The organism is Paenibacillus amylolyticus (assembly GCF_051136285.1).
Lineage (GTDB): Bacteria > Bacillota > Bacilli > Paenibacillales > Paenibacillaceae > Paenibacillus > Paenibacillus amylolyticus_F.
The window spans coordinates 3,631,855-3,747,197 of sequence record NZ_CP194938.1 but is presented as its reverse complement, the minus strand read 5'-3'; the positions used below and the strand labels follow the sequence as shown (position 1 = coordinate 3,747,197).

At 46.8% G+C, this 115,343-nt stretch carries 105 protein-coding genes, 1 tRNA gene, 3 rRNA genes, 1 other RNA gene and 2 riboswitches (2 of these 112 only partly in view); of the genes, 95 read left to right on the top strand and 15 right to left on the bottom strand.

Translation table 11 applies throughout. From position 1 onward, the window contains the following. The 9 genes from ACR8BL_RS16560 to rsmI form a co-directional block, all read left to right on the top strand. Positions 1-1,266 carry the 3' portion of an aminotransferase class I/II-fold pyridoxal phosphate-dependent enzyme gene (locus ACR8BL_RS16560; protein ID WP_434748630.1) on the top strand. Its footprint begins 483 nt before the window's first position, so the window shows 1,266 of its 1,749 coding nt (coding positions 484-1,749); its start codon lies beyond the left edge, outside the window; the stop codon is at positions 1,264-1,266. Between the two features lie 456 nt (positions 1,267-1,722). Further along, positions 1,723-2,370, top strand: coding sequence for a dTMP kinase (gene tmk / locus ACR8BL_RS16555; RefSeq protein WP_434748629.1), 648 nt, complete (start codon positions 1,723-1,725; stop codon positions 2,368-2,370). Positions 2,371-2,433: 63 nt separating this feature from the next. After that, on the top strand, positions 2,434-2,763 hold the full coding sequence (locus tag ACR8BL_RS16550; protein ID WP_047914178.1) for a cyclic-di-AMP receptor: 330 nt from the start codon (positions 2,434-2,436) through the stop codon (positions 2,761-2,763). Between the two features lie 357 nt (positions 2,764-3,120). Further along, on the top strand, positions 3,121-3,564 hold the full coding sequence (locus tag ACR8BL_RS16545; protein WP_090924593.1) for a YaaR family protein: 444 nt from the start codon (positions 3,121-3,123) through the stop codon (positions 3,562-3,564). A gap of 9 nt (positions 3,565-3,573) precedes the next feature. Further along, positions 3,574-4,545 (top strand): DNA polymerase III subunit delta', encoded by a 972-nt coding sequence (holB, locus tag ACR8BL_RS16540; protein WP_434748628.1) that lies wholly within the window; start codon positions 3,574-3,576, stop codon positions 4,543-4,545. Between the two features lie 114 nt (positions 4,546-4,659). Then, entirely contained in the window at positions 4,660-5,460 is an 801-nt protein-coding gene (locus ACR8BL_RS16535; protein ID WP_434748627.1) for a PSP1 domain-containing protein, read from the top strand. A gap of 28 nt (positions 5,461-5,488) precedes the next feature. Beyond that, positions 5,489-5,857 carry a DNA replication initiation control protein YabA gene (gene yabA / locus ACR8BL_RS16530; protein ID WP_434748626.1) on the top strand — a complete coding sequence of 123 codons (369 nt, stop codon included), beginning with the start codon at positions 5,489-5,491 and terminating at the stop codon, positions 5,855-5,857. 75 nt (positions 5,858-5,932) lie between these two features. Further along, the gene (locus ACR8BL_RS16525; RefSeq protein WP_434748625.1) at positions 5,933-6,712 is read left to right on the top strand and encodes a tRNA1(Val) (adenine(37)-N6)-methyltransferase; all 780 of its coding nucleotides are present in this window, start codon (positions 5,933-5,935) and stop codon (positions 6,710-6,712) included. Continuing rightward, entirely contained in the window at positions 6,713-7,597 is an 885-nt protein-coding gene (rsmI, locus tag ACR8BL_RS16520) for a 16S rRNA (cytidine(1402)-2'-O)-methyltransferase (protein ID WP_434748624.1), read from the top strand. 236 nt (positions 7,598-7,833) lie between these two features. Here the strand turns inward: rsmI and ACR8BL_RS16515 are convergent, their stop codons facing one another. Further along, positions 7,834-8,088, bottom strand: a complete 255-nt coding sequence (locus ACR8BL_RS16515) for an AbrB/MazE/SpoVT family DNA-binding domain-containing protein (RefSeq protein WP_017691383.1) — start codon at positions 8,086-8,088, stop codon at positions 7,834-7,836. 328 nt (positions 8,089-8,416) lie between these two features. Between ACR8BL_RS16515 and ACR8BL_RS16510 the strand changes: the two genes are divergently transcribed. The 13 genes from ACR8BL_RS16510 to ACR8BL_RS16450 all read left to right on the top strand — a co-directional run bounded on the left by ACR8BL_RS16510 (position 8,417) and on the right by ACR8BL_RS16450 (position 21,392). Beyond that, positions 8,417-9,694: an HD domain-containing protein gene (locus ACR8BL_RS16510; RefSeq protein WP_434748623.1), complete on the top strand. Its 1,278-nt coding sequence runs from the start codon at positions 8,417-8,419 to the stop codon at positions 9,692-9,694. Positions 9,695-10,032: 338 nt separating this feature from the next. Then, on the top strand, positions 10,033-10,800 hold the full coding sequence (locus ACR8BL_RS16505) for a TatD family hydrolase (RefSeq protein WP_434748622.1): 768 nt from the start codon (positions 10,033-10,035) through the stop codon (positions 10,798-10,800). A gap of 241 nt (positions 10,801-11,041) precedes the next feature. Beyond that, a riboswitch (cyclic di-AMP (ydaO/yuaA leader) is annotated at positions 11,042-11,295 on the top strand. Positions 11,296-11,564: 269 nt separating this feature from the next. After that, on the top strand, positions 11,565-12,749 hold the full coding sequence (locus tag ACR8BL_RS16500) for a ubiquitin-like domain-containing protein (RefSeq protein WP_434748621.1): 1,185 nt from the start codon (positions 11,565-11,567) through the stop codon (positions 12,747-12,749). 155 nt (positions 12,750-12,904) lie between these two features. Continuing rightward, on the top strand, positions 12,905-13,450 hold the full coding sequence (rnmV, locus tag ACR8BL_RS16495) for a ribonuclease M5 (RefSeq protein WP_434748620.1): 546 nt from the start codon (positions 12,905-12,907) through the stop codon (positions 13,448-13,450). A gap of 4 nt (positions 13,451-13,454) precedes the next feature. Then, on the top strand, positions 13,455-14,357 hold the full coding sequence (rsmA, locus tag ACR8BL_RS16490) for a 16S rRNA (adenine(1518)-N(6)/adenine(1519)-N(6))-dimethyltransferase RsmA (protein ID WP_434748619.1): 903 nt from the start codon (positions 13,455-13,457) through the stop codon (positions 14,355-14,357). Between the two features lie 58 nt (positions 14,358-14,415). After that, positions 14,416-15,312, top strand: coding sequence for a sporulation peptidase YabG (yabG, locus tag ACR8BL_RS16485; RefSeq protein ID WP_434748618.1), 897 nt, complete (start codon positions 14,416-14,418; stop codon positions 15,310-15,312). Between the two features lie 186 nt (positions 15,313-15,498). Beyond that, positions 15,499-15,771, top strand: a complete 273-nt coding sequence (gene veg / locus ACR8BL_RS16480) for a biofilm formation stimulator Veg (RefSeq protein WP_434748617.1) — start codon at positions 15,499-15,501, stop codon at positions 15,769-15,771. Between the two features lie 250 nt (positions 15,772-16,021). Then, positions 16,022-16,198, top strand: coding sequence for a small, acid-soluble spore protein, alpha/beta type (locus tag ACR8BL_RS16475; protein WP_090924606.1), 177 nt, complete (start codon positions 16,022-16,024; stop codon positions 16,196-16,198). 149 nt (positions 16,199-16,347) lie between these two features. Then, positions 16,348-17,202: a 4-(cytidine 5'-diphospho)-2-C-methyl-D-erythritol kinase gene (gene ispE, locus ACR8BL_RS16470; RefSeq protein ID WP_434753146.1), complete on the top strand. Its 855-nt coding sequence runs from the start codon at positions 16,348-16,350 to the stop codon at positions 17,200-17,202. Between the two features lie 95 nt (positions 17,203-17,297). Further along, positions 17,298-18,125 (top strand): pur operon repressor, encoded by an 828-nt coding sequence (gene purR / locus ACR8BL_RS16465; RefSeq protein ID WP_434748616.1) that lies wholly within the window; start codon positions 17,298-17,300, stop codon positions 18,123-18,125. Positions 18,126-18,313: 188 nt separating this feature from the next. Continuing rightward, positions 18,314-18,598, top strand: a complete 285-nt coding sequence (gene spoVG, locus ACR8BL_RS16460) for a septation regulator SpoVG (protein WP_017691372.1) — start codon at positions 18,314-18,316, stop codon at positions 18,596-18,598. Positions 18,599-18,949: 351 nt separating this feature from the next. Beyond that, positions 18,950-20,341: a bifunctional UDP-N-acetylglucosamine diphosphorylase/glucosamine-1-phosphate N-acetyltransferase GlmU gene (gene glmU, locus ACR8BL_RS16455; RefSeq protein WP_434753145.1), complete on the top strand. Its 1,392-nt coding sequence runs from the start codon at positions 18,950-18,952 to the stop codon at positions 20,339-20,341. A 97-nt stretch (positions 20,342-20,438) separates the two neighbouring features. Then, a complete protein-coding gene (locus ACR8BL_RS16450; RefSeq protein ID WP_017691370.1) occupies positions 20,439-21,392 on the top strand; it encodes a ribose-phosphate diphosphokinase in 954 nt (317 codons plus the stop codon). Positions 21,393-21,499: 107 nt separating this feature from the next. On the opposite strand, the gene ACR8BL_RS16445 is transcribed toward ACR8BL_RS16450, so the two are convergent. Continuing rightward, the gene (locus ACR8BL_RS16445) at positions 21,500-21,700 is read right to left on the bottom strand and encodes a hypothetical protein (protein ID WP_342553600.1); all 201 of its coding nucleotides are present in this window, start codon (positions 21,698-21,700) and stop codon (positions 21,500-21,502) included. A gap of 115 nt (positions 21,701-21,815) precedes the next feature. Here ACR8BL_RS16445 and pth point away from each other — a divergent pair, with 115 nt between their 5' ends. From pth to ACR8BL_RS16260, 37 genes are all read left to right on the top strand, one after another. Next, positions 21,816-22,376: an aminoacyl-tRNA hydrolase gene (gene pth / locus ACR8BL_RS16440; protein WP_434748615.1), complete on the top strand. Its 561-nt coding sequence runs from the start codon at positions 21,816-21,818 to the stop codon at positions 22,374-22,376. Positions 22,377-22,474: 98 nt separating this feature from the next. Beyond that, complete coding sequence (locus ACR8BL_RS16435) at positions 22,475-22,705, top strand: anti-sigma-F factor Fin (RefSeq protein WP_434748614.1); 231 nt, start codon at positions 22,475-22,477, stop codon at positions 22,703-22,705. A 325-nt stretch (positions 22,706-23,030) separates the two neighbouring features. Further along, on the top strand, positions 23,031-26,558 hold the full coding sequence (gene mfd, locus ACR8BL_RS16430) for a transcription-repair coupling factor (protein ID WP_434748613.1): 3,528 nt from the start codon (positions 23,031-23,033) through the stop codon (positions 26,556-26,558). Next, positions 26,542-27,684, top strand: coding sequence for a peptidylprolyl isomerase (locus ACR8BL_RS16425; protein WP_434748612.1), 1,143 nt, complete (start codon positions 26,542-26,544; stop codon positions 27,682-27,684). Before mfd ends, ACR8BL_RS16425 begins: the two co-directional genes overlap by 17 nt. 332 nt (positions 27,685-28,016) lie before the next feature. Next, a complete protein-coding gene (spoVT, locus tag ACR8BL_RS16420; protein ID WP_434748611.1) occupies positions 28,017-28,559 on the top strand; it encodes a stage V sporulation protein T in 543 nt (180 codons plus the stop codon). Between the two features lie 274 nt (positions 28,560-28,833). Then, positions 28,834-30,669 carry a putative polysaccharide biosynthesis protein gene (locus ACR8BL_RS16415; protein ID WP_434748610.1) on the top strand — a complete coding sequence of 612 codons (1,836 nt, stop codon included), beginning with the start codon at positions 28,834-28,836 and terminating at the stop codon, positions 30,667-30,669. A 232-nt stretch (positions 30,670-30,901) separates the two neighbouring features. Then, entirely contained in the window at positions 30,902-32,395 is a 1,494-nt protein-coding gene (gene mazG, locus ACR8BL_RS16410; protein ID WP_434748609.1) for a nucleoside triphosphate pyrophosphohydrolase, read from the top strand. A gap of 302 nt (positions 32,396-32,697) precedes the next feature. Next, the gene (locus ACR8BL_RS16405) at positions 32,698-32,970 is read left to right on the top strand and encodes an HU family DNA-binding protein (RefSeq protein WP_090924617.1); all 273 of its coding nucleotides are present in this window, start codon (positions 32,698-32,700) and stop codon (positions 32,968-32,970) included. Further along, positions 32,970-33,248, top strand: a complete 279-nt coding sequence (locus tag ACR8BL_RS16400) for an RNA-binding S4 domain-containing protein (RefSeq protein WP_090924618.1) — start codon at positions 32,970-32,972, stop codon at positions 33,246-33,248. Before ACR8BL_RS16405 ends, ACR8BL_RS16400 begins: the two co-directional genes overlap by 1 nt. A 180-nt stretch (positions 33,249-33,428) precedes the next feature. Beyond that, positions 33,429-33,713 carry a sporulation protein YabP gene (gene yabP, locus ACR8BL_RS16395; RefSeq protein WP_434748608.1) on the top strand — a complete coding sequence of 95 codons (285 nt, stop codon included), beginning with the start codon at positions 33,429-33,431 and terminating at the stop codon, positions 33,711-33,713. Continuing rightward, a complete protein-coding gene (gene yabQ / locus ACR8BL_RS16390) occupies positions 33,710-34,300 on the top strand; it encodes a spore cortex biosynthesis protein YabQ (protein ID WP_434748607.1) in 591 nt (196 codons plus the stop codon). Before yabP ends, yabQ begins: the two co-directional genes overlap by 4 nt. Then, positions 34,293-34,628: an FtsB family cell division protein gene (locus ACR8BL_RS16385; protein ID WP_434748606.1), complete on the top strand. Its 336-nt coding sequence runs from the start codon at positions 34,293-34,295 to the stop codon at positions 34,626-34,628. Before yabQ ends, ACR8BL_RS16385 begins: the two co-directional genes overlap by 8 nt. A gap of 198 nt (positions 34,629-34,826) precedes the next feature. Further along, positions 34,827-35,357: a S1 domain-containing RNA-binding protein gene (locus tag ACR8BL_RS16380; RefSeq protein ID WP_434748605.1), complete on the top strand. Its 531-nt coding sequence runs from the start codon at positions 34,827-34,829 to the stop codon at positions 35,355-35,357. Between the two features lie 486 nt (positions 35,358-35,843). Next, positions 35,844-38,351, top strand: coding sequence for a stage II sporulation protein E (spoIIE, locus tag ACR8BL_RS16375; RefSeq protein ID WP_434758255.1), 2,508 nt, complete (start codon positions 35,844-35,846; stop codon positions 38,349-38,351). Positions 38,352-38,485: 134 nt separating this feature from the next. Continuing rightward, positions 38,486-39,238, top strand: coding sequence for a VWA domain-containing protein (locus ACR8BL_RS16370; protein WP_434748604.1), 753 nt, complete (start codon positions 38,486-38,488; stop codon positions 39,236-39,238). Then, positions 39,222-40,169, top strand: a complete 948-nt coding sequence (locus ACR8BL_RS16365; RefSeq protein ID WP_434748603.1) for a serine/threonine protein kinase — start codon at positions 39,222-39,224, stop codon at positions 40,167-40,169. The genes ACR8BL_RS16370 and ACR8BL_RS16365 overlap by 17 nt, the downstream gene beginning before the upstream one ends. Before the next feature lie 43 nt (positions 40,170-40,212). After that, the gene (gene tilS / locus ACR8BL_RS16360) at positions 40,213-41,652 is read left to right on the top strand and encodes a tRNA lysidine(34) synthetase TilS (RefSeq protein WP_434748602.1); all 1,440 of its coding nucleotides are present in this window, start codon (positions 40,213-40,215) and stop codon (positions 41,650-41,652) included. Between the two features lie 52 nt (positions 41,653-41,704). Beyond that, positions 41,705-42,244, top strand: a complete 540-nt coding sequence (hpt, locus tag ACR8BL_RS16355) for a hypoxanthine phosphoribosyltransferase (protein WP_434748601.1) — start codon at positions 41,705-41,707, stop codon at positions 42,242-42,244. Between the two features lie 100 nt (positions 42,245-42,344). Further along, positions 42,345-44,387, top strand: coding sequence for an ATP-dependent zinc metalloprotease FtsH (ftsH, locus tag ACR8BL_RS16350; protein WP_434748600.1), 2,043 nt, complete (start codon positions 42,345-42,347; stop codon positions 44,385-44,387). Positions 44,388-44,683: 296 nt separating this feature from the next. Beyond that, complete coding sequence (nadA, locus tag ACR8BL_RS16345) at positions 44,684-45,622, top strand: quinolinate synthase NadA (RefSeq protein ID WP_434748599.1); 939 nt, start codon at positions 44,684-44,686, stop codon at positions 45,620-45,622. A gap of 35 nt (positions 45,623-45,657) precedes the next feature. Next, positions 45,658-47,292, top strand: coding sequence for an L-aspartate oxidase (gene nadB, locus ACR8BL_RS16340; RefSeq protein ID WP_434753144.1), 1,635 nt, complete (start codon positions 45,658-45,660; stop codon positions 47,290-47,292). Beyond that, positions 47,289-48,155, top strand: a complete 867-nt coding sequence (nadC, locus tag ACR8BL_RS16335) for a carboxylating nicotinate-nucleotide diphosphorylase (protein WP_434748598.1) — start codon at positions 47,289-47,291, stop codon at positions 48,153-48,155. The genes nadB and nadC overlap by 4 nt, the downstream gene beginning before the upstream one ends. 6 nt (positions 48,156-48,161) lie before the next feature. After that, positions 48,162-48,932: a type III pantothenate kinase gene (locus ACR8BL_RS16330; protein ID WP_434748597.1), complete on the top strand. Its 771-nt coding sequence runs from the start codon at positions 48,162-48,164 to the stop codon at positions 48,930-48,932. A 102-nt stretch (positions 48,933-49,034) separates the two neighbouring features. Next, positions 49,035-49,925: an Hsp33 family molecular chaperone HslO gene (hslO, locus tag ACR8BL_RS16325; protein WP_434748596.1), complete on the top strand. Its 891-nt coding sequence runs from the start codon at positions 49,035-49,037 to the stop codon at positions 49,923-49,925. Between the two features lie 23 nt (positions 49,926-49,948). Next, a complete protein-coding gene (locus tag ACR8BL_RS16320; RefSeq protein ID WP_434748595.1) occupies positions 49,949-50,899 on the top strand; it encodes a peptidyl-prolyl cis-trans isomerase in 951 nt (316 codons plus the stop codon). Positions 50,900-51,299: 400 nt separating this feature from the next. After that, positions 51,300-52,238, top strand: a complete 939-nt coding sequence (gene cysK / locus ACR8BL_RS16315) for a cysteine synthase A (RefSeq protein WP_434748594.1) — start codon at positions 51,300-51,302, stop codon at positions 52,236-52,238. Between the two features lie 195 nt (positions 52,239-52,433). Further along, complete coding sequence (locus tag ACR8BL_RS16310) at positions 52,434-54,077, top strand: anthranilate synthase component I family protein (protein ID WP_434748593.1); 1,644 nt, start codon at positions 52,434-52,436, stop codon at positions 54,075-54,077. A 49-nt stretch (positions 54,078-54,126) separates the two neighbouring features. Continuing rightward, positions 54,127-54,705 (top strand): aminodeoxychorismate/anthranilate synthase component II, encoded by a 579-nt coding sequence (pabA, locus tag ACR8BL_RS16305; RefSeq protein WP_434748592.1) that lies wholly within the window; start codon positions 54,127-54,129, stop codon positions 54,703-54,705. A 1-nt stretch (position 54,706) separates the two neighbouring features. Next, the gene (locus ACR8BL_RS16300) at positions 54,707-55,600 is read left to right on the top strand and encodes an aminotransferase class IV (protein WP_434748591.1); all 894 of its coding nucleotides are present in this window, start codon (positions 54,707-54,709) and stop codon (positions 55,598-55,600) included. Further along, positions 55,597-56,463: a dihydropteroate synthase gene (folP, locus tag ACR8BL_RS16295; RefSeq protein ID WP_434748590.1), complete on the top strand. Its 867-nt coding sequence runs from the start codon at positions 55,597-55,599 to the stop codon at positions 56,461-56,463. Before ACR8BL_RS16300 ends, folP begins: the two co-directional genes overlap by 4 nt. 125 nt (positions 56,464-56,588) lie before the next feature. Next, a complete protein-coding gene (folB, locus tag ACR8BL_RS16290) occupies positions 56,589-56,951 on the top strand; it encodes a dihydroneopterin aldolase (RefSeq protein WP_434748589.1) in 363 nt (120 codons plus the stop codon). Between the two features lie 9 nt (positions 56,952-56,960). Further along, positions 56,961-57,509 carry a 2-amino-4-hydroxy-6-hydroxymethyldihydropteridine diphosphokinase gene (gene folK / locus ACR8BL_RS16285; RefSeq protein ID WP_434748588.1) on the top strand — a complete coding sequence of 183 codons (549 nt, stop codon included), beginning with the start codon at positions 56,961-56,963 and terminating at the stop codon, positions 57,507-57,509. Then, complete coding sequence (locus tag ACR8BL_RS16280) at positions 57,470-57,664, top strand: helix-turn-helix domain-containing protein (RefSeq protein ID WP_434748587.1); 195 nt, start codon at positions 57,470-57,472, stop codon at positions 57,662-57,664. The genes folK and ACR8BL_RS16280 overlap by 40 nt, the downstream gene beginning before the upstream one ends. A gap of 131 nt (positions 57,665-57,795) precedes the next feature. Beyond that, positions 57,796-58,815: a tRNA dihydrouridine synthase DusB gene (gene dusB / locus ACR8BL_RS16275; RefSeq protein ID WP_434748586.1), complete on the top strand. Its 1,020-nt coding sequence runs from the start codon at positions 57,796-57,798 to the stop codon at positions 58,813-58,815. Between the two features lie 250 nt (positions 58,816-59,065). Further along, positions 59,066-59,545, top strand: a complete 480-nt coding sequence (gene greA / locus ACR8BL_RS16270; protein ID WP_090924651.1) for a transcription elongation factor GreA — start codon at positions 59,066-59,068, stop codon at positions 59,543-59,545. 114 nt (positions 59,546-59,659) lie between these two features. Continuing rightward, complete coding sequence (gene lysS / locus ACR8BL_RS16265) at positions 59,660-61,171, top strand: lysine--tRNA ligase (protein ID WP_434748585.1); 1,512 nt, start codon at positions 59,660-59,662, stop codon at positions 61,169-61,171. Positions 61,172-61,325: 154 nt separating this feature from the next. After that, a complete protein-coding gene (locus tag ACR8BL_RS16260) occupies positions 61,326-62,663 on the top strand; it encodes a TrkH family potassium uptake protein (RefSeq protein WP_434748584.1) in 1,338 nt (445 codons plus the stop codon). 226 nt (positions 62,664-62,889) lie between these two features. Here ACR8BL_RS16260 and ACR8BL_RS16255 read toward each other — a convergent pair whose 3' ends face one another. After that, positions 62,890-63,480, bottom strand: a complete 591-nt coding sequence (locus ACR8BL_RS16255) for a TetR/AcrR family transcriptional regulator (RefSeq protein ID WP_434748583.1) — start codon at positions 63,478-63,480, stop codon at positions 62,890-62,892. A gap of 87 nt (positions 63,481-63,567) precedes the next feature. On the opposite strand from ACR8BL_RS16255, the gene ACR8BL_RS16250 reads away from it, so the two are divergent. The 14 genes from ACR8BL_RS16250 to ACR8BL_RS16185 all read left to right on the top strand — a co-directional run bounded on the left by ACR8BL_RS16250 (position 63,568) and on the right by ACR8BL_RS16185 (position 79,189). Beyond that, positions 63,568-64,110 carry a hypothetical protein gene (locus ACR8BL_RS16250; protein ID WP_434748582.1) on the top strand — a complete coding sequence of 181 codons (543 nt, stop codon included), beginning with the start codon at positions 63,568-63,570 and terminating at the stop codon, positions 64,108-64,110. 527 nt (positions 64,111-64,637) lie between these two features. Beyond that, positions 64,638-66,193: ribosomal RNA gene (locus tag ACR8BL_RS16245) — 16S ribosomal RNA — on the top strand. Positions 66,194-66,559: 366 nt separating this feature from the next. Further along, positions 66,560-69,607: ribosomal RNA gene (locus ACR8BL_RS16240) — 23S ribosomal RNA — on the top strand. A gap of 95 nt (positions 69,608-69,702) precedes the next feature. Next, positions 69,703-69,819: ribosomal RNA gene (gene rrf / locus ACR8BL_RS16235) — 5S ribosomal RNA — on the top strand. The 16S, 23S and 5S rRNA genes sit together here, the layout of an rRNA operon. A 364-nt stretch (positions 69,820-70,183) precedes the next feature. Next, complete coding sequence (gene guaB, locus ACR8BL_RS16230; protein WP_434748581.1) at positions 70,184-71,641, top strand: IMP dehydrogenase; 1,458 nt, start codon at positions 70,184-70,186, stop codon at positions 71,639-71,641. Between the two features lie 430 nt (positions 71,642-72,071). Further along, positions 72,072-73,448 carry a D-alanyl-D-alanine carboxypeptidase family protein gene (locus ACR8BL_RS16225; RefSeq protein WP_434748580.1) on the top strand — a complete coding sequence of 459 codons (1,377 nt, stop codon included), beginning with the start codon at positions 72,072-72,074 and terminating at the stop codon, positions 73,446-73,448. 182 nt (positions 73,449-73,630) lie between these two features. Then, positions 73,631-74,512 (top strand): pyridoxal 5'-phosphate synthase lyase subunit PdxS, encoded by an 882-nt coding sequence (gene pdxS / locus ACR8BL_RS16220; RefSeq protein ID WP_062329598.1) that lies wholly within the window; start codon positions 73,631-73,633, stop codon positions 74,510-74,512. 18 nt (positions 74,513-74,530) lie between these two features. Then, positions 74,531-75,121, top strand: coding sequence for a pyridoxal 5'-phosphate synthase glutaminase subunit PdxT (gene pdxT / locus ACR8BL_RS16215; protein WP_434748579.1), 591 nt, complete (start codon positions 74,531-74,533; stop codon positions 75,119-75,121). A 277-nt stretch (positions 75,122-75,398) separates the two neighbouring features. After that, complete coding sequence (gene serS, locus ACR8BL_RS16210; RefSeq protein WP_434748578.1) at positions 75,399-76,682, top strand: serine--tRNA ligase; 1,284 nt, start codon at positions 75,399-75,401, stop codon at positions 76,680-76,682. A gap of 201 nt (positions 76,683-76,883) precedes the next feature. Further along, a tRNA-Ser gene (locus ACR8BL_RS16205) sits at positions 76,884-76,972 on the top strand. A 136-nt stretch (positions 76,973-77,108) separates the two neighbouring features. Then, a complete protein-coding gene (locus tag ACR8BL_RS16200; protein WP_434748577.1) occupies positions 77,109-77,450 on the top strand; it encodes a hypothetical protein in 342 nt (113 codons plus the stop codon). 23 nt (positions 77,451-77,473) lie between these two features. After that, complete coding sequence (locus ACR8BL_RS16195) at positions 77,474-77,650, top strand: hypothetical protein (RefSeq protein ID WP_434748576.1); 177 nt, start codon at positions 77,474-77,476, stop codon at positions 77,648-77,650. 24 nt (positions 77,651-77,674) lie between these two features. After that, entirely contained in the window at positions 77,675-77,827 is a 153-nt protein-coding gene (locus ACR8BL_RS16190) for a small acid-soluble spore protein P (protein WP_434758254.1), read from the top strand. Positions 77,828-78,094: 267 nt separating this feature from the next. Then, entirely contained in the window at positions 78,095-79,189 is a 1,095-nt protein-coding gene (locus tag ACR8BL_RS16185) for a hypothetical protein (RefSeq protein ID WP_434748575.1), read from the top strand. A gap of 114 nt (positions 79,190-79,303) precedes the next feature. On the opposite strand, the gene ACR8BL_RS16180 is transcribed toward ACR8BL_RS16185, so the two are convergent. Together ACR8BL_RS16180 and tadA are read right to left on the bottom strand one after the other, a co-directional pair. Next, complete coding sequence (locus tag ACR8BL_RS16180; RefSeq protein ID WP_434748574.1) at positions 79,304-79,876, bottom strand: GNAT family N-acetyltransferase; 573 nt, start codon at positions 79,874-79,876, stop codon at positions 79,304-79,306. A 54-nt stretch (positions 79,877-79,930) separates the two neighbouring features. Next, positions 79,931-80,431 (bottom strand): tRNA adenosine(34) deaminase TadA, encoded by a 501-nt coding sequence (gene tadA, locus ACR8BL_RS16175; protein WP_434748573.1) that lies wholly within the window; start codon positions 80,429-80,431, stop codon positions 79,931-79,933. 331 nt (positions 80,432-80,762) lie between these two features. Here tadA and ACR8BL_RS16170 point away from each other — a divergent pair, with 331 nt between their 5' ends. Both ACR8BL_RS16170 and rluF read left to right on the top strand, forming a co-directional pair. Then, a complete protein-coding gene (locus ACR8BL_RS16170; protein ID WP_434748572.1) occupies positions 80,763-83,108 on the top strand; it encodes a PAS domain S-box protein in 2,346 nt (781 codons plus the stop codon). A gap of 18 nt (positions 83,109-83,126) precedes the next feature. Next, positions 83,127-83,828 carry a 23S rRNA pseudouridine(2604) synthase RluF gene (rluF, locus tag ACR8BL_RS16165; RefSeq protein WP_434748571.1) on the top strand — a complete coding sequence of 234 codons (702 nt, stop codon included), beginning with the start codon at positions 83,127-83,129 and terminating at the stop codon, positions 83,826-83,828. A 197-nt stretch (positions 83,829-84,025) separates the two neighbouring features. Here the strand turns inward: rluF and motB are convergent, their stop codons facing one another. Together motB and motA are read right to left on the bottom strand one after the other, a co-directional pair. Further along, on the bottom strand, positions 84,026-84,844 hold the full coding sequence (gene motB, locus ACR8BL_RS16160) for a flagellar motor protein MotB (RefSeq protein ID WP_434748570.1): 819 nt from the start codon (positions 84,842-84,844) through the stop codon (positions 84,026-84,028). After that, positions 84,831-85,631, bottom strand: a complete 801-nt coding sequence (gene motA, locus ACR8BL_RS16155; RefSeq protein ID WP_434753143.1) for a flagellar motor stator protein MotA — start codon at positions 85,629-85,631, stop codon at positions 84,831-84,833. Before motA ends, motB begins: the two co-directional genes overlap by 14 nt. 234 nt (positions 85,632-85,865) lie before the next feature. Here motA and ACR8BL_RS16150 point away from each other — a divergent pair, with 234 nt between their 5' ends. Continuing rightward, positions 85,866-86,159, top strand: coding sequence for a hypothetical protein (locus tag ACR8BL_RS16150; RefSeq protein WP_434748569.1), 294 nt, complete (start codon positions 85,866-85,868; stop codon positions 86,157-86,159). 214 nt (positions 86,160-86,373) lie between these two features. Beyond that, entirely contained in the window at positions 86,374-86,670 is a 297-nt protein-coding gene (locus ACR8BL_RS16145) for a 4a-hydroxytetrahydrobiopterin dehydratase (RefSeq protein ID WP_434748568.1), read from the top strand. A 110-nt stretch (positions 86,671-86,780) separates the two neighbouring features. Here the strand turns inward: ACR8BL_RS16145 and ACR8BL_RS16140 are convergent, their stop codons facing one another. From ACR8BL_RS16140 to ACR8BL_RS16120, 5 genes are all read right to left on the bottom strand, one after another. After that, positions 86,781-87,137, bottom strand: a complete 357-nt coding sequence (locus ACR8BL_RS16140) for a c-type cytochrome (RefSeq protein WP_434748567.1) — start codon at positions 87,135-87,137, stop codon at positions 86,781-86,783. A gap of 148 nt (positions 87,138-87,285) precedes the next feature. Continuing rightward, the gene (locus ACR8BL_RS16135) at positions 87,286-87,783 is read right to left on the bottom strand and encodes a GNAT family N-acetyltransferase (RefSeq protein WP_434748566.1); all 498 of its coding nucleotides are present in this window, start codon (positions 87,781-87,783) and stop codon (positions 87,286-87,288) included. Positions 87,784-88,140: 357 nt separating this feature from the next. Continuing rightward, positions 88,141-88,611, bottom strand: a complete 471-nt coding sequence (locus tag ACR8BL_RS16130; RefSeq protein WP_434748565.1) for a C40 family peptidase — start codon at positions 88,609-88,611, stop codon at positions 88,141-88,143. A 3-nt stretch (positions 88,612-88,614) separates the two neighbouring features. After that, positions 88,615-88,752, bottom strand: a riboswitch (cyclic di-AMP (ydaO/yuaA leader). A gap of 283 nt (positions 88,753-89,035) precedes the next feature. After that, positions 89,036-89,890 (bottom strand): hypothetical protein, encoded by an 855-nt coding sequence (locus tag ACR8BL_RS16125; protein ID WP_434748564.1) that lies wholly within the window; start codon positions 89,888-89,890, stop codon positions 89,036-89,038. Positions 89,891-89,900: 10 nt separating this feature from the next. Continuing rightward, positions 89,901-91,892, bottom strand: a complete 1,992-nt coding sequence (locus tag ACR8BL_RS16120; protein ID WP_434748563.1) for a M1 family metallopeptidase — start codon at positions 91,890-91,892, stop codon at positions 89,901-89,903. Between the two features lie 101 nt (positions 91,893-91,993). Between ACR8BL_RS16120 and ACR8BL_RS16115 the strand changes: the two genes are divergently transcribed. After that, entirely contained in the window at positions 91,994-92,497 is a 504-nt protein-coding gene (locus ACR8BL_RS16115; RefSeq protein ID WP_434748562.1) for a YwhD family protein, read from the top strand. A gap of 188 nt (positions 92,498-92,685) precedes the next feature. Here the strand turns inward: ACR8BL_RS16115 and ACR8BL_RS16110 are convergent, their stop codons facing one another. Continuing rightward, positions 92,686-94,764, bottom strand: a complete 2,079-nt coding sequence (locus ACR8BL_RS16110; protein WP_434748561.1) for a transglycosylase domain-containing protein — start codon at positions 94,762-94,764, stop codon at positions 92,686-92,688. A 259-nt stretch (positions 94,765-95,023) separates the two neighbouring features. Between ACR8BL_RS16110 and speE the strand changes: the two genes are divergently transcribed. Together speE and speB are read left to right on the top strand one after the other, a co-directional pair. After that, on the top strand, positions 95,024-95,851 hold the full coding sequence (gene speE / locus ACR8BL_RS16105; RefSeq protein ID WP_434748560.1) for a polyamine aminopropyltransferase: 828 nt from the start codon (positions 95,024-95,026) through the stop codon (positions 95,849-95,851). Between the two features lie 13 nt (positions 95,852-95,864). After that, entirely contained in the window at positions 95,865-96,734 is an 870-nt protein-coding gene (speB, locus tag ACR8BL_RS16100) for an agmatinase (protein ID WP_434748559.1), read from the top strand. A gap of 235 nt (positions 96,735-96,969) precedes the next feature. Here speB and ACR8BL_RS16095 read toward each other — a convergent pair whose 3' ends face one another. Then, entirely contained in the window at positions 96,970-97,101 is a 132-nt protein-coding gene (locus tag ACR8BL_RS16095) for a hypothetical protein (protein ID WP_434748558.1), read from the bottom strand. A 332-nt stretch (positions 97,102-97,433) separates the two neighbouring features. Here ACR8BL_RS16095 and ACR8BL_RS16090 point away from each other — a divergent pair, with 332 nt between their 5' ends. The 5 genes from ACR8BL_RS16090 to argS all read left to right on the top strand — a co-directional run bounded on the left by ACR8BL_RS16090 (position 97,434) and on the right by argS (position 103,146). Next, positions 97,434-98,636 carry a WD40/YVTN/BNR-like repeat-containing protein gene (locus ACR8BL_RS16090; RefSeq protein ID WP_434748557.1) on the top strand — a complete coding sequence of 401 codons (1,203 nt, stop codon included), beginning with the start codon at positions 97,434-97,436 and terminating at the stop codon, positions 98,634-98,636. 215 nt (positions 98,637-98,851) lie between these two features. Continuing rightward, on the top strand, positions 98,852-100,333 hold the full coding sequence (locus ACR8BL_RS16085; RefSeq protein ID WP_434748556.1) for an alpha-N-arabinofuranosidase: 1,482 nt from the start codon (positions 98,852-98,854) through the stop codon (positions 100,331-100,333). A 3-nt stretch (positions 100,334-100,336) separates the two neighbouring features. Then, positions 100,337-100,642: a DUF6171 family protein gene (locus ACR8BL_RS16080; RefSeq protein WP_434748555.1), complete on the top strand. Its 306-nt coding sequence runs from the start codon at positions 100,337-100,339 to the stop codon at positions 100,640-100,642. Between the two features lie 402 nt (positions 100,643-101,044). Then, on the top strand, positions 101,045-101,470 hold the full coding sequence (locus tag ACR8BL_RS16075) for a DUF1934 domain-containing protein (RefSeq protein ID WP_434748554.1): 426 nt from the start codon (positions 101,045-101,047) through the stop codon (positions 101,468-101,470). Beyond that, positions 101,467-103,146 (top strand): arginine--tRNA ligase, encoded by a 1,680-nt coding sequence (gene argS, locus ACR8BL_RS16070; protein ID WP_434748553.1) that lies wholly within the window; start codon positions 101,467-101,469, stop codon positions 103,144-103,146. Before ACR8BL_RS16075 ends, argS begins: the two co-directional genes overlap by 4 nt. 191 nt (positions 103,147-103,337) lie before the next feature. On the opposite strand, the gene ACR8BL_RS16065 is transcribed toward argS, so the two are convergent. Next, positions 103,338-104,492: a S8 family peptidase gene (locus ACR8BL_RS16065; RefSeq protein ID WP_434748552.1), complete on the bottom strand. Its 1,155-nt coding sequence runs from the start codon at positions 104,490-104,492 to the stop codon at positions 103,338-103,340. A 479-nt stretch (positions 104,493-104,971) separates the two neighbouring features. Between ACR8BL_RS16065 and rpoE the strand changes: the two genes are divergently transcribed. The 10 genes from rpoE to dnaX form a co-directional block, all read left to right on the top strand. Next, complete coding sequence (gene rpoE / locus ACR8BL_RS16060; RefSeq protein ID WP_434748551.1) at positions 104,972-105,541, top strand: DNA-directed RNA polymerase subunit delta; 570 nt, start codon at positions 104,972-104,974, stop codon at positions 105,539-105,541. A 494-nt stretch (positions 105,542-106,035) separates the two neighbouring features. After that, entirely contained in the window at positions 106,036-107,640 is a 1,605-nt protein-coding gene (locus tag ACR8BL_RS16055; protein ID WP_434748550.1) for a CTP synthase, read from the top strand. A gap of 227 nt (positions 107,641-107,867) precedes the next feature. Further along, positions 107,868-108,254, top strand: a complete 387-nt coding sequence (locus ACR8BL_RS16050; protein WP_090924863.1) for a response regulator — start codon at positions 107,868-107,870, stop codon at positions 108,252-108,254. Positions 108,255-108,517: 263 nt separating this feature from the next. Next, complete coding sequence (fba, locus tag ACR8BL_RS16045; protein ID WP_434748549.1) at positions 108,518-109,372, top strand: class II fructose-1,6-bisphosphate aldolase; 855 nt, start codon at positions 108,518-108,520, stop codon at positions 109,370-109,372. A 147-nt stretch (positions 109,373-109,519) separates the two neighbouring features. Continuing rightward, positions 109,520-110,773, top strand: coding sequence for a UDP-N-acetylglucosamine 1-carboxyvinyltransferase (locus tag ACR8BL_RS16040; protein ID WP_434748548.1), 1,254 nt, complete (start codon positions 109,520-109,522; stop codon positions 110,771-110,773). Between the two features lie 498 nt (positions 110,774-111,271). Next, positions 111,272-112,597: a transcription termination factor Rho gene (gene rho / locus ACR8BL_RS16035; protein WP_434748547.1), complete on the top strand. Its 1,326-nt coding sequence runs from the start codon at positions 111,272-111,274 to the stop codon at positions 112,595-112,597. A gap of 135 nt (positions 112,598-112,732) precedes the next feature. Beyond that, the gene (locus ACR8BL_RS16030; protein ID WP_434748546.1) at positions 112,733-114,007 is read left to right on the top strand and encodes a radical SAM protein; all 1,275 of its coding nucleotides are present in this window, start codon (positions 112,733-112,735) and stop codon (positions 114,005-114,007) included. Between the two features lie 103 nt (positions 114,008-114,110). Next, the gene (gene rpmE, locus ACR8BL_RS16025; protein WP_017691286.1) at positions 114,111-114,308 is read left to right on the top strand and encodes a 50S ribosomal protein L31; all 198 of its coding nucleotides are present in this window, start codon (positions 114,111-114,113) and stop codon (positions 114,306-114,308) included. A gap of 154 nt (positions 114,309-114,462) precedes the next feature. Then, positions 114,463-114,730, top strand: an RNA gene (gene ffs, locus ACR8BL_RS16020) — signal recognition particle sRNA large type. A gap of 175 nt (positions 114,731-114,905) precedes the next feature. Further along, positions 114,906-115,343, top strand: the beginning of a protein-coding gene (gene dnaX / locus ACR8BL_RS16015; RefSeq protein ID WP_434748545.1) for a DNA polymerase III subunit gamma/tau. The gene runs 1,308 nt beyond the window's last position; the window shows 438 of its 1,746 coding nt (coding positions 1-438); the start codon lies at positions 114,906-114,908; its stop codon lies off the right edge, out of view.

Below are 115,343 nucleotides of genomic sequence, written 5' to 3'. Positions count from 1 at the left end.
GAGCCAGGAAGCATCGTGCTGGTGCAGCGTAATGTACATAAATCGGTTATCCATGGATTAATGCTGGCGGGCGCAAGAGCGGTATTTCTGGAGCCCTGGGTTGACCCTGGATCTGGACTTGCTGTCATGCCGCCGGTTGAGGCGGTTAAGGCTGCTGTCCAGAAGTATCCTGAGGCAAAGGGAGTATTCGTCACGTTGCCAAATTATTATGGCATGGGCGCGGATCTGACGCCCATTGCCGGAGTTTGCCACGAGGCGGGTATGCCATTACTCGTGGATGAAGCGCATGGCGCGCATTATGGGCAGCATCCGGAGCTGCCTATGTCTGCACTGTCCTGCGGAGTAGACGGTGTAGTGCAGTCAACGCATAAGATGCTGGCCGCTTTCACCATGGGAGCCATGCTGCACATTCAGGGACCACGGTTGAATCGGTCCCTGCTTCGGCAGCGTCTGGCCATGGTGCAAAGCTCAAGCCCATCCTACCCGGTGATGGCTTCGCTTGATCTTTCGCGCCGACTAGTGCATGTGCACGGCGCGGAAGCTTTCACGGCAGGACTTGCTGCCGTGAAAGCTTTGAAGCGCGGCCTCACGGAGCTGCCGCGCTTTCAGTTGCTGCAGCCTGCGGATTCGCTGCTGCAGCAGGAGCCGCTATGCGGCGATGCAATTGCGGCGGCGATGCCTGGCCGCAAAGGATATACCGCTCAGGACCCGTTCAAGGTCGTCATTTATGACGACGCAGGGGTACTGAGCGGTTATGGGCTGCAGCAGCAGCTGGAAGCGTGCGGCTGCGTGCCAGAGATGAGCGACGAGCGGTACGTCGTCCTGCTCTTTAGTCTTGGCTCGACAGTGGATGATGCCGAGCATGTGCTACAGGCTTTACAGCATATTAATACTGCCTGTAAGCCTGAACATTCGATGTCATCGACCGACTCTGTAAAGACGGCGTCTCGAAATGACTCCCCAGCCTATGTTTCCACGTGGAACAATATAGAAGAAAATGAACTTTTCTCAGAGCCTGTTCTATTCTCCCTTCAACCAATCATGGAGCCAGATATGATCGAGGTTCTTATTGAAGACTGTGAGGGCTATCGATCTGCAGAGATGGTTATTCCGTATCCCCCAGGGATTCCTTTAGTGTATCCTGGCGAGCAAATAACTCCAAAACTGGCAGAGCGGATTCAAGTTCTACGCGATGCAGGGGCCAAGTTTCAGGGGATTTCAGATCATGAAAATCGGAAATTAAAGGTCATGAAGCCTGAGTTATAGAGGATGTACTCGTCTGCGGAGCTAGCAACAGACATATCAGGTTTATCATAAAAGGCGTTCATAAATAATGTAAATAGATAGAGCCTAAAGGATATATTTTGGAGCAAAGACTCTTCCGAAGAAGTGTTGCGAGTATGTGGAAACATCCTCATCACTGAATCCAGCTTATGTCTCCCTCCAACGTTGAATTCAAGCCATAGATCAAAGAATCGTTGTTGTGCCATTTTCAAATGCTAAAACGTATGGTTTAAAAAGGACGCATGAAGCCTGTTGGAGTAAAAGCCGCGTTATAGTATGATAGAAAGAAAACAAGCTTGTATTATTTTAGTGTTATTAAATGCGGTTGTGACTATACACCTCTGGGCAAGGGAGATCATATTCTGAAGCAAGAGGGTCTAGGCTTATGCATAATAGCCGTCAAGTGATGCAGCTATGATACAGAAGGCAGGGAAGCATATGCAGGGCAGAGGTAAATTCATTACGCTGGAAGGAGGAGAGGGCTCGGGGAAAACGACGATGATCGGTAGAATCGGTTCTTATTTTGAGGAACGGGGTATACCTTACGTAGTCACAAGAGAGCCTGGCGGGATTGAGATTGCAGAGAAAATACGCAGCATCATTCTGGATCCTCTTCATACAGCGATGGATGCCCGAACCGAAGCACTGCTCTATGCAGCAGCACGCAGCCAGCATCTGGCGGAGAAGGTAGAACCGGCGCTGCAAGCTGGAAAAACCGTGATCTGTGATCGGTTCGTTGACAGCAGTCTGGCCTATCAAGGATATGCTCGCGGCCTCGGAATAGAGAATGTATGGGCAATCAATCGTTTTGCGATTGGGGATCTGATGCCGGATATGACACTTTATCTGGATATTGAGCCAGAACAGGGACTTGGTCGTATTGAGGCCCACGATGGTCGTGAGGTTAACCGTCTTGATCTGGAGAACCTGGAGTTTCATCGTAAAGTACGTGAAGCTTACTTCCTGCTCCAGAAAAAGTTTCCGGAACGCATCAAAATTATCGATGCTTCAAAGGCTCCTGATGAGGTGCAGAAAGCGATGATTTTGTCGCTGGAAACCGGAATTTTGAAGGATTTTGACGAGTAATTGTCTAATATATAGACATGGGCATTTTGTTAGAAATGCTTATTCTAAAGGAGGTTATGCAGGATGAAACTGATTGTTGCGATTATACAGGATAAAGACAGCAACCGATTATCCAGTGCATTGGTCAAAGCGAACTTTCGGGCAACCAAGCTGGCCAGTACGGGTGGATTTTTGAAGGCAGGCAACACGACGTTTATGATCGGTGTCGATGATAGTCAAGTCGAATCCGTCATGAACGTTATTCGCAGCAGTTGTAAGGTTCGTGAACAGCTCGTAACTCCGGTTACACCGATGAGTGGAACGACCGACTCTTACCTGCCACTGCCTGTTGAAGTTCAAGTCGGCGGAGCAACCGTATTTGTTCTTCCGGTAGATCGTTTCGAGCATTTCTAATTTGTTTGCACAGATGAAATCCATGAGTGTTTTTCATTTATCGATAGCATGACTGCATCTTGCATGATGATAACGAACGATGTAAAAGAACGTATTCCATATGCATACGTGGCACTTATGGGCCGCTTCTCTTGACGACAAGAATTGGCACAATCTCTCCCAGAGAAGATTCACTCCGTAGGGATGTGCTTCTTATGGGAGAGCGACTTAGAACACAATCGTAGATAAGATGGATTATCTTTTTTCTACCATTATATACAGTTTAACTCGAACCATAAGGTCCATCTTACGCACAGGCGCAATGCGCTCTGTGCTGATGTGCGATTGGCCTAACGATGATAGAAAGCAGGCGTGTCCATGAAAATCAATCCTGGATTCAGACCGCTACAGACTGGAATCAATACAAATGATTCAGGCTCCAAGCCGGTTCAATCCAAAAATTTCTCTGATATGATGAATCACCAAGGGGAACGGGCTTCCCAAGCAGAGCTCAACCGCCGATTAAGTGAAATCCAGCTTCAGGGGGATCGTTTGGCTCGATCCATGACGATTCGTGAACTGAAGGCATACAAGCAGCTTGTCAAAAGATTTCTGGAAGAGACGGTCCGCCGCGGTGTATCTATGAAAGAGACGAGGGGTTGGGATCGCCGAGGCAGAGGTAAGCGATACAAACTTATCGATGAGATTGACTCAGCTCTGTTATCTATGGCGGATGAATTGCTGGATACAGAAGAAGGAAAAATCTCTCTTTTACAACAAGTAGGAGAAATTCGGGGGATGCTTATTAATTTAAGCTTCTGAGGAGGAAGTATGTCCTTTCAACAGATCATGGGCCAGCAGGCGGCCAAGCAATTACTACAGAGCAGTTTGAGACGTCAGGCCATTAGTCATGCATATTTGTTTAGCGGCCCATCTGGCAGTGGGCAGTTACAGACAGCAATGGCGTTTGCCAAGGCAATCTTCTGCACAGAGCTTGAGGATGACGCTTGCGGGCAATGTCTTGAATGCCGCAAAGTAGAACATGGAAACCATCCAGACATCACGATGCTTGCGCCGGATGGAAATAACATTAAAATAGATCAGATTCGGGATTTGCAGCGCATTTTCTCTTACCGTTCAGAGGCGGGGCATCCCAAAGTATATATTATAGAGCAAGCTGAGAAAATGACGGTTCAGGCAGCAAACAGCTTGTTGAAATTTCTAGAGGAACCTCAGGTTCCCGCAGTAGGTATTCTGATTACGGATAATGGACAAGCCATGCTGCCTACCATTCGCTCACGTTCTCAGATGGTGCCTTTCAGTGCACTGAACCCGGAGGAAATGCTTCAATCGTTGATTGAGGAAGGTTTTCCTGCGAATCTGGCACGATCCGCTGTCCATTTAGCGTCAGGAATGGAAGCATGTAGAGAAATTCTCCAGCAGAATTGGTTTGCAGAAATTAGAAACGTAATGTTACAATTAGGGAAGGAGTCCCTGGGCAGAGGAAGTACATCTTTGATCTCGGCACAGCAGAAGCTTTTCAAAACAGGACTCTCAGAACACCTGGACATGCTGCTTAGTTTGTTCCATTTGTGGTTCAGGGACATGCTGTATGTTCAGTATGGTAGGCATGAACATATCGTTTTTATAGATCAGTTAGACATGCTGTCTCAGTTGGCACCTACCCGTAGCACAGAGCAGTGGGTTTCCTATATGGATTTGGCCGCGGCATGCAGAAAAAAATTGCGTTTTAATGTCAATGGCCAGCTTTGTCTGGAGCAATTTTTGATCGGTTTGGCATAAGGCTGGAGGAGCATGTGAGTTCCAATCCTATGCAAACGGTTATAACTTCGGCGGGTTCCCTAAGAAGTCAGGGCTTCAGACGAAGTGGGGTTGGCTTACAAGGGGGTTAATTTTTTGTACAGTGTAGTGGGTGTCCGTTTCAAAAAGGCGGGCAAAATTTATTACTTCGATCCCCTGGACCTTCCCATCGAGAAAGAGAACTGCGTGATCGTGGAAACGGCACGAGGGGTTGAGTACGGTAAGGTTGTCGTGGGCAAGAAGGAAGTAGGCGAGGCTGATGTGGTTTTGCCGCTCAAAAAGGTTATCCGCGTTGCAGGTGATACAGATGCACGTGTGGTGGATGAGAACAAGCGTGCAGCCAAGGAAGCGTTCGGCACTTGTTTAAATAAAATCAGAGACCATGGCCTCAAAATGAAGCTGGTTGATGTGGAATTCACGTTTGATCGCAATAAAATTATTTTTTATTTTACGGCAGAGGGAAGAGTTGATTTCCGCGAGCTGGTCAAGGATCTGGCAAGCATCTTCCGGACACGAATCGAACTGAGACAGATTGGTGTTCGCGACGAAGCAAAAATGCTTGGTGGAATAGGACCTTGCGGACGTGTATTATGCTGTTCCTCTTGGCTGGGTGATTTTGAGCCGGTATCAATCAAGATGGCTAAAGATCAGAGCCTGTCACTGAATCCGACGAAAATTTCAGGGTTGTGCGGAAGACTTATGTGCTGTCTGAAATTTGAGCATGATAATTATGAGAGCGTGAGAGAAGAGCTGCCGGCTGTAGGAAAAGTAGTCGTCACTTCATTAGGTGAAGGCAAAGTTGTTGGAATTAATGCCGGTAGCCGCACGGTACATGTTCAACTGTTCGACATCAGTAAAGTCAAAGAACTTCCGCTGGATGACGTCGTTATCAAGTAAACCATAATGGTTGCTTCGGGGTGGAAACTTGGAAAAGAAAAATCTGTTTACGCACATTCATGAAATGGAAACCCAAATGGGTCAGTTGCACGGTGACTTAGCAGAATTAAAAATGATTGTCAAAGAGCTGCTGGAGGATAATCAGCGGCTTACCATCGAAAATGAGCAGTTACGCAAACTGCTTAAGCGTGAAGCGGCAGCAGATCTGCCGATCTCATCTGCTCTTGCCCCTGTCGCAAGACCAGCTGGTCCAGCTGCAGGTGAGGATGTGGTGGGTGAAGGTTACGACAACTTGGCCCGACTGTATCATGAAGGATTCCATATCTGCAACGTCTATTATGGACATTTGCGGACGGAAGGCGATTGTCTGTTCTGCCTGTCTTTTTTGAATAAATGAAGTGACCGTAGGGGTTCCCTACGGTTTTTTTTCAAGGTTTTAAACGTTTAACGTACCGGAGGATGAGTGTACCATATGACAGAACAAGAAGTGATTTTACAGGAAACGGAGCGGGTAGATGATCTACTCTCTCATAATTTGCGAATTATTCAAAGCGATGAAGTGTTTAGTTTTTCTATGGATGCTGTATTGCTGGCCCGATTTGCTTCCGTACCGAAACGTGGGCGTGTCCTGGATTTGTGTACAGGAAACGGGGTCGTGCCTATTTTGCTGACAACACGTACGCAGGCAAGTCTTGAAGGCATTGAGATTCAACCAAGACTTGCCGATATGGCCCGCCGAAGTGTGCAGTTGAATGATTTGGGTAAGTCTATCCAGATTCGTGAGGGAGATTTGCGAGAATTGGTTAAAGAGACAGGACATGCGGTGTATGATGCCATTACGGTGAATCCCCCGTACATGCCGCTGAATGGAAGTGACCTCAAGATGAATACACATCAGGCTATGGCACGTCATGAGATCGGATGTACACTGGAGGAAGTCATTCAGGCATGCAATCGTCTCGTACGTAACGGTGGGAAAGTATCCATGGTTCATAGACCGCAGCGTCTCGGCGAGATCATATCATTGATGCGTGAATACAAGCTAGAGCCAAAGCGTATTCGTATGGTACACCCGCGTGCTCATCTGGAGGCTAACATGGTGTTGATTGAAGCAATGAAGGATGGCAAGCCAGAGGTACGCATGCTGCCGCCACTTATTGTTTACAATGAACAGGGAAGTTATTGTGATGAGATTATGGAGATCTACTATGGTCAGCAGCATGCTGAACGCACGAGGGAAGGAGGAAACTAGATGTCTTTACAAGTCCAGAAAAGCTTTAGTGAGCAGCCCGAACATACAGGCAAGTTATATTTGGTTGGAACACCCATCGGAAACTTGGAGGATATGACCTTCCGGGCGATCAAGACATTGCAGAGCTGTGATATTATTGCTGCTGAAGATACGCGCCAGACTCGAAAGTTGCTGACCCATTTTGAAATTACCCCTTCCATGCTGTTTAGCTATCATGAGCATAATAAGGGTGCAAGTGGCCCTGAATTGATACGTTATATAATAGAAGGAAAAAATTTGGCTCTTGTCAGTGATGCAGGATTACCTGCCATTTCAGACCCTGGTTCAGACCTTGTAAAGCTGGCTATTGAAGCAGGAGTTAAGGTCATTCCCATCCCTGGACCAAATGCCGCATTATCTGCTCTGATCGTATCCGGGTTACCAACAGAACGTTTTACCTTTGGTGGTTTTTTGCCGCGAGAGAAAAAGGATATGCGTAAGGTATTGGAGTCTTTTGACGAGTCCAATGGTACACTACTTTTCTATGAATCTCCTCATCGAATCCGCAAAACGTTAATTTTCCTAGAGGAAATTTTAGGTGAACGTTCAATTGTACTGGCTCGGGAGTTGACCAAGCGGCATGAGGAGTTTGTTAGAGGAAGTCTGAAGGAATGCATGGAATGGCTAGAGGAGCACCCACCTTTGGGTGAATATTGTCTTCTGGTTGAAGGGATCAGAGAAGAGGAGCGTAAGGCTGAGCGGGAAGCCTGGTGGCAGGTTCTGTCGCTGGAGGAACATGTGGAACACTACGAAAATGAAGGAAACAGTCGGAAAGATGCGATGAAAAAAACGGCGACTGATCGAGGATTAGCGAAACGGGACGTATATAATGCCTTAATTGAATAGTTACAGCAATTAAAATGTCGAACTGGTGGAAACACCTGAAAAAGAGTTTAAAACGTACCTTAATATAACCTTAAAATGTAAAAGAGCAGCACGCCAAAAATGTGAAAGATATGTGTCTGCTCTTAAAGTTAGATAAAAAAAGACCCTCCAACAGTGTGGTTCACACTGGGAAGGCTATAAAGGAATATTAAAAGGTTATAATTAACAATTTAGATCATTCCAGTGTACTTGTTTTCTTATTTTGCTACAGGTGCAGGGATTTCGGAAATACATTCGTTACAAACGATTTTACCTTTGAAATAAGTTACGTTCTCTGCGTTACCACAGAAGATACAAGCTGGCTCGTATTTTTTGAGCATGATGCGCTCACCATCAACGTAGATTTCCAAAGCATCCTTTTCGCCAATACCAAGTGTACGACGCAATTCGATTGGAATAACTACCCGTCCCAGTTCATCCACTTTTCTTACAATACCTGTTGATTTCATCATTATAATCAGTGCTCCTCTCAGCTAACTATCATTGTCATTATTCGACATTATTTTATGTTTTATGATACTCATCATACCAACGATTCCCAAAACAGTCAACCTTAAAATTAGCTTAAAATATAGGGCGTTTTTCTTAAGTTTACTGGTGGTAAGGGATTAGGAGCATTTTTTCATATTTAAACATCCATGTTAGCTTTGTCGATTTGGAAAACGACAAAAGTGCTTTATTCGACAAAATTCGTCATTATGTGTCGAATCCTTGGTGAAAAATGAAGCTGGACGCGTTATTCTTTAAGACAAGAGAACATTTTAAAAGGAGTGAATTGAAATGGAACATCGTCTGACGGAAGAAAAAGTGTTTAAAGATCCGGTACATAATTACATTCATGTGCAAGAACCGATTATTTGGCAGTTGATCAATACCCCTGAATTTCAGCGCCTCCGCCGGATTCGCCAACTAGGGACATCTTATCTTACTTTTCATGGGGCAGAGCACAGTCGCTTCTCCCATTCCTTAGGTGTGTACGAAATTACTCGCAAAATTATCTCGCAGTTTGAACGAAGTCACTATTCAGACTGGCCTAAAGAAGAAAAATTGGTGACATTGTGTGCTGCCCTACTTCACGATCTTGGACATGGCCCGTTCTCTCATTCCATTGAAGAAGCTTTTGACATGAATCATGAAGATTGGACATGCCGCATTATTACGGGTGATACCGAGGTAGGGGCGATTCTAAGACGGTATGCTCCGGATTTTGACGAGAAAGTGGCTTCTGTTATCCAGAAGACGTATGATAAACCGATTGTCGTGAATCTGGTGACCAGTCCGCTTGATGCAGACCGGATGGATTACCTGCTTAGGGATGCCTATTTTACAGGAGTAAATTATGGCACAATTGACCTGGACCGCATTCTTCGCATGTTACGTCCATTTCATGGGCGGATTGTGGTTAAAGAGTCTGGCATGCATGCTGTAGAAGATTACCTGATGTCCCGCTACCAGATGTATTGGCAGATTTACTTTCATCCCGTGACGCGCAGTTCTGAAATTATATTGCGACAAATCTTCAAACGGGTAAAAGAACTTGTGAAGCAAGGTTTTCCATTCCATTTCATGGTGGAACCACTGCCAAAACTCTTTCATGGAGAAATTTCTGTTGAAGAGTATTTGCAGCTTGACGAATCATTAATTCAGACAGCTTTTATGCAATGGCGCAAGGAGAACGACTCTGTTCTGAGTGAGCTGTGCGAACGGTTTATGAATCGCAGATTATATAAGTATGTGGAGCTCGAACAGATGGATCTGGACATAATTGAAGAGATTCGGGAAGCTTTTGTACAAGCAGGACTAAATCCCGAGTACGATCTTGAAATTGATTTTCCAACGGATAATCCGTATGATGTGTTTCGTCCAGATCAATCCACTGATAAGCAGATTCTCCTGCTTGATCGGCAGGACAAGTTGCACGAGTTGTCAGAAGTGTCCGATATTGTACGTTCGATCAGTGGACTTCATCTGGGCAAACATCATTTGTACTATCCGCAGAATAAGGTGGATGCCATCCTTCATGAATTACCGTCCCATATACGCCCCTATTTTCTGTAATCATGAGTGATGCAGCACGATGAAACATTTTGATATCAAAAGACTTTCTAAGAGAGCTATTTTACATGATACATTAATCTGCTTTAATGGGGAGGATATGTAGATCGACATAATTTTGTAATCTAAGCGGGTGAATATACAGTTTAGAACACCCTTTCTTAGCAAGATGTTGATTTGGCTTTTTATTTTCCTTCTATATATAGTAGCTAGGGTATAAAAAATGAAAATACTGAAATTGGTGTTGTCCCAAACAATTTTTGATAAAAAAAATAAATTTGAAACTCCAATACAGAAATACTTGGATTCGATTTCCGATAACGAAGGGAGAAATAAAGAGCATGTTATTCGACACACATACACATCTGGATGCACCACAATTCGACGAAGATCGAGAGGATATGATTCAGCGGGCGGTGGATGCAGGGGTTACTCGCATGATTAATATAGGCTTTAACCGGGAGACCATTCCAACGACGATGAAATTAGCTGAAACGTATGATTTTATCCATGCAGCTGTTGGATGGCACCCAGTAGATGCGATCACAATGCAAGAGGGTGATCTGGAATGGATTGCGTCATTGTGCAAACATGAAAAAGTGGTAGCGATCGGTGAAATCGGTCTAGACTATCATTGGGACACTTCCCCTAAGGAGGTACAGCATCGCGTATTACGACAACAAATTGCATTGGCACGAGAACTGAATATGCCCATTGTCATCCATAATCGGGATGCTCATGAGGATATTGTGCGTATTTTGCGTGAAGAGAAGGCTGGTGAGGTCGGCGGTGTGATGCATTCCTTCTCAGGTAGCTGGGAAACAGCGAAAATGTGTCTGGATTTAGGATTCCATCTTTCCTTCGGTGGACCAATCACATTCAAAAATGCCAAGCAGCCTAAAGAGGTGCTCGCCAAGGTTCCGATGGACAGGTTTTTCCTTGAGACGGATTCCCCCTATCTTACACCTCATCCTTATCGTGGAAAACGAAATGAGACAGCGTATGTACGTCTGGTTGCGGAAGCAGCTGCGGAAATTAAAGGCATTTCGGTGGAGGAAATTGCTGCAATAACCACCAAAAATGCCATGGAACGTTTTGGGATTCGATAAGAAAACGAGTAAATCGGGTGAAAAAGGGAGTTATAGAGAGGTAATTTGCTCTTTGTATCAAATAAACGAAGAATATTACAATATTTTAACCAAATATTTAGAAAAACGTACTTGATCCGCGCTTTACAACATGCATCGAAACAGGATATCATCTTTTCAGTGAATTGTTGTGCGGAAAATTGGACAGATGTTCGGGGGATGAACAAAGGGACACTTTCCGATAAAACAACATTACTTTCATGAATCAATCTCGCTGAGTCTCCGTTCACGGAGAGCGGGGGAACCAATAGGGCTTAAACAGCGGTGATTCTAGCCGTTGCGCATCGTTCGCTGACCCAAAAGCAGCGTATCGTTCTGCGAAGCCGTATTTGATTTCTTCTTTGGGTCTAGGGGTGAATTCAAGGGCGTCCGCCATGAGCGGGTGACCTAAGATAGGGCGGCTCTCTTTCGCCCGAACCCGACAGCTAACCTCGCAAGCGGAAAAAGAGAGGCAACCTCGTGCATGAATTTCCGATATTCAAAATCATTCGGAAGCCACGAAAGGGTCTCTTACACTCTTTCTTTGGCTTTTTTTGTTTTGAATAAAAGAAACAGGCTCATCATACGGTAAGTATTCAGGATGGTGGCATCATGTTGCGAAGAGGGGTTCATGGTGCAGAACCGGTCATTACCTCTGATCTGTGTTCTGTAGAAAAATTGGTATAGTCGCGTCAAAGACATCATGCATTACTTTAGACGGCGAGGCTATGAAGGAGGACGGAGAAGTGGGCATATTCCAACCAGAAGAGACCCATGAGTCACGATCATCCAGTAAGTCTTTCGCGTTGCGGTGGAAGCATGAGAACTTGCGTCAAATGGCACTGATCGCGATATTCTCAATTGCGCTTGCAATCATGATCTTGTTAGTCGTTTACGGTCAGGCCGGGAAGCAGGTATCACTGGTTATTGACGGCAAAGCTCAAGTGGTAGAGACTCGTACAGGAATGCTTCAGGAAATGTTGGAGGAGCAGTCAATCGCAGTCAGCCCTCACGACAAGGTATCCATGCCCATGAATGGGGCGATTACCGACGGAGACCGAATCGTTATTGAGCGGGCCGTTCCAGTTAACATCACGGCAGACGGAGACACCAAGACTCTGTATACAACCGATTCATCGGTACAAGATGTAATTCAGCAATCAGGTATTGAAGTTGCAAATCATGATAAAGTGTATCCAGCGCTCGGAACTGCAATCAAAGCGGAGATGAAGATTCGTGTAGTGCGTGTAACAAAGCATACAGTGGATGTGAAACAACCGATTGCTTACAAAGTTGTTAAAACGGCAGACTCTAGTTTGTTCCAAGGGGATAACCGTGTTGTAGTGAAAGGCAAGGAAGGCACAATTGTGCAGCATATCGAAAAGGTATTTCAAGATGGAGAACTCGTCTCCAAAAAAGTGGTCGGCAAAACAGTTGCTGCCAATCGTGTAGATAAAGTGATCGCGGTAGGTACGAAGGCGAAGCCAGTAGTGAAGGAGCCTGAAGTTCAATTGGTATCAGCCAAAACTTCAACCGCGGCAAAAACAGTAACAATGAACTCGAAGAAAACATCTGCCTCGGGCAGCAAGTTAATTACGGTCTCAGGGAATTCTTTTAAATATTCTAAAGTGCTGAAAAATGTATCCATGACTGCCTACTCTTCTGAAGAACCGGGTATTGGTACAAAAACAGCTTCCGGTACTCGTGTAACGGAAGGGCGCACCATCGCAGTTGATCCTAAGGTCATTCCAATTGGCTGGTGGGTTTATATCGAGGGCCTCGGCTTCCGTCGTGCGGAAGATACAGGCGGCGCGATTAAAGGCAATAAAATTGACGTTTATTATGATAGTGTGAAGCACGCCCTGAATTTCGGACGTAAAAAAGGCAAAACGGTCTATGTAATTGGTCCCGTGAAGCCGGAGGCGAACTAAATTCGTTTTACTTTGAAATGGGAATGCTATAAAATAGTTGCATGAATGATTCATGCGGAATATGCGGCGGAGGGGTCTGAATTCAGTCTCCTCCGCCGTTTGGCAGAGAAGAGGATACTCCTCTTCTTTTTGCGTTAGAAAGGAAGAAATGGAACATGATAAAAGAAGTTATTGTTGTGGAGGGTCGTGACGACACGGTGGCGATTCGCCGGGCGGTTGAAGCTGATACAATTGAAACCGGTGGCTCTGCCATTAATCAGCGTATTCTGAAGCGAATCGCACTTGCTCAGGAGAGACGTGGTGTGATCATCCTGACGGATCCAGATCATGCGGGAGAACGTATCCGCAAAATTATTGCCAACAGGATCCCTGGCTGCAAGCATGCTTTCATTCCAGAGGCAGACGCGACACGTAAAGGGGATATCGGGGTAGAGAATGCTTCACCGGAAGCCATTCGGCATGCACTGGCCCGCGTACACACATCCTATGAAGGTGCACCTAGTCTAATTGATTGGGAGGATCTGATTGAAGCAGGATTAATCATACATCCGCAAGCAGCGGCACGTCGTATGGAGATGGGCAACTTGCTAGGTATCGGGTATTGTAACGGCAAGCAATTCCACAAACGACTGAGTGTATTTCAAATTACAAGAGAAGAGTTCTCCACTGCATTAGCGCAAATTGAACGTGAAGGATTGTGAGCATATGAAGGACATGGAGCAAACCATTGAAATAGCAACACCCAAAAGAACCAAAGAAATTATTCACAAGCATGGATTCTCTTTCAAGAAAAGTCTGGGTCAGAACTTCTTGATCGATCAAAATATATTGAATAAAATCGTGGGCGCAGCCGATTTGGACGAGACCAAGGGTGCGCTGGAGATTGGCCCGGGTATCGGAGCGCTTACAGAACGTCTTGCGCGTGTAGCAGGCCCTGTTACAGCCGTAGAGATTGATCAGCGCCTGATTCCGATTCTCGGGGAGGTCATGGAGCCTTATCCTAATGTGCGTGTTCATCATGGAGATGTACTCAAGCTGGATCTGGCTGAACTGTTTGCCACGGACTTTGCTTCGGTCGATAAAGTCAGCGTTGTAGCAAACTTACCCTATTATGTAACGACACCAATCATGATGAAGCTACTGGAAGAGAAGCTGCCGGTAGACAGTATCGTGGTTATGATTCAGAAGGAAGTGGCTGAGCGTATGGCGGCTGCACCAGGTTCCAAGGATTATGGAAGTCTAAGCATTGCCGTGCAGTATTACAGTATGCCAGAACTGGTCTGTGTGGTTCCGCCTACCGTGTTCATTCCACAGCCGAATGTAGAGTCAGCGGTTATTAAGCTAAAGGTGCGTGAGCAGCCGCCTGTGCAAGTTCCAAGCGAGGAGCATTATTTCGAGGTTGTACAGGCTTCTTTTGCCCAGCGGAGAAAAACGATCTCCAACAATCTCAAAGCTCGCTTCTTCACAAAGGAGAACAGAGAACAGGCGGACCAACTGCTGGAGAAGGCAGGTATCCAGCCTTCACGGCGTGGCGAAACATTAAGTCTGCAGGAATATGCTACCCTCAGCACTGTCATGTGGGAAGCCGGGGTTCAAGGCGGGCTATAAATTCAAATGAACCAAACCGGGTCTCTGCCCATACGATAGGGTAGAGGTGATAATGGTGATGAATATCGGAGACTTGGTCGTTCGAAAGTCGTACGGCGGCGATGTGACTTTCCGGGTAGAAGGACTCCAGTCTGATGCTGCGGTCATTAAAGGGACCGAGTTCCGTCTGCTCGCTGACTCCCCGGTGAATGATTTGATACAGGTTCCTTATGAACCACAGAGTGCAAAAACACGTCAGGCACATGTCAAAGCACATCAGACGCTCTCACGCTTGCAGCAGATTCGTATGGAGCAGGCAGAGCGTAACCGGGAAGGTCTAATGCAGGAATGGACTGCACAGCAGGAACCGGCATATTTCGAAATGCCTGGCAAGGTTCTACACCTGGATGGTGACCCAAATTATTTGAAAAAAAGTATGGACTTGTATGAACAACTTCGTGTCCCTGCTGAAGGGCAGTATGTACATGAATCAGCGATGGCCGATACGTTATATCGCCTGCTGCCCAAAGTTCGTCCTGATATCGTCGTGATCACGGGTCATGACGGTGTGCTAAAGACACGACAGCCTTATGATCTTTACAGTCTGGGAAGTTACAAAAATTCACAAAACTTTGTCTCGGCAATTCAGGTTGCAAGGCAATACGAGCGTCATCTGGATGCGCTGACGATTATTGCCGGAGCATGTCAGTCTCACTTTGAGGCACTGCTACGTGCCGGTGCAAACTTTGCGAGTTCTCCAGGCCGAATTCTTATCCATGCGCTTGACCCGGTCTACGTGGCTGCCAAGGCTTCATTTACGTCCGTTCGCGATACAGTAAACATGAAGGATATACTGCATAACACGATTAGTGGCATACAAGGCGTAGGCGGTGTGGAAACGAAGGGAAGCTACCGGGTAGGCTTGCCGGGACTCAATGATTTATCTACACTAAAAGTCAATCCATCTGCAGTATGATGAAGTGATACTGATATGATAATGAGGTCACACTCCGGTTCAGAAAAGTCCCTAAAAAGGGGCTTTTTTGTTTTGCGAAAAAAATCATTGACAACAACTTTTTAGTGCTGATATAATATTTATCTTTGATTTGACAATGACTGTAAAATACGGTACAATGGACAAGAAAAGAGGTGGACGTCCACAATGGCTAAAAACACGCTGTTGGATATCAAACGCAATCTCGATGCACATATTGGTCAAAAAATTACGCTGCGAGCTAATGGTGGCCGCCGTAAGACGATTGAGCGTACGGGTGTATTGGAAGAAACGTACCCTTCTGTTTTTATTGTAAAGCTTGATGAGGAGCAAGAAACCTTCAAGCGAGTATCATACAGCTATGCGGATATACTTACGGAGTCTGTGGAAGTCATGGTCTTTGACCCGGGCAGCGAGGCCAACTCCTATATGGAGTCGTAAGCATTGGTTTACGGGCGATTCACCTTTCAGGTGGGTCGCTTTTTGTGTATTTTCATACTACAAATTGGGTTTGTTATAGGGATTAAACCATACATATGCAGGGATGATGACGGAATGCAGGCGGCATACTATTAGAACAGGTCAGGGGAAAACTCTGTTAAGGCGGGGGGTTGAACCAGACCTGGGGATGAACAATCCCGAATTTCAGGAACTCATTGTGTCTTGAATAAGATCTGGAGGAGGATGGTTCATGAGTCGGAGAAGAAGAAGTGTCATGTCGGAGGAACTGAAGTATGAACTCGCGAAGGATCTGGGCTTCTATGATACTGTTCAGCAAGAAGGCTGGGGCGGAATCAAGGCCAAGGATGCCGGTAACATGGTGAAACGGGCAATACAAATGGCAGAGCAGGCAGCGCGTAAATCATAATCAAATTGGAGCACATTGAAGAGCGGGGCAATTCTCGAGGAATCACCCCGCTTTTTCCCCATAGATGCGGATTCTAAATGACTTGACAGCCCCATTTTGATATAATATGTTAAGTTGTCTTAGGGAAAAGGTGAGGACGGGTGAACGTCTTGAAAATTTACGAAAAAGCGCCTGCTAAAATTAATTTGATGTTGGATGTTCTACATAAAAGAAGTGATGGATTTCATGAAGTTGAAATGATCATGACGATGGTTGATCTGGCCGATCGACTGGAGATGTCAGAATTGCCGCGCGATACGATTGTAATCTCCAGCCAGGCGGGATATATTCCGCTGGATGAGAAGAATCTGGCATTCCAAGCAGCGAGACTGATCAAGGAGCGTTACAACGTTCGTACAGGAGTTCATATTCATCTGGATAAAAAGATCCCGGTTGCTGCCGGTCTTGCCGGTGGCAGCAGTGATGCAGCAGCTACGCTGCGTGGACTGAACCGTCTGTGGCGGCTGAATATACCGGATCAGGAATTACAGGAACTAGGCGCTGAGCTGGGCTCGGATGTACCTTTCTGTATTACAGGCGGAACTGCCCTCGCAACAGGGCGGGGTGAGAAGTTAACTCCGATACCTAATCCGCCGCAATGCTGGGTTATTTTAGCCAAACCTCCAATCAATGTGTCTACTGCAGATGTGTACGGACGTTTTCGCAGTGACAAGATTGTTCGGCATCCGAGCGCAGTCAGAATGGAGCAGGCTATCCGCAATCAATCCTTTACAGAGGTCTGCAGCCAGATGGGCAATGTGCTTGAGGATGTGACATTGAAGTTGTATCCGGAAGTGCAGCATCTCAAGGATGCTATGATTCGCCTTGGTGCGGACGGAGTGCTGATGTCTGGCAGTGGACCAACGGTATTCGGACTTGTGTCCAAGGAAGCCAAGGTGGCGCGAATTTATAATGGACTTCGGGGATTTTGTAAAGAAGTTTATGCTGTACGTATGTTAACGTGATTCACTTTTATAATGTACAAACACGTATAAAGGTGATATATTTTTAAATAATTATTCGGATTTGGATGTTTCCGTGATCGTGAGGATGGATCTCTGTGAAGAAGTTAAAACGAAGCGCAAGGCTGGTTGAAATGACGCAATACTTATTGTCCAGACCACATAGTGTTATTCCGCTCACCACTTTTGCCGAACGTTATGGTGCTGCCAAGTCATCAATCAGTGAGGACCTGGCCATTATCAAGGAAGTGTTTGAAGAGGGTGGTTCAGGAGAACTGCATACGTTAGCAGGAGCTGCTGGTGGTGTGAGGTGGATTCCGAAGGTGCCTGTTGAGCACGCTCTTGCTTTTGCTGAGCGGTTGTCCACTCAGCTTGCACAGCCGGATCGGATTTTGCCAGGAGGATATCTGTATATGTCAGATCTTCTTGGACAGCCGGCTCTGATGAATGAAGCGGGCAAAATCTTTGCAACGGCTTTTGGCGATATGAATATTGATGTAGTCATGACGGTGGAAACCAAGGGAATCCCGCTTGCTTATGCGACTGGAGCCCAGCTTAACCTTCCTGTTGTGCTCGTTCGCAGGGACCATCAGGCTACGGAAGGATCGGCCGTAAGTATTAATTATGTATCGGGGTCCCACAAAAGTCTGCATACCATGTCCCTATCCCGCCGGGCGATGAAGGAACATTCCCGTGTACTGATCGTGGATGATTTCATGAAAGCCGGAGGCACTGTACAAGGTATGATTGATCTGCTTGCAGAGTTTAATGCGACGGTGGCAGGAGTTGGCGTGTTGGTGGAATCTGGTTCCGTAGATTCTGAGGAACGTCTGCTCACGGATTATGTATCTCTCGCGAAGCTGACAGCAGTTGATGCCAAGAGCAGGCACATTTCTGTCTCCCCTGGTAACTATTTTGACCTGTAGAATAATGACGAATAACATGTCGGGAAAGGTTATTTTCCATCGACCTGGCACTAACGTTGTCGAATTGTGTATTAAATAAAAAAATTCCTGAAATTAGGATATTTTTATGGTCAGGAAAAGAAGGAGTTCGTATAGGCTGTGTGGAATTATACACCAAGTTCTGATGGAAAAAGGTGGTGAACACACACATGCAAATTACGGATGTCAGACTCCGCCGCGTTAACTCGGAAGGGAGAATGAAAGCTATCGCATCCATTACCATCGATAACGAATTCGTCGTTCATGACATTCGTGTCATCGATGGTAACAACGGAATGTTTGTTGCAATGCCAAGCAAGCGGACTCCTGACGGAGAGTTCCGTGATATCGCCCACCCGATCTCTTCTGGTACGCGTGAGAAGATTCAGGCAGCAGTATTAACTGAGTATGATCGTGCAGCTACTGAGGAAGAAGTCATTGAAGAAGGTGCCTGAGAACATTATTGGGGTTCGAAGGAAAAGAGAGCCATGTCTTATGGCTCTCTTTTCTTTTTGACCGGAATAAGATATATTCAGTATTGAGTTTATTCAAAAGAGAACCGGAGCGTATCCTGCGTTCGGTTGCAGAGCGGCATCTTAGGAATCGTTGGGATTCAATTAAGCTCGCGGATACACGGTGTAACATATGAGGTCATGACTTGATCGTGAATCTGTTGTTACGCGTGATTACAGAGACAGCAGGCGATGAACAAGACCGGCTTGAAGCCGGCTGAATGATACTCATTGGAGAATGTGTAAGGTATTCAATGGGATTTTCAGAACAGGAGGTCGTTAATTTTGAAACGCATGGCAATTGTTCTAGCCGCAGGGCAGGGCAAACGAATGAAATCCAAATTGTACAAAGTACTGCATCCCGTATGTGGTAAACCTATGGTCGGACATGTGCTGGATGCAGCACTTCGCGCAGGCGTTGAACGCAGTGTGGTGGTTGTCGGACATGGGGCCGAAGCGGTGCAGTCATTTTTAGGTTCCAAAGCTGAATACGCGCTTCAGGCGGAACAGCTTGGCACAGGGCATGCTGTGAAACAGGTGAAGACCTTGCTAGGCAGTGAACATGGATCAACGATTGTTGTATGTGGTGACACACCTCTCGTTACAAGTGAGACGCTGGAAGGTCTGATGAAGTTGCATGAGGAAAGCGGTGCAGCGGCCACAGTACTAACAGCTCAGCTCGATAATCCTAAGGGATATGGACGTGTGATCCGCGGAGAAGATGGTTCTGTACAGCGAATTGTGGAGCAAAAGGATTGCACACCGCAGGAAGATGCCGTACAGGAAATTAACACAGGCACATATTGCTTTGATAATGCCAAGTTGTTCGCTGCGCTGGAGAAGGTAACCAACCAGAATGCACAGGGTGAGTATTATCTGACAGACGTTGTCGGTATTTTCAAGAGTGAGGGCGGAGTAGTTGAGGCTTATATGTCTGATGATATCGCGGAGTCTATCGGAGTTAACGACAGACTTGCACTTTCACAGGCAGAAGCATATATGCGCGAACGTCTGGCTGTGCGCCATATGTTGAATGGTGTAACCATTATTGATCCGTCATCGACATATATTGGGGCAGATGTTACGATTGGTTCAGATACCGTACTGTATCCGGGAACCGTTCTTAAAGGCACTACTTCTATTGGTGAGGCATGTCATATCGGTCCTCAGACAGATATCGAAGACAGTATCATACAAGATGGTGCAGCGATTAAACATTCGGTATTGTCTAAAACTGAGGTTGGGCCTGATTCAACTGTAGGTCCATTCGCCAATCTGCGTCCTGGCACCAAGTTAGGTCGCAACGTAAAAATTGGTGACTTTGTTGAAGTGAAAAATGCTACAATTGATGAAGGCTCTAAAGTGTCTCATCTCAGTTATATCGGGGATGCACAGGTAGGTAAGAACGTAAATGTTGGATGCGGGGCAATAACGGTCAATTATGATGGATATAATAAGGCTGTAACCACAATTGAAGATGATGCCTTTGTAGGCAGCAATGTCAATTTGATTGCACCGATCACAGTTGGCAAAGGCGCTTATGTCGTTGCAGGCTCGACCGTTACACATTCCATTCCTGAGAATGATCTGGCGATTGCTCGTCCACGTCAGGAGAACAAAGCAGGTTACGCGGAAAAAATCCGCGGACGTGCCAAAGCCAAGAAACAAAATGCTAAACCCGAATAAGGGTTTTGATAACTTATGCCTCCCGATTCCCGGGAGGTGCCGACATGTCGCAGACGCTTATAGATTCCAATGAACCAGCACGGAGGGTTTTTATTTTATGACTTATTTTGACTCGAAATTAAAAATATTTACTTGCAATTCTAACCCCAAGCTTGCTCATCAAATTGCTGATTATATCGGGATTCCTATGGGTGAATCTCATACAACCAGCTTTAGTGATGGCGAGATTCAAGTGAAACTCTCCGAGAGTGTTCGTGGCTGTCACGTATATATCGTACAGTCAACTTGCTTGCCGGTTAATGACAACCTGATGGAAATGCTCGTCATGATTGATGCATTGAAACGTGCATCAGCCAAAACAATTAACGTCGTTATTCCGTATTACGGCTATGCACGTCAAGATCGCAAAGCACGTTCACGTGATCCGATTACGGCAAAGCTAGTTGCGAACCTGATTGAAAAAGCAGGTGCAACCCGTGTAATCGCAATGGATCTGCATGCGATGCAGATTCAAGGGTTTTTCGACATTCCAGTCGATCATCTGCTAGGTGTGCCGATCCTGGCTCAATACTTCCGTTCGAAACAGATTGAAAACCCGGTTGTTGTGTCACCTGACCACGGTGGTGTGGTTCGTGCGCGTAAACTGGCTGATTTCCTGAATGCACCGCTTGCGATCATCGACAAACGTCGCCCTGAGCCAAATGTCAGCGAAGTCATGAATATTATCGGTAACATCGAAGGCAAAACAGCGATTTTGATTGATGACATCATTGATACTGCCGGAACAATTGTACTGGGAGCCAATGCTCTGATGGAAGGCGGCGTGAAGGAAGTCTATGCATGCTGTACTCACCCGGTATTGTCTGGACCTGCGATGGAACGTCTGGAGAATGCACCATTGAAGGAAGTCATTGTAACGGATACGATTCCAATTACACATGCGAATCCAACAAGCAAGCTTAAAGTGCTCTCTGTAGCGCCATTGCTTGGGGAAGCGATCATCCGGGTTCATGAGGAATTGTCAATCAGCAAGCTGTTTGAAATTGAATAAGGATGTCTGCATAAAGTAGTAGAGGGGTTACGTCTTCCGGTTGAACGGAAAATGTAACCCCTGTCGGCGTGCCGTTTTTGATGATGATGTAAAAGGGCGCTGGCGCATTAATATCCCGGGCGGGAAATAAAGCGGAAGCGGCGTCTGTGAAAGAGTGTATCGGCAATTTCGACAAATTGACTATCGAAACGGGTAACCAGACCAATTTCGATATGGGTGTCACGGTCGTATACCTGTACAGGTACATGATGCTCCAGATGATAAATAAAGTCACTATGTTGAGTCAGTTGTCCGTTATCTTCGCGCAAAACCCGCTCACCTTCCTGGGTGGATAAATGTTCGATACGTACTTTCCTGATATTATATGAAATATAACATTCGAAGTCTATGCCTCACCTAAGCGAATTCGAAGGAGGGAACAAGATGAAGTGGATTGTCGGACTTGGAAACCCAGGCTCGAACTATGCCAAAACCCGGCATAATATTGGTTTTATGGCGCTGGATCGATTAGCAGATCGTCATAATATCTCGATTACACAGAACAAGTGTAAAGCACTAATTGGAGAAGGTAACATTGGCGGCGTCAAAACAGTGTTGATCAAACCAATGACCTATATGAACCTTTCCGGTGAAACAGTACGAGCTTACATGGATTTTTATAAAGTGAGCCTGGAGGATCTGATCGTTGTATACGACGATATGGATACAGAGATTGGCAAGGTCCGTTTGAGATATCAGGGCAGTGCCGGTGGACATAATGGGATCAAGTCTATTATTCAGCATACAGGTACACAACAGTTTAACCGAGTTCGGATGGGCATATCCCGGCCTGACCCGGGGCATGCCATTGTGGACTATGTCCTGTCCACCTTCATGAAGAAGGAAAAAGAAGCACTGGAGCAGACCATTGAGCAAACATGTGATGCACTGGAGCATAGCCTGACAAATACGTTTGAGCAAACGATGGCCAAATTCAACGGCTGATACAATCCGGTAACACTGGAAAAATGATCAATTGCACGACTTCAATTCGGACAACCTGGGCATACTGGATGTATAAACCATGTTCAGGAGGCATAACTATGTCAGTGAATTATGTATGTCGGCATTGCCGTACCTTTATTGGGCGAATTGATTCGGCTAAAATCACAGAAGCACAGCTCGGTTTTCATTTCTTGACCCCCGACGAACGGAGGGATATAATAGCGTATAATTCCGGTGGTGATGTTACCGTTCGGATTACATGTGATTATTGTAAGGAAGCGTTGGAACACAACCCCGAGCTGAGCCTGCTTGCGAATCCGCTTCAGTAGATTTCGCCTGCTGCGATTATCGCGATGCTATGACTGAATATTGAACAAATGACAGAGAGGAAGGCCGCGGAACAGCGGCCTCTCCTTTTATAGCCTTGGCAGCCTGCTGAGGCTTCTTTTCAGTTGGAACAGAAACCCTGTTTCTTCCATTTCGGATTGAAATTCAAGGACAGCCGCATGAACAGATGTGGCAATGTTTCAAGTAATCCTATATGATGAAATAGGAGAAAAAGGAATAAGTATCCATTTTTAAAAATTTAAAGATTATGTAGATACTGCACAGAAGCGTGCAATAATCAAGAAAGTTATAAGAGAGGTGCCCCTTTTGTTACAAGCACTTATACAGGCTTTTTCCAAAGATCCGGACTTTGAATCTATTGCGTCCGGGGTCAAATCAGGCATGAAGGAGCAATTGGTTTCGGGTTTATCCGGTTCTGCTCGCCAGATTATGCTGGCTGCGCTACACCAAGAGATGAATCGGCCATTGCTCGTCGTGACACATAACATGTTTTCCGCACAAAAAATCGCAGAAGATTTACAGGAAGCGCTTTCAACTGATCAGGTATTAATCTATCCTGCCAATGAACTCGTTGCAGCCGAGGCAGCAGTATCCAGTCCCGAGACGCTTGCTCAGCGTATAGAAGTTTTGGTTCGCTGCGCCCAAGGGTTTAGGGGCGTTGTTGTCATTCCTTTTTCCGGGGTAAGACGTTATGTTCCGCTGCCGGAAGTGATGGCAAATGCACATATTCAGATTAAACAGGGCAATACACTTCAACTGGATTCGTTCCTCTTGGAGATGGTGAAGCTTGGCTATGAGCGTGTGGAGCGCGTTGAGTCGCGCGGAGAGATGAGTGTACGTGGAGGCATTATCGACTTCTATCCAGTGACTTCATCGATCGCGTATCGGGTGGAGTTATTTGACGACGAAATTGATTCCATTCGTACATTTGATCCGGCAGATCAGCGTTCCATTGAGCGGATAGAGGAAATCAAGGTGCTACCGTGCAAAGAATTGATAGCTGATCGGGAGCGTATGGAGAAGGCAGCGGATACAGCCGCGCTTCTGCTTGAACAGCAACTGGAAAAAATGACAGATCGTCAGGCAAAGCTGCGTCTGCGTGAAGAGATGCATCGCGAGATTGAGCTGCTGCGTCAGCATGTCTATTTTTCAGAAATGTACAAATACATCTCCCCGCTTTATCCGGAAAATAAAACGATCTATGACTACATGCCAGAAGATACAATTCTGGTATTGGATGAGCCGGCAAGGCTATCAGAAACATCCAAGCAACTGGATCGGGATGAGTCCGAGTGGAATCTGCATCTAATGCAAAATGGCAAAACACTCCCGGATCTGCCGCTATCGGCAGATGGGGATGAACTGCTCTATGAGCGTTCGTTCCAGACTATCTTTATGTCGATTTTTTTGCGTCAGGTTCCACATACCCAGCCGCAGAACATTCTGAACTTTATCAGCCGGAGTATGCAGGATTTCCACGGACAGATGAACGTGCTGAAGGCAGAGATGGAACGCTGGCAGAAGGCTGGAGTTCAGGTGCTGATGCTTGCGAATGGTGAGGAACGGATGGATCGGTTGCGCCGGGTATTGCAGGATTATGACATTCCTGAGCCGGAGATGTTGAATGGCAATTTGCAAACGGGATTCGAGATGCCGTCCATTCATTTGGCGGTGATCACAGAAGGTGAGATGTTCTCACAGAAGCAGCGCAAAGCCCGCAAACCGATTCGAAACATTGACAATGCCGAACGTATCAAATCCTATAGCGAGCTGAAAGTGGGCGATTATGTCGTTCACCAGAACCACGGGATTGGTAAATATCTTGGAATTGGCACGCTAGAAGTTGCCGGTATTCATAAAGATTACATGCACATTCTATATGCTGGTGGTGACAAGTTGTCTGTTCCGATTGAACAGATAGATCTGATCCAGAAATATGTGGGTTCCGAAGAGAAAGAGCCGAAAATATACAAGTTAGGCGGCAATGAATGGACGCGCGTTAAAAATAAAGTTCGTTCATCCGTGCAGGATATCGCTGATGATCTGATCAAGCTGTACGCAGAACGTCAGACGTCCAAAGGTTATGGATTCGACAAGGATTCCGCAGAGCAGCAAGAATTTGAAGACATGTTCCCTTACGATGAGACACGGGATCAAATGCGTGCAATTGAGGAAATTAAAAAAGATATGGAACAAAACCGTCCCATGGATCGTTTATTGTGTGGAGACGTTGGATACGGCAAGACCGAAGTGGCCATTCGGGCTGCATTCAAAGCGGCGATTGAGGGTAAACAGGTGGCGGTGCTTGTTCCAACAACCATCTTGGCACAACAGCACTATGAAACGTTCCGTGAGCGTTTTTCCGGTTATCCGTTCAATATTCATGTCCTTAGTCGATTCCGTTCCCGCAAGGAACAGAATGAGACAGCTAAAGGCATTAAAGCTGGTACGATCGACATTGTCATCGGTACACATCGATTGTTGTCACAGGATCTGGTGTTTAAAGATCTAGGTCTACTCATTGTTGATGAGGAGCAACGTTTTGGTGTAACACATAAGGAGAAGCTCAAAAAGCTCAAAACGAACGTGGATGTGTTGACTCTTACAGCAACGCCAATTCCGCGTACTTTACACATGTCCATGCTGGGTGTACGTGACCTTTCTGTTATTGAGACACCGCCGGAGAACCGTTTTCCAGTTCAGACTTATGTGGTGGAGCACAGTCAGGCGCTTGTCCGTGAAGCGATTGAGCGGGAGTTGGCCCGTGGGGGTCAGGTGTACTATCTTTATAACCGGGTGCAAGGCATTCAGGAGATGGCAGCCGAAATCTCGGAACTGGTGCCGGAGGCCAGGGTCGGCGTCGGGCATGGCCAGATGAGTGAAACCGAGCTGGAGAAGACGATCCTCGACTTCCTGGACGGAGAGTATGATGTACTGGTAAGCACGAGCATCATCGAGACAGGTGTTGATATTCCGAATGTAAATACACTGATCGTGCATGATGCAGATAAAATGGGACTTTCCCAGTTGTACCAGCTGCGTGGACGGGTAGGTCGGTCTAACCGGATTGCCTATGCGTATTTCACGTACCAACGGGACAAAGTGCTTACCGAAGTTGCAGAGAAACGCCTTCAGTCCATAAAGGAGTTTACCGAGCTTGGTTCAGGTTTCAAAATAGCGATGCGAGATCTGTCCATCCGTGGTGCGGGTAATCTGCTCGGAGCGGAACAGCATGGCTTTATTGCTTCCGTCGGGTTCGATCTATACTCACAGATGCTGGCGGAAGAGATCAACAAACGTAAAGTCACAATGCTGGGCGAGGAGCCTGTTCCTTCCGATCAGTGGAATACAACGCTTGATCTCAGTATCGATGCCTATTTGCCATCGGATTATATTTATGACAGTATTCAGAAAATTGAGATTTATAAAAAGGTGGCGGTTATCGCTTCCTTCGACGACGCGGTGGAACTCGAAGACGAATTGGTTGACCGATTCGGTGATCTGCCAGAGGCTGTGATCAATTTGATGGCGGTGGCCCGCCTCAAAGTGTACGGCAAAATCTATGGTATCGAGTCCATTACACAGCGCGGTGACGACCTTACAGTCAAGTTTTATGAAGGGCGTGAACATGCCTTCGAGCTCTCAAAAATCTCACACATTGGAAATCAGTTCGAAAGACGTGTACAATTTGAACAAGGAGCCCATATGCTGATTCATGTCAAAGGCAAGGGTCTTGGGGATAAGCAACTGATGGAACTGGTAGAGAAGTTTCTGGAGTCCATGAAGACTGCTTTTAAATCAAAGGGGGAACTAAAAGATGTTAGCAAAGTATAAAAAAGTGGGAAAAGTACTGTCCGTAGGTATGATCGCAGTATTGTCCCTGTCCTTGCTTGCTGCATGTGGCAAAAAGGAAGAAGCGAAAGCACCGGAATCGAAAGATAACAGCGCTGTAGTCGCTACGTATGACGGCGGCACAATTACAGCAAATGAATTCGACTTGGAACAACGTGTTATGAAATTCCTCTATCCGGAATATGCACAAATGATGGATATGGATGACTTTAAGGAATACTTGGTGAAACAAGAGGTTGCCTATGAGTATCTGAGCAATAAAGCAAGTGCAGAAGCAAAAACAGCTGGTGCCAAAACAGCATCTGAACAATTCGACAAAATGAAGGCTTCAGTTAAGGAAGAGCAATGGACTGAAATGCTGAAAAATCAGAATTTGACAGACCAGAACATTAAAGACTACATGACCCGTATTATGACGGTGATCAAGGATAAAGAAACAGGTGTAACCGAAGATGCCATCAAGGCTGAGTTTGAGAAAAACAAAGATCAGTTCACAACGGCTTCTGTACGTCATGTATTGATTGCATTTACGGATTCAAAAACGAAGAAAGAACGCAAGAAAGAAGATGCATTAAAGTTGGCAAAAGAAGTAAAGGCAAAGCTGGATGGTGGAGCTGATTTTGCTGCTATTGTCAAACAATATTCAGACGATACAAACTCCGTTGCAGATGGAGGATTATTCAAGGATGCTCCAGTATCTAATTGGGTAGCCGCATTCAAAGAAGCTACAAAAACATTGCCACTTAACAAGATTAGTGATCCGGTTGAAACGGAGTACGGTTACCACATCATGAAAGTGGAGTCTCGTACAGACGCGGATTACTCTAAATTGTCAGCAGAGCAAAAAGAATCATTGAAAAGCCAATTGGCTGCTGCTCAAATCGATACGTTCATGAAAAATGAGCTGGATAAAATCATCAAAGAAGTAAAACTTCCTAAAACTGAGAAGAAAGAGGAAGGTACTAAGGGCACAACAGGAACAGGTACAGAAGGCACAAAAACGGACGAATCAAAAACAGATTCTAAGGGTACAGATGCGAAAACAGATCAGGGTAAAACAGGAACAGACAAAGATGCAAAAACCGAAGAAGGTACAAGCAGTAAATAATTGAAATAACGGTGATGCTAACATGCGTTTCAGTGAAGCTAAGAAGCTCCCTGAGAGGGTTAGGTTACGGTGAATATGGACAACCTTTAACGAGGCACAAAAAGAACGGCAGTTCTTTCTGGTGCTTCGTTTTTGCTTATATGGAGCGTGAGAGCATATCAGATCACTTTTTCGTAAATGTTAATCATGATATTCTGCAAAGCATGTATAAGGATATGGGAACAGATGAATACTATGGTCAAGAAATCACACTAAACGTTCTGGGACTTTCCTCTACCCATTAAGGAACAGTAGTTGAAAAATCTTCTCGAGAAAGTGGGGCAACATGTGAAATGAAAGCTACTGGTATTGTCCGCCGTATAGATGACCTGGGTCGTGTGGTCATTCCAAAGGAAATCCGTCGTACGTTACGAATTCGTGAAGGAGATCCACTTGAGATCTTTGTGGATCGGGATGGAGAAGTTATCCTTAAAAAATACTCGCCGATCGGCGAGCTTGGTGACTTTGCCAAAGAATATGCTGAATCGCTGTATGAGAGTACGGGTCACGTTACAATGATTTCTGACCGGGATACGATGATCACAGTGGCAGGTGGCTCGAAGAAAGAATATCTGGATAAACAGGTTGGTAGCCTTGTGGAGAGTTGTATGGAAAACCGTAAGACGATTATGGAAGCAACCAACGGTACCTACGAGCTTAGCAAAGATCATGACGAGACGTTATCCTCTTTTGTTATCGCGCCAATTATCTCTGGTGGTGATCCCATCGGAACCGTTATCCTGTTCAACAAGGACGAGTCCGTGAAGATGTCTCAGATGGAAGTTAAAATGGCTGAGACAGCTGCAGGATTCCTCGGCAAGCAAATGGAACAATAGATAGCAGATGGACTCCTGTGAGCCTGAATAGGGCATACGGGAGTTTTTGCTTTTTATATATAAGTTGAACTTCAGGTTTTTTCTGTCCTCTCCGTTAAAGTGTAAAAAACATTTCAACTTACCATAGGATGGGTAGATAGGAAGAGGCTTTGATCTGATAACAAGTTGTTAATCAAATGATGTTCGTTTGTATGCCTTCTGACAGGTATAATAGCAAAGGAAGTCTTATCCTTCGTTTGAATGCCAGGATACACATAGGAGGAACCATAAACTTATGAAACAGCCTTCTTCAGGAACAAGGCTACTACAGGGTGCGTTTATCCTTGGGCTTGCCGCCATTATCTCCAAAATCATCGGTGCTTTTCAAAAGATTCCACTGCAGAATCTGGGGGGAGACGGTGTTTTTGGCATTTACAATACGGTCTATCCGTTATATATGCTCATTATTACGTTAGCTGCGGCGGGTCTGCCGCTGGCTGTCTCCAAATTTGTAGCAGAGCAGAATGCACTCGGCAGACCAGAGGAGAGCCGTAGAATTATACGACTATCATCGATGCTGCTCGGAGGAATTGGAATTTTAACAGCTATGGCGATGTATGTTAGTGCGCCGTGGGTCGCAGGGTTGATTGGAAATCAGCATGTGATCCCTTCCATCAAGGCAGCTTCTTTAGCTCTGTTGTGTGTACCACTCATGACAGGCTTGCGTGGATATTTTCAGGGTATGCAGCAGATGGTGCCTACAGCTGTATCTCAAGTGGTTGAACAGACGGTACGGGTGACGATTATGATTATCGTGTTATTGTGGCTGATCCGGCAGAACGCTTCGCTTGAAACAGTTGCCGCAGGGGCGATGTTAGGCTCAGTTGCAGGAGGGTGCGCAGGTCTTGCCGTGATGCTGGGATTCGTATACCGACATCGGCGGAAGGAACGGGTGGAGCATCCAGTGGGCGGTGAGGCATCGGGTGCAGAAGATCGAGAGAACAAGGGCAAGCAAGTGTATGGAGAGGAATTAAATGCAGAAGCGGAGCAGCTAAGAGATATTAGTCAGATCAGACAGTCTCCGGGTACTTCTTTGGATACAGGAGGCTGGCAAAGGGCGCATGTTGGGGAGTCAGCGCAAAATGATACTGCACCTGGGGAAAGTGCACAAGTTCAGGAGCCTAAGCGTTCCAATGCGGAGTGGATACGCACTTTGCTGATCTACGCCATTCCGGTTTGTCTTGGATCGCTGGCGGTGCCCCTGATGAATCTGGTGGATACCTTCACGGTTCCGCGTCTGCTGCGCGGCGAAGGGCTGAATGATGTGCAAACGATGGTATCGTTCGGCATATACAACCGCGGCTTACCACTGGTGCAGCTGGTGACGATGCTTGCCACGTCACTCTCGGTGCTGTTTATTCCGGCGATGGCCGAAGCACGCCTGAAGGGCGGGCCAGAAGCCGTCAGGCAGCAAGCAGGCCTAGCGCTGTGCTGGTTCTGGTTGATCGGTCTGGCGGCATCCGCAGGTCTTGCGGTGCTGGCAGATCCGATTAACCGCATGCTGTACGGGGATGCCGCAGGCACCCAAGCATTGCGGTACATGGCGCTGACGGCTGCGGGCAGCACCGTCAGCATTATCGCGGCGGCGCTGCTGCAAGGCCTCGGCGCCGTGCGCGCTCCCGCGTTCAGCATGCTGGCCGCCGCAGGCGTCAAGGTGCTGCTGAACGTCATGCTTGTGCCGGCGCTGGGCATCAGCGGCGCGGCGCTTGCAGGTGCAGCCGCCTATATGCTGGCGGCTGGCCTGAATGTGGCGCTGTTGGCGCGGCTTACCGCCATGCGCCCTGCCCCTGGCGCCGTCCTGGCGAAGCCGGCGCTGGTGATCGCCGCCATGAGCCTGGCGGCGCTGGGCATGGCCTGGGCCGCCGAAGCGGTGCTCGGCGGCGTGGGCATCGCAGCCACGCATCGGCTGGCTGCGATGGGCGTGAGCCTGCTGGGCATAGCCGCAGGCGCAGCCGTGTTTGTGCTGGTCGCGGCCCGGACAGGGCTGCTGACCGCCACAGAGCTGGCGGCCTTGCCAAAGCTGGGGCCGCGTCTGGCCAAGCTGCTGCGCAGACTGCGTGTACTGCGCTAGCCGAACCACAGCTACGATGTATAGCTGCTACACCGGGCTAATGGCACCACTGCGCCTGAAAGTACATCTGCACACAGAAGCAATTATAGGATATCGACAGATTCTGGTATAATACGTTTAATTATTGAGTGCCATCCTGTTAAGGCGAGACGTGAGATGCTTATGGACACAGATATGTTATGTAACCAGGCAGCTGGAATAGCAGGATGGTTCGGATGGAGGTTTAAGCGAAATGAGTGCAGCTTTGACAGTGGTAGGTCTTGGATCTGGGGATGCGGACCAACTGACATTAGGTATTATGAAAAAAATGAAACATGCGACTTCGCTGTATGTACGAACAGTGGATCATCCTGTATTAAATGATCTGCAAAAAGAGGGACTAGAGATGACGTCGTTTGATGCCATCTATGAGGCAAAATCCTCCTTCCCGGAGGTTTACGATGAGATTGCGAACCAACTGATTGAAGCGGCTCGCAAAGGGGATGCAGGTACTGAGATTGTCTATGCCGTACCAGGTCATCCAATGGTCGCTGAAGCCAGTGTACGGTTGCTGAAGGAACGCTGCCCGCAACAGGGAATTTCGTTACGTATCATGGGTGGGGAAAGTTTCTTGGATGAAGCTTTTATCCGGCTTGGCTTTGATCCCATTGAAGGTTTTCAGTTGCTGGATGCCAGTAGCCTGAATCCTGAACTGGTACAGCCGCAGCTACATACGTTGATCGGACAAGTGTACGATGTTTTTACAGCTTCGGATGTGAAACTTTGCCTGATGGAGGTATACCCGGACGATTACCCGGTGTTCGTGGGTCATGCACTTGGTGTGCAAGGTCAGGAAGTTATTCACAAAGTACCGCTGCATGAACTGGATCGCATCTCCGGTTATGGCAATCTGTCGCTGATCTATGTGCCGAAAAATACAGATGATGCACTGCGGCGCCGCTCTTTCGCGCGTTTGCACGAGATCGTCAATATTCTTCGTAGCCCAGGGGGCTGCCCGTGGGATCAGGAGCAGACGCATCAGTCGATTCGTAAAAATCTGATTGAAGAGACATACGAAGTCATTGAAACCATTGATGAGGATGACCCGGATCATATGAAAGAAGAGTTGGGTGATCTGCTGCTTCAGATTATGTTGCATTCTCAGATGGAAGAAGAGATTGGCACATTCAACGTTTATGACGTCATTGAAGGATTAAATGACAAGCTAATCTTCCGCCATCCGCATGTATTTGGTGATCATCAGGCTGAAGATGCGAATGAAGCTCTGCAAAACTGGGAACAGATGAAGGCAGAAGAGAAAAAGCGCAAAGGCCAGAATGTGCAAGAGGCTTCGGTACTGGACGGCATTCCACGTGACCTGCCTGCTCTCATGAAAGGGTATAAGCTCCAGAAGAAGGCAGCAAAGGTTGGTTTTGACTGGGATGATGTAGAGGGCGTTTTCGCCAAGATTGAAGAAGAATTGGCTGAACTGAAAGAAGCGGTGCAGCAGGGACATGATGCGGAAGCACGCAAGCTGGAACTCGGTGATGTATTATTTGCTACGGCTAATGTGGCACGTTTCATTGGTACAGATCCGGAGGAGGCTCTAGCTGCCACAAACCGTAAGTTTGTTGCCAGATTCCAATACATTGAGGAGCGGCTCCGTGAATTGGGTAAAACACCTGCGGACAGCACGGTAGATGAGATGGAACAATTCTGGCAGATGGCGAAGAAGGCCGGTCTTTGATCTATTCAAATTGTAAAAATACCCAACCCTCTTGTTCCATCAGGCTAGGCAGTGTGTTATGATGATACGAACATGTGTTCAACATCATTTTGAGTCTGGTGTTTAATGAAACATCGTTTCGGGTACTGGACTTAGACGAATCTCTGCGATACAGCGACAAAAGCTAAAAAAAGTCGCAGGTAAGGCAGGAATTTAGTATACAAGCCAGAATACATGTGTAGTAACCTTGCGAGAAATGACTTGGATAAGATAAGACGCCAAGAGCTCGCAGATACTTTTTTTTAATTTGGGAGGCTTTTAACATGAACAAAACAGACCTGATTAACAACATTTCAAACAAAAGCGGTTTGACTAAGAAAGATGTCGAGTCCGTATTGAATGGCTTTTTAGGAGAAATCACAGATGCACTTGCCAGCGGAGACAAAGTACAATTGATCGGCTTTGGCACTTTTGAGACCCGCAAACGTTCCGGACGTACCGGACGTAACCCACAAACAGGGAATGAGATCGTGATTCCTGAGTCCACTGTTCCTGCGTTCAAAGCAGGTAACAAACTTAAAGAAGCTGTAAAATAATGCGTCTTGATAAATTCCTGAAGGTATCTCGGCTGATCAAACGCCGTACGGTAGCCAAGGACGTTTCCGAACAGGGACGTGTACTGGTCAACGGACGGGAAGCCAAGCCCAGCGCTGCTGTCAAAGTAGGCGATGAGCTGACGGTTCAGTTCGGTCAGAAGCTGGTCACTGTGAAGGTGGAGCGTCTTGCCGAGAGTACGAAGAAGGATGAGGCGAGTAGCCTCTACACCTTGGTTAAGGAAGAGCCGATCGCCAAGGATAACGGGATGGACTGGTAACAGGACGTCCAGCAACATTTTAAATTTTAGTATATAACACTTGAATGAGGCGTCCTCCCGGTCATGGGAGGGCGTTTTTTATTTTACGTTCCAGAGGAATTAAAAGGATCGATGAGTCAGTAGTTCTAATCTGGGTTTCTCATCCATAAGCTAGGTACTAAAGAAGGAGGGGTACATGCTATGGTTGAACACGGAAAGGCCAAACAGCACCATCTCAATATGCAAAATCGGAAACTGCTGGATCTGACAGGGGTCTCCAATGTGGAGAGCTTTGACAGTGAGGAGTTTTTGCTTCAGACCGAACTTGGGCATCTGACGATCCGGGGGCACAATTTACATATCAAAAACCTGAGCTTGGAGGAAGGGCTTTTATCTATTGAAGGGACGGTCAGTTCACTTCAGTATCTTGATCCCGGTGCCCAGTCGAAAAATAGTAAAGGCCTGTTTGGTAAGATGTTCCGATGATTCTGGATGCGCAGTGGATCACACTGAGCTGGATGGTATTATCGGGCGTTGTGATGGGTGTTGCTTACGACAGTTACCGGGTACTGTCCAGGCAGCTGCGATTTCCGAGATGGAGCATCCATACGCTTGATCTGTTGTACTGGGTTGCTTCCGCGCTGTTCGTTTTTCGGATGTTGTATGCCGGAAACCACGGACAGTTGCGGTTTTATGTCTTTTTGGGGCTGATTATCGGAGTTTGCTTCTATTTTTGGCTTTTAAGTGTTACAACTCAGCGTTTTGTGGTAATGTTAATTAAACTCGCAAGAACACTCATCCAGTGGTGTGGACATATCCTTAACATCCTGATTGTTGTGCCGGCTAAGGGGATATACAGATTAGTTCGCGTATTATTCGGTTTCATCATTGCGATACTAATGTTCCTTGGCAAGTTGGTGCTGCAATGTTTAATCCCTTTCGGCAAATTGTTCCGCTGGATGTTTAGGCCGCTCCTGAAATATTGGGTGACGCCTCAATGGATGATCCAAACGGGTACGAGAATTGCAGCGATATGGAAACGTTGGTTTCAAGGAGGTCCGGGGAATGAGTAGAACACCTGTGGGCAGAAATAAAGGCCCAGCTAATCAGGGGAAATCTGCTGGTGCACGAAGGCGTCTGATGTTATGGCTAACTTTTGTAGCTGTTTTTGCGATCTGGGCAGGATATACGTTTCTTGTACAGAATGCGCAAATTTCGGACAAGAGTTCTTATTTGGCCGCTCAGCAAACTTCGCAGCAGGATACGCAGAAACAGCTGGAACAGCTGAAGTATGAAGTCAGTCGGTTGAAGGACCCTGAATACATAGGGCAGCTGGCACGTAAAAAAGGGTACTACCTCCCTGAAGAAACACCAATTCAGGTTGAGGGGTCAGGAAACTAATGGAATTCAGCTTTTTGCTGAGCATGGTTTGTTTTACATGAGTGTTATATGCGTAAACCGGAAAAAATAGGCTATATAATGGGCTAGCGCTCAGTTGACCTTGGTTTATGGCATAAGGTATAATTACAAGTAGCGCAGCATGATTTTGGCATTCAAAAAATCGGGTTGTATATTTTTAAGGGAGGATCATTTTATTCTATGGCAATTGAAGTGGGCACCAAGTTAGAGGGCAAGGTGACAGGAATCACGCATTTTGGAGCATTTGTGGATCTGTCAGGAGGTGTCACGGGTCTCGTTCACATCTCGGAAATCGCCGACAATTACGTCAAAGATGTCAACGACCACCTGAAGCTGAATGACCAAGTTACAGTAAAGGTTATCAACGTTGACAAAGACGGCAAGATCGGACTTTCCATCAAACAGGCTGTTGACAAACCGGTAGAGCAACAAACTCAATCCAGACCCCCGAGAGCTCCTAGACCGGAACGCAGTGGAGGAGATCGCGAACGATTCAGCGGCGGCGGAGGCCCAAGTGGTGGCCAAGGTCGTGGTGGTGGCGGCGGTGGATTTAACCGTGACCGCGGAGGCCGTTCTTTCAAGCCCGCAGCAGGCAAACCTTCATTTGAGGATAAAATGTCACGCTTCCTGAAAGATAGCGAAGAACGGATCTCTTCGCTCAAGAAGAATACAGAAGGCAAACGTGGTGGCCGTGGCGCCAAGCGTGTGTAATCTGTTTCAACCTGATATGAATATATAAGTAAAACCGTTAGCCAATGGGCTAACGGTTTTTTTGTACATCCATGTATATATCGTATTTCGACGAAACCTTAGAGAATCATGAATTTTCAGGTAAGGCATGACAAGATCTTTTCAAGATTTGCACTGTTCAATGGAAGGATAAGAACATTTGTCGTCTTCCATTTTTTACCGACAGGTTTCCGTGGCATTCCCCAGTTATTCTGCTCAGATCATGGCGACACCCTCGCACTTCTCATTCAAAATCAGACATGTCACCTTTCAACAGCCAGCTTGAAAATCTCAAAAACTACAATAAGGCCGAGGGTTTCACACCATCGCACCACGGCGGTTTCTTTTGTCGTAAACTTTCTAAGCCCGTCCAGCTATTCTGACAAACTACGTCTTCTATTCTATCTATAATCAGAACCATCGAGAATGAAACACGAAATCAAATTAATCGAATGGGGTGCCTTGAGCATGATGGAGAAGTGGAATGTCATTCAATTTCCGGGGATGAAAGCAGGTAAGGGAAGTGCTGCAGCTCGGGAGGAGCTATCGGTACGTCTGAAACAGTGGCTAGGTTCCCGCAAGGCTGTCCAGGCTTTGGCATCACGTAAGTGGGTATTGCTGCTTACATTTATGGGATTTCTACTGGGGAAGGCGATGATCCTGAATGAATTATCTCCTTTTGCAATTGCATACTTTGCTGTTATTGCTTTTATGCGCAGGGATTATATCATTCCGGTTGGTGCGGCTCTGCTCGCAGGAAGCCTGTTTGCTCCGTTTCCCGTTTCACTGATTGTGGCCTCCGAGATCGCCATCTTCTATCTGTTATTCCGAGGACTCGAGTCTTATGACCGTGCTGAATTATCTTATGCACCAACGATGGTCTTTACGACAACTTTTATGGTGAAACTATTCGCCGTTGTGATTGGGCCTTCGTTCAGTTGGTATGCGATGCTGATGCTGACCATGGATTCGGTGCTAAGCTTCGTGCTGACTCTTGTGTTCATTCAGGCCATTCCAATTTTCACGTACCGCAAAAAAAAGTTCAGCCTGAAGAACGAGGAGATCTTGTGCCTGATCATTCTGCTGGCATCTGTAATGACTGGGGCGGTGGGCTGGACGATCCAATCCCTTTCCGTGGAACATATGCTTTCTCGTTATCTCATTCTGATCTTTGCACTGGTGGGCGGAGCTCCTCTGGGGGCATCCGTAGGTGTGATTACAGGTTTAATTCTAAGTCTGGCCGATATGTCAGCGGTATATCAGATGAGTTTGCTAGCTTTTGCTGGGATGTTAGCAGGTATGCTTCGTGAGGGGAAACGTGTGGCGGTTGCACTGGGCATGTTGCTGGGTTCATCGATACTATCCATTTATCTGGGTGGCCCGGGTGATGTAATGAATTCCTTGTGGGAAACGTGCATAGCCATTGCGCTGTTTATGTTAACACCGAAGAGTATGCTTACAGCAATCTCCAAATACGTACCAGGCACGCAGGATCATACCAAATCTCAGCATGAGTATGCAAAACGTATTCGTGATATTACGGCGGAACGAGTGACACGCTTCTCAGAGGTCTTCCGTCAGTTATCCCGTAGCTTCGATCAGATGTCCGGTACGGGGGAACCGATACATAAAGAAGGAGGGATGGATCATTTCATGAATGCGGTTGCCGAAGGAACCTGTGCGGGTTGCTTCAAGCGGACGCAATGCTGGGATGCCAAGTTTATTCAGACGTATAGCTATATGACTGATGTAATGAGTTCTATCGAGACAAATCCGGAGATGTCTGGCAAACAAATTCCGGTGGAATGGAACAAGGTATGCGCCAAGCCGGAGGAGGTACTTGAAGTGATGCGAGCCCAGTATGGTCTGCATCAACATAATATGCAATGGAAACGGCAGATTATGGATAGTCGGCATTTGGTTGCCGAGCAATTGTCCGGAGTATCGCAGGTAATGGAGGATTTGGCCAAAGAAATTCAACGCGAAAGTGAGGAGATGGTTCAGCAGGAGGAACAGATTCGGGATGCGCTGGAGTCACTGGGACTATCCATTCATTCCATTGAGATTATTAATCTGGAAGCAGGCAATGTGGAAATTGAGATTGTACACGCGTATACCAGGGGGTTCGATGAATGTCGTAAAATGATCGCTCCGCTAATCTCTAATGTACTAGATGAGCATATTGCTGTGTTGCATGAGACGATGACTGATCCTCGCCAAGGATTGGCAACCGTTACATTCGGATCGGCCAAGACATTTGAGATCACAACAGGTGTAGCTGCTGCTGCCAAGGGGGGCGATGTGATGTCTGGGGATAGCTTCAGCACGGTGGAATTAGGTAATGGCACGTTTGCAGTTGCACTTAGTGATGGAATGGGAAATGGGGAACGAGCTCGCATGGAGAGCAGTGCCGCACTAAATATTTTGGAGCAGCTGCTTCAATCGGGCATGGATGAGAAACTGGCGATCAAATCTGTCAATTCCGTACTGATGCTGCGTTCTCCAGAGGAGATGTATGCCACAGTGGATATGGCACTGATCGATGAATATACAGCAGAGACAACATTTATGAAAATTGGATCGACGCCGAGTTTTATTAAACGTGGGCAGGAGGTTATCCAGGTTTCAGCGAGTAATCTGCCGATTGGCATTATTAAAGATATTGAGGTCGATCTGGTGACACTCCAGCTTCAGGCCGGTGATATTTTGATTATGATGACAGACGGCATCTATGATGCTCCAGGATATGCAGTCAACAAGGAGTTGTGGATGAAACGCCTCATTCAAGAGATTCATACGGAAGATCCCCAGGAACTGGCAGACTGTCTGCTTGAAAGTGTTATTAGGTATCAGCAACAAGAGATTTTGGATGACATGACTGTAGTGGTTGGCAAAGTTGAACATTATCGGCCGGAATGGGCCACTTTGCGGGTACCTGGCATTAACCGCATGGAACGTCCTCGTACTGTAAGTTAGAGGGCTTGATTTAGGCGTTCATGATCATGAGCCCACCAATTCATAATCCAATCCCCTCAAATTCGTTTGAACTCTCTTCAATCTGGCAATGCTAGTCATAGAGTTGGAGAGTACGAAGAACGGAGGGATATCGGATGAAACAAATTTTGTTGATTACCGACGGTTGTTCCAATGTAGGAGTAAGCCCAGTGCTGGCAGCGGCCGAGGCACGGGAAGAGGGCATTACTGTCAACGTAGTAGGCGTAATTGATTATGGCACAATTGGTGAGCTAGGCAGTCGGGAGATTGAGGATATCGCTAATGCAGGTGGGGGAATCAGCCAGATTGTAGGCACAAGACAGCTTGCTCATACAATGCAGATGATGACGAGAAAAACGGTGGTTCAGACGATTCAACAGGCGGTTAATAGAGAGTTAACACAAATTTTGGGAGATAAGGGAGCCAAAACGGTAACGGATCTGGAACCCTCCCAGCGCTCACAGGTCGTGGAAGTAATTGATAACTTGACGGAGAACGCTGCTCTGCAAGTCACTCTGCTGATTGACGTCAGCGCAAGTATGAAACCGAAGCTGGCAGCCGTGGAGGAAGGTATTCGAGATTTGATGTTAAGCTTGCAGGCACGAGTAGGCAAGAGCAGGTTATCGGTTTTTCATTTTCCAGGTCGCCACAGCGGAGAGGATGCGGTCATGGACATTGACTGGACCGATGATCCCGGGCGTGTGCGTTCCTTGTTTGGACGGTTGCAGACAAAGGGGGCAACGCCGACAGGTCCTGCAATTCAGAAGGTGATTGATTTTTACCGTTATGGTACACTGGAGGAACAGCAGGAAATAGAAGGGAACTATCGCATTGAAAGAGAAGGGATGCTCGGTGACAACGTTATCTGATGCCTCTTTCCCGCCAGGAACAGTCATTACGGGGAAATGGAATCGAAGTCGTTATACGATTCGGAAGCTGCTAGGCAGAGGTGCCAATGGGGTTGTATTCCTTGTCCAGCGCGGGGAGAATGGCAAACATTATGCGCTAAAAATGGGATTTGATCCAGTCGATTTGCAATCGGAGATCAATGTGCTCAAATCGTTTCAGTTACAGCGTAATCATGAAGCCCTTCGGCAGAGCGGCATCCCTTCCTATCTTAAAGATGTGGATGATTATGCCGTTCGCGGCCGGGATATTCCTTTTTATGTGATGCGCTACGTTCGGGGGGAAGCTCTTCATCATTTCATTCGGCGTCAGGGAACGGACTGGACACTGCTAGTTGGATTAAGACTGCTGCAGAAGCTCGCTCAATTACATCAGGCAGGCTGGGTATTTGGCGATCTCAAACCTCAGAATGTGCTTGTGTCGGATTATGGACATGTTGAGCTAATTGATTATGGCGGGGTCACGTCCATTGGACGAAGTGTCAAACAGTTCACGGAATGGTATGACCGGGGATTTTGGAATGCAGGCAGCCGGACCGCAGACGCTACATATGATGTGTTTGCCTTTGCACTGTTAATGATTCATATTTTGGAGGCCGATGCATTGAAGTCTCTGGCTGCGGATGGATTACCGCAATTGCGGAATGTGAATCAACTTGTGATGCTGGTGGAAAAAAGCGAGCGACTGAGCCCTTTTCGTCAATGGACTACCAAGGCTCTTCAGGGACAGTTTCAGAATGCAGACCATGCGGCAAAAGCGTGGAAGGAATTGATGGCACGTCCTACACCGATGCGCCGGCGTTCCAGAAGCAGCACACCACGATGGTTGAAGAATGCATTTGCTTTATCGGTCATTTTACTTATCGGTGTACTCATCTATGCACTGCGTTTTTGATAATGAACGTGCATATACATAATGCAAGGAATGAGGAACAGGTATGGAAGCTTTACGCTGGGACAAACTGGTTAATAACGTACTAGATGTAGCGGAAGAGCATCAGTTATGGGTTCCCGGAGATCGGATTGTCATCGCTGTATCGGGCGGGCCGGATTCGGTAGCTTTTTTGCATATCATGCATGAGATCAGCAAGCAGCATGTGCCGCTTGAATTGATCTGTGCCCATGTACATCATGGATTTCGGGCCGAGTCAGATGAAGAAGCTCGTCAGATGATGGATTTGGCAAGCCAGCTTGGCCTTGCATTTGAATGGGTCAAAGCTGATATACCTTCCTATATGAAACAAACAGGTCAAGGTCCACAGGAGGCAGCGCGAAACCGTCGTTATGCCTTTCTACATGAAGTGGCTGATAAGTATGGGGCAGCTAGCATTGCTTTGGCACATCATGCCGATGATCAGGCCGAGACGGTGATGCTTCATTTGTTACGAGGTAGCGGGCTTTCTGGGTTGGCAGGGATGAAGTTCAAACGCCGCGAAAAAAATGTGGAACTTATCAGGCCATGTCTTCGTATAAACAAGACAGACCTTGTAGAAGCTTGTAATACACAGGGTTTTACTTACTTTCATGATGAAAGTAATGAACAACGCAAATACCGGCGTAATGCGATTCGTTTGGATGTGCTTCCTTTTTTGGGGCAGTATAATGGACAACTCACGCCGTCACTGAATCGACTTGCCGAAATTGTGGGTGACGAAGACGATTTCATGGAGAAGAGTACTCAAGACACATACAGATGTCTAGTGCAGGTGAACGGTGGAAGGCAGACCTTTGAGGTGCCTTCCTTCTTGAAGTTACATGTCGCTTTACAACGAAGGTTGATTAAACTAATATTGAATTATCTGCCTTTGGACAGTGATTTTGTCGACTTTACCCGTATTGAAACCATTCGGCGCAAGGTCATGGAGACCGAGGTGACAACTTGGAGTCTGGATATAGGACAGACACTTACTTGTACCCGGGAGTATGATCGGATCTCTTTTGGCCAACAAACAGGAGTAAAGGGTCAATCTTACGAGTATCGTCTTGCACAATGGAGCGGAACTTATGAGCTTTCACTCACCGAAATTGACCGATATATCCGGTTGATGCCGATGAGTCCCGAGAACTATCATGTACCGGAATCGGCGGATCAAGCTGCGTTTGATGCGGATGAGCTTCTGATGCCGCTGGTTGTACGTTCACGGTTACCTGGAGATACCATGAAAGTAATGGGATTAAACGGAAGCAAAAAGGTGAAAAATATTTTCATCGATGAGAAAATTCCCCCGTCTGTCAGACCCCGCATTCCAGTGGTGTGTGATGGAGCAGGCAAGGTCATCTGGTTACCGGGGGTTCGCCGGTCCAATGCGGCTCCTGTCAGGGAGAGCACTTCCGCAATCCTGTACATGACTTTAGGCGATTCAGCGATTCAGGGGTAGTGGTTATGGTTCAGGTAAGGCTTTCATAGTATAACTTAGGAGGTTCGCACAGTTGCAGAACGATATTCAGGAAGTATTGATCAGTGAAGAAGAAATTCGGATTAAAGTCAAGGAATTAGGCGCAACACTAAGTGCCGATTATGCTAACCGGAATCCTTTGGTCATTTGCGTGCTCAAAGGTGCGTTTATATTTATGGCTGATTTGGTTAAAAACATAACGGTACCGGTTGAAATGGATTTTATGGCCGTATCCAGTTATGGTGCGTCTACCAAGTCATCCGGTGTTGTTAAAATTATCAAAGATCTGGATGTGTCTGTTGAAGGGCGTGAGGTTTTGATTGTCGAAGATATTATCGACAGCGGACTTACACTCAGTTATTTAATTGAACTGTTGGAAAACCGCGGTGCCGAGACAGTACGTGTGGTTACACTGTTCGATAAGCCATCTGGTCGCAAAGTGGAACTGGAAGCCCATTACACAGGCTTTGACATTCCTGACGCGTTCATCGTTGGATACGGTTTGGATTATGCCGAACATTACCGGAACCTGCCTTATATCGGGATCCTGAAACCGGAAATCTACACGAGCTGATATCCTGCAAGGCCCAAGCCTTGAGCTGTTCCTGGCTTCTATTGAGAAGCCACGTCGGGCTATGTTAAAATAATTAAAGTGTCTCGAGAGGAGGTAGGGGATGAATCGGTTCATCCGGAATTCTGGTTTTTATTTGATTCTTTTTTTAGTTGTGGTGGGTTTAGTTAGATTTATCACAGATGGAAACGATGTTATAGAAAACCCTAGATATGATCAGTTTCGTGCTGAGGTTAAAGCCAATAATATTGCCGAAGTGACTGTTCAATTCAACGGTCAGACATATCTCGTGACCGGCCGATACAAAAAAGCACCTGATGGGGCTAAATCAGAAAATTTCTCAACGTATATTCCTCCTACGGATGAGGCAATTACCGAACTTGTAGCTGCAAGTGAAGCTAACAAATTTGAATATCATCAGGAACCAATGAAGGGCGACAGCATCTGGTTGACACTGCTGACCTCCTTTATTCCTTTGATCATTATGTTCCTGCTGTTCTTCTTCCTGTTTAATCAGGCTCAAGGCGGCGGCGGTAAAGTAATGAACTTTGGTAAAAGCCGTGCTCGTCTCTACAACGAAGAGAAGAAGCGGGTTACATTTGAAGATGTAGCGGGTGCCGACGAGGAGAAACAGGAACTTGTTGAAGTAGTAGACTTCCTCAAGGACCCTCGGAAGTTCGCAGCCGTTGGTGCACGTATTCCGAAGGGCGTATTGCTTGTAGGTCCTCCGGGTACAGGTAAAACATTGCTCGCTCGTGCCGTAGCTGGTGAAGCGGGAGTTCCATTCTTCAGCATTTCCGGTTCTGACTTCGTCGAAATGTTTGTCGGTGTCGGTGCATCACGTGTCCGTGACTTGTTCGAAAATGCGAAGAAAAATGCACCTTGTATCATCTTTATTGACGAGATTGATGCAGTGGGACGTCAACGTGGCGCTGGTCTTGGTGGAGGTCACGATGAACGTGAACAAACCCTCAACCAGTTACTTGTTGAAATGGACGGATTCGGTGCGAACGAAGGTATTATCATCGTTGCCGCAACGAACCGTGCAGATATTCTGGACCCTGCGTTACTGCGTCCAGGACGTTTTGACCGTCAAATCACAGTAGATCGTCCAGATGTTAGGGGTCGTGAAGCTGTTCTGAAAGTACACTCCCGTAACAAACCACTCACGAAAGATGTGAGACTGGACATTATTGCGAAGCGTACAACAGGTTTCTCTGGTGCAGATCTGGAAAACTTGCTGAATGAATCAGCATTGCTTGCAGCACGTCGCAACAGAAAAGATATTTCCATGCGTGAGGTGGATGAGGCGATCGACCGCGTTATTGTTGGTACGGAGAAGAAAAGCCGTGTCATCAGTGATCGCGAGAAACGTATCGTCGCATATCACGAAGCAGGTCATACCATTGTAGGATACTTCCTGGAACATGCTGATATGGTACATAAAGTGACCATCATTCCCCGCGGACGTGCGGGTGGATATGTAATCATGTTGCCAAAAGAAGATCGCATGCTCGTTACCAAGCAGGAGCTGCTGGACAAAATAACGGGACTCCTTGGGGGTCGCGTGGCAGAGGAATTGTTTATCGGTGAGATTGGTACCGGCGCATACAGTGACTTCCAGCAAGCGACAAGTATCGTGCGCAGCATGGTTATGGAATACGGTATGAGTGAAAAACTGGGTCCAATGCAATTCGGAAGTTCGCAAGGACAGGTATTCCTTGGACGGGATATTGGTCATGAACAAAATTACTCGGATTCCATCGCATATGAGATCGACCAAGAGATGCAGCGTTTCATTAACGACTGTTATGAGAAGTGTAAAGCTCTCCTTACCAAACATACGAGAGAGATGCATCTGATCGCTGAAACATTGCTCGAGGTGGAAACATTGGAAATGGATCAGATCAAGCAATTGATCGAAACAGGTTCCCTTACACCAAAAGCAGAAGACGACAATTCAGGAGAAGGCACACCAAATGAAGGCGGCGAGCCAATCATTGATAATATCGGTGATGTTCGCGTACGCATTCAGGGCAAAGATGAAACTTCTGAGCCACCGGTTGGAGATATTCCGAATGAAACTCCTGACCTGGATAAGGGTAGCAATGATCCGAATGATGGTGGCACGAAGCCGACATCATAATAGGTAACATGTCCGGTAATGCTACCGGAATGAAAAGAGAGCCCTTGTGGCTCTCTTTTTTTGTAACAATTATTCATGTGGAGGAGAAACAGATAATCGAGAGCTAAATGGCGAACCAGACAGTATAAGAGTGATACGGCGGGATATCCTGCCCTTTTTCATTTATTGACAGAGTCGTGAACGTTGTGTACATTAGTTGTTAAACCGCTTGTGATTCGTTTCACCAGCGAACATAAAGACATAGGTTAGCCCATGAAACAGCGATTGACGCTGTCCCGATAAGGAGAGGATCACAGGTGGAAGCTCTGGCTTTAGAGCGCAAGGCTGAGATGAATCGTGAGCTGCGTGAGCGGCTGATGGAACTCAAGAAGGAACGCAATGCCATTATTCTTGCTCATTACTATCAACGTGACGAGGTACAGGAAGTCGCAGATTTCCGTGGGGACTCTTTCCTGCTGGCTCAGAAAGCAGCACAGACAGATGCAGATGTCATCGTATTCTGTGGTGTTCATTTTATGGGTGAAAGCGCTAAAATTTTAGCTCCGAACAAAACAGTGTTAATTCCTGACGAACGTGCAGGCTGTCCGATGGCGGATATGGTGAACGTGGACGGATTACGTAAACTCAAGGCACAGCATCCAAATGCTAAAGTCGTCACATACATTAATTCCTCGGCTGAGATCAAAGCAGAAACGGATATTTGCTGTACATCCGCTAACGCTGTTCGTGTAATCCAGTCTGTGGACTCCGAGGAGATCATCTGGGTACCGGATAAAAACCTGGGGCATTATGTGCAGCAGCATACAGACAAAAAGATGATTATCTGGGAAGGTTACTGTAACACGCATGATATGCTGACCGTCAAAGATGTCGTTGAAATGAAGGCTAAATATCCGAATGCTGAGTTTGTGGTGCACCCGGAGTGTCGTCCTGAGGTTGTGGAGATGGGTGACTTTGTAGGTAGCACGACAGCAATTCTGGAGTATTGCAAGAAATCAACAACCAAGCAATTCATTGTAGGTACTGAAGATGGCACAGGATATCAGCTGCGTCTTGACAGCCCGGATAAACAATTCCATTTTGCAACCAAGTTTCTGGTATGTCCTAACATGAAGGTCAACAACCTGAAAAAGCTGGTTAAATGTCTGGAAACGATGAAACCGCAGATTTATGTCCCACCGGCTGTTGCTGATAAAGCCAGAGAATCACTAGAGCGCATGTTACTTGTGAAGTAATATGCGTTACTCTTGCTCCGAGACAGGTGAATAAGATGATACCGCAATATATATATGATTTTGATCTCTCTGCGCTGCCGATGGTGGAGACAGATGTACTGGTAATTGGCTCAGGCATTGCCGGTCTGTTCACGGCCATTAAGGCCAGCGAGCAGCATCGTGTACTGATGATTACGAAGAAGTCTTTGCTTGAGAGTAACACCAGATATGCGCAGGGGGGAATTGCGGCTGTTATTGCTGAAGATGATTCGCCTGCATACCACTTGCAGGACACCCTTGTTGCGGGAGCGGGCTTGTGCCGATCCGAGGCAGTTGAAGTATTGGTAAACGAAGGCCCGGACGGTGTCAGAGAACTGATCCGTCTGGGTACATTGTTCGACCTGGAGAACGGCGAGTTGGCGTTGACGCAGGAAGGTGCGCATAGCCACCGCCGTATTTTACATGCCAACGGAGATGCAACAGGATATGAGATCGTAAGAGCGCTCGCTGTTGAGGTTCACGAACATCCTGGCATCGACGTCTGGGATGAGCATTTTGTCGTTGACCTTATAACGGATCAAGGAGAATGTATCGGTGCTCTGATTCTGAAAGAAGACGGCTCCAAAGTATTTGTCAAAGCCAAAGCAACGGTGCTCTGCTCTGGAGGGGCGGGACAACTGTACCGCTATACGACGAACCCTGATGTTGCTACCGCCGATGGGGTGGCTATGGCATATCGTGCAGGTGCCATCGTGCGCGACATGGAATTCATTCAGTTCCATCCAACATCCTTGTGTTACCCGGGAGCTCCACGTTTCCTGGTATCTGAAGCGGTACGTGGGGAGGGTGCGTACCTTCGCAACGTGAAGGGTGAGCGTTTTATGGAGAAGTACCATCCGCAGCTGGAGCTGGCGCCCCGTGATATTGTAGCCAGAGCGATTGTTAGTGAGATGGAATTGACAAGCAGTACGTTTGTATATCTGGATATTACACATGAACAGCCGGAGATGGTGAGACATCGTTTTCCTACCATTTACGAAACCTGTATGCGTTACGGCCTCGACATGACCACAGATTGGATTCCAGTTGCGCCTGCTGCTCATTACATGATGGGTGGAGTAAAGACCGATTTAAGCGGCGAGAGTAGTATCCCTCGTTTATTTGCTTGTGGTGAGGTATCCTCCACAGGTGTACACGGAGCAAATCGATTAGCGAGCAACTCCTTATCTGAAGCGATTGTATTTGGCCGGAGAATCGTGGAACGCATTCATTCGTTGCCATCACTCAATGGATCACTTGGGAGAGATGTGAAATCTCTGAGCAAGGACAATAACATTAACAATGCAAAAGAACAGCAAATTGCCAAGCCGGTATCGGAAAGACGTTTACGTCTGCAGAAGATGATGGTTCGCCAAGTGGGACTTCGAAGAAACGGAAAGAACCTGCAGCAGGCAATGGATAAATTGCAGCAGGAGTTATCCTTTTTTGATCAAAAGCTCACACAAAGGGAAGAACTGGAGTATGCCAACCTTTTGACTTGTGCATGGCTGGTAACCAGCGGAGCACTGCACCGTGAGGAAAGCCGAGGAGCACATTACCGCGAGGATTTCCCGGCACGTGATGATAACATGTGGCAGAAGCATAGTCTGCAACAGCGAGAACAAGCGATTGTGGAGGAATGGATGTCATGATACTGAACGGATATAATGAGGAACTTGTTGAGACGATTAAAGGTTGGTTACGTGAGGATGTAGGTGCAGGAGATGTCACAACCAATGTGACCGTTCCGGCAGACAGCAAGTCCAAAGCTGTGATTCACGCCAAAGATCATGGCGTCATTGCAGGCATCACGATTGCGGAGCTTGTATTTCAGATTGTAGACCCAGAACTTCGTTATACGCCAAAAGTAAATGACGGCGATGCAGTTACTCCTGGCACGATCTTGGCTGTAGTCGAAGGCAGCACGCACTCGCTCCTTACCGGGGAAAGGCTGGCCCTTAATTTATTACAACGCATGTCGGGTGTCGCTACGCGTACCCGTTCCTACGTAGATGCCCTAGAAGGGTTGAAGACCAGACTTGTCGATACACGCAAAACAACACCAGGTCACCGCTTGTTAGAGAAGTATGCTGTACGTGTTGGTGGCGGAGCGAATCACCGGTTTGGCCTGTATGATGCTGTTATGATCAAAGACAATCATATTAAAGGTGCAGGCAGTATTTCCGAGGCGGTGCAGCGTGCACGGGCCGTTATTCCGCATACGATGACGATTGAAGTGGAGACGGAAAATCTGACTCAGGTACAGGAAGCCTTGCAAGCTAGTGCAGATATCATTATGCTGGATAACATGCGGCCTGATCGGATGCGAGAAGCGATCGCTTTGATTCGTGAACAGGCCCCACATGTGAAAGTAGAAGCATCTGGCAACGTTTCTCTCGAAACCATTCGTGGAATTGCAGAAACGGGTGTGGATGTAATTTCGGTTGGCAGGTTAACCTATTCTTTTGAGAGCCTGGATATCAGCCTGGATTTAAACGAAAAGAAAGAGGGGTGAACCTCTTTGATTTTAGTCGTAGACGTGGGTAACAGTAACATTGTGCTCGGGGTATACCAGGGCCGTGAACTGTTACACCATTTTCGTCTGAGCACCTCTCGTCAGTCCACAGTGGATGAATACGGCGTATTGATTTATAATTTATTTCATATGTCCAGTATCTCGGCTCGCGACATTGAGGGTGTGATTATTTCATCTGTGGTTCCGCCACTGGTGAATGTCATCGAGATGATGTGTGTGAAATACGTGGGCCAAAAACCAATGATCGTCGGGCCTGGCATCAAAACTGGCCTGAATCTGCGATATGAGAATCCGCGCGAAGTCGGGGCGGATCGGATCGTAAATGCCGTGGCAGCCGTGGAAAAGTACGGCGGTCCTCTTGTAGTCGTTGATTTTGGTACAGCCACAACGTTTGACTGTATTGATGAGAAAGGCCATTATTTGGGGGGCGCTATTGTTCCTGGCATTCAGATTGCTACTGAAGCACTTTATGAGCAGGCAGCCAAACTGCCGCGAATTGAGCTAGAGAAGCCGAAGAAGGTTATTGGACGCAATACTGTGCATGCCATGCAATCAGGCATCATCTATGGATACGCCGGGCAAGTGGACGGCATCGTAGAACGAATTCGCGAAGAGATGAAAGCTGAGCCTATGGTCATCGCCACGGGAGGCCTTGCTGCTCTAATTGCAGAAGAGACCCGAAGCATTGAGAAAGTCGATCCGCTGCTTACGCTTGAGGGGCTGCGTATCATCTATGAGCGGAACCGGGAACGGTAGACATACAAAGGGCGGCATACAGCAGGCTGGGATTCAGCTTAAATGTTGAGCCGTTTTTTTCTGTTAAGGAACAAGATTATACGCCAAAGGAGGCTGAATGACTTGGAAAACAACAACAAACACGATCGGTTGATCCGTGGTACAGCAATGAATGGAAAGGTAAGAGCGTTTGCCGTTCAGACCACAGAACTGATAGAAGAGCTGCGCAGAAGACATGATACGTTTCCCACGGCTACAGCAGCTATGGGGCGTACAGTAACGACAGCAGCCATTATGGGTGCAATGCTGAAAGGTGATGAAAAGCTCACCATCCAAGTGAATGGAGATGGGCCGATAGGCCAGATCGTAGCCGATGCCAACGCCAAAGGTGAGGTACGGGGTTATGTTTCCAACCCACACGTACATCTGCCAAGCAATCGTTTTGGCAAATTGGATGTAGCTGGCGCGGTAGGTACAGAAGGTTTCATTAATATCACGAAGGATTTGGGTCTGAAAGACCCTTATCGTGGCAGTATTCCTATTATTTCAGGAGAGCTGGGCGAAGATTTCACGTACTATTTCGCTCAGTCAGAACAGACGCCTTCCGCGGTTGGAGTGGGTGTCCTGGTCGATACAGATAACTCGGTTATCGTTTCGGGTGGATTTATAATACAGTTGCTCCCAGGACTTACTGACCCGGATATTACAGAAATAGAAAATGCCATTGGTGCCTTGCCTCCGGTGACAACCTTGTTGAACGAGGGACTGGAGCTTGAAGAATTGTTGCGCCGTCTTCTGCCGGATGTGCAGGTTATGGGTGAACTCGATATTCATTTCAACTGCAGTTGTTCTCGTGAACGTTTGGAAAAAACCTTGATCAGTCTCGGACAATCCGAGCTGGAGGAACTAATCGAAGAAGAAGGACAGGCCGAAGTAATCTGCCAATTCTGCAATGAAGCTTATGATTTTAACAAAGAGCAGCTAGAGACCATCCTAGAACAAGCCAAGAACTGATCGATGCGGGGACGGGATGCGGTATGACCAGACAGGAAAAAGGATTGTGGACGGCGGTCGTTATTTTGACACTTGGCGTATTGGTGATGGGTACGGTTATGGCAATGCAGTTACTTAATCAGGGTAAAGAAGATGCAGAAACTTCTCATGATGCCAGCCAGGAAGAAGGAAGCACGGTGGCAACGATTAATGGTGAAGTGATTACGGATAAAGCCTGGACGGATGCGTTAAAACGACGTTATGGCAGTGAAATCCTACTGCAGATGCTGAACCGAAAAGCGGTGTATGCTGAGGCTCTTCAACGCAATTTGGTGGTCACTCCCAAAGAGATCACAAGAGAGATGGCTGAGGCTATGGATGGGTATGATTCAGAAAAGTCTTATTATGATGCGATGAAATCACAGCTTGGCCTGTCAAAGCAGGATCTCGAATTGGAAGCGGGGTATCGTCTACTGCTTGAAAAGATTGCTACCGCAGGCATTCAGATTAAGGATGAAGATATTCAGCAGTATTGGGTGGAGCATCGTGAAGACTACATCACTCCTGAGAAATATGACCTATCCATTATAGTGGTAAAAGAAAAGTCTGAATCCGAGGCTCTGCTCACGGCACTCCGGAATGGGAAAGATTTTGAAGAAACGGCTCGCTCGGAATCAGAAGATACCTACTCCCGAGATGCAGGAGGCAGACTGGGGTGGATTGAGCAGAACGACCCGTTCCAGTCCAAAGCAATTCTGCAGCTTGCTGCCAATATGAAAATCGGTGAAATTGCTGGTCCGGTACAGGTGGAGAACGGCTATGCAATCATGAAGATGAATGACAAAGCCAAACGGCAGGAGCAGTCAGCAAAGGAAGTACACGAAGAGATTCGTATGGAGCTTGCCTTGAGTCAGGCTGATCCGCTTCCGCAGGTCGAACAGATGTTACGAGATAAATACGAGGCTGTGATTATCTCCGAAATTCCGGCCTCCTGAAACGATGAATGATAAATGTCCTGTCTTAGGAGTTGCATCTTGATAAAAATACTTTGTCTACGGTCTCAAGACCCAAGGCAAAGTATTTTTTTTGAGTACTCATATTGACAATGACTTGTAACGTTGATAAGATGAAAATAATCAAATACCTACTCGTTTACTCGGATATAAACACATCAAAAGATATATATATGTATTATATGTTTTCAATAGGATAAAGAAACTTTCGGAAAACTCGGCGCTGCCTATACCTGTATGCGTGGCTCTTTATGCAGAAAGGAACGGATAATCACCGGATTTCCGCAGTTCTTCATAAACATCCAGAGGCTCATTGGCACAGATCGCATAAGGTTACAGGAACTATATAAGTATTATTCATCCAACTAAGGAGGGCATTCATATGGCTAAAGTAGTTAATAATGTAACTGAACTTATCGGAGGTACACCGCTTGTTCGTCTGAACAATATCGTACCTGAAGGCAGTGCTGAAATCTTGGTGAAACTGGAATACCAAAACCCAGGCTCAAGTGTGAAAGATCGTATCGCGATTAGCATTGTTGAAGAAGCGGAAAAAGAAGGTAAGCTGAAACCGGGTGGTACGATCATTGAAGCAACAAGTGGTAACACGGGAATCGGCCTCGCGATGGTTGCTGCTGCTAAAGGCTACAAGTCGGTCATTGTAATGCCTGAAACCATGAGCTTGGAGCGCCGCAACTTGCTTCGCGCTTATGGTGCTGAGCTTGTGCTTACACCTGGAGCAGAAGGAATGAACGGCGCAGTCAAAAAAGCCGAAGAACTTTTGAAAGAAAACCCATCTTACTTCATGGCGGAGCAGTTCAAAAACAAAGCGAATGTGAAAATTCACCGTGAAACGACAGGTCCTGAAATCGTAGAAGCGATCCAGTCTGTAGGAGGAACACTTGATGCGTTTGTTGCAGGGATTGGTACTGGCGGAACGATCACTGGTACGGGAGAAGTGTTGAAAGAAGCATTTCCTGGAATCAAAATTGTGGCAGTAGAGCCGGCAGCATCGCCAATTCTGGCGGGTGGCAAACCAGGCCCTCACAAAATTCAAGGGATTGGTGCAAACTTTATTCCTGAGATTCTGGATCAGGAAGTGTATGACGAAATCATTCACATTGAGAATGATGACGCATTTGAAACAGCTCGCGCTGTTGCGAAAGAAGAAGGTATTCTGTCCGGTATTTCATCCGGTGCTGCGATTCGCGCAGGACTTCAAGTAGCGAAACAGCTTGGAGCAGGTAAACGCGTTGTCGTTATCGTGCCAAGTAATGGTGAACGTTATCTGAGCACACCACTTTACAATTTCGAGGCGTAATTACAGGTACAGGACTTATCGATTATCGGATAAACCTTGATGCTCCTGAACCAGTTCATATTTATCCTTCCTGCCCTGACGGGTGGGAAGGATTTTTTGCGTAATGCTTTTAAAAGCAACGGCGCTTTAGTATACTATCAAACAATAAGAACTATATAAGTTATATAGTGACACAGGAAAGGGCGGCGGGCCGCAATGACACACCTGATGACAACATATGCCGACTGGGAAGCGTGGGCTGGACAGGGCTGGAGAATGCTACCCTATATAATGAAGTTGGATGAGGGGCCGTATCATGGCGGTTTACCGTTGACGTGGGAAGCTGCATGGCAGCATGCATCTCCTAATGCAATCGTACTGGAGAATGGCAAAGGCGGAAGGTATACATTCCTCGGCTTAAATCCGGTGTCCATCGTTTCCGGCAAAGGGCTGGAAGCAACCATCCATGATTTGTTTCAAGGGACAACAAGGAAAGATCAGGGCAAGCCACTGGATGTGTTAAAAAGATGGACGGCACCTTACCGTGCACCCAAGGTTGACGGAGCACCTGATTTTGCAGGTGGGTGTGCGGGATACCTGAGCTATGATGTGGCCAGATCACTGGAGAAATTGCCAACAATGGCTGAAGACAATCCAGCTTTACCGGACTACTGGTGGATGCGATTTGAGGAAATATGGGCATATGACCACGAGCAGCAGGCTCTTTTCTGTATGGTACATGCAGAAGTGAACTCTAAGCCGCAGGATCAGGCCGGTCTACGCAGTTTCTATGCTGCAGCAGAGGCACGTGCGGTTGCAATGCAGCAACGATGGCTTCATATTATGGGTTTTGCCCAGGCAGAGGAGCAGCAGCAAGCGCTGGAACTCCGTCACAGGCAGGTTCATCTTGCACTGCGCAGAGAAGAGTCTGAGCGGGAAACAGAGGGATGGAAGACATCTTTCCCGCAAGAGGATTTTGAACAAGCTGTGCGCAAGGTACAGGAATATATCCGGCAAGGTGATGTATTCCAGGTTAATCTGTCACTAAGACATGAAAAAAAGCTTCAATCCAGCAGTGAGCATATCTACGAATGGCTGCGAATAGTGAACCCGTCACCTTATATGGGAATGCTCCGCAGTCCCGAATTTCAACTGGTCAGTGGATCACCGGAATTGCTTGTGAAAGTGGAGAATGGCAGAGTCAGCGCGCGTCCCATCGCCGGGACAAGAAGAAGAGGGCATGATGAGGCAGAGGATCAGGCAATGGCAGAAGAACTGCTTGGTAGTGAGAAGGAGCGAGCCGAGCACATTATGCTGGTTGATCTGGAGCGCAATGATATTGGACGGATTGCTGCGTACGGATCGGTTCATGTGCCTGAATTAATGACGATCGAAAAATATTCACATGTCATGCATCTGGTTTCACAGGTGGAGGGCAGATTGGCCGAAGGATTAACTGTATTTGATGTCATTGCCGCGACTTTCCCGGGCGGAACGATAACGGGTGCTCCCAAAGTTCGCACCATGGAGATTATTGAAGAGCTTGAACCGGTGCGGAGAGGGCCATACACAGGATCAATTGGGTGGATAGATTACAGTGGTAACATGGAGCTGAATATTGTCATTCGTACACTTGCGATCCAAGATGGGACTGGCTATGTTCAGGCTGGTGCAGGCATCGTTATTGACTCCGATCCATATCGTGAGTACAAGGAGTGTCACAATAAGGCCCGGGCAATGATGAGGGCTGTGAACTACAGTGAACGAGCTGATGCTGATGTTGATAAACAACCTAAGCAGGAGCAATCTCAACGAGAGCAGGAACCTTTTGAACGGAACGAAGCAGTTAATTTAAAATAAACATGGCATCTGCCGCAGTCTGCGGTGGAAGATGAGGAGGAGCAGACATATGATTCTGGTTATCGATAATTACGATTCCTTTACCTACAACCTGGTTCAATATCTGGGTGAATTGGGGGAGACGGTGGAAGTAAGGCGCAATGACGAGATCGATCTGGCAGGTATTGAAGCGCTGGCACCGAATCATATTCTGATCTCTCCAGGCCCATGCACACCGAATGAAGCGGGGATCAGCCTGGCAGTCATTGAAAAGTTTAAAGGCAGTATTCCCATCTTTGGTGTGTGTCTTGGACATCAGGCAATTGGGCAGGCGTTTGGAGGCAATGTCATTCGGGCAGATCGTATGATGCATGGTAAAACATCGGAGATGCATCATCAAGGTACATCGGTATTTGCTGGTTTGCCCTCTCCGTTCACAGCTACCCGTTATCATTCATTGATTGTGGAACGAAGCAGTCTGCCGGATTGCCTGGAGATTACGGCGGAGACAGCTGAGGGAGAGATTATGGGTCTGCGTCACAAAACATATGCGATTGAAGGTGTGCAGTTCCATCCCGAATCCATCATTACAGATCATGGCCATCATATGCTTCGTAACTTCTTGTCACAGCAAAAGGCGAACGTGTAACATGCAATATGCCGCGATTAACGGACAACTGGTTCAACTGGCGGCAGCCGTGGTTCCTGTAACGGATCACGGCTTTTTGTACGGGCTGGGGCTGTTCGAGACCTTTCGAACTTACCGTGGCATACCTTATCTTCTGGAACGGCATCTGGAGCGCATGGCTTCAGGCTGTGAAGAGCTGGGTATTCCTTTTACCATAACAGCAGCAGAAGTGACAGATTGGATAACCGGTCTGATGCAGGCAAATGGGCTTGAGGATGCTTACGTGCGTTACACGGTATCTGCTGGTGAAGCGCCGCTCGGATTACCTTCGGGGGATTATACAGATCCCACCCATATTGTACTGGCAAAAGCATTATCTGAACCATCTCCGACTCTGTATGAGAGGGGTAAAGTGCTCCAACGCCTGTCTACACTGCGTAATACGCCGGAGAGCCAAGTCCGGTTCAAGTCACTCCATTACATGAACAGTATATTGGCGAAACGTGAATTAAACGGTTGCGGTCAACATGATCAGCGAGTACTGGGAGCAGAGGGATTGCAGCTTACGAGGGACGGTTATATTGCGGAGGGCATTGTTAGTAATGTGTTTTGGGTACGAGAACGAGTCCTCTTCACCCCTTCGCTGTCCACCGGTATTCTGCCGGGTATCACCAGGGCGGTGGTGATGGAGCTTGCTGCGGAGCAAGGTATCACTTGCAGGGAAGTGCAGTCACCTTGGGAGGATCTTCAGCAAGCGGATGAAATATTTCTGACAGGATCGGTTGCCGAGATCGTTCCAGTGACAACCTTACGGGATCTGGACGGCACGGAGACTTCGGTCAGTCGCGGACATATTGGCCCGGTTACCTCAGCGTTGCTGCGTATTTACCGGGAGAAAGCGGGGTATACTTCATGACACTTACACCAGTCATCTATGAACGGAAATATGAATGGGGGCCAGCCTCAATTACGTTGGGAACCCGAACACAAATTATGGGCATTCTGAACGTCACGCCAGATTCATTCTCGGACGGCGGTCGATACAATAGTGTGGAGCGGGCTGTAGCTCATGCCAAACAGATGGTGGAAGACGGTGCTGATCTGATTGATATCGGCGGAGAATCCACCCGTCCAGGTTCAGATGTTGTCAGTGCGGACGAAGAGCTTCACCGGATTATTCCGGTCATTGAGGCTTTGCACGCAGAGGCACCGCATATCCCGATCTCGGTGGATACCTACAAGGCGGATGTGGCTCGTCAGGCGATTCAGGCTGGGGCTCACATCATCAACGATGTATGGGGAGCCAAGGCTGATCCGGAGATGGCGCGGACTGCAGCTGATCTGGGCTGTCCCATCATTCTGATGCATAATCGGCAGGCAAGGGACTACAGCGATTATCTGAATGATGTTGTGCGTGATGTGCAGGACAGCATTCAGCACGCGCTTGCAGCAGGTGTGCAGGAGCATCAGATTATACTGGATCCGGGCATCGGGTTTGTAAAGGATATCTCAGAGAATCTGCAGCTGATGTCTTCTCTGGGGCTGCTTGGTGAACTGGGTTATCCGGTGCTGCTCGCAACATCCCGCAAACGATTTATTCAGCATACGCTGGATGTTGGTGCGGACGATGCGCTGGAAGGCACAGCAGCAACGGTGGCATTTGGCATTGCCCAAGGCTGCCAATTGGTACGGGTCCATGATGTGAAGCCGATCCGGCGGACGGCAGACATGTGTGATGCCATGTTGTATCGTTCTCCAGGCTTGCGGAGAAGATCATAATGGGGGGCTTTGTGGCCCATCCATGTTGGAGCGAAGCGTTTTGATATAATAGAAAGTCAGGGAAGTCATACAAGCAATCAGCTCTCGACTTACATTGATATTTGAATAGAAGGCAGGCGAAATGGATGGACAGAATGGTTTTGCACCGCATGGAGTATTACGGTTATCACGGTGTATTTGCAGAAGAGCGGAAGCTCGGGCAACGTTATTACATCGATTTGGAGATTGATATGGATTTGGGTGAGGCCGGACGTAATGATGATCTGACCAAAACGATTAATTATGCAGAGATTCATGAACTGGTGAAGCAGATCGTCGAAAATAAATCATTCCAGTTAATTGAAGCGTTGGGTGAACATATTGCATCTTCTTTAATAGACACTTATACTATTATCAATGCATTGACAGTCAAGGTGACGAAGCCGCATCCACCATTTGATATTCATTTTGGAGGCGTAACCGTAGAGCTTCGCCGCTCAAGAAAGTGAGAACCGATCATGATTGCACATTCGACCTCTGAATCCTCAGAGGCTTATATTGCTTTAGGGGCTAATTTGGGTGACCGGGAGCAGACATTAATAGAAGCGTTAACGCTTCTGGATGCACATCCTCATATATCTGTGCTACGCTGTTCTGCGCTGTATGAGACGGAGCCGGTAGGGTATGTTGATCAGCCTGCGTTTTTGAATATGGCCGCTGCAGTTCACACAAGTCTGACACCGGAGCAGCTGCTCGCTGAATTGCTGAGTGTGGAGAACCGGCTTGGACGGGTTCGGGATATACGCTGGGGTCCGCGTACGGTAGATCTGGACTTGCTCTGGATGCAGGATGAGACGCGAGATACTGAACTGCTTCAACTGCCGCATCCCCGTATGGGAGAGCGGGCTTTTGTACTGGTGCCGCTGTCGGATATTGTTCCGCAGAGTGAAGCATCAGGCTTGCATACCTTTGTACACGCATCGTTGTCTGTACTGGATGGAAAGGATGGAATACAGCGTTGGAAAACATGCAATTGGCCAATCGAATCCGGGCATTCCGGAAGTTGAAAGGATTAACGCAGCATGAGCTTGCAGCCGGAACTGGCATATCTCTAGCCATTCTGGGAACGATTGAGCGAGGAAATCGCAAGGTGACACCACAGGAACTTGGCAAGATTGCGGGTGTGCTGGCGATTAGCATTGAGGAGTTACAGGGTAAGTAACGATTAGCAATGAACAACAACGTACAAACAGCAATGATTAAATAACAATGAGCACACTAAATAAAATTGAACCGTCAAGGATTGTGAAAACAGTTCGGACTTCAAATGGATAAAGAGGTGAAACAACAAGCATGCTTAAGATTGGCAATATTGAAATGAAGAATCAGGTTGTCCTTGCGCCGATGGCTGGCGTATGTAATCCGGCTTTCCGCCTGATTGCTAAAGAGTTTGGTACAGGTCTTGTCTGCGCGGAGATGGTGAGTGGCAAAGCCATTGTGCATGGCAACCAGCGGACGCGCGAGATGTTGTTTGTGGATGAACGCGAGAAGCCGCTCAGTCTTCAAATCTGGGGAGGCGATCGGGAATCGCTTGTTGAGGCAGCCAGAATCGTGGATAAGGAAACCAATGCAGATATCATCGACATTAACATGGGATGCCCTGTACCCAAGGTAACCAAGTGTGATGCAGGTGCGCGCTGGCTTCTGGATCCGAACAAAATCTACGAGATGGTATCGGCCGTTGTAGAAGCTGTTGAGAAACCCGTTACCGTTAAAATGCGGATCGGCTGGGATAACGAACACATCTATGTGGTTGAAAATGCTCTTGCAGTGGAACGTGCTGGCGGAAGTGCTGTCAGTGTACACGGTCGGACAAGAGAACAACTCTATACCGGTACTGCAGATTGGTCACATATCAAAAATGTCAAAGAGGCCGTCTCTATTCCTGTCATCGGTAACGGTGATGTATCTTCCCCAGAGGATGCCCGCCGTATGCTGGATGAAACCGGCTGTGACGGTGTGATGATTGGGCGTGCTGCACTGGGCAACCCATGGATGCTGTATCGCACGATTCAGTATCTGAGCTCAGGCCAGCTCCCTCCTGACCCGAATGCAGAAGAGAAGATTCGTGTAGCTGTTCTGCATATGGATCGTCTGATTGCACTTAAGAATGAAACGGTTGCTGTACGGGAAATGCGTAAACATCTGGCTTGGTATCTGAAGGGATTGAAAGGTTCGGCGCGAATTAAGGACGTTATTATGGAAGGAACCAAGCGGGATGAAATGGTGGGCATTCTAGAGAGCTTTGTGGATCAGTTGAAAGCCGAAGGCAATCTGGAATCTGAACCAGTAATCACTGGAAACGCTTCTTAAGAGGAGAAGAGTTTTAAAACGTTTACAGCCTCATGGAGTGTAACATTGACTTTTCGAGATCGTTCCCCTATAATTTCTCAGTATAAATTCGCCATGTGCGTTTGATAAATATAGAGCATCAGGAGGAATATTCTATTTCTCTGGAGAACTTCATATAGTTTTGAAGATGTATGCGGGCGGAGTTCTGTCATCAGCACTGATTCCGTTGCCGTACAATCAAATTATTCCCATGACAGGAGAATCGGTTGAGATGAGCGACAAGGAAGTTATCCTTACACCAGAAGGACTCAAGAAGCTGGAAGAAGAACTGGAAACACTGAAATCAGTGAAGCGCCGTGAAGTGGCTGAACGGATCAAAGTAGCCATTGGATATGGTGATATCAGTGAGAACTCCGAATATGAAGATGCGAAGAATGAGCAAGCTTTCATTGAGGGACGTATCATTACATTGGAGAAGTTGTTGCGTAATGCGCGAATTATCAACAGCGATGAAATCGATACCGATTCCGTAAGTGTGGGTGCAACCGTAACTGTAGAGGATTTGGAATTCGGCGATATCACGGAATATACGATTGTAGGTACTGCGGAATCTAATCCGCTTCAGAACAAGATTTCCAATGAAAGTCCTGTAGGTAAAGCCATTTTGGGCAAGAAAAAAGGTACAGTGGTTGATGTAAGTGTGCCTGCTGGCGTAATTCAATATAAAATTGTAGATATTAAAAAGCTGTAGTAACGAAGCAGTCAGGTACGGTAGACAAAAGCTTCCTTAGGGAAGCTTTTTTCAACATTACGGACAAGCGTGTAATCACGGGCTGCAATGTAAATAAGGAGATGAATACAGATCATGACGGATGAAGTCTTGAATCAGGAAACCGAACTTAGCGAGCTGTTACAGATTCGCCGCGACAAATTGGACGAGCTCCGCAAATTGGGAATCGACCCTTTTGGCCAAAAATACGTACGTACCGAAGAGGCCGGCTCCATTCTGAAGAAGTATGAAGAACTGACCAAGGAAGAGCTGGAAGAGAAGCACATCGAAGTCAGTATTGCCGGACGGATTATGGCGAAGCGGGGCATGGGTAAAGCAAGCTTTGCACATATTCAGGACCTGAGCGGCCGAATCCAGATCTATGTTCGTCAAGATAGCGTGCCAGAGGACAAGTTTACGGCATTTAGTCTGCTTGATCTTGGGGATATCGTTGGGGTATCCGGCGTTGTTTTCAAAACCAAAACAGGTGAGACTTCCGTTAAAGTAAAAGACTTGGAAGTGTTATCGAAATCACTCTACCCACTTCCGGATAAATATCACGGTCTGACCGACGTTGAACTGCGTTATCGTCAGCGTTATGTAGACCTGATCACGAACCCTGAAGTGCAGCAAACCTTCATTACCCGTTCGAAAATCATTCAATCCATGCGTCGTTACCTGGACTCCCATGGTTATCTGGAAGTGGAGACACCGACTTTGCATACCATCGCAGGTGGTGCAGCGGCACGTCCGTTCATTACACATCACAACGCGCTCGATATGGAATTGTACATGCGGATTGCGATCGAACTTCACTTGAAACGTCTGATTGTCGGCGGTTTAGAAAAAGTATATGAGATCGGTCGTGTATATCGGAACGAAGGTATGTCTACACGTCACAATCCGGAATTTACGATGATTGAACTGTATGAAGCGTATGCAGATTACAAGGATATCATGGCATTGACTGAAAACCTGGTAGCTCACATCGCACAGGAAGTACTTGGTACACAAGTGATTCAATATGGAGATCATGAAGTAGATCTTACGCCGCAATGGCGCCGTGTAACGATGGTGGATGCTGTTAAGGAAGTAGCCGGTGTAGACTTCTCCGTACACATGACAAATGAGGAAGCGCACAGCTTGGCCAAAGAGCATAATGTAAAAGTAGAACCACATATGACATTTGGTCATATTCTGAACGCTTTCTTTGAAGAATTTGTTGAAGAAACACTGATTCAACCAACCTTCATTATGGGACACCCGCTTGAAATTTCACCGCTGGCGAAGAAAAGCGATGCAGATCCACGCTTTACGGATCGTTTCGAATTGTTTATCGTTGGACGTGAACATGCCAATGCTTTCACCGAGCTGAATGATCCAATTGATCAGCGTCAGCGTTTTGAAGCACAGATGTTGGAGAAAGAGCATGGCAATGACGAAGCTCATGAGATGGATGACGACTTCATCCGTGCACTTGAGTATGGTATGCCACCAACAGGTGGTCTGGGAATCGGTATCGATCGTCTGATCATGCTCCTTACCAATTCCCCGTCCATCCGTGATGTACTGCTCTTCCCGCACATGCGTCCACGTACACAAGAGTAAATAAGGAACGTATCATTCGTTCATAATAGAAGAGGAACCTGCCACTTGATTCAAGCTTGGGCAAGTTCCTCTTTGGGTTTACATAGCAACTCAGAAGACATACAACGGGTCACCGTTGCTCACATTTTTATTTTGGTTAAAAGAGGTGCCCTTCATGAAGTTCAGGCTTCACATCGCCAGGTTCATATCTCCCCCGTTAATATTGGTTGGCGGGTTCCTGCTGATTATCTCTATTGGTACAGTTTTGTTGATGCTGCCGTTTTCCAATCAAAGTGGTACACATCTCGCCTTTATTGATGCTTTGTTTACAGCTACATCTGCGGCATGCGTGACTGGGCTGGTAGTGGTGGACGTAGGGACAACCTTCAATCTGTTTGGTCAGATTGTCATCATGATCCTTATGCAGCTTGGCGGACTTGGCTTTATGACTATGGCTACGTTGTTTGCACTTGTGCTGGGCAAACGTATCTCTCTTAAGGACAGGTTGTTGCTGAAAGAAGCCATTAATGCAGATAGCATGGAGGGGATTGTGCGGATTATCCGCAAGGTTCTGATCTTCTCGTTTACCATTGAAGGGGTGGCTGCAGTTATTCTGGCTTTGCGCTGGGCAACCGAGATGCCCTTTATGCAGGCAGTATACTATGGAGTTTTCCATTCAGTATCCTTGTTTAACAACGGCGGATTTGATCTGTTTGGCAACAGTTTTCAATATTATACAGGAGACTGGATTTTTAACATCACAGCTTCGATTCTGGTGATCTCCGGTGGGCTTGGCTTTGTTGTCCTGAATGACCTGTTTGAGTATCGCAAACGCCGCCGCTTATCTTTGCAGTCCAAACTGGTGCTATCTGTATCAGGTGCGCTGATCGGTATAGGTGCAGTGGTGCTGTTTATTTTTGAATTCACAAATAGTCATACGCTGGGTTCATTGACTTGGAGCGAGAAAATCTACGCATCGTTCTTCCAGTCTGTCTCTACACGTTCTTCCGGAACCAGTACCATTGATATCACGCAGATGCGGCAGGCAACTCAGTTTTTCTTTATTTTGCTGATGTTCATCGGTGCTTCTCCGGGTTCGACAGGCGGGGGGATCAAGACAACCACGTTTCTGATCATGATTGGGGCAGTCTATGCCATGATCCGTGGCAACAAAGATATCGTCTTTTTTCGTCAGCGCGTCCCAAAAGAGTTGCTGATGAGGGCATTGACTATCATTATGGTCTCCTTGATTATCTTCATGATTGTGGTGATGCTTCTGCTGACGACAGAGGATGCGCCATTCCTTTCACTCATGTTCGAAGCAGCATCGGCTATTGGCACGGTGGGGCTGTCGGTGGGCGTAACCCATGAGATGACCAATTGGGGCAAAATCATTATTACCTTCACCATGTTTGTTGGTCGGATCGGACCACTGACCATTGCATATGCACTTCGTCCACGTAAAGAGAAGAAACTGTACCGCCATCCAGAAGGCCGGATTATTATTGGTTAAAACAAAAAACGCAGGCATTCAGTATGTACTCCCTTATACAAAAAAATAGGGGTGACATTGAATGTACTGCGTTTTTTTATTTGCGATGGGGGCTACATGGATAGAGTTGAACTATGACAATCTGTCTGAGGCAGACCCTGGATCCTGCTGTGTGCGCACTTAGTGCCATTACTTAATATGCTTACGCCTGATTAACAATAGAGATGTTCAACCTCCGGGCAGTGTTCTATAGGCATAGAGAGGCCAGATGTAATGTGAGGGCTTCATCTATTAGATTGCCGTTCACCTGATCTGGTCTAAGTATCGCATGGATGGCCAAGCCATCAACGAGAGCATACAGTCTTTCGATCTCAAGTTCCTTATTTAGATCCGGTCTGAAGATGTTGGCCTCTACCAGTGAGGTAATAACAAATTCAACCGCTCGCCTAATATCATTATAGACAGTGTCAGCCAGCTTTTTGAGTGCAGGATCAGTTTTGGATTTGGCAGTAAAAGCGAACCAGACCTCCATTTCGGCCATTTTCTCATCCGTATTTGGCAGGAATTCAAGTAGTAACTGTTTCATATGTTCCATTGGAGGCCCATCAAAAGACATGCTTTGAATCCGGGAAGTCACCCGTTCTGAGACCAGATTCATTGCATATAACAGCAGCTCCGATTGGGTGGAAAAATAGTGACGCATGGAACCGACCGAGATGCCGGCCTCCTCTGCAATATTTCGTACAGAGGCTTGTTCCATACCGTTTCTTCGGATAATACGCCAAGCGGCCTCGGCCACAAGCACGCGTTGTTTATCATGATCTACGATTTTAGGCATGATTTTATTATATCATCATTGAATATTACAGTACAGATGTGTTAAAATAATTATAATACAGTTGTGCTATAATGAGGAGGTGTGGTTATGATCGCTTATTTTATTATTGCATGTGAGATCGCATTCTGGGTATTTGTTGCGGCAGGACTTAGTGTTAGATATATGCTGGGCATGAAGCGGCTGGGTTTGGCCTTGTTGGCAGCTACGCCAATTGTTGATGTCCTGTTGCTAGTCGCCACGGTTATAGATCTCCAGCGTGGAGCTACAGCAAGTATGGTTCATGGCATTGCAGCTATCTATATTGGGGTAAGTATTGCTTTTGGACATCAGATGATTGCTTGGGCTGACCGTTACTTTCAGTACTGGTTTAGAGGTGGAGAGAATCCCAGGAAGAACAAGCTATATGGGAGAGAGCATGCAAGGCGTGAGCGTATAGGCTGGTTCAGGCATTTTTTGGCATGGAGTATAGGGAGTGTACTTTTGTATATCATGATAAGGTGGATTGGTGATCCGGTACGTACAGAGGTGTTTACGGGTTTGATCCGAGTATGGGGAATGGTCCTGAGTATCGATTTTCTGATTAGCATGAGCTACAGTTTATGGCCGAGAAAGGCCGCTGTTAAAATTTAGGATAATGGAATATAGGATTTATGAGAGGTTTATTATGTATGATCAACATTCAATGCCTTTGCAAGAGGTTTTCTTTATGCGCTTGTGTAGTTCTGATTGTTCTTAAAAGCGACAATTAGGCTGTTTGGAAAAAATAAAAAAACACTTGCATTGTTATTCTGTACATGGTATATTCTAATTCCGGCCAAGAAAACATGGTTCACATGGTGAGGCAAGCAAATGAAAACAGGCTTCGAAAGAAACTTGAAAAAAGAGCTTGCAAAGTTGGTTAGGACATGATATGATATAAGAGTTACTGGAACAAATGAGTGACAGTGGCTAAACAAGTTTGATCTTTGAAAACTGAACAACGAGTGAGTAAACATTCTGCTTGCAGAATGAATGCGAAAGTTCGATCCAAGCCTTGGCTTGGATCGACTGGAGCACAAATGAGATTTTTAATCTCGTCAGATTCAAAATGAGCTTATCGCTCTTTTCAATACCCCGATGAGTTTGACAGCGTTTAACGACGCTGACCAAATTCATCTTCATTGGAGAGTTTGATCCTGGCTCAGGACGAACGCTGGCGGCATGCCTAATACATGCAAGTCGAGCGGACTTGAAGAGAAGCTTGCTTCTCTGACGGTTAGCGGCGGACGGGTGAGTAACACGTAGGCAACCTGCCCTCAAGCTTGGGACAACTACCGGAAACGGTAGCTAATACCGAATACTTGTTTTCTTCGCCTGAAGGAAACTGGAAAGACGGAGCAATCTGTCACTTGGGGATGGGCCTGCGGCGCATTAGCTAGTTGGTGAGGTAACGGCTCACCAAGGCGACGATGCGTAGCCGACCTGAGAGGGTGATCGGCCACACTGGGACTGAGACACGGCCCAGACTCCTACGGGAGGCAGCAGTAGGGAATCTTCCGCAATGGGCGAAAGCCTGACGGAGCAATGCCGCGTGAGTGATGAAGGTTTTCGGATCGTAAAGCTCTGTTGCCAGGGAAGAACGCTTGGGAGAGTAACTGCTCTCAAGGTGACGGTACCTGAGAAGAAAGCCCCGGCTAACTACGTGCCAGCAGCCGCGGTAATACGTAGGGGGCAAGCGTTGTCCGGAATTATTGGGCGTAAAGCGCGCGCAGGCGGTCATGTAAGTCTGGTGTTTAATCCCGGGGCTCAACCCCGGATCGCACTGGAAACTGTGTGACTTGAGTGCAGAAGAGGAGAGTGGAATTCCACGTGTAGCGGTGAAATGCGTAGATATGTGGAGGAACACCAGTGGCGAAGGCGACTCTCTGGGCTGTAACTGACGCTGAGGCGCGAAAGCGTGGGGAGCAAACAGGATTAGATACCCTGGTAGTCCACGCCGTAAACGATGAGTGCTAGGTGTTAGGGGTTTCGATACCCTTGGTGCCGAAGTTAACACATTAAGCACTCCGCCTGGGGAGTACGGTCGCAAGACTGAAACTCAAAGGAATTGACGGGGACCCGCACAAGCAGTGGAGTATGTGGTTTAATTCGAAGCAACGCGAAGAACCTTACCAGGTCTTGACATCCAACTAACGAAGCAGAGATGCATCAGGTGCCCTTCGGGGAAAGTTGAGACAGGTGGTGCATGGTTGTCGTCAGCTCGTGTCGTGAGATGTTGGGTTAAGTCCCGCAACGAGCGCAACCCTTATATTTAGTTGCCAGCACTTCGGGTGGGCACTCTAGATAGACTGCCGGTGACAAACCGGAGGAAGGTGGGGATGACGTCAAATCATCATGCCCCTTATGACCTGGGCTACACACGTACTACAATGGCCGGTACAACGGGCAGCGAAATCGCGAGATGGAGCCAATCCCAGCAAAGCCGGTCTCAGTTCGGATTGCAGGCTGCAACTCGCCTGCATGAAGTCGGAATTGCTAGTAATCGCGGATCAGCATGCCGCGGTGAATACGTTCCCGGGTCTTGTACACACCGCCCGTCACACCACGAGAGTTTATAACACCCGAAGTCGGTGGGGTAACCGCAAGGAGCTAGCCGCCGAAGGTGGGATAGATGATTGGGGTGAAGTCGTAACAAGGTAGCCGTATCGGAAGGTGCGGCTGGATCACCTCCTTTCTATGGAGAATCGTTTCCCGCGTGGAAACATTCAAAAAGTCTTCAGGAAGTATGCTTCCGAAGCGAGCTTTACTTCGTAAAGCTTTCAACTCACTCGTTGCTCAGTTTTGAGAGCTCAAACTCTCAACACTTCTCGTTTATTCGACCGACACTTTTTGTGAACGGCCCGAATGAAACGATTTGTTCTTTGAAAACTAGATATCGAAACGAAACAAACGCGAATTAGAACATTCCTTTTTAGCTGAACTTGTGTAAACAAGTGAAGTGTTTATAAGGTAGATTGCTGGAGCGAGTGATCGAAATGGAGCGACTTTTGGCTTTGCGCAAGCAAACCAAGCGGAGCGACAGCTCGAACACGAGCGCAATGGTTAAGCTACTAAGAGCACACGGAGGATGCCTAGGCGCTAGGAGCCGATGAAGGACGTGGCGAACAACGAAACTGCCTCGGGGAGCTGTAAGCAAGCTTTGATCCGGGGATGTCCGAATGGGGAAACCCAGCTGGGGTAATATCCAGTTACTCACAACTGAATACATAGGTTGTGCAGAGGCATACCAAGGGAACTGAAACATCTAAGTACCTTGAGGAAGAGAAAACAATAGTGATTCCGTCAGTAGCGGCGAGCGAACGCGGAGAAGCCCAAACCAAGGAGCTTGCTCTTTGGGGTTGTGGGACGTCTCACATGGAGTTACAAAGGAACCGGTTAAGCGAAGAGGTCTGGAAAGGCCCGCCAAAGAAGGTAAAAGCCCTGTAGTTGAAAGTCTGTTCCCTCCGAGACGGATCCCGAGTAGTGCGGGGCACGTGAAACCCCGTATGAATCCGGCAGGACCATCTGCCAAGGCTAAATACTTCCTAGCGACCGATAGTGAAGCAGTACCGTGAGGGAAAGGTGAAAAGCACCCCGGAAGGGGAGTGAAATAGAACCTGAAACCGTGTGCTTACAAAAAGTCAGAGCCCGTTTTAGGGGTGATGGCGTGCCTTTTGTAGAATGAACCGGCGAGTTACGTTCCCGTGCAAGGTTAAGGTGAAGAGCCGGAGCCGCAGCGAAAGCGAGTCTGAATAGGGCGCCATAGTACGTGGACGTAGACCCGAAACCGGGTGATCTACCCCTGTCCAGGGTGAAGGTGCGGTAACACGCACTGGAGGCCCGAACCCACGCATGTTGAAAAATGCGGGGATGAGGTGGGGGTAGCGGAGAAATTCCAATCGAACTCGGAGATAGCTGGTTCTCCCCGAAATAGCTTTAGGGCTAGCCTCGGAAAACAGAGTCGTGGAGGTAGAGCACTGATTGGGTGCGGGGCCCGCAAGGGTTACCAAGCTCAGTCAAACTCCGAATGCCATAGACTTACTTCCGGGAGTCAGACAGTGAGTGCTAAGATCCATTGTCAAAAGGGAAACAGCCCAGACCATCAGCTAAGGTCCCCAAGTGTGTGTTAAGTGGGAAAGGATGTGGAGTTGCACAGACAACCAGGATGTTGGCTTAGAAGCAGCCACCATTGAAAGAGTGCGTAATAGCTCACTGGTCGAGTGACTCTGCGCCGAAAATGTAACGGGGCTAAACACACCACCGAAGCTATGGCTTGGATCGACTTCACTGCTTCTTTGAGGCGGTGTTTACCACAAGGACATTTTTGTCAGACAAGGCTTGTAATCTTGGAAGACCAAATGTTTCTCAGGGGATAAACACAGGACTTCGAAGCTGGAGTGAAGTCGATCCAGGGGTAGGGGAGCGTTGTATAAGGGTTGAAGGTGTACCGTAAGGAGCGCTGGACATTATACAAGTGAGAATGCCGGTATGAGTAACGAAAAGATCAGTGAGAATCTGATCCGCCGAAAGCCTAAGGGTTCCTGAGGAAGGCTCGTCCGCTCAGGGTAAGTCGGGACCTAAGGCGAGGCCGAAAGGCGTAGTCGAAGGACAACAGGTCGAAATTCCTGTACCACCGTAAATCGTTACGAGCGATGGGGGGACGCAGTAGGGTAGTGACGCGGACTGATGGATGTCCGTCTAAGCAGTAAGGCTGATGTGTAGGCAAATCCGCACATCGTAAGGCTGAGCTGTGATGGGGAGCGAAAATTACAGTAGCGAAGGTCATGATCTCACACTGCCAAGAAAAGCCTCTAGCCAGATGAAGGTGCCCGTACCGCAAACCGACACAGGTAGGCGAGAAGAGAATTCTAAGGCGCGCGGAAGAACTCTCGTTAAGGAACTCGGCAAAATGACCCCGTAACTTCGGGAGAAGGGGTGCCCCGGTAGTGTGAATAGCACGAGGGGGCCGCAGTGAAAAGGCCCAAGCGACTGTTTAGCAAAAACACAGGTCTGTGCGAAGCCGTAAGGCGAAGTATACGGGCTGACGCCTGCCCGGTGCTGGAAGGTTAAGGGGAGTGGTTAGGAGTAATCCGAAGCTGTGAACCGAAGCCCCAGTAAACGGCGGCCGTAACTATAACGGTCCTAAGGTAGCGAAATTCCTTGTCAGGTAAATTCTGACCCGCACGAATGGCGTAACGACTTGGGCGCTGTCTCAACGAGAGATCCGGTGAAATTTTAATACCTGTGAAGATGCAGGTTACCCGCGACAAGACGGAAAGACCCCATGGAGCTTTACTGCAGCTTGATATTGAATTTGGGTACGATCTGTACAGGATAGGTGGGAGCCTTAGAAGCATGAGCGCCAGCTTGTGTGGAGGCACCGTTGGGATACCACCCTGATCGTATCTAGGTTCTAACCTGGTGCCCTCATCGGGTACGGGGACAGTGTCAGGTGGGCAGTTTGACTGGGGCGGTCGCCTCCTAAAGAGTAACGGAGGCGCCCAAAGGTTCCCTCAGAATGGTTGGAAATCATTCGAAGAGTGCAAAGGCATAAGGGAGCTTGACTGCGAGACCTACAAGTCGAGCAGGGACGAAAGTCGGGCTTAGTGATCCGGTGGTACCGCATGGAAGGGCCATCGCTCAACGGATAAAAGCTACCCTGGGGATAACAGGCTTATCTCCCCCAAGAGTCCACATCGACGGGGAGGTTTGGCACCTCGATGTCGGCTCATCGCATCCTGGGGCTGAAGTAGGTCCCAAGGGTTGGGCTGTTCGCCCATTAAAGCGGTACGCGAGCTGGGTTCAGAACGTCGTGAGACAGTTCGGTCCCTATCTGTCGTGGGCGTAGGAAATTTGAGAGGAGCTGTCCTTAGTACGAGAGGACCGGGATGGACGTACCGCTGGTGTACCAGTTGTTCCGCCAGGAGCACCGCTGGGTAGCTATGTACGGACGGGATAAGCGCTGAAAGCATCTAAGCGTGAAGCCCCCCTCAAGATGAGATTTCCCAGTATGTAAGACCCCTTGAAGACGACGAGGTAGATAGGCTGGGGGTGGAAGTGCAGCAATGCATGGAGCTGACCAGTACTAATCGGTCGAGGGCTTATCCAATAGCACGTTTGAGTTTGCGTAAGTTTCGTTTCGAATCTAGTTTTCAGAGAACAACACTCTGATGAATGGAAGAAGCTATGCTTCGACCAATCGCGTTTGGTGGCGATGGCGGAGGGGTTCCACACGTACCCATCCCGAACACGACCGTTAAGCCCTCTAGCGCCGATGGTACTTGGACCGCAGGGTCCTGGGAGAGTAGGACGCCGCCAAGCAAAGAACCACTGCCGATGTAATTCGGTGGTGGTTTTTATTTTGTTGATTAGCTTAATGACGAACATAAAAGTCTTCATTCAAGGAATACTTAAACTATAAAGACAATGAAAGCATGCGTACCGATTGGATCGAAAGGGCGCATTTTTGTTATATTCTCAGAGTGTGTCCACCCAAGGAATACAGTTGTGTACAAGAGGGAATACACCTGATAGTTCCAAGGAGTTTCCCTTGACATTCTAAATATTGCTTTGCTAAGATGGACAATAATATATTTTCAGAAAACGTATTTTCGGCATACAATACTGCCTGGAATCTTCGGGTTTTGGTCCGTAAAGCTGAGCAAACATAAGGAGGAACACTTGCGTGTGGGAAGATAAATTTGGTAAAGAAGGCTTCACCTTTGACGATGTATTGCTAGTGCCGCGGAAATCCGAGACACTGCCAAAAGAAGTAGACGTATCTGTACGTTTGAGCGATAATGTCAGACTGAACATTCCTTTGATTAGTGCGGGGATGGATACTGTTACGGAAGCGACACTGGCGATTGCCATTGCACGTGAAGGTGGTATTGGTATTATTCATAAAAATATGTCGGTTGAACAACAAGCTGAAGAAGTGGATCGCGTTAAACGTTCGGAGAGCGGAGTTATTACAAATCCATTCTCATTGACGGCTGACCATCTGGTGTCTGATGCTGAAGAAGTTATGGCGAAGTACCGGATTTCTGGTGTGCCTATTGTTGAAGGTGATCAGAAGCTCGTGGGTATCCTGACGAATCGTGACTTGCGTTTTATTCATGATTACGGTATTAAGATCAGTGAAGTCATGACTCGTGAGAATCTGGTTACAGCTCCTGTCGGTACAACTCTGCAAGAGGCAGAGGGTATCTTGCAGAAACATAAGATTGAAAAACTTCCATTGGTAGATGAATCCAACACATTAAAAGGACTCATCACCATTAAAGATATTGAGAAAGCAATTCAGTTCCCTAAAGCTGCTAAAGATGCACATGGTCGTCTTCTGGTTGGAGCTGCGATCGGTATATCCAAAGATACATTTGAGCGTGCGGATGCTCTAGTACAGGCTGGGGTGGATTTAATTACCGTAGACTCTGCACATGGACACCATATCAACATTATTGATGCGGTTCGTCAGCTTCGTGAACGTTTCCCTGATCTGACAATTGTTGCAGGTAATGTAGCGACTGGTGAAGCAACTCGTGATCTGATTGAAGCAGGTGCTTCCGTCGTGAAAGTGGGAATTGGCCCAGGTTCCATTTGTACAACTCGTGTTATTGCAGGAATTGGTGTTCCACAAGTTACAGCCGTATATGACTGTGCTACTGTAGCGCGTGAGTACGGTGTACCAATTATCGCTGATGGTGGAATTAAATACTCTGGTGAGATCACCAAGGCTATTGCAGCAGGCGCTCATGCAGTCATGTTGGGAAGTTTGTTCGCAGGTACGGAAGAGAGCCCAGGTGAATCTGAGATTTATCAAGGCCGTCGTTTCAAAGTGTACCGTGGTATGGGTTCCATGAGTGCAATGAAACAAGGCAGTAAAGATCGTTACTTCCAAGATGATGACAAAAAACTGGTGCCTGAAGGTATTGAGGGTCGTGTAGCTTACAAAGGTCCTTTGTCTGATACAATTCATCAGTTGATCGGTGGTCTGCGTTCAGGTATGGGATATTGCGGAACGAGCAATCTGGATCAATTACGGAATGATACAAGCTTTATCCGTATTACAGGCGCTGGTCTTCGCGAGAGCCACCCGCATGACGTGCAGATTACCAAAGAAGCACCTAACTACTCGTTGTAATCCGAAGAGAGTGAATGATTTCCAAGGCAAGTCGGGCGTTTTTCGCCCGGCTTGTCTTTTTTTGCGGATACCCCTGTGATAGAATAGAACAAGCGGTGACCGTCCAACGATGGATCTGGGCGTTGCGGCGATTTTTTGACATGATTCATAATGATTTATTGTATTGATTTAAGGTGAGCTAGATTTGGCTTATCCCGTTAGAAGAGAAGCCAATGCCCTTTACATAAGCATTTGGCAAGATGCGAGCGAAGTGACAATTGTGGACGTTAGAGCAAAGAACTTGCTCATTTCGATACAGCGCATATAGTCAGACCACCACACATCCATTGACACATTGACAGGGACTATGAAAATCGCTGCTTGAGCAGCACTGAGGCATCATTCAGAAGCTTCAGATCGAAGGGAGTATTCATCATTGAAAGCCAAACGCATGAATAAGAAGAAACGTCATATCCTCAAAAAGAGCGTAGCCTCGGTTATGCTCCTTAACATGCTGTGCATGTCCGCAGTGATGCCTGTGATGGCAGCAGCGAAGGACTCGGGTCAGGTCTTAACCGCGGCCGCGACAACAACTAAAACGCCAGCAAAGGCTGCTAGCATTCCCTCAGTTGACTCACTTGGACTTGATGTGAGATCAGCAGTCCTGATGGAAGCTTCCACAGGCCAGGTGTTACTGTCGATGGATGCGGATAAGGCGATGCCGCCAGCAAGTATGACCAAGATGATGACAGAGTATATTGTTGCTGAACAAGTTAAACAGGGTAAGTTTGGCTGGGATACCGTAGTTGAAGTTAGTAAAAATGCAGCCAAGAGCATCGGGTCACGCATATTTTTGGCCGAAGGTGATAAACACACGGTAAAAGACCTGTACATCGCCATGGCTGTTGGATCTGCAAATGACGCTACCGTGGCATTAGCTGAGTATGTTGCCGGTTCTGAAGCAGAATTTGTGAAAATGATGAATGAAGAAGCGAAGAGAATGGGCATGAAAGATACCCACTTCATTAACTCTACGGGTCTGGATCGTGCGGACATGCCAGCTGAATTCCGCCCAGCGGAAGACAAGGAAACGGTGATGTCTGCTTTGGATGCTGCTATTTTGTGCAGATATATCGTTAGAGATCACCCGGACTACAAAGATTTTACAACGATTCAATCCTACAAATTCCGTCCGAACGACAAAGCACCAATTATCAACTATAACTGGATGCTGGAAGCGAATAAAAATATAACCAACTTCAAAAGCTACGCCTATGAAGGTCTGGATGGCATGAAAACAGGCCATACGAGCAATGCAGGTAATAACTTTACGGGTACAGCTGAGCGTAACGGCATGCGTTTGATTAGCGTGGTGATGGGTACAAATTCAGAATCCGCACGTTTTAGAGAAACCAAAAAGGTGCTAGACTATGGTTTTGATCATTTTGAAGTGAAACAAGCTGTTGCAGGCAAAACAAAAGTCAAAGGCTGGGAAACGGTACCTCTGAAAAAAGGGAAAGAGACAACAGTCCCTGTCGTGACGGATAATGCGGTGAGTTTTGTTGTACCTAAAGGCACTCAAAACCTGAATGTAACATTCAAAGCAAGTGTAACCGAAGTGGACAAACTGGTTGCACCGATTAAAGCGGGCACCAAGGTGGGCACGGTAACTTACACATATAAAGCAGAGGGAATGGAACCACAGGAAAAAACGGTAAATCTGATTACAGCCGAAGAGGCTGAAAAAGGTGGATGGTTCCGTCTCTTCTTCCGTGCGATCAAAGACTTCTTCGTTGATCTGTTTGATGGGATCAAAAACTTGTTTTAACCGAAAAATACAAACTAATACTCTATGAGTGGATTGTATATTTACAAAATTTCCGGTAAAATATCAAGTTAGAATTCTACGTATTACAGTATAAAAGTCGAAGGTTCTTCCATTTGATTAAAAGCAGAATCACGCTTCTTGAAAATGAGGAGAAAACACATACACTACGGGGGGCTTGGAATATGGAAACGGGAACATCACGCGTTAAAAGAGGTATGGCTGAAATGCAAAAAGGCGGCGTTATCATGGACGTCATGAACGCTGAGCAAGCTAAAATTGCGGAAGCAGCAGGTGCAACAGCAGTAATGGCACTTGAGCGTGTTCCTTCCGATATTCGCGCAGCGGGTGGCGTGGCTCGCATGGCTGATCCAACGATTGTTGAAGAAGTGATGAAAGTTGTAACGATCCCTGTAATGGCTAAAGCACGTATTGGTCACTATGTAGAAGCTAAAGTGCTTGAATCACTCGGTGTGGATTACCTGGATGAGAGTGAAGTACTGACTCCTGCGGATGAAGTATTCCATATTGATAAACATGAGTTCACTGTACCGTTTGTATGTGGAGCGAAGGATCTGGGTGAAGCACTTCGCCGAATTGGTGAAGGAGCATCCATGATTCGTACGAAAGGTGAGCCTGGAACAGGCAATATTGTTGAAGCGGTACGCCATATGCGTTTCATCAACAGTCAAATTCGTAAAGTAACTAATATGTCGAAGGACGAGCTATATGCAGAAGCGAAGAACCTTGGCGTTGCATACGAGCTTTTGCTTGATGTACATGAGAACGGAAAATTGCCAGTGGTTAACTTTGCAGCGGGTGGTGTAGCGACTCCTGCAGATGCTGCGCTTATGATGCACCTTGGAGCAGACGGCGTGTTCGTAGGATCCGGTATTTTCAAGTCCGACAGCCCGGAGAAGTTTGCTCGTGCAATCGTTGAAGCAACAACACATTACACAGATTATAAATTGATTGCCGAAGTTTCCAAAAATCTTGGAGCACCAATGAAAGGTATCGAAATTTCCAAACTTGCACCTTCCGAGCGTATGCAGGATCGCGGCTGGTAAGAGAAGGGGAATTAACAGATGAAGATCGGTGTTTTGGCACTTCAGGGTGCTGTTACAGAGCATATACGCAGTATTGAACGTGCTGGAGCCGAAGGCATAGCAATCAAGCAAGTCCAGCAGTTAGAAGGACTGGATGGCCTGATTCTGCCAGGTGGAGAAAGTACCACCATCGGGAAGCTTATGCGCAGGTATGAATTCAATGAGGCTATTCGTGCCTTCTCTGAAGCAGGAAAGCCGGTATTTGGCACCTGTGCAGGTCTGATCGTTATGGCGAAGCATATTCAAGGTCAGGAAGAACCTCATCTGGAGCTTATGGATATAACCGTATCCCGTAATGCATTTGGACGACAAAGAGAAAGTTTTGAGACGGATCTGCCAGTCAAAGGCATTGATGAGACGGTGCGAGCTGTATTTATACGTGCGCCGTTAATTGAAAGTGTTGGCGACCAGGTCGAGGTTCTCTCAACGTACAAAGATGAGATTGTGACAGCTCGCCAAGGGCATTTGCTGGCTTGCTCCTACCATCCGGAGCTCACAGATGACTATCGTCTGCATGCTTATTTTGTGGACATGGTTAGAGAGTATAAACATTCTCAAGAAGTAAAATAACGTATGATGTACAACCTATGATCTCCCGGTCATCGGATCACTCCCCGGCATCTGTTCCAGACTGCTGTGGCAGCTGTATCTGAACGGATGCCTCATGTTGCTTGTCACTGCTGCATAGCGGGAATTGCGGCGGAGGGCAGCACCGGGGACATAGGTTGTTTTTTCGGTTATTGGTATGGAGTAGGGTATAATAAATATATTGTTCTTACTATTAAAGGTTTCGAGAATGAGTCTGACACGAGGCTCAATATTGTAGGTTTATTAGGAGGGGTACGTAGTGCTTGATGTTAAAATATTGCGGAATGAATATGCACGAGTAGAAGAAGCATTGAACAACCGCGGCAAATCGCTAGATCTGATTGCAGGATTTACCGAGATGGATGCAAAGCGCCGTGAATTACTTCAGGAGAGTGAAAATCTGAAGAGTCGCCGTAACACGGTATCCGCAGAGGTAGCACGACTGAAGAAGAATCGTGAGAACGCAGATGATCTCATTGTTGAAATGCGTGAGGTATCTGATCGCATCAAAGCGATGGATGAAGAAGTACGTGAACTTGAGGTTAAAATTAATGATCTGACGATGGCGATTCCTAACATCCCTAATGAGAGTGTACCTATAGGTACATCCGAAGATGATAATGTTGAAGTTCGCCGCTGGGAAGAGCCGAAGTCATTCTCCTTCACGCCAAAAGCGCACTGGGAGATTGCACAGGAGCTGGACATCCTTGATTTTGAAGCAGCAGCCAAAGTAACGGGTTCCCGTTTTACCTTCTACAAAGGGCTTGGAGCGCGTCTGGAGCGTGCTTTGATTAACTTCATGATGGACTTGCACAGTGATCAGCATGGATACGAAGAAATTTTGCCTCCATACATTGTGAATCGGGACAGCTTGTTTGGAACGGGGCAACTGCCGAAATTCGAAGAGGATCTGTTTAAACTTAGAGATACGGAGTATTATCTGATTCCAACAGCAGAAGTGCCGGTTACGAACTACCACCGCGAAGAGATTTTGAATGCAGATGATCTGCCGAAGCATTTTGTAGCATACAGCTCATGTTTCCGCTCAGAAGCCGGTTCGGCTGGACGCGATACTCGCGGCTTGATTCGTCAGCATCAGTTCAACAAGGTTGAGCTGCTCAAGCTTTCTACACCAGAGACATCCTATGACGAGTTGGAGAAAATGACACAGAATGCAGAGCGCGTGCTGCAGCTGTTGGGCTTGCCGTACCGTGTGTTGACGCTCTGTACAGCAGATATGGGCTTCACTTCAGCTAAAACGTATGATATCGAGGTGTGGTTGCCAGAAAGCAACACGTATCGTGAAATCTCGTCCTGCTCCAACTGTGAAGACTTCCAGGCACGTCGTGCCAATATTCGTTTCCGTAGGGAGCCTAAGGCGAAACCTGAATTTGTACACACGCTGAACGGTTCAGGACTGGCTGTGGGACGTACGGTAGCAGCGATCTTGGAGAACTATCAGCAAGAAGACGGTACTGTGGTTATTCCGGAAGTGTTACGCTCTTATATGGGTGGGGTTGAAGTCATCGCTCGCCGCACGTAGTGCCAGGAAAAGAAATAAAATGTTATATTTATCATCTAACTCCATCCGTCATCTGTGGGGTGACGGAGGAATTGGTGATGTACGAAGTGTTGGATGAAATTGGTTTTCTTTTTGTAATCAAAAAGAAAGTAAAAAAACTTGCACTGTTCCATTGATCTATGGTATGATAATTTTCGTGGCAAGTTTATAAATTAATATTTTGGAGAGGTACCGAAGCGGTCATAACGGGGCGGTCTTGAAAACCGTTAGGGTGCAAGCCCACGTGGGTTCGAATCCCACCCTCTCCGCCATACCACACTTATAACAAGGATTCGAGCGATACTGCTCGGGTCCTTTTTTAGTTTAATTTTGCACAATAAGAGCGCAAACTTAGTATGCATAAAAACAACATCATTGCCGCACGTTATAGAAGTGGAGGTGGTAAAGATGAACCGCGAGCTAAACATCGAACAGAACGAACTTGTAGGTGCATGGCAGGATCGTTTGCCCCAAGTCCTGAATGTAGGTGATCAGGCACAGGTGATGGCTGATGAGGCTGATAACCAGGCGATACGGATACACATTGCGACGGCAGGTCATGAAATGTATTCATTTGATTTTAAATGCCAATATGTTGATTCCCGTGAGGTTCGTGTAGAGCTGGTCGACGTGGAACGGGACGGGCGAGCAACGGATGAGCGTACAGAACCGATTCAGGAGCTGGCGCATGATTACACCAGACATATTCATGAATGTGCCCAGTCCTTGCAATCAATAACGAAATCCTAGCCGAACAAAAGGAGTCGAACGGTATGACTAAAGCCAAGTCGGGCATAGACAAAAACCTGCAAAATGTTGTTGAAGATCTCGAACAGACTGTAGTTAACAGCCATCATGCGCAGCAAATACAGCAAGATTCCAATGATCGCCGCCATCAGGATGCATTAAATCATGATAAAACGGAAGACCATGACCCATCTCATTCCTAAACTTTATGATGAGGAGGCACGTATATGAGTAAACCGAAAGCAATTCCTGTACCGGAAGCTCAGGAGACCCATAAGCAGCATCATTCATCCAAACGCTCTTCGTTACAGGAGCCATTGTCTGGCTCCAAAAAGGTGAAGAATCAGAACCATGTGGATCATCTGAATCCGGAGGGATAACCTAGAGGATATACTGCATAAGACGAGCGTCACATATCAAGAATCGTGAAATTCAAAAGCCCCTTGTTACCAAACAAGGGGCTTTTGCGTATTCATACATATGGAAAGACTAGCAGTCAGATCATCCTGTACCTGACATAGGTCTTTGTAGCCATTTTCAAGAGCAAAAATCACAATTTTCCCAAATTAGGTTTCAGTATCTGCCAAGATGGTATATCATTGATATTGAACTATTTTTTTGGGGTTATCACGAGAGGAGAGAAAGAAATGACTAAACGTATGGGGGCGCTTCTTCTTACGTTGTTGTTAACCGTATCTTTGGCCTTAACAGCATGTAGTAGTAAGCAAGAACCAAAAGAGGCATTGAAGACAGCTGCAGCGAATGCTTCTAAATTAACATCGTATGAAATGAATTCAAATTTTACAATTAACGAATTAAGCTATAAACCTGGTGATGCATCTCAGACGGATCCAAACATGACGCAATTTATGAGCATGCTGAAGGATGCACAGCTGAATATCACAGGTGTATATCAAAGCGAGCCAATGCAGACAGAGATGACCGTTGGCATTGAGCTTAAAGGCGATATGGGAATGACTTTTAATATTCCTATGGTAATGACCAAAGAGAAAATGTATGTGAAAGTGCCAAACATCCCATTCCTCCCGATTCCAGAGAATATGGTGGGCAAATTCATTGAATTTGATCTGAAAAAGCTGGCGGAGCAAGAGGGCACTGAGTTTAATCCCAATGCACTGGATGCTGCCAAAACACAAAAGCTGAGCAACGAAATTATGGATGCAGTATTGGGCGAGTATGATCAGACGAAATTCTTCAAAAACCTCGATACCAAAGATGCAAAGCTGCCTGAAGGTGTAGATGCGAAGCAGGTTGTACAATTCTCCGTAAATAATGACAATGTAAAAGAAGCTGTAACTGTACTGGTTAACAAAGCGTTGCCTAAGGTAATGGATATTGTCTCCAAAGAAGAGTACCGGGATATGCTACAACTAAGCCAAGCGGATATCGACAAAGCAAAAGAGGATTTGAAATTCTCTGAAACAGATCAGGCTAAGATGACTAAAGATCTGGATAAATTAAAAGACGTTCTGACAATCAACACATTCAACATTGATTTCGCCTTGGATAAAAATGACTTCCCGGTATATCAAAAAATGGTCGCTGACATGCTGATCAAACCGGAAGATACCAAAGACGAAGTGAAATTGGCGTTCACTGGCTCAAATACGTACACCAAAATTAACGAAAAGCCAGAGTTCAAGATCAACATTCCTACTGGCGATGATGTAATTACAATGGAAGAGTTCGAGAAACTGATGAACTCCTCCTACGGAAACTAACATCTGAAACCTAACGAAACCGTCTGTCATTCAAGCGGAGGAGGATGAACTTCTCCCGCCTGGATCCCAGTCGGTTTTTTTATTATGTAGAACGACTGCTGTACGTTGTATGAATTAGCGCTGAGATTCATCCTCCAAATCCTCAGCGAGTACAGCGAAGATTTGATGATCTTGATAGAAACCGTTAATTCTCAAATATTTACGAGCGATCCCCTCAGACCGGAATTTATTCTTCTCCAGTACTCGCTTAGAGCCATGGTTTGAGGGCAGTACAGCGGCCTGTATCCGGTTCAACTTCAGAGCGCGGAAGCCATAAGCTACGGCCAGCTTAACTGCTGCTGTCATACGCCCGCCGCCTTGATAGTCAGGATGGATAAAGTAACCCATATCTGCATAGTTAGCAACGCCAAGAACCACATTGTTCAGACTGACTTGCCCTATGAGAAGGTCATCCTTAATCGTGAAAATCCCGAACTGATAACCTGTACCCTCGTCAGCAGCCCGTACTCGATCTTCGATCCGCCGAGTCTGTGCTTCAATTGTATAGAAATCATTCTCCCGCACGGGCTCAACGGCCTGATATGGGGTACGGGTAAGCTGAACTAATTCAAGATAGGCTTGTGCATCCTGGGTGGTGAGTAACCGAAGACTTATTCCATGAGCTGTATCATATAGTGTTAGTGCCATTGCAGCAGACATCCTTTCATACTCAGCATTTTTTATTTTAATGGGATTAATGTATTATTTCTTCCTCAACTGTCTAAAAAATTCGGTCAGCATCGTAGAGCACTCGGGTCGAAGAATATCCGGGATGACCTCGGTTCTATGGTTGAAACGGGGTTCTTGAAGTAAATTCATTAATGTTCCTGCACAGCCTGCCTTGGGATCAGCAGTACCAAAGATGACGCGTGGAACTCTGGACTGTACAATGGCACCAGCACACATCGGACAAGGTTCAAGAGTAACATATAATGCACAGTCCAGTAAGCGCCATGCCCCGATAACTTTGCTTGCCTCACGAATAGCTACCATCTCTGCATGGGCCGTAGAATCGAGTGTAGTTTCGCGCAGATTATACCCACGGCCGATAATCTCATTGTTACGTACAATGACAGCTCCTATAGGTACCTCACCGAGCGCTTCGGCTTTCTGGGCTTCTGCAATAGCCTGTTTCATCCAATACTCATGCAGTTCTTCCTCGGTCAGATTTGTGAAATCCGGCTGGAGAAAATGATCATTCACAGTGTAAAACCCCTTCCAATATGATTTATTCAGCGAACAGGCATTCGGGTTGTTAACATGTTGTGGATAGTTTTGTGGATAACCGTGCAGTTGCTCACATAGTTATAAACATACTATCCACAAGCCTGTGGATTTGTGTATAAATAGAGTGATTAATTTCATTGCATATCGTAAAAAGCAAACAAACAACAATTTTCGACCCATTCAGCCTGAGCGGTAACTTTTGGGCAAAGGGCAATTATCCTTTTCAAATAGTCATACAAGCGTTATGATGGGTATAGGTTTTGCCATATATCGCCAGAGGGTACAAGCCGAGAGGTGAACAACGAATTTGTCTATTAAAACAAAGTTATCCATGATTATGTCGTGCTCGGTGCTCGTTATTTTGGTATTAAATATCGCACTGAGCTATTATACTACAGAAGAGAATCTGAGGCAGGATAGTGAGAACAAGATGGTGCTCACAGCGAAACAAATCGCAATTTCTGTCGAACAAAATCAGTACAGTGCAGATTATGTAAAAAGGCAGATTGGCAACAATTTGTGGCTTGCCTCTATAATGGCAGCAAAGGAATTAGATCCAGACATCAGAAATATTACCAATGAAGAACTGGTTCGTTTAAGTAAAGAAGTAGGTGTGTCACATATCTCACTCCTGGAGCAGACGGATGATGACATTGTTGTTAGTCGGTCTTCTGACCCGAGAGAGGTTGGTCTGTCCACGAAATCGATGACGTACTGGTACCAGGCATTTCAGCAATTATTTGAGAAGCAACAGGTAACGATTCCTCAAGGGCAGAAACTGGATCATTTCTGGTCAGATGGTTTCGAATATTCGACGTCCAGTCCTACAGATGTTGATATCTGGGGTTACTATCATGATGGAAAGAGAAACTACATAATTAATCCCTTCTACAATAATACTGAAGTTGATGACTATGTGAAAATCTCTAGCCCGGATGAAATATTAAATAAGATCCGTGAAGTCAATCCTTCTATACTGGAGATTACAGGCATCAATCCGTTGACGTTTGCCAGCCCGGATATGAGTGATGACGGAAGAGATATAAACTTTAGTAAACTGAATAACAGGCCGATCCGTTTCGGTACGTATCAGTATGGTTCGGTGGATGAAGATCATCGTGCCGTGGTGCGAGCCGTCCGCACAGGGCAGAATGTATCCTTTGTGAGTGAAACACATGATCAGAAGGTTCTGAAGAGTTTCATTCCAATTTTCACACCCAATGAGTCTTCCTATGTAATCAGTATTGTCATGGATTACAAACAAATATCCTCGATGGTATCCGAGCAATTAGTCAGCCATGCTTCCATATCTCTGGTGTTGCTGGAGATTGTGATCTTTGGTAGTTACTTGCTCGCTGGTTACATCACACGTCCAATCCAATCGATCTTGGGCAAGGTGAATGATGTGGCGGATGGACATTTTGATTTCCGTTTGAAAATTAAACGTAAGGATGAACTCGGACAGCTCGCCAATCGGATTAACGCCATGATTCGAAATCTGGGACACTATACAAGCCGTCTGAAACAAATGTATGAAGAGAATCGGGCTGTTAAGGAGCATCTGGAGTCTATCATTAATCAAACTGCAGATGCAATTCATATAACAGACCTTGAAGGAAAAGTGCTGCGGGTCAATCGGGCATTCGAACAACTATATGGTTTTCGCAGTCGTGAGGTGGAGGGACGTTTGCTGAAGATTATTCCTCCTGAGGCAGAAGAGGAAATGAAGAAGCAGCATGAGCAGCTTATTGAGGGCATGTCGATTACGTCCAACGAAACGATCTGGATGAAAAAAGATGGGACTCGGGTTGATGTCAGTGTGAGTACAGCGCCTGTACGTGATGAGGCTGGCGAGATTACAGCACTCATCAGTGTTTCGAGGGATATTACTAACCGTAATCGGATGGAAGAGCTGCTCAGACGATCCGAGAAGTTAACAACGGTAGGGCAGTTGGCCGCGGGTGTTGCTCATGAGATTCGTAATCCACTTACGACGCTGCGTGGTTTCCTGCAGCTTCAGCAGGAAAGTAATAAGCTAAATCATCGTCATCTGGATCTGATGTTATCCGAGCTGGACCGAATCAACCTGATTGTGGGCGAGTTTCTAATTCTGGCGAAGCCGCAAGCGGTTCATTTTCAGGAGCGGGATATACGATTTATTCTTGGAGATGTTATCTCGTTGCTGGATAGTCAGGCTCATCTGCATGGGGTAGAGTTTGTATTACATGCCTCATCCGATTCGGCTATGGTACACTGTGAAGAGAACCAGTTGAAGCAAGTATTTATCAATGTGCTGAAAAATGGTATGGAAGCTATGCCGAATGGAGGAAGTATCCATATCAAACTTAAGGCCAAGTCCGATGAGCTTGCCAAGCGAGTCAGAATTGAGATCAAGGATGAGGGCATCGGAATTCCTGAAGAGATGATGTCGAAGCTTGGGGAGCCGTTCTTTACGAATAAAGAATCCGGCACAGGGCTCGGCCTTATGGTTAGTCAACGCATTATTCAATCACATAAGGGCATGATGGATATTAAGAGTGTGATGAATAGGGGAACGACGGTTATTATAGAACTGCCTGCTTCTGAACTGCACCCGCAGCTACAGGAGAGGGAGCAACGAGCGGAAGAACAACAACCAGACGAAGAGAACTAGATGAGGTGAGATGACCTTTTGCGTATTAATAAGTTTATTAGTGAGACAGGTTACTGCTCCCGTCGAGCAGCCGACAAGTTGATCGAAAGTGGTCAGGTGACCATTAATGGCATCAAGGCGGAGCTCGGAAGTCAAGCAGAAGAAGGCGATGATGTTCGAATAAACGGCAAGCCAATCAGCGAGAAGAAAAAACATGTTTATATTGCGCTGAATAAACCCGTGGGTATCACGAGTACCACCGAGCAGCATATTCAAGGAAATATCGTTGATTTTGTAGGTCATCATGAACGGATATTCCCGATCGGACGTTTAGACAAAGATTCGGAAGGCTTGATTCTGATGACGAATGATGGTGATATCGTTAATCGGGTTTTGAGATCAGAAGGCCGTCATGAAAAGGAATATATCGTTACGGTCGATCGAGCCATTACACCGAGTTTTATCAGAGGCATGAGTACAGGTGTCAAGATTCTGGGTGAAATGACACTGCCATGTACAGTTACCAGAATGACAGATCGTGTGTTCCGGATTATTTTGACGGAAGGAAAAAATCGTCAGATCCGCCGTATGTGCAGCGCATTCGGATACGAGGTTCGCAAGCTGAAACGGATTCGTATTATGAATATTCACCTTGGAGAACAGGCGACAGGTTCATGGAGGGACCTTACAGCCGCCGAAAAGGCGGAACTGGGTAGCCTGCTGGACTACTCGCTGGAATAAGGAATGAGAATTTGGAAAAGATTCGCTCCATGTTAGAGTGAATGAAATAAAAGCATTGTTTCCTGTGAAGGGAGGCAATGCTTTTTGTTCTGAATACAGGAAAGTTGCGATAGGTTATGGGGTTTAAAAATGAGAAAAACCGCTCTCCCTTAAATTCCATGGAGAACGGTCTTATACTCATGTATGGCTGTGGGCTGCTAATTGCCTCCACTAACAGCCTTTACATTGGTATTGTTGCTTTGGTATTTACGGATAATGGACACTTCTACGCGCCGATTCTGTGCTCTTCCGATGTTTGTACCATTGCTGGCAATCGGATGATACTCTCCATATCCACTAGGTGTGAATTTGGAAGGGTCGAGTTGGGTGTTCAGCAACAGGATTTTCAGAAAGTTCAAGGCACGATCTGCACTCAAATCCCAGTTATCCTTATACTGGTTATTCGATATGGGCACATTGTCTGTATGACCCGATACGACAATTTCATACTCCGGGAACTCCTGTAGCATGTTGGAGATCGCCTTGGCTAGTGAACGTGACTCAGGTTTCACATCAGCTCGTCCGGAGGAAAACAAGGCCTTATCACTAATAGTAACTTTAAGTTCAGACTGGTTGAGCTTTGTGTTCAGTTGGTCTGAAAGTCCGTTATGAGCAATATACTTGTCGAGTCGCTTCTTCAGCTTCTCCAGATTCTCCTGTTCCTTCTGAGCCATCTGAGCATCAGTAATCTGGGCAGGTGTCTTCTTCGTGATTTCCTTCGGAATTTCTTTGTTCTTGCCAAGATCCGTGCTGGATTCTGTCGGATTCATGGAAGTATGATCCAAGACGCCAGAGCCTCCGTTGAGAGCACTGCTTAGTGCCGAGGCCATCTGCTCAAATTTTGCAGCATCAAGTGAGCTCATGGAGAACAAAGTGATAAACAAGGCGAGCAGCAAAGTCATTAAGTCGGAATAAGGAAGCAGCCAACTCTCATCGATATGTTCTTCATGCGGTTCATGCTTTTTAGCCTTTTTCACCTGATGATCCCTCCCTCTCTTCCAGTTGTTTACGTTCGGAAGGTGTCAGGAATACGGATAACTTTTGGTTGATGGCAATGGTAGACACACCGGATTGGATAGACAAGAGCCCTTCAACCATCATCAACTTGATTTCCATCTCTTTCTTGGACATCCGCTTCAGCTTGTTGGACATCGGGTGCCACAACACGTAACCACTAAAGATACCAAGAAGGGTGGCAATAAATGCGGCTGCAATTGCATGAGAGAGCTTCTCCATGTCACTAAGGTCAGCGAGTGCTGCAATCAGACCGACTACGGCACCGAGAACCCCGAGTGTTGGTGCATACATCCCCGCCTGAGCGAAGATCAAGGCACCGGCACGATGGCGCTCCTCTGTAGCATGAATGTCTTCCATGAGAACATCACTTACAAACTCCTGATCGTTGCCGTCAATAATCATCCGCATACCACCACGAAGGAATTGATCATCAATATCTTCTACTTTTGACTCCAGTGCAAGCAAACCTTCACGACGGGTAGTGGAAGCCCAGTCCATAAATGTGCCGATCAGAGATACTCGATCAATAAGAACTTGATTTTTGAAAATAATCCCGAAGAGTTTAGGGATTTTTTTAACTTCAGCCATCGGGAATGCGATAAAGATAGTTCCTGCCGTACCCACAAAAATAATAACGTAGGCTGCTGGATTGTTAACCAGATTGATTAAGGGCGCGCCCTTCAGGAACATACCAAGTACAAGGGAGACCAGCCCAAAAACTAGTCCAATAATTGTTGAAATGTTCATCATACACCTCATCCATGAGATAAAATTGAATCCTTTCAAGCGGCAGAATTCGGGCTTCCAAACGAACGTTCTGCCGAAATCCGTTGCATGTTTGGCTGCCTTCATGGCTGCCGAAACGATTGAAACGGTCATGTATAGTATTTATCGACCAGAAGGCCTTTTTTTTTAAGTGTTATTTTCAGGTATAATAAGATCATATCCGCTCCTTAGGGGCCGAATAGGAGTGAAAAGCCAATGGGTGTAAAGCATGGACGGGATTATGAAGGAATTTTGACAGATTTAACAGTGGCAATTGGACGCATCCCGGATCGGTATGTTTTTTTTGAAATGGATGCAGAAGAGTGGGGGAGACTGGGAGAAAAGGAACAGCTTGAAGTGGACGAGGCCCTGGCAGAGGACTTGTTCTATGGACTCGGGGAGGAGTCAGTGATCCCTGTTGGTAGCGGCGTTGTAATCCATGATAAGGATCAGCACCGGATCCATATTTTAATTGGAGAAGAAGAATTAACGTTTGTTCCTTTAATCTAAAAAATGGTATCGACTACAAGACCTTGCCCTTCAAGGCGCTGAGCCGTCTATTCTATGGATTTTGGCGCTTTGACGTGGTAAGATGATACTCATGTAAAAAGGCGCTGCAGGGCGGTGGCCTGCCTTTAAAGCTGTGTAGGCAGCATGCGAAGGTGTCGATGGTCATGTGGATTCAAGTCCGCGATGGCTCATCATATGGGGAGGAAGATAACGCATGGTTTTTACGCAAGAGGAAGTCGAAGCTCATCTGGGAAGGCTTGAGGGCTGGGAACTGGAAGAGGGACGGTGGATTGTCCGCAAATTTGTGTTTTCTAACTATATGAAAGGGATTGCATTCGTAGACGAGGTCGCTGCGATTTCGGAAGCATTCAATCATCACCCTTTTATTACTATTGACTATACAACCGTTACACTGCGTCTTACGTCTTGGGATGAAGGTGGCATTACATCTGTAGATATTAAGGAAGCAGGGCAGTACAACGAAGCTTTTGAGAAAATGAGAATGGAATAATCTGCTGCAACGTCGTCTGCAGGATGATGTTATAACGAATATCAAAGAGGCTCTTGTTTTCCAGATGGGAGAACAAGAGCCTCTTTGATGCTTTACGCACGCAATAACACTTATTTCTTCTCTGCTAGCCACATGGCAATGTGGGCAATCTCTTCATCTTGCAGTTTGCCTTTGAAAGAAGGCATACCGCCTTTACCTTTGACAATGGTGGAGTAGATTTTCTCGACATCGTCTTTGCTGCCAATGTTTGCGAGAGCCGGACCTACTCCGCCTTGAAGCTGATCGCCGTGACAGGAAATACAGTTGGCTTTCACCAGTGTTTCAGCCTGTCCAGCATCCATAGCTACTTCAGGCATGGTTGGTTTGGCTTCCTTAGCCACTTCCTCTTTACCTGGAAGCGTAAACATTAAAATAATAGCCAAAGCACATGCTGCAAAAAATACCCCGCTCATGATCCATTTGTGCATCCCTTATGTCCCCTCCAGAATGAAAGATCATCTAACCCAAACTATCCCTATCATTATAACGGAAGCTGTCGTTACATCATAGCATTTTGTGGTAATTTTTTGAACTAATCACAAAAGAGAGATAAATTGAAACCATTTCATTTCCAAATTACTCTCGGGGGCCCTCATAAACCATGCAATGAAAGGGCTTCAAACCATTTGGAGTTTGGCGCTCATATGTATCCTGGATGGCAAATCCACTCTTCAGGTAAACCTGAATGGCACGGTGGTTCCAGGTAAGTACTTCAAGATCAATCTCATTTGAAGGATTGCGGCGAATCGCCTCTTGCACGATGGCAGCTACGAAAGTGGTACCACGGCCTTGACCACACTGCTCAGGGTGCATTCCGAGACCAATACGTGTTACGTTCTGGAGCGGAAAATATTGTGCGAATCCACAAACCTGGTCATGTTGATCCAGAATAACGGCATATTGCTCCTGCCTTAGCTGTGCATCTCCAAATTCGACTTCCAGTGCTTTCATCTGCTCCCAAGGCAGCCAGCTGTAGATATTGTATGGTGGATCATAGTTCCAACTGCATATGAGTTCTGCATGTTCTTCCTGCATAGGTACCACACGAAACGTCAAAGGTGCTTCATTTTTCATATAACAGTGCATGCTCCTCTCTCCGTTACCTGTTCTTTGTTCATTCTACAAAAGAGCTGTACCTTTGGTAAGTTTTCAATTTTCAGAAAGAAAATGAAACAAAAGTCCGTACCATTCCGTTTATATTATAACAGGTTGGGTAAAAACATCATAAGGGCACGGACAAACGAAGTAAGCTAATCTTCTTGCTTCAGGTATATATACATGATTTGCAGGACCTGCAGCCATAGAGTTGGAAGCATAAAAAAACCGCCGGATACATTCCTGCGGAGAATGTACCGGGCGGTTCGGTTTATGCTTCGTATTTCGTTACAGTATAGTTTATGGTTCCAGCATGATGTTGATTAAAGCTTGTCCCTAGTCCAGGGCCACTGACTCATACGCGTCCGTGCTCATAATCCGTTTTGCACCAACGTAGCGATTAGCCCAGTAATTCTCATTCAAGGAACTGATCGTTACACCTTTGGAAGAAGAAGAATGTGCAAACTTACCGCTTCCTACAAAAATGCCTACGTGAGACACACCTTTACCTGTAGTGTTGAAGAATACCAAGTCTCCAGGTCTCATCTCCATGCGAGATACAGAGTCACCCATGTCGAATTGGGAGCTGGATTGGCGAGCCAAATCAATACCTAATTTGTCGAATACATACCGTGTAAACCCGGAGCAGTCAAAACCGTCAAGCGTTGTTCCTCCGCTTTTGTATGTAGTTCCTATTGCTGAATCAATGACTTTATCCATCTTAGAATCTGCAAATGCGCTGCCTGCACCAAGTGACAATGCAAATGTGAGGCTAAGTACTGCTGCGGTCAATTTCTTCTTAAACAAGTTGTATACCCCTTCCAACGCCTGCGAGGTTAGCTTAAGGATTCGGTTGAAGGTCCCCTATGATCCCTCTGTTTCAAGATCAATTCACCCATAACTGGTTCCCCCGCTTCCCAGGTGCCAGGAATTTGGCTATGCTAGTTATGCACCTGATAAAGAAAAGAAAATTTAATTTTAAGGATTTAATTTAAAGTTGTTACAAATAAGGATTTAAAGATTACAAAGTTGTTACTAAAAACTCACTGCGCTTATTGTACCAGAGGCTTAGTGCTTTGGCAACGTTTAGCAGCAAAATTAGCAAAAAAAACCTCGACCTTTGACGGGGAAAGGTCGAGGTTTGCGTATTTATACGCAATAACGAATGAAATGTTAAACATGAGATGGTAACATTTTTTTATTTTGTAAGCGATTTATATAAATATGTAGTTCAGCTTACATGACCCTCATTCTTGGTGGATGTAGACTGCCATAAGCGGAAATGACTACATACTTTCCACATACTGAGCAGGCTTCGGGCAAGCGGATATGTTTGTTGCAGGATCAATCCAGATAGTCCTGTCAGGAACCAAGAGGCAGATGTGAATGCACCAAAGACCAGTAAATGAACAGCTCCCAGTATTAGCGCGATGCTGGTGACAGCGAAGATACGGCGCAAAGCAATCCACAATCCTTTGAACGTGCCCTGAATACAGCCTTCTCCTTCCGAGTCAGTAATGCCAAACTGCATGTAGAGCACGGCATGATGTACAATCCAGCCATAGATGATCCAGCCTGCTGCATATGGAATGCCGGGAAGCAACAAATGGAGAGAATGAAAACTATCCATTATTGTTGAATACAATGTGGGTACGAGCCAGTACGCAGGGAGGAACATGAGTACTGTGCGTATGGTGTGCAGCAGCAACATCGGTTTCCATAACATTTTAATGCCTCGAATAAAAGGGATGCGCTCTTCTGTGGAATTGAAATGTTGAAGGGAGTAGAGCAGACCTGCTTGAATGAGTGGGCTAATCAGCAGGCGAAGCAGCAACATACCACCCAAGATCCATAAATATTGCTGAACCTCAGGGCCGGACAGACTCAGCTGACTTTCCATTTTGAATAAAAGTGTACTCAGTTCTCCGACATCATCTGTTGGATAACGAAGCAGCAGGGGGACAACAGCCGATTGAACCAGCCGATAGATAAAATATCCCCAGATTAATTGATAGATAAATAAGAGTGCGGCAATGAACATATGCTGACGGACGAGAAACCAGCCTTCACGAATTTTTGCTTTCACTGACTCCACCTCACCATGATAGACCTCCGAATATGGCTTCAATTAGTTTCGTAGCACTCATGTTCCAGCGGGATTTGACTCGTTCATCCAGTCCGGTTCTCAGGAAATTGTTCATATGTCGATTTTCCAGCATAATATCATACAAAGGGTCAGTCATTGCCCAAGAGACAGGAGAAGTGTATGTGAGCTTATAGGTAATGCGATCCTCCTGTCCGTTCCATTGCTTCGTTAAGGTGTGGCCATCCTGAAAACCGATTCGAACAGGAACCTTCGGGAAGTCACTGCCCTTTTTAGCAATGGTGACAGAGGACTCGTACATTTTTTGGCCGTCCTTCTCTATAGAAGAAACGTTGATCTTCTCTACAGCGAAGTCGGCCATGCCGTTGTTATAGATGTATTGGTCAAAGTAATTAGCCCAGGAGGTGCGGGTCACTTGCTCGACTATCTTCTGAAAATCAGCCGTTGCCGGATGTTTAAAGCGATACTTTTGGACATAGGTTGAAAGGATGAGTTCCATTTTTTTCGCTCCGACTTGCTGTTCTATACCGAGAAGTACAAGCTTGCCTCGGGTATATACGTTGGATGCATATTGATTCTGCGATTCAAACTTCCACGAAGGCTGTGTCAAAGGAGCGGGGGATGTGACCAGACCTGATTGTACCGGCAAGTTTGGAATGAGTCCGTATTCCTGCTCCATCAGTTTATCTTCTGCGTAGGAGGTGAATCCCTCATCAAGCCAGGCCTCTTCGAATTCATTGCTTGCAACCATGCCGTAGAAGTATTGATGTCCGATTTCATGCACAACCGTGCGCTCCAGATCATAACCCGGTGTGGTATCATCTGCCCCAAAGGCCGTAATTAATGTCGGGTACTCCATACCTCCTGCGCCGTTTGCCACTTTTGGCGGAACAACGATGGATAAAGTTGTATAAGGGTAAGGGCCGAACCACTTGCTGTAATTCGTCAATGCGGCTTTGGCAGCAAAAAGGTAACGTTCTTTCAGATCCTGATGTGCCGGATCAAGGTAGAGTTTAATACGTACCCCGGGCACGTTGGGGGCAGAGAAGGGTTCTTCTGCATAGACGAAATCAGGCGAGGCCGCCCAAGCGAAATCATGCACATCATCGGCATAAAATTGATATACTTTCTCGCCATTCTTCAAGGCAGCCTGCTGCGTTGGAAATCCGGTTGCTGCCACCTTGTATGTTTCAGGTACCCGAATACGCACACTGTAGATACCGAAGTCAGCATAGAACTCCGAATTGCCATGATACTGGTGCAGGTTCCAGCCTTCCATCGTGCGGCCTCGCCTTCCGGCAGGCTCGTAAGCGCTGAGTTTAGGGAACCACTGGCCTGCCATAACAAAATCATCCGTTTTGCCCATTCGTGCGAAAATTTTCGGTAAATTCACTTCGAATTTTGTGCGGATCGTGATGCTCTCGCCGCCTTTAACAGGTTTTGGCAGGCGCACCTTGATCAGCGTTTTATCTTTGATGTTCCCGTCGTCCGGCTGTACATATTGCATCCGGTGTAGCAGAGAGAGCCCGTCCTCCGTCTGCATGTCAGTAAATTTCATGGAGCCATAACCGTCTGTGGGCATGACATCGCCGCGAAGCTTACCGCCCGATTCTTTCATAAATGTAGTATCCGCAGAGGAGAATGCATTAGGGTACATATGAAAATAAAGTTCGTTCACCGTTTTTTTGCCCGGATGAGTCCAGGTTATCGTCTGTGTGCCTTGAAGTGCATTCCCCTCCGTCAGCTTCACATCCATGTGGTATTCCACCACACGGTTGCTGAACACCTCGGCTGAAGGAGATTGTACACTTTCCGGAGGGGGAGTTGCTCCTGCTTTGGCATAGGGCTTGCCCGATTCCGGAGCGAGTATAGGCAATTCAGATGAAGTGGAGCGATTGTAACCGAGTGTGATCCATATCCCTCCGGCAAGCAAACACAAGGCCAGGGATACAGTGAGCCAGCTCTTGGCGCGTCGTGGAATCATCGTTAAATACCTCCCGTTGACAAGCATCTACAGCATGTATATGTTTGCAATGGGCTGATTATTAGTTAAAATATTTATATCAACTCTTGGAGGCTATGAACATGGACCAAAATGAGCAAAACGGCAAGAAACAGATTGCCTTGAATATCGTTAGTGCTAAGAGCAAACATAAAGGCTTCGGTGCAGGTTCCATTGATCTGAACAATCTTTCACCAGTCATCATTGATCAGGGCGAAGCCAAAATCGATGTTGGTGCAATGCATGCGAAGAGTAAAGTGGAACGGGGCATCAAATTTTCAACCAATCGTGAAGATGTCCCAAATGGACGCCAAGTATGGCTGGTATGGGTCGCTGTAGATCGTACGGAGCAAGGACAGCTGTATGGCGGAGCAACGGCATGTGAGATGTGGATTGATACGGAAGCCAAACGGGGTTGGAAGCTACTTGCGGATCACGTCAACCGGATGGATTATGCGATGAAACGCCGATTTATGCTGGATGAACTGGGGCCAGAAGACAGAGCAGCGTTGAAAACTCTGCTGATCTCCCATAATGAAGAGTGGTGGAATGCATCACCGAATGAATTGAAAGAGGCACTTGCCTAGGATAAAAGGGAACAAAGCGAAGCAAGCCCCGATCCAGAGTTCTGGGTTCGGGGCTTGCTTCGTATCTAAGTGATGATGTGGAGAAGGATCCATACACTCATCTGTATATTTATAAGATAGCCACTTTAGTAAATGGCATCATTATTATATAAGACTTCATGACGCAATTAAGTCATTACGTATATGCGTCACTCGACCCACCAGCGTTTGAAATCACTCCACCAGGAATGTTTCTGCTCTTGAACTCCTTTTTGATTCTGTGCCTCACGAGTCTTTTCATCTTGCGCGGCATCCAGTTTCTCCGCCTCGCCCCGGCAAACCTCTGTAGGCTCCGTTCCCTGAATAAACACTTCCAGTCGCTTCTCTTCACAGCCGTTGCCTGCAAGCTTTCCGCTCTCCGGGTTGATGTAGACACTCACGACTTGATCAGGTACGGAGAAGATTTTGGGTGGTACGCTGGCAAGGGCCTGTTCCGTAAACTCGGCGAAGATTGGTGCAGCGCGGCGACCATCGGATGTCGAGATCACTTTGCCCTGATCATAACCAACCCATACAGCGGTGGACAGTTCGGGGGTGAATCCGACCAGCCAGGCATCAGTATTCGTCGTTCCCGTTTTGCCTGCTACCGGGCGTTTAATTGTGGAAGATACCCGATTGCCCGTGCCTCCGTTCTCAAAGACACTCTCCATTAAACGGGTTAATACATAGGCTGCCGCTGGTTCAACCACCGTTTCTGCTTGGGTCTGAGGGGATTCGTACAGCAACCGTCCAGCTGCATCGGTTACTTGTAAAATGGCTATAGGCGGCGTCCGCTGTCCTCCCGCGGCAATAACAGAAAAGGCAGAAGCCATCTCCAGCGGACTGACAGGTGAAGTGCCGAGTGCAAGAGAAGGCACAGGACTCAGTTTGCTTGTGATGCCGAGATGTTGAGCCATGCTCACGACTTGTTCAGGGCCAATCTTCATAATGGTGTTTACCGCATAGATGTTATCGGACGCTGCGATAGCTTGCCGAAGATCGATTTCGCCCAGGTATTTATCACCGAAGTTGCCGGGTTTGTAGGTTTTGCGATCATTGTCATAATGAAACAGCGTAGGCTGGCTGTTGAAAATGGATGCACTGGTAAGTTGTTTGGATTCCAGCGCAGCCAGATACATAATGGGTTTAAAGGCTGATCCAGGCTGACGTGTGGTTGCCAGCACATGGTTAATCTGATTGGTGCGGTAGTTTTTGCCGCCAACCATAGCTTTAATGTATCCGGTGCGCGGATCGATGGAGACGAGAGCCGTTTCCAGATCGCTTTTGGCATCCATACCTTTGGCAACAGCCGTTTCCGCAGCTTTCTGTACACGTAAATCCAGCGTAGTGTAGATGTTCAGCCCGCCATGATCCAGCATCGCTTCGCTGATGCCCAGCTCCTTCACCGCGAGATTTCGAATATAGTCGCGAAAATAAGGGGCATGTTCCACCGTCTTGCGCTCGCCCTCCGGTTTGAATTCCAGCATCTCTTCGTAAGCAGTATCTCCTTGTTTGGGCGTAATTTCCCCCATTTCAACCATGGCTTTCAGCACGATCTTCTGCCGATCCTTGGCATTTTTCATATGATTATAGGGTGAATAATAAGTCGGGCCTTTCGGGATACCTGCCAGCATAGCGCTTTCTGCCAGATCGAGCTGCTTGGCTGATTTGCCAAAATACATCTGCGCAGCCGCTTCGATGCCATAAGCACCGTGACCGTAATAGATTTCATTCAGGTACATCTGCAAAATTTCATCTTTGCTATACTTCATCTCAAGCTGTGCAGTATACATCGCTTCTTTGGCTTTACGTGTCCATGTTTTCTCATGGGACAGGTACAGATTACGTGCCAGCTGTTGGGTCAGTGTACTTGCTCCTTGAGACATCCGCATGTGCTGAATATTGACAAGGACCGCTCGTCCCATGCCTTGAATGTCGAATCCGAAGTGCTGCCTGAATTTGCGATCCTCCACGGCTAGTGTAGCGTTCACCAGATCAGGGGTAATATCCTGAAGTTGAACGGGAATCGAATCCTTGCCGCCAGCAGAGAAGGTGGCGATGACTTCACCCCGACTGTCTAGAAGTCTGGAATTGCGATCGGAGTCGGCGAGGGGCAGGCTGGTTGCGTATAGATATACCAAAATGGCAGCTGTGGCAATAAGGCCGAGCACCATAAGTATGGATAGATATTTGATGAATTGGAGTACACGGAACCCGCGTTTGCGGGTCTTGACACTCGTCTTGTTCATGGAACGGGCTCCTCTCTTTTCTTTCCAGTATGGGACTGGAGTAACCGGGATATTCAATGGGTCTGCGAAGTGAACAAATTATAGTCAATTTTGGCCTGAAAACCGTTTTACAGTTGAATCGTCTATCGCGTATAATGCAAAAGGGTAATGAAAAGGTAGGGTTCGGCACAACATACTAAAGCATGTGTGGACGAACAGACCAGTGATTATGCATTTTAAAATGATCACTCATTACTTTTACGGAGAGAAGGTAGCGATCATGGAATTGTGGTTTACAGAAAAGCAGACCCCTGTGTTCGGAATTACCGCAAAGATTAAGCAGACTTACGTCACGGAGCAAACAGATTTTCAGGACCTTGCAATGATTGAAACCGAAGAATTCGGCAACATGCTTGTATTAGACGGCATGGTGATGACAACGGTTAAGGACGAGTTTGTATATCATGAAATGGCGGCACATCCGGCCTTGAACACTCACCCTAATCCGAAAAAAGTGCTGGTAGTTGGTGGTGGTGACGGCGGTGTAATCCGTGAAGTCATTAAACATGCGGCTGTAGAAAAAGCAGTTCTCGTCGAAATCGACGGTAAAGTGATTGAACATTCCAAAACGTATTTGCCTGAAATTGCTGGCAAGCTGGACGAGCCGAACGTTGAAGTGCTCGTTAACGATGGTTACATGCATATTATTGAACATAAAGATGAGTATGATGTCATTATCGTAGACTCTACAGAACCTGTAGGTCCGGCTGCTCCGCTTTTTGAGCGCGGATTCTATCAGGGGATCTATGAAGCACTCAAAGAAGACGGAATCTTTGTTGCCCAGACGGACAACCCTTGGTTTAAGGCGGATCTGATCCAGAAGGTGAATAAAGACGTCAAAGAAATCTTCCCGATCGTACATGTGTACGGCTGTAATATTCCAACCTATCCAAGTGGTCTATGGACATTCACCATGGGCAGCAAAAGGCATGATCCACTTGCGGTGGACGAGACTCAAATTCCGGAGATGGATACGAAGTATTACTCTCCGCGTCTGCACAAAGCGGCATTTGTACTTCCAAAATTCGTGGAAGATTTAACGAAATAAAGGGGAAATGAAGATGAAACTGGATCAAGCTTATTCAGGAAACGTATTTATTTGCAGTTCTGAGGATTATGAAAATTCGAAAGCGGTCATCTACGGTATGCCAATGGACTACACCGTAAGCTTCCGTCCGGGTTCCCGTTTCGGCCCGGCTCATATCCGTCAGGCATCGGTTGGACTTGAAGAGTACAGCCCGTATCTGGATAAAAGCATCGTGGATATGACCTATTTTGATGCCGGAGACCTGCTTTTGCCATTCGGTAACGCAGGACGCAGCCTTGAAGTTATCCATGAATACATCGGCAGCCTGCTGGCAGATGACAAGTTCCCGATTGGTCTTGGTGGCGAGCATCTGGTGACTTGGCCGGTGATCCAACAGATGTACAAGAAATATCCGGACCTGATCCTGATCCACATTGATGCACATGCAGACCTTCGTGAAAACTATGAAGGTGAGCCCCTGTCTCACTCAACACCTGTGCGCAAAGCAGCTGAGCTGATGGGTGGTCAAAATATCTATCAATTCGGTATCCGTTCCGGTTCCCGTGAGGAATTCCAGTATGGTCGCGAGAATATTAACTTCTACCCGTTTGAAGTAGCGGCTCCTATGAAGGAAGCTCTGCCGAAAATGGGCAACCGCCCAGTTTATGTAACCATCGATATTGACGTGCTTGATCCATCTGCTGCACCGGGTACCGGAACAGCAGAAGCAGGCGGCATCACTTCCAAAGAGCTGCTTGAAGCTGTTCATATGATTGCTGGATCAGATGTGAACGTTGTGGGCTGTGACTTGGTAGAAGTAGCACCAATCTATGACCCGACGCAACAGACACAGATTGTGGCGGCCAAGTTGATTCGTGAAATGCTGCTTGGGTTCGTGAAGTAAACTTAACTTATATTTAGGGCTATGTTATACTGAACACACAAGTAATTCAGTGATATATTCATGAATATATTACAGTCGGAAAGTATAGGGTATACGGGTTCGACCATATACTAAATAAAGAGCCATTACCGCGCCAACGGTAATGACTCTTAGGACCCGAAAGGCTGTGGATTGCCACGGCGCGTTTGAACTGAATAAACCTATTCAAGCAAAACCCACCGTCAGGCATGCAACCTTATGAGGTGGGTTTTCGCTTGTTCCGAAGTCTTTTGCGTAACCAACGATACAGCTTTCGTCCGCTCAGTATAATACTGAGGATCGCAGCAATCCACCGGATTACATCAAGCCACGCGACAAGTTTGATCATCGACGTCACCCCCCCTTTTTTTCGGAAAGCAGCGCCGTGATCGGAAAACATCCACACTCAATCATAAATCCATACCTTTAATTATAGCACATATGTTCCTGTCTCTCTATCGTATAATGGACGTATGTCGAGATCGTTTTATTCAAAAATATAAATACCTCGGGTTAATGAATAACCGGGTTACATAACTTATTGCAGCACCACTTTTAACCCCCAATGGTTTCATCATGGGTAAAGGTGGTTTTTTCTTGCGAAATTGTCACTTGGTTTCAACTAAATTGTTACATTATGATGTGCGATTTGGGGTAAAACGATAGAAGGAGGTGTTACCGATGAGAATGAAAACAATCAAGAACACCAAAACATGGAGGCGGGTTGGTGCAACAGCCTTATCACTCTCCTTGGCATGGGGAATGGGGCTAGTGCATACGTTACCTTATGCCGGCGCAGCATCTTCATCCACAACATGTGGCAAAGGGGATCATGGGCTATCATCAGAACTGAAAAAAGGCAATGGCGTGGAAGAGCAAAATTTGCAATTCACGGATATCGACTTTTTGAATCCAAATACTGGACGAGCTGCAGGTCAAGGGTTCCTGATTGGTACCTCCAATGCAGGCTGTACCTGGCAGTCCATCTACACTGGGCAGTGGCAGTTCAAACAGCTGAACTTTCCCAATAATGTTACCGGCTATGCACTCGCAGGAACGAAAGACTCTTCAGCAACCTATCTCATTCGCACCGATGATGGGGGATCAAACTGGAAGAGACTTGACACTCCGGGCGTTCCAACATTCAAGCAAATTGATTTTAGTGACAAAAATACGGGCTACGGATACACCTATAACGGTGCATATCGAACTGCTGATGGCGGTGTGACATGGACTAAAGTTAGTACACCAGCTAACACCAGGGCGGTTACTTTTACTACAGACAAGCTGGGATATGCTGTTGTAGTAGTGCCCGGAGTCGGCTATAAGCTTGAGAAAACGACTGATGGGGGCAAGACTTGGACTACAGCTCTTCGAGTCAAATCCGATACATGGAATGGGGGAGACCTATATGCGAGTGGCTCTCAAGTATGGGCTGTCCTATATGGAGATGCAGGGATGTCCCAGCAATCCTACTCTCTGTATGCAAGTGGTGATCAAGGAAAGCAGTGGAGACAGGTTTTTGCCCAATCGACAGCAGGGGCGGGGCCGGCACCAGGTGCCAATATGGAGGGGAAAGGAACCGGCCCGGCTAATCCTGGTGGACATCCCGGTAACATGGCACTGATCGGAAATCAAACTGCCTATCTCTCGGCTGGCTCACCTGCAGCGGATAAGATTGGAATCGGACGTTCCTTTGATGCAGGTTCCACGTGGAAAAATATCGATTTAAAAGCTTCAGGGGCCAGCTCCCGTATCTCGTTCCCGGCAGCTAAGACTGGCTGGCTTGTTGTGACTAGTGGGAATACACCTGCTGTTTATGAGACAACGGACGGAGGAATAACCTGGTTATCCAAAATTTCATTCCACTCAGATCAGGATTAAAGAATTTTTTAAATGAAATAACAAAAATATAAATTCAATATATAAACGATTCATATGAAATTTTTGTGTGGATCGGAGTGATATAACCACAAAAAAGCCCTTTTCCTGAGATTTGATATGGAAATGGGCTTTTTTTCAGGTAATAAAAGGGTTGAAACCTGTCTCAAAACAGGTTATTGTAAGCGTTGACAACATATTTCAAGGAGGTTGAAATAATGGTAAATGTTATTTTAAATGCTGATTCAGACAAAGGATTAATAAATCGCAATATATATGGTCACTTTTCCGAGCATTTGGGACGTTGTATTTATGAAGGGTTATGGGTGGGGGAAGATTCACCAATCCCAAACACAGAAGGTATTCGCAATGATGTGCTGACTGCACTTCAGAAGCTGAACATTCCTGTGCTTCGCTGGCCGGGTGGATGTTTTGCCGATGAATATCACTGGAAAGACGGAGTAGGGCCCAAGAGTGAGCGTGCGCGCATGATCAATACGCACTGGGGCGGCGTGGAAGAGAACAACCATTTCGGTACACATGAATTCATGAGATTGTGTGAACTGCTTGATACTGAGCCGTATATCAGCGGTAACCTCGGTAGCGGAACCGTGCAGGAGATGCAGGAATGGGTGGAGTACATTACGTTTGACGGCGAATCTCCCATGGCGAACTGGCGGAAGCAGAACGGCCGTGAAGAGCCATGGAAGCTGAAGTATTTTGGCGTGGGCAATGAGAACTGGGGTTGCGGTGGCAACATGCGTCCAGAGTATTATGCGGATGAATATCGCCGTTACGCTACATATGTACGTAATTATTCAGGGAATCAAATTTATAAAATTGCGTGTGGACCGAATGACAGCAACTATGAGTGGATGGAAGTGCTGATGCGGGAAGCAGCTCGTTTCATGGATGGCATCAGTCTGCATTACTACACCATTCCGACAGGTGTATGGGAAGACAAAGGGAATGCTACCGGTTTTGGAGAGGCCGAATGGTTTACTACATTGAAGAAAACATTGTTTATGGATGAATTGCTTGTGAAGCATTCGGAGATCATGGATAAATATGATCCGGAAGGCAGGGTCGGTATTATCGTAGACGAATGGGGAACATGGTACAACGTAGAACCGGGAACCAATCCTGGATTCCTCTACCAGCAGAACACGATAAGGGATGCTGTGCTTGCAGCAGTGAACCTGAACATATTCAATCAGCATAATAAAAGGGTACAGATGGCCAATCTGGCTCAGATCGTGAACGTGCTGCAATCCCTTGTGCTCACGGAAGGGGACAAACTGCTCCTGACTCCTACGTACCATGTATTTGATATGTATCAGGTTCATATGGATGCGCAGCGGCTGGATCTCAGTTATGAGAGCCCGGGATATACGTTTGGAGAAGAGACGATTCCGCAGCTTAGCTTGTCGGCATCCCGCAACAAAGATGGGGTTATTCATGTGACGGCATGTAATCTGAGTCATACGGATGAGCTTGAAGTGGTATGCCAGCTTGAGGCAGGTCAAGCAGCGAGTGTGGCAGGGCAACTTCTCCATCATGCTGATTTTGGTGCATTTAATACATTCGAACAGCCTGATCGGGTACAGCCTGTAGATTGGGAGGGGCTTGTTCTGGAGAATAATACATTACGATTGGTGTTACCTCCGGCTTCCGTTGGTGTGGTTGCTGTAAAGGGCTAAGTCATGATGTCCTCAGGCTATGAACATCAACAGCGGCTAAGTGTGGTGAGAGATGAACCATGTAAGGGCTGCAACCGGCAATATGATATTCATATCAGCGATGCCAAAATGGCTCGGTTGGTTGAGATTGCTGCACGCTCACGTGCAACGGTAGAAGATGATGAGTATGAGCGCCGCCTTGCCATCTGTTCGGCGTGTCCGGATCTGCAGTACGGAACAACGTGCCGTCATTGCGGCTGTCTTGTGCCCGTACGTGCCAAAATGGCCGAGTCTACATGTCCTTATCCATATACATCACAGTGGGGATGATACGAATGAAGCGTTTCCGTGTGAATCCGGGTAAACACGTATTATTTTATATCGCCTAAAAACGTTTCCTTATAATGAAGTAAGAGAGCTTGCTTAACGAACGAAACTAACAAAATGAATAAACAACATAGCAAGATGAATGAAGCGAGCTAACGAGATAGATGCGAAGTGAGGGAGGGCTGCACGATACCAGTGCGGCTCTTCTTTTTGATGCCGTAACAAAAAAACTCTGAAATTGGATTTGAATTGAGCGGGTGAACTGGATATAGTTATACAGTAGAGTGTAGAGGAGTAAGTTATTCGGAATATGAGCGTGTATAGCGACACAATCATTCAGGAAGGGCTGTTCTCACCGGCCATCCTGATTTTGCGTCGCCTCGAATATAATGGAGGTTAACATTCATGTCGAAGATGCGACCGGTTCAGATCCGGCTGCACAGCCGTTATGAAGGGGAAGATGTACTGCAGGAAATGCAGGGAGAAGCTGTGGTCAAGGGAACATACTTGTATGTCCGTTACGAAGAGCCACAGGCTGGACCCGAGGGAGGCATGACCCGTACAACATTGAAGCTGGGCGGACAATCCATCAAGATTATACGTCATGGTGAGGTGGAGTCGGAGCAGACGTTCGAATTGAACCGAAAGCTTCCGGGTTTTTACCGTTCACCATATATGTCGTTTGCCCTGTCCACGCATACACAGAAGCTGGAACTTTCCATTCAGGGATTGAGCGCACGCGCAGCGTGGAGCTACGACTTTTACCGCTTTGATGAAGAAGCCGGACATTTTGCGATTAGTTTGCATATACAGGAGGAACCAAATTCATGACACGTAATCCACTAGACACCATTAACGAACGGGTAAGTACAGCCATCGGCAAAGCAATTGTGGCCGCAGGCATTGTAACACAGGAGGAAGTTCCAGCAATTACACTTGAAGTTCCTCGCGAGAAGTCACATGGCGACCTGGCTACCAATGCAGCGATGCAGTTGACCAAGATTGCCAAGCGTAACCCTCGTCAGATTGCTGAGGAGATCATTGCTAACCTGAATCTTGCGGATGCAGGCATTGAGAAGGCAGAGATTGCCGGACCTGGATTCATCAACTTTAAATTGGACAAGGGCTATCTCTATCCCGTGCTTAACTTGGTACATGAGCAAGGCGAGAACTACGGAAAAATCGATGTTGGAGCGGGGAAAAAGGTTGAGATGGAGTTTGTTAGTGCCAACCCGACAGGCAGTCTGCATTTGGGTCATGCCCGTGGTGCAGCTGTAGGGGATGCACTGTGCAACATTCTTGATTACGCAGGTTATGAAGTAACTCGTGAATATTACATTAATGACGCAGGGAACCAGGTGTTTAACCTGGCACGTTCTATTGAAGCACGTTACTTGCAAGAGCTTGGTCAAGATGCTGAAATGCCGGAAGATGGCTACCACGGCGAAGACATTAAAGGTTTCGCGAAGGAACTGGTTGCTGAAAAGGGAGATAGCTTGCTGTCTATGCACCCAGGAGATCGCGCAGCATACTTCCGTGATTATGGTCTGGAGAAAGAACTCGACAAGATCAAACGGGACCTGAACCGGTTCCGTGTGAATTTTGATATCTGGTTCAGCGAAACGTCACTGTATGATAATGGTGAGGTGCTTCGCGTACTGGACGAGCTGCGTGACCGCAACGAAATTTATGAAAAAGATGGCGCAACCTGGCTGAAAACGATGCAATATGGTGATGACAAGGAGCGCGTACTGATCAAAAACGACGGTACGTATACTTACCTGACACCGGATATTGCATATCACCGCGATAAATACTCCCGTGGTTATGACACGATGATCAACATCTGGGGAGCGGACCACCACGGATATATCCCGCGTATGAAGGCAGCGATGCAAGCGCTGGGTAACGATCCAGACAAACTGGTTGTCTTGATTGCGCAGATGGTCAGTCTGTTCCAGAACGGTGAGAAAGTGAAAATGTCCAAACGTACAGGTAAAGCTGTAACGATGGAAGACTTGATGGATGAAGTGGGCATCGATGCCATCCGTTATTTCTTCACGATGCGCAGCATGGATTCCCATCTGGACTTTGACATGGATCTGGCGATTTCGACATCCAATGAAAATCCAGTGTTCTACGTGCAATATGCACATGCGCGTGTATGCAGTGTGTATCGTCAAGCCGAAGAGCAAGGCATCGATCTGCTGCCGCTGGCACAGATTGATCTGTCCAAGCTGACAACAGAGCACGAGTATGACCTTCTTCGCAAAATGGGTGAACTGCCTGAAGAGATTGCAGCAGCGGCTACAGGTTATGCGCCGCACCGCATCGTTCGTTATGTCTACGAACTGGCATCCCTGTTCCATAGTTACTACCGGGCTGAGCGCGTCATTACGGAAGACGCGCAGCAAACCCAGGCGCGCCTGGCGCTGATCGGTGCCGTTCGCACCGTCATCGCGACAGCGCTCCGTCTGGTGGGCGTATCCGCACCAGACAAAATGTAACCCCTTCGGTCACGCGGCAGCAACATCATGCCGCGTGACCGAAGGCACAAAGTCTCCATGCCCCGCGCAAGCAGCTGCTTGCGCGCGGGGCATGGAGACTTTTTTGTGCCTGCTGCGCAAGGCGTGCCCGGCATCTGCCGGCATCCATTGCTGCGCAGCACAGGTGCCGGCGGCTTGCAGCGTCCGCCGGCTTATCCCCCGCCCTCCTGCATCAGCTTGAGGGCGTCAATCTCGCCACCGCGGATTTTACTCTTCGCGGTGGTGCTTTTGCGGGCGCGCAGCGGAACCGTCGCGCGCTTCACGAGCGACTTGATCTCGGCCGGAGACAGGCCGGGATGTCTGGCGAGCAGCAGTGCAATTGCACCGCTGACATGGGAGGTCGCCATGGACGTGCCGCTCATCTCATGGTGCTTGCCTTGCACCCAGGAGGACACAATTTTGTCTCCCGGGGCGTAGACATCCACATAAGCACCGCGATTGCTGAATGAAGCAATACGTCTATTTTTGTCGGTTGCTCCAACAGAGATGGTCTGTGGATATCGAGCAGGGTAATCAATACTGCGGCGTTTGCCGTCATTTCCTGACGAGGCTACGATGACGATACCGGCGTGATACGCACGGTTGACCACATCTAGCAAAGATTTACTGCGTGTTTTCATACCAAAACTCATATTGATAATATTGACCTTGTTGCGTACGCACCAGTCGATGCCAAGTACGATGTCGGAAACATAAGCAGACCCGTTGTGATCAAATGCTTTGACCGGGTAGATCAAAGCGCGCGGGGCAACACCGATCATTCCTTCGGTGCTGTTCGCAGCGGCGATCGTGCCCGCAATATGAGTACCATGTCCGTTGTCATCATGGGGAAGCAGGCTTCGGTTCAAGAGATTGATGCCACGGGCAAGGGAATACCGCAAATCAGGATGATGGTAATCTGCTCCGGTATCAATAACACCGATTTTGATCCGGTGTCCGGTTGAAACAGACCATACCTTGGGGGCACGAATCTGTTTCACTCCCCAGGGTACACCTTGAGGCGTGCTTGGTTTGTTGTGGAGAGCAGTCGAATGCAGAGAGACAGGGCTATCTTCCTCTACCGTGATGTCATCTCCGTAACGATACAACATTTCTGGACTCTGTATAGGGGCAATGAGGGTTCTGGCAAGCCGGGAGGCCCGAACGCCTCCCAGATCGGTAAATTCATTGCGCATTCGGGATAATTCAACGAGACAGGCCTCGTATTGCTGCGGTTTGGCGAACCGAATCAGATAACGTCCCCCGTGTTCAGGCTCGGGGCATCTCATTCCGTCAATCAACTGATGTAATAATCCGGTATAGTCCATTATGGGCTGCCCCCTTCGGGATGAACATGCTGAGGTATTCTATGAATGCGTTCATCCCAGTGCGTGGGGAACTTGCCCTTTTTTTACAAAAACACGTTCTCTTCGTGTCAAAACGGGCGCAGGTACATATGATGGATGGAGAGCTAGAGGGCTCTTGCGGGGAACCTGGTGAGGAGCAATCCTACGAGGGTATACAGTCAGAAGGCGGAGGGGACTCCGTCTTTTACATATGATTTTGTTCTGCTCCTTCCAAAGATCACTATTGTGATTAGTCGTCTTTTGTTCATTCCGTCCATTGAAATGAGCCGATTGGGATATGGATTAAAAGATGGTTGTGTAAATATGGGACATGCTTACAGAAAAACTTGCTTTTTAACGCTAAATAGGTTTTACTTAGGTTTGTTAATGGATATGTTATACGTAACGTTCCAGTTTGCAGGGGATATAAAGTGAATTATGTGTGAGAGGAAGTGTCTTCAGTGAGTACCTCACTCAATTTGAAAATTGATAAAGAAAAGGTGAGAGAGATTCCTTTGGTGGATCTTGCCTTTATGGTGCTGAAAGCGGCCAACACGCCGTATTACTACCGGGATTTGATGAATGAGGTAGCGAAGCAGCGCGGAATGACGGATGAAGAGATCAACGAGTATATTGCCCAGCTGTATACCGAAATTAATATCGATGGCCGTTTTGCATGCGTCGGTACGAGTCTGTGGGGATTGAAACGCTGGTATCCGGCTGGATCGGAAGATTCCATGACGGGTGCGAAGCGTCCGCGTATCATCAACGATGAAGATGATGATCTGGAAGACGAAGACTTTGGTGAAGAGGAAGACAGCTACAACAGCGACGAAGACTTCGACACCACAGAAGATAATCAAGACGAAGATGAAGACGAAGATGAAGATGAAGATGACATCTTTGACGAAGACGACAGCGAAGAAGAAGTTTTGGTTGAAGATGATGATCTGGAAGATGAAGACCTCGATGAAGACGATGAAGAGTCCGAAGACGAGGAAGAATTTGCTGACGATTCCGATAAAGGGTAGTCCTTTTTGGTGTCTGATATTTACCCGTTTTCCCCCGATAGTCAGCCTTGACAGCAGGCGGGGTAACGGGTAAACTATTGCATGGGCTTATGAATGAGCGAGAATATATTTATGTTTTTTAGAGAAAGTGCCCCGTCCTGCGGGAGTACTTTCTTTTTGTATTTTTAGAGACAGAATGATGTCAAACGATTACTTTTCCGACTGCTCCCGGCCAACCCTTTGCGGCCTGTTTTTTTTGTATTTTCAAACAAGAAAATGGAACCCTTAAGCGATGATCGGTTTGGGGACAAGCGTGGATGAAGGCTCCCGGAAAGTTTGCATTATTTTTTGTCAGGAACGATGTGTAGTTCAAGCCGTCTTCGCTGGAAAGAGCAGTTTGCAGATGCAGTTAATTTCTGCCATTGCTCTTTTTAACGATGATTACCTGGGAAACGGGTTACGATAACACCATATATCGCCTGAATTTCTGTACTTATATTAGGAGGGTAATAACAGTGACAAAGTATATTTTCGTGACGGGCGGAGTTGTGTCCTCCCTGGGCAAAGGGATTACGGCAGCCTCGCTGGGCAGACTGCTGAAGAACAGAGGACTCAAGGTAACGATTCAAAAATTCGATCCATACATCAATATTGACCCGGGAACGATGAGTCCTTATCAGCATGGTGAGGTATTCGTAACAGATGATGGTGCAGAAACGGATCTTGACCTTGGTCACTACGAGCGTTTTATCGATATCAACCTCTCCAAAAACAGCAATGTCACAACAGGTAAAGTGTATTCTTCCGTTATTAGCAAAGAGCGTCGGGGAGAGTATCTGGGCGGTACAGTTCAAGTGATTCCGCACATCACCAACGAGATCAAGGAGCGTGTATTCCGCGCTGGGCGTGAAGCGGGTTCGGATGTCGTTATTACAGAGATTGGCGGCACGGTGGGCGACATCGAAAGCTTGCCATTCCTGGAAGCGATCCGTCAGATTAAGAGTGATGTAGGCCGTGACAACGTGATGTACATTCACGTTACGCTGATTCCGTATATCAAAGCTGCCGGCGAAGTGAAAACAAAACCAACACAACATAGCGTGAAGGAATTGCGGAGCATTGGTATCCAGCCAAACGTTATCGTTTGCCGTACAGAGTATGAGTTGTCCAAGGACATGAAAGCCAAAATCGCACTCTTCTGTGATATCGATGAAAATGCTGTAGTGGAATGCCGCGATGCGAGCACGTTGTATGAAGTACCACTCAACCTTCGTGAAGAAGGTCTGGATGAGATCGTAGTAAACCACCTGAAACTGACTACTCCTGCACCGGATATGAGCGAGTGGGAAGGGCTGGTTGATCGGATCAACAAGTTGGAGCGTACAGTTGAGATTGCCATCGTTGGTAAATATGTAGCGCTGCATGATGCTTACCTGAGTGTTGTGGAATCATTGTCTCATGCAGGCTTTGCCTCCAATGCGGATGTGAAAATTCGCTGGATTCATTCTGAGGATGTTACCGATGAGAACGTAGGCGACCTGCTTCACGGCGTTGGCGGAATTCTCATTCCTGGAGGTTTCGGCGACAGAGGTATTGAAGGTAAGGTATCCGCGATCCGTTATGCTCGTGAGAAAAATATTCCGTTCTTCGGGATTTGTCTTGGTATGCAAGTTTCCGTAATTGAATATGCGCGTTCCATCGTTGGATTGAACGGTGCAAACAGTTCCGAGATCAACCCGGCTACTGAATTCCCGGTCATCGATCTGTTGCCTGAACAGAAAGATATCGAAAATCTGGGTGGCACCATGCGTCTGGGTCTGTACCCTTGTAAGCTTCAGGAAGGTTCTTTGGCGATGGCTTGTTATGATGATGAATTGGTATATGAAAGACACCGTCACCGGTACGAGTTCAATAATGAATACCGTGAAGCGATTGAAAAAGCGGGCCTTGTCATTTCCGGTACATCACCGGACGGACGTCTGGTTGAGATTGTGGAACTTCCAGGACACCCTTGGTTCCTGGCAGTGCAGTTCCACCCGGAATTCACTTCCCGTCCAAATCGTCCGCAGCCATTGTTCCGTGAGTTCGTGAAAGCTTCTCTGGAGAATGCAGAGAAATAAAGCAATTCGTTTGTTCAAAAATTAAGCATTGAAGGGTGTTTCTAGCTGCTGGTAAGGGGCTGAAGCACCCTTTTATTTTTGGTGAAAAAGTGGATTAAATTATATTTTGTCAATTTGAGATCACAGGAGGATTTAAATGGAAGAGGTAGAATACTTATCATGACGACTATGGGATAGTTATCCAGATACAATGTGTATATGCTTTCCTAATTCTAGGAGGTTACAGTGTGGAAGAGAAAAAAGTTCTGATTGTCGATGACCAAAATGGTATTCGAATTCTACTGATGGAAGTATTCAGCAGCGAAGGGTATAACACATTTCAGGCGGCGAACGGCAAAATTGCGCTCGAAATCGTCAATAAGGACAAGCCGGATCTGGTTTTGCTGGATATGAAAATTCCGGGGATGGATGGGCTTGAAATACTGAAGCATATCAAGGAGATTGACCCGGATATCAAGGTTATTATGATGACGGCGTATGGAGAACTTGACATGATTAAGGAAGCTACTGATCTTGGTGCGCTTATGCATTTTACGAAACCGTTTGATATTGATGAGATGCGTGTGGCTGTTAATATGCAACTCCGCAATGGTGCAGCGAACAAGTGCAGCTAAAATCCTGTAGACACAGGATTTTTTTTTGCGTCATTCACCTGTCTGTGTGTAATCATGAGAAAATGGGGTATTTCACCTGTTTCTGTAGGGAATATTGAAAATGGTGACGTCATCATGCCGTATCTCTGAAAACTGTGCTGCAAAGCACAGCATTTTTGCAAATGCTTGTTTAGTATTTGATATGGGATGTGGTATAATAAGCCCGTATGTGATTTCGGCTAAAAACCATAGACACAACCCAAACCCCTAGGAGGATTGAAACCATGCCATTAGTATCTATGACAGACATGTTGAACAAAGCACTTGAAGGAAAATATGCAGTTGGTCAATACAACATCAATAACCTTGAGTGGACTCAAGCGATTCTTGCTGCCGCTGAAGAAGAAAAATCCCCAGTAATCCTGGGTGTATCCGAAGGTGCAGCACGTCATATCGGTGGCTTCTACACTGTAGTTAAAATGGTAGAAGGACTCATTCACGACATGAAAATCTCCGTACCTGTTGCGATCCACCTGGATCACGGTTCAAGCTTCGACAAATGTAAAGAAGCGATCGATGCTGGATTTACATCCGTTATGATCGACGGTTCCCATCATTCTATTGATGAGAACATCGAAATGACTAAAAAAGTAGTTGAATATGCTCACGCTAAAGGCGTTTCTGTAGAAGCTGAAGTAGGTACTGTAGGCGGACAAGAAGATGACGTTATTGGCGGTATCATGTATGCTGACCTGAACGAGTGTATCCGTATCGTTAAAGAAACGGGTATCGACACATTGGCACCAGCTCTTGGTTCCGTGCATGGTCCTTACCATGGTGAGCCTAACCTGGGCTTCAAAGAAATGGAAGAAGTTCGTGACGCGGTACAAGTTCCACTCGTATTGCACGGTGGTACAGGTATTCCTAAACACGATATCGATAAAGCAATCTCCCTGGGAACATCCAAAATTAACGTAAACACTGAAAACCAAATTGCTTTTGCAAAAGTGGTTCGTGAAGTGCTTGCTGCTAAACCGGATGCTTACGATCCGCGTACATTCATCGTACCAGGCCGCGAAGCAATTAAAGAAACGGTTAAAGGTAAGATTCGTGAGTTCGGTTCCAACAACAAAGCGTAATTTATTTTTACGAGTTCCATACTGTGAAATGGAAGAACACCGCCTAGCCGGTGTCTTTCCATTTTCACACCTTATTTCTACATCGTTAGCCATCAGCACGTATTGCCGTTCATCGGCTGCAAAACACGTAGGGGGACATTAAGCTTTATGGAAAAATTGATGATTAGCGGCGGACGTCCGTTACAGGGAACTGTAACTATAAGCGGCGCCAAAAACAGCGCCATTGCACTTATTCCTGCAGCATTGCTTGCCGAGTCAGAGGTCGTGTTGGATAACTTGCCGTTACTCAGTGACGTGGCAGTTTATGCGGAAATTTTGGAGGAACTTGGAGCACGTGTAACTTGGGAAGGCAGTCAGATGAAAATCGATCCTTCCGATATTAAATCAATTCCCATGCCGAACGGCCCCGTGAAGAAGCTTCGTGCTTCGTATTATATGATGGGGGCACTGCTTGGACGTTTTAAAGAAGCAACAATAGGTTTACCTGGAGGTTGTAATTTTGAGCCTCGGCCGATTGACCAACATATCAAAGGGTTCGAAGCGCTTGGCGCGACAGTAACCAATGAACATGGCTCCATCCATCTGCATGCTAAAGAGCTGCGCGGAGCTAAAATATATCTTGATGTAAGCAGTGTTGGTGCAACCATCAACATTATGCTGGCGGCCACTCGTGCCAAAGGCTCTACAATTATTGAAAATGCGGCTAAAGAGCCTGAGATTATAGATGTAGCAACACTTCTGAATTCCATGGGTGCCAGCATCAAGGGTGCAGGTACGGAAACGATCCGAATCGAAGGGGTTTCGGAGCTTAAGGGCTGTCGTCACTCCATCATTCCCGACCGAATTCAGGCCGGTACGTATATGATCGCTGCAGCGGCGACGCGCGGGGATGTACTCATTGATAATGTCATTCCTAAACATCTCGAGGCTTTAACAGCCAAGTTACTGGAGATGGGAGTGGGTATCGAGGAATTGGACGAAAGCATTCGTGTTATTGGACAGCCGAAGTACAGTCATGTTGATGTAAAAGCATTGGTATATCCAGGCTTCCCAACCGATCTGCAGTCCCCGATGACCAGTGTATTAACACAAGCGAACGGTGTAAGTGTACTGAGCGACTTTGTATACAGCAATCGGTTCAAACATGTGCCTGAGCTGGTTCGTATGGGTGCCAAAATTCGTGTAGAAGGTCGATCAGCCATTATTGAAGGTAGTGCTCTGAATGCGGCTAAAGTGAAAGCATCTGACCTTCGTGCCGGTGCGGCATTGGTCATTGCTGGGCTTACCGTCAGTGAAGGTGTTACCGAGGTGACGGGTGTTGAATTTATTGATCGTGGTTACGATCACTTGGTGACCAATCTGCGTTTGCTTGGTGCGGACGTGTGGCGGGAAACCGAATAGCAATTTCATGGGAGCAGCATCGTATACATCTTGCTTGAAGCGTGTTTATAACGATGCTGCATATCCTATAATACAATTGGGTAAACTATTCTAATGGATTTTAAAGTCTCTTCCGGATATGATGAACTGTATCAAGTTCTTGTTCCGGAGGGTCTTTTTTTGAAATAAACATCATAAGGCTTTATGAACATCATTTCTTATATTGTTTTTGAAAATCATTCCCTTTCTCCAATCCCCGGATTTGTTTGAACCTGCGCTCCATAGCCGGTCTTCCCGGATCGATCGCCCCATGTTAGGAGTTCACTCATTAGCGGATCATGCCATGTTATGGCCATTCCACCCGGAAAACTTACACACCAAGACAAGTATTTGCATTTTAACGGTTACATTCCGTACAATGGACAGAAGAGATTGTGGGCATGAACTGCGCTCTATAGCTTGTGTAGCTAACGAAACTATCCATTTCACGGACTCATTAATTGAATAGGTGGTTATTATATGGATCTACAGATTGCTGATTTAGAAGAAATGAAATTAACGGACCTCTATAAGCTGGCGAAAAAATACCAGATTCCTTATTACGGGACCCTTAAAAAGAAAGAATTAATTTTTGCTATACTCCGCGCACAAGCGGAACAAAGCGGTTTAATGTTTATGCAAGGTGTGCTTGAGATTTTGCCAGAAGGTTACGGCTTCTTGAGACCAATTAACTATTTGCCAAGTACAGAAGATATCTATATCTCGGCCTCACAGATTCGCAAGTTTGATCTAAGAACGGGTGACCTTGTGTCGGGTAAATGCCGGACGCCAAAGGAAAATGAAAGATATTTCGGTTTGTTGCAAGTCAACGCTGTGAATGGTGAGAATCCATCGGCGGCTGCAGAGAGACTTCACTTCCCGGCATTAACTCCATTGTACCCGCAGAAAAAACTGGTTCTTGAAACATCCCCGAGCCATTTATCCACACGTATCATGGATGTGCTTGCCCCGGTAGGTTTGGGACAGCGTGGATTGATCGTAGCACCTCCCAAAGCCGGTAAAACCCTTCTCCTCAAAGAAATTGCCAACAGCATCTCAACTAACAATCCCGAAATTGAACTTTTTGTCCTGTTGATTGATGAACGTCCAGAGGAAGTAACGGATATGTCTCGTTCGGTAAAAGGGGAAGTTGTGGCTTCCACATTTGATGAGTTGCCGGAAAACCATATCAAGGTAGCAGAACTGGTACTAGAACGTGCCCTGCGTTTGGTTGAGGCGAAAAAGGATGTCGTTATTCTTCTGGACAGCATTACACGACTGGCTCGTGCATACAATCTGGTGATTCCGCCATCTGGACGTACATTAAGCGGTGGTATTGATCCGGCGGCATTCCATCGTCCGAAGCGTTTCTTCGGTTCCGCTCGTAATGTGGAGGAAGGCGGCAGCTTGACCATTTTGGCCACTGCGCTGATTGATACCGGATCACGTATGGATGACATCATTTATGAAGAATTTAAAGGTACGGGAAACATGGAGCTTCATCTGGATCGCAAATTGGCTGAACGCCGTATTTTCCCTGCCATCGATATTCGCCGTTCCGGTACACGCCGTGAAGAGGTACTGCTTAGCAAAGAAGAGCTGGATACGATCTGGGCCATTCGTAAAAATATGAATGATTCGCATGACTTCGTTGAAGGTTTCCTGAAGAAACTGCGGAACAGTAAAACGAACGCCGAGTTCCTGGCTGCGTTTGATGCGGCTGGTAACAGCCCTTCCAGCAATGCAGGAACAACAACTACTCGTCGCTCCCCGAGACAAACGGCTACATCGGGAACGTCGAATTAACATTTTTCTTTACACCCCGGTACCACATGGAACCATGCATAATTTGTAACACCACGCTTGCGGCTGGACTGCAATGTGGCTGCATAATAATACAATCGTCGTTAGGTTTAACCCAATATATGTGAGGAGAACATCATGTATTTAGTATACGCAGATGAAAAAGGTAATGTATTTGATCATCCTTCCCTGTACGGGCTTGCCCGCAGCGGAGATATGATCGTGGAGATTATGGAGGATGAGTTGATTCCTCTGCCAGAAGGCGCAACGTTGGTTGGGCTTCCGAGTACCCGGCCGATTGGTATGAACCCGGATACGGGCGAGATGCTACCGTTGCCAAGTGATACACAAGCCGTAGGTGCACTGTTGCCGCAAGGTTTCACGCGTCTGTGTTTGCCCGGTTACGTGAAAACGGATAAGGAATACAAGCTGCCGTTGTTCGGTTATTCCGCTGTCGTATGGAAAGATGGGGGATTTTACGTTACCGCTTCTCAATCCGATATCCCCGAGAAATGGAACCCGATGAACTGTGATCGTGACGATGTACGTTCCGGTGTTAAGCGGTTTACCGAAAAGTACCCGGAAAATCGTTTGTACACCCACCTGTCCAATTGCGCACTTGGTTATGAGTGTCTTACTTCTTCCAACACGTTCTTGAATCGCTGGGAAGGCGGAGTTCCTGTATCCTACTCTTGTAATGCTGGCTGTTTCGGTTGTATCTCCGAACAGCCGGATGACAGTGGTTTTGTATCACCACAGACACGGATGAATTTCCGCCCGCGTGTGGATGAGATCGTTGAAGTAATGCTGGAGCATCTCAAAACGCCTGAATCCATTATTAGTTTCGGACAGGGATGTGAAGGAGAGCCTTCCACACAGGCCAAGCTGATTATCGAAGCTATTCGGGAAGTACGCTCCATTACGGATATGGGGTATATCAACATTAACACTAATGCTGGTCTGAATGATCATATCCGCGGCATTGTGGACGCAGGACTTGATCTGATGCGTGTAAGTACGATCAGTGCACTGGATGATCATTACAACGCATATTACAAACCTCGTGGTTATACACTGGCTAATGTAGAGAAATCCATGAAGTATGCTGCGGAGCAGGGCGTATACACATCCATCAACTATCTAATCTTCCCGGGTGTAACCGATCGTGAGGAAGAGATTGAGGCGATGATTGAGTTTGCCCGCCGGACTAATCTTCGTTTGGTACAGATGCGCAATTTGAATATTGACCCCGAGAGTTATCTGGGACTGATTCCCCCGGCACAGGGCGATATTCTGGGTATGAAGCAGATGCTGGAGATCTTTGCTGAAGAGCTACCGGATGTTGTTATCGGGTCATATACTCATGTTCCACCGGCAGGGATGGCTCGTCCCAAAAAGCTGATCACCTCTTGAATGAATTAGATTGCAACAGGGTTTAGGCCGTGTTATAATCTGCTGTGTTGTGCCATTTACTCTGGGTCCGCTTGAGGCTCAGGGCGGAAAGAGGTGAAAGGTAATGAAAGAAGCAATTCATCCTAATTACACGATTGGTCAAGTATCCTGCGCATGCGGTAATACTTTTGAGACTGGTTCGGTTAAAGACGGACTTCGTGTAGAGATTTGCTCCGCGTGCCACCCGTTCTTCACAGGTAAACAGAAGTTTATCGATGTTGGCGGCCGTGTAGATCGTTTCAAAAAGAAATACGGAATCTAATAGCACAATTCCTTGCGGATTGTCTAATTATTGTATCTCAATCACCCCTGCTATTTCGGCAGGGGTTTTTAGTTACATATGCAGAGAGAAAGTGTACCGTTTCCATGTTCCGGCCAGTTGCATTTTGAACTACCTTACGTTATACTATTTCTTACCGTGCTAGACGGGGAGGTAGCGGTGCCCTGTAACTCGCAATCCGCTATAGCGAGGTTGAATTCCTGTTAGAGGTTTTGTCGATGTGAGGTTTGGTCCCTGAACGTGGTGTTGACGGTTGGGTCCTCCGCAATGAGTACTCATGAACCTGGTCAGGTCCGGAAGGAAGCAGCCATAAGTGAGATCACTCTTGTGCCGGAGGGTTGCCTAGCCCGAGCTATTGTTCAGGGGTGCCGCTTGGATCGCAAATATCGATAGCAGGTGCACGGCTTAACTTTTAAAATGTAGAGACCTTTGCAGCAGTATGAATGCAGGGGTCTTTTTTGATATGTTATAAAACAGCGCATGAAATGTGTCAGATAAAGTTTGGATTCATCCTGGAATATAGTATAATGGGGTGACGACAACGGACTCGAATGCGAAGTGGAAGGAAGGTAACGCATCATGGAGCATATCGCGTTATACCGGGCGTGGCGTCCTCAGTCGTTTCAGGATATGGTGGGACAACAACATATTATTCAGACCTTGCAGAACGCGATTCGTGAGCAGCGGACTTCCCATGCCTATTTGTTTAGCGGGCCCCGAGGGACGGGGAAGACAAGCGCGGCCAAAATATTGGCCAAAGCTGTAAACTGTGAACGTGGACCTGCAACTGAGCCCTGTAACGAGTGTGAGGCTTGCCGCCGAATTACGAACGGCGCTGTCATGGATGTGCAGGAGATTGATGCTGCCTCCAATCGGGGCGTCGAGGAGATCCGTGATCTTCGGGAAAAGGTGAAATATGCCCCAACCGAAGTCCGGCAGAAGGTTTATATTATTGATGAAGTACACATGTTGACGACAGAGGCGTTCAATGCTTTACTCAAAACATTGGAGGAACCA

Coding starts and splice junctions, on each gene's coding strand:
- tmk (WP_434748629.1), top strand. CDS start 1,723: ATGCAGGGCAGAGGTAAATTCATTACGCTGGAAGGAGGAGAGGGCTCG.
- ACR8BL_RS16550 (WP_047914178.1), top strand. CDS start 2,434: ATGAAACTGATTGTTGCGATTATACAGGATAAAGACAGCAACCGATTA.
- ACR8BL_RS16545 (WP_090924593.1), top strand. CDS start 3,121: ATGAAAATCAATCCTGGATTCAGACCGCTACAGACTGGAATCAATACA.
- holB (WP_434748628.1), top strand. CDS start 3,574: ATGTCCTTTCAACAGATCATGGGCCAGCAGGCGGCCAAGCAATTACTA.
- ACR8BL_RS16525 (WP_434748625.1), top strand. CDS start 5,933: ATGACAGAACAAGAAGTGATTTTACAGGAAACGGAGCGGGTAGATGAT.
- rsmI (WP_434748624.1), top strand. CDS start 6,713: ATGTCTTTACAAGTCCAGAAAAGCTTTAGTGAGCAGCCCGAACATACA.
- ACR8BL_RS16515 (WP_017691383.1), bottom strand. CDS start 8,088: ATGATGAAATCAACAGGTATTGTAAGAAAAGTGGATGAACTGGGACGG.
- ACR8BL_RS16510 (WP_434748623.1), top strand. CDS start 8,417: ATGGAACATCGTCTGACGGAAGAAAAAGTGTTTAAAGATCCGGTACAT.
- ACR8BL_RS16505 (WP_434748622.1), top strand. CDS start 10,033: ATGTTATTCGACACACATACACATCTGGATGCACCACAATTCGACGAA.
- rnmV (WP_434748620.1), top strand. CDS start 12,905: ATGATAAAAGAAGTTATTGTTGTGGAGGGTCGTGACGACACGGTGGCG.
- rsmA (WP_434748619.1), top strand. CDS start 13,455: ATGAAGGACATGGAGCAAACCATTGAAATAGCAACACCCAAAAGAACC.
- yabG (WP_434748618.1), top strand. CDS start 14,416: ATGAATATCGGAGACTTGGTCGTTCGAAAGTCGTACGGCGGCGATGTG.
- veg (WP_434748617.1), top strand. CDS start 15,499: ATGGCTAAAAACACGCTGTTGGATATCAAACGCAATCTCGATGCACAT.
- ACR8BL_RS16475 (WP_090924606.1), top strand. CDS start 16,022: ATGAGTCGGAGAAGAAGAAGTGTCATGTCGGAGGAACTGAAGTATGAA.
- spoVG (WP_017691372.1), top strand. CDS start 18,314: ATGCAAATTACGGATGTCAGACTCCGCCGCGTTAACTCGGAAGGGAGA.
- glmU (WP_434753145.1), top strand. CDS start 18,950: ATGGCAATTGTTCTAGCCGCAGGGCAGGGCAAACGAATGAAATCCAAA.
- ACR8BL_RS16450 (WP_017691370.1), top strand. CDS start 20,439: ATGACTTATTTTGACTCGAAATTAAAAATATTTACTTGCAATTCTAAC.
- pth (WP_434748615.1), top strand. CDS start 21,816: ATGAAGTGGATTGTCGGACTTGGAAACCCAGGCTCGAACTATGCCAAA.
- ACR8BL_RS16435 (WP_434748614.1), top strand. CDS start 22,475: ATGTCAGTGAATTATGTATGTCGGCATTGCCGTACCTTTATTGGGCGA.
- ACR8BL_RS16425 (WP_434748612.1), top strand. CDS start 26,542: ATGTTAGCAAAGTATAAAAAAGTGGGAAAAGTACTGTCCGTAGGTATG.
- spoVT (WP_434748611.1), top strand. CDS start 28,017: ATGAAAGCTACTGGTATTGTCCGCCGTATAGATGACCTGGGTCGTGTG.
- ACR8BL_RS16415 (WP_434748610.1), top strand. CDS start 28,834: ATGAAACAGCCTTCTTCAGGAACAAGGCTACTACAGGGTGCGTTTATC.
- mazG (WP_434748609.1), top strand. CDS start 30,902: ATGAGTGCAGCTTTGACAGTGGTAGGTCTTGGATCTGGGGATGCGGAC.
- ACR8BL_RS16405 (WP_090924617.1), top strand. CDS start 32,698: ATGAACAAAACAGACCTGATTAACAACATTTCAAACAAAAGCGGTTTG.
- ACR8BL_RS16400 (WP_090924618.1), top strand. CDS start 32,970: ATGCGTCTTGATAAATTCCTGAAGGTATCTCGGCTGATCAAACGCCGT.
- yabP (WP_434748608.1), top strand. CDS start 33,429: ATGGTTGAACACGGAAAGGCCAAACAGCACCATCTCAATATGCAAAAT.
- yabQ (WP_434748607.1), top strand. CDS start 33,710: ATGATTCTGGATGCGCAGTGGATCACACTGAGCTGGATGGTATTATCG.
- ACR8BL_RS16385 (WP_434748606.1), top strand. CDS start 34,293: ATGAGTAGAACACCTGTGGGCAGAAATAAAGGCCCAGCTAATCAGGGG.
- ACR8BL_RS16380 (WP_434748605.1), top strand. CDS start 34,827: ATGGCAATTGAAGTGGGCACCAAGTTAGAGGGCAAGGTGACAGGAATC.
- spoIIE (WP_434758255.1), top strand. CDS start 35,844: ATGATGGAGAAGTGGAATGTCATTCAATTTCCGGGGATGAAAGCAGGT.
- ACR8BL_RS16370 (WP_434748604.1), top strand. CDS start 38,486: ATGAAACAAATTTTGTTGATTACCGACGGTTGTTCCAATGTAGGAGTA.
- tilS (WP_434748602.1), top strand. CDS start 40,213: ATGGAAGCTTTACGCTGGGACAAACTGGTTAATAACGTACTAGATGTA.
- ftsH (WP_434748600.1), top strand. CDS start 42,345: ATGAATCGGTTCATCCGGAATTCTGGTTTTTATTTGATTCTTTTTTTA.
- nadB (WP_434753144.1), top strand. CDS start 45,658: ATGATACCGCAATATATATATGATTTTGATCTCTCTGCGCTGCCGATG.
- nadC (WP_434748598.1), top strand. CDS start 47,289: ATGATACTGAACGGATATAATGAGGAACTTGTTGAGACGATTAAAGGT.
- ACR8BL_RS16320 (WP_434748595.1), top strand. CDS start 49,949: ATGACCAGACAGGAAAAAGGATTGTGGACGGCGGTCGTTATTTTGACA.
- cysK (WP_434748594.1), top strand. CDS start 51,300: ATGGCTAAAGTAGTTAATAATGTAACTGAACTTATCGGAGGTACACCG.
- ACR8BL_RS16310 (WP_434748593.1), top strand. CDS start 52,434: ATGACACACCTGATGACAACATATGCCGACTGGGAAGCGTGGGCTGGA.
- pabA (WP_434748592.1), top strand. CDS start 54,127: ATGATTCTGGTTATCGATAATTACGATTCCTTTACCTACAACCTGGTT.
- ACR8BL_RS16300 (WP_434748591.1), top strand. CDS start 54,707: ATGCAATATGCCGCGATTAACGGACAACTGGTTCAACTGGCGGCAGCC.
- folP (WP_434748590.1), top strand. CDS start 55,597: ATGACACTTACACCAGTCATCTATGAACGGAAATATGAATGGGGGCCA.
- folB (WP_434748589.1), top strand. CDS start 56,589: ATGGACAGAATGGTTTTGCACCGCATGGAGTATTACGGTTATCACGGT.
- folK (WP_434748588.1), top strand. CDS start 56,961: ATGATTGCACATTCGACCTCTGAATCCTCAGAGGCTTATATTGCTTTA.
- ACR8BL_RS16280 (WP_434748587.1), top strand. CDS start 57,470: ATGCAATTGGCCAATCGAATCCGGGCATTCCGGAAGTTGAAAGGATTA.
- dusB (WP_434748586.1), top strand. CDS start 57,796: ATGCTTAAGATTGGCAATATTGAAATGAAGAATCAGGTTGTCCTTGCG.
- greA (WP_090924651.1), top strand. CDS start 59,066: ATGAGCGACAAGGAAGTTATCCTTACACCAGAAGGACTCAAGAAGCTG.
- lysS (WP_434748585.1), top strand. CDS start 59,660: ATGACGGATGAAGTCTTGAATCAGGAAACCGAACTTAGCGAGCTGTTA.
- ACR8BL_RS16260 (WP_434748584.1), top strand. CDS start 61,326: ATGAAGTTCAGGCTTCACATCGCCAGGTTCATATCTCCCCCGTTAATA.
- ACR8BL_RS16255 (WP_434748583.1), bottom strand. CDS start 63,480: ATGCCTAAAATCGTAGATCATGATAAACAACGCGTGCTTGTGGCCGAG.
- ACR8BL_RS16250 (WP_434748582.1), top strand. CDS start 63,568: ATGATCGCTTATTTTATTATTGCATGTGAGATCGCATTCTGGGTATTT.
- ACR8BL_RS16225 (WP_434748580.1), top strand. CDS start 72,072: ATGAATAAGAAGAAACGTCATATCCTCAAAAAGAGCGTAGCCTCGGTT.
- pdxS (WP_062329598.1), top strand. CDS start 73,631: ATGGAAACGGGAACATCACGCGTTAAAAGAGGTATGGCTGAAATGCAA.
- pdxT (WP_434748579.1), top strand. CDS start 74,531: ATGAAGATCGGTGTTTTGGCACTTCAGGGTGCTGTTACAGAGCATATA.
- ACR8BL_RS16200 (WP_434748577.1), top strand. CDS start 77,109: ATGAACCGCGAGCTAAACATCGAACAGAACGAACTTGTAGGTGCATGG.
- ACR8BL_RS16195 (WP_434748576.1), top strand. CDS start 77,474: ATGACTAAAGCCAAGTCGGGCATAGACAAAAACCTGCAAAATGTTGTT.
- ACR8BL_RS16190 (WP_434758254.1), top strand. CDS start 77,675: ATGAGTAAACCGAAAGCAATTCCTGTACCGGAAGCTCAGGAGACCCAT.
- ACR8BL_RS16185 (WP_434748575.1), top strand. CDS start 78,095: ATGACTAAACGTATGGGGGCGCTTCTTCTTACGTTGTTGTTAACCGTA.
- ACR8BL_RS16180 (WP_434748574.1), bottom strand. CDS start 79,876: ATGGCACTAACACTATATGATACAGCTCATGGAATAAGTCTTCGGTTA.
- motA (WP_434753143.1), bottom strand. CDS start 85,631: ATGAACATTTCAACAATTATTGGACTAGTTTTTGGGCTGGTCTCCCTT.
- ACR8BL_RS16150 (WP_434748569.1), top strand. CDS start 85,866: ATGGGTGTAAAGCATGGACGGGATTATGAAGGAATTTTGACAGATTTA.
- ACR8BL_RS16145 (WP_434748568.1), top strand. CDS start 86,374: ATGGTTTTTACGCAAGAGGAAGTCGAAGCTCATCTGGGAAGGCTTGAG.
- ACR8BL_RS16140 (WP_434748567.1), bottom strand. CDS start 87,137: ATGCACAAATGGATCATGAGCGGGGTATTTTTTGCAGCATGTGCTTTG.
- ACR8BL_RS16135 (WP_434748566.1), bottom strand. CDS start 87,783: ATGAAAAATGAAGCACCTTTGACGTTTCGTGTGGTACCTATGCAGGAA.
- ACR8BL_RS16120 (WP_434748563.1), bottom strand. CDS start 91,892: ATGATTCCACGACGCGCCAAGAGCTGGCTCACTGTATCCCTGGCCTTG.
- ACR8BL_RS16115 (WP_434748562.1), top strand. CDS start 91,994: ATGGACCAAAATGAGCAAAACGGCAAGAAACAGATTGCCTTGAATATC.
- ACR8BL_RS16110 (WP_434748561.1), bottom strand. CDS start 94,764: ATGAACAAGACGAGTGTCAAGACCCGCAAACGCGGGTTCCGTGTACTC.
- speE (WP_434748560.1), top strand. CDS start 95,024: ATGGAATTGTGGTTTACAGAAAAGCAGACCCCTGTGTTCGGAATTACC.
- speB (WP_434748559.1), top strand. CDS start 95,865: ATGAAACTGGATCAAGCTTATTCAGGAAACGTATTTATTTGCAGTTCT.
- ACR8BL_RS16095 (WP_434748558.1), bottom strand. CDS start 97,101: ATGATCAAACTTGTCGCGTGGCTTGATGTAATCCGGTGGATTGCTGCG.
- ACR8BL_RS16090 (WP_434748557.1), top strand. CDS start 97,434: ATGAGAATGAAAACAATCAAGAACACCAAAACATGGAGGCGGGTTGGT.
- ACR8BL_RS16085 (WP_434748556.1), top strand. CDS start 98,852: ATGGTAAATGTTATTTTAAATGCTGATTCAGACAAAGGATTAATAAAT.
- ACR8BL_RS16080 (WP_434748555.1), top strand. CDS start 100,337: ATGATGTCCTCAGGCTATGAACATCAACAGCGGCTAAGTGTGGTGAGA.
- ACR8BL_RS16075 (WP_434748554.1), top strand. CDS start 101,045: ATGTCGAAGATGCGACCGGTTCAGATCCGGCTGCACAGCCGTTATGAA.
- argS (WP_434748553.1), top strand. CDS start 101,467: ATGACACGTAATCCACTAGACACCATTAACGAACGGGTAAGTACAGCC.
- ACR8BL_RS16065 (WP_434748552.1), bottom strand. CDS start 104,492: ATGGACTATACCGGATTATTACATCAGTTGATTGACGGAATGAGATGC.
- fba (WP_434748549.1), top strand. CDS start 108,518: ATGCCATTAGTATCTATGACAGACATGTTGAACAAAGCACTTGAAGGA.
- ACR8BL_RS16040 (WP_434748548.1), top strand. CDS start 109,520: ATGGAAAAATTGATGATTAGCGGCGGACGTCCGTTACAGGGAACTGTA.
- rho (WP_434748547.1), top strand. CDS start 111,272: ATGGATCTACAGATTGCTGATTTAGAAGAAATGAAATTAACGGACCTC.
- ACR8BL_RS16030 (WP_434748546.1), top strand. CDS start 112,733: ATGTATTTAGTATACGCAGATGAAAAAGGTAATGTATTTGATCATCCT.
- rpmE (WP_017691286.1), top strand. CDS start 114,111: ATGAAAGAAGCAATTCATCCTAATTACACGATTGGTCAAGTATCCTGC.